The sequence below is a fragment of the Enterobacter sp. 22499 genome (assembly GCF_052044815.1).
Classification (GTDB): Bacteria; Pseudomonadota; Gammaproteobacteria; order Enterobacterales; family Enterobacteriaceae; genus Enterobacter; species Enterobacter bugandensis.
In genome coordinates this window covers 459,045-574,387 of record NZ_JBQENR010000002.1, presented here as the reverse complement: position 1 = coordinate 574,387, position 115,343 = coordinate 459,045, and the positions used below count along the sequence as shown (strand labels likewise).

The following is a 115,343-nucleotide window of genomic DNA, read 5'->3' as shown; positions in this document are numbered from 1 at the left end:
GCGCATCCGGCAGCAGGGTGATGCGCGCAAAGGGCGCGCAGCCAAAGCGGGTGTCCGCGATGCCGTCAGAGTCACGCATTTCCGCAACAAGCGCGGTTTGCGGCAACTGCGCACAGGAGACGCGGGCGATTAAATGGCTTCGCGGCTTTGCGTCAGAAAGTGCGGTGATAAACTGATACGCAATCATCATGACTCCTCAATCGGTGCGCGGATCCGCGCGGCGTAGGCCTGCATCCACTCTTCGTCCACGGCGTGATAGTGCGTTTTCTCCCGCAGGCGCTCGGTACGAAAAACGGTGAGGGGCTGACGGGCCGTCGCCACCACAAACGAGAAGGTTTTGATGTTAGTGGCGGCGCCAAATTCGCCCCTGTTGTTCATGCACACCACGGAGAGATCGCCCACGCGACCGAAGCGCGACATCAGCTTGTCTTCCAGCTCGAACACCACGGAGTCTGCCGCCTGCTGCGGCGTCATACCCTGCGCCATGCGACGAACGATTTCGTAGCTCGTGCAGCCTTTCATCAGATCTTCACCGACGCCCGTAGCGGTGGCCGCGCCGGTTTCGCTGTCGCAGTAAAAGCCGGAGCCGATAATCGGCGAATCCCCAATGCGGCCGCGTTTTTTCATAAACAGGCCGCTGGTGGAGGTGGCAACGCTCATCGACCCCTGCTTATCGAGGCCGATAATGCCGACGGTGTCGTGTCCGTCGTACGGGCTTAAGCCCTTATCCAGCGTCTCGCGGCAGCGTTTGCGGTAGTGCTGCATAGCCCGTTCGGTGAGCATGCTTTTGTCGGCAAAGCCCTGACTTAGCGCCCATTCACGCGCGCCCTGGCCGACCAGCAGGCTGTTGTAGCGCTGGCGGCTGAGCGCGTGCGCCACGCGCACCGGGTTGGCGATATCCACCAGGTTCCCCACGGCACCGAACGCCAGCGTGTCGCCGTCCATGAATGCCGCGTCCAACTCGACTTCGCCGTTTTCGGTCGGCAGCCCGCCGTAGCCGACGGATTTATAAAACGGAAAGTCTTCGACGGCGGCGACGGCATCAACCACCGCCGTAGCGACCGGTTTTCCCGCCGCCAGGGCAGACGCAGATTCCGTTACCCCTTCAAGCGCCATTCGCCAGGTTGCGATAATTCCCCACATGCTTTACTCCTGTTTTGCAAGGGTGGTGTCGGTTTGCGTAACGGTGGCAATTTCCGCCGCGCGGTACTGTTTGTCCACGATACGCATGAAAGGCAGGTACAGCATGGCGCCAATCAGCAGGTTGATTAGCTGCATCACGCTGCCGCTCAGGTGTCCGGTGACGATAAAACCGCTGATCACCGGCGGCAGCGTCCAGGGGATAAACACCCCGGTGGTGACGGCGACCGCGCCAATCTTCATCGCCGCATACTGCACGGTGACCAGCACCAGCGGCACCAGGTTGAACGGAATAAGCATGATCGGGTTCATGATCACCGGCAGGCCAAACAGAATCGGCTCGTTGATGTTAAACACTGACGCCCCGGCGCCGAGGCGCGCCACTTCGCGCATGTTTTTACTGCGGGCGAAAATCAGCATCGCAATCACCAGCGACAGCGTAGCACCCGCGCCGCCCATCCAGATCATGTCAAAAAACTGTTCCGTGATAATGTGCGGCGGCGTCGTCCCCGCCTGGATCGCGGCGATGTTGTCGGTCTGGTTTTCCATCCACAGCGGACGAATGATGCCGTTAATCATCGAGCCGGAGTTAATGCCCACTGACCAGAGAATGGTGATGCTGAAGACGGTCATCAGCGCACCGAAATAGGAGGTGCCGTAGTGGCGCACCGGGGTAGCAACCACTTCATAAATAAACTGGTGGATGGTGTTGTAGTGAGTGTTCTCGAAGACGATGCGGATACCCAGTACCAGAATCATCACCAGCAGGGCGGGGATCAGCGCCGCGAACGACTCCTGCACCGCAGGAGGCACGCCGTCCGGCATTTTAATGACCAGATTTTTGCGCTTCAGCCAGCAGAACAGCTCCGTCCAGAGCAGCGAGCCGATCATCGCCACGAACAATCCTTTGCTGCCAATCCACTCCACCGGCATCACGGTAATACCGCCGTTTTCCGCCACCTTAATAAACGGCGTCAGGATCAGAAACGCGACCAGCGCCAGAATGCCGCAGGAGATGCGGTCCTCGCCGTAGTGTTCCGCCAGGCGGAAGGCGACCAGGAAGCTGATGAACAGCGACATGGTGGAGAACACCGCGTTGAATGGAATTTCAATAATCGCGCTCCAGCTCTCACCAAAGGCTCGAGACATAAACTGCTGATAGGCCTGGTTAGGGAAGGAGGAGATAACCAGCAGAATGGAGCCGACGATAATAAACGGCATGAATGACACGTAGGCACCGCGAATGGCCCCGAGATGACGCTGCTGGGCCGTTTTCGCCGCCAGGGGCATCAGTTTTGCTTCAAGAAATCCCAGAACATTGTTCATTGTGAACTCCGTACAAGATTGAGGGGTGTTGTTTATGTTATGTCTGTGGATTATCAGTGAAGCGCGGCGAGCGAAAGGTGAAATCGGTCACAAAGCAATCGCCTGTGTTATATAAATCTCATATGATTAGTTAACGGAATTGTTGCGATGGAAATTAAACTTCACGCCAATGCGACCACCACGCCGCGTATCCGCCGCTATCTGCAACAGTCAGATAAAAGCGACAGAGAGCTTGCTCTTGAGCTGGGGATCTCGGTCACCACCGTCAGGCGCTGGCGCAACCGCGACCAGGTTTCGGATAACCACACCACGCCAAAAGTGATACACAAAGCGTTGAGACAGGAGCAGGTGGCGCTGGTGAATGCGCTGCGCGACATCTCAGGGGCGCCGTTAGATGAACTGCTGCAGATGGTTAACGACGTGCTGGGGATCCGCGTTTCAAGGGCAACCCTGAATCGCTATCTCAAACCGGCCTCCGCGAAGCTAAAAGGGGGGCCGTTGCAGGGAATAAAAGCGCTGAAGGCTGGCATGCGGCCGCATACGCTGATGCTCCATCATCTGCCTTTATCCCTGCACATGGACGATGGGGGCGAACAACATCTGCTCTGGGCGCGCGAACCGGTGAGCGGCTGGTGTTATGCCCGGCTCTATGCGGGACTGTCGCCCCAGTTGCTCAATACCTGGACGCGGGCGCTGCTTGATGATTGTCCGGCTGATATACAATCTATTGAGACTTTTGGTTTTGAGCTGACGGAGGCTGCAAAAGATGTGGCTGTAAAAACGCATCCCCAAAAACACAACGCGCTTCAGGTGGCGGTGCCATTAGGCGATGTTATTCCTCGCGTAAATGATGAACCGGCGGGAGAGGTGTTGATCGCCCTGTGCGAGTTTTATAACCGGGGCAAAACGCAGAAAAAGCTGGGAGAGAGTACGCCGCAGGCGTTTCTGGAAGCGCTGCGGCGTAAGGACTAGAGGATGTCGAGCACTTCTTCCGGCGGACGGCCAATGCGCGCCTTGCCGTTCGCCACCACAATCGGGCGCTCAATCAGCTTTGGATTGTCGACCATCGCCTGTACCAGTTCAGCCTCGGTGAGGCGGCTGTCATCCAGATTAAGCGATTTATACAGATCCTCTTTCTGACGCATCAGTTCGCGCGCGCTGCCCATCCCCAGCATGTGCAGCAGCTCGCGGATCGTCTGAGCGTCCGGCGGCGTCTCCAGATACAGCACCACTTCCGGGTCGATGCCGTTAGATTTCAGCAGGCTGAGGGTGTCGCGGCTCTTGGAGCAGCGAGGGTTATGGTAAATTTTTACCGCGTCTGTCATGACTTCTCCTTTATTACATCTTCTCGTACGGCTTAAAGCGTTGTTGCAGGCCGCGCAGCTGGTCGATGCGCGCGTCGTAGCGGGCCTGCTGCAGGCTGCCGAGCTTCACCTGCGAGCTGGCGCTGCTGAGCAGGGAAATAGCCTGATCGAGACGGCCCGCCAGCGCCAGCCCTTCAGCACGCGCCGCCAGTTCCTGATCGCGGTTACCCAGTTGCCCCTGCGCCTGAGCGAGCAGCTCCCAGCCGTTCTGGTCGTCTTTATTGTTAAACGTGTAGCGGTTCAGAATGGTCACGGCCTGCGCAGGCTGACCGCCCTGCAAATAAGCGTTCGCCAGGTTAAGCTGCAGCACCGGGTTGGTCCGTATGTCTTTCGCCCCTTTCAGGCGGTTAATCGCATCAGTGGCTTTCTTCTGCCCCAGATCGATATCCGTCGAGAGATCGAGATACCACGGATTGTTCGGGTCGGCTGCCAGCAGCGGCTGCAGCGCTTTACGCGCCTCGTCGTATTTACTGGCTTCCATCGCCTGTAGCGCCTGACCATACTGCGCGGCATTTTTTTCCCGCACGTTGCCTTTCGCCAGGGTATCCAGCAGATCGCTGGTGAGCTGGTTACGTCCGGAGTTGTACATGCCGAGCGTTCTTACTTTCGCCATGTAGAAGTCCTGCGAAGACTGCACGACCACCGGGCGCATCTGGTTGGCACGGTTGCGTGCGTCCGAGAGACGGCTTTCCGGCAGCGGGTGGGTGAGCAAAATTTCCGGCGGACGGGAAGAATACCGTGCCTGGTCGAGCAGTTTTTCCAGGAAGCTCGGCATGGCCTGCGGGTCAAAGCCGGAGCGCTGTAAAACCTGAATGCCGATGCGGTCAGCTTCCTGCTCGTTTTGCTGGGTGAAGCTGATCATCCCCTGACGCGTTCCCGCAAGCGTACCGGTCAGGGCCGCCATCCCGGCTTGCGGGCTGGCCATCGCCAGCAGAATAGAGCCTAGTGCGCCCACCCAGGTGAGCGGGGCGTTACGCTTCTGGTCTTCCATTGCACGCGCGAGGTGGCGCTGGGTAACGTGCGAAATTTCGTGCGCCATTACCGAAGCCAGCTGGCTTTCGTTATCTGAGTAACGGAATAACGCCGAATGCAGCACCACGTTTCCGCCGAAGAAGGCGAAGGCGTTGATTTCGTCGTTATTAATCAAATAGAAGTGGAAGGGCGTTTTTACCGAATCGGCGTGCGCCACCAGGCGCATCCCCAGCCCGTTAATGTACTGCACCAGCAAAGGGTCGTTGATCAGCGGGGCGCTGCCGCGCAGCTGGCGCACATAGTAATCACCCATCTGCATCTCTTGCCCGATAGAGAGCGTGCTTCCTGCCGTGGTGCCCATGTCCGGCAATGAATCGGACGAGTCAGCGAAAGCGGGCAACACCTGACCGACCGTCACTGCGGCAATCAGTGTTGCAACCAGTGTTTTTCTCAACTGCCTGAACATAACCACTGTCCTGTATGTTGGAGGTGCTAATTTGACCGATGAACCGGCATATCGTTCATCTCTACTGCCCTGCGAGTGTAGCCGTGTTACCGCATGAAGAAAATCCCATTCATCAGGCTTTTGCGGATTGTGACAGGGATACAAAAAGCGAAAGTCTTTTTTGTGACAGTTAGATACAATTCACCGTCTCACTCCCGCCAATCGATTCAGGGAAGGGTTGTATGCTCGAAATGTTAATGCAGTGGTATCGGCGTCGGTTCAGTGACCCGGAAGCCATTGCTTTGCTGGTTATTCTGGTTGCCGGGTTCGGTATTCTGTTCTTCTTCAGCGGCCTTCTCGCCCCTCTGCTGGTGGCGATTGTGCTCGCATACCTGCTGGAGTGGCCAACGGCGCGCCTGGAACATATCGGCTGTTCGCGCCGCTGGGCAACGAGTATCGTTCTGGTGCTGTTTGTCGGCATTCTGCTGCTGATGGCATTTGTGGTGATGCCGGTTGCCTGGCAGCAGGGGATCTACCTGATCCGCGATATGCCCGGCATGTTGAACAAGCTGTCTGATTTCGCCGCCACGCTGCCGCGTCGTTACCCCGCGCTGATGGATGCGGGGATCATAGATGCGATGGCCGAAAACATGCGCGCCCGCATCATGACGATGGGCGATTCGGTGGTGAAATACTCTCTGGCCTCGCTGGTGGGTCTGCTGACGCTGGCCGTCTATCTTGTGCTCGTGCCGCTAATGGTGTTCTTCCTGGTCAAGGACAAAGAGCAGATGCTGAACGCGGTACGCCGCGTGCTGCCGCGCAATCGCGGGCTGGCCGGGCAGGTCTGGCAGGAGATGAACCAGCAGATCACCAACTACATTCGCGGCAAGGTGCTGGAGATGATCGTGGTGGGCGTGGCGACCTGGATTGGCTTCCTGATCTTCGGCCTGAACTACTCGCTGTTGCTCGCGGTGCTGGTCGGATTTTCGGTTCTGATCCCGTATATCGGCGCGTTTGTGGTGACCATTCCGGTGGTGGGCGTTGCGCTGTTCCAGTTTGGGCTGGGTACCGAGTTCTGGAGCTGCTTTGCGGTATACCTGATTATTCAGGGATTGGACGGTAACCTGCTGGTGCCGGTGTTGTTCTCCGAGGCCGTGAACCTGCATCCGCTGGTGATTATCCTGTCGGTGGTGATTTTCGGCGGGCTGTGGGGGTTCTGGGGCGTGTTCTTTGCCATTCCGCTGGCGACGCTGATTAAAGCGGTGGTGCACGCGTGGCCCGATGTGCCTGCGGTGGAGGAGAAGTAGTTTTTGTGCGGCCTGATGCCCTCACCCCGAGCCTCTTCCACAGGGAGAGGGGGAAAACACTAAAAACGGCAACCTGGGTTGCCGTTTTGCTGTTTATCAGGCGCTTTGTTTCAGCCAGTTCAACACCACGTCGTGGTGGTTGCTGGTTTTGAAGTCGTCAAACACATGTTCAACTTTACCGTCAGCGTCAATCAGGAAGCTGATGCGGTGAATGCCGTCGTAGGTTTTACCCATAAAGGTCTTTTCACCCCAGACGCCGAACTGCTCGCAGACCTGGTGGTCTTCGTCGGAAAGCAGCGTGAAGTTCAGCAGCTCTTTTTCCGCAAATCGTGACAGCTTTTCTGGTTTATCCGTGCTGATTCCCAGCACTTCCACGCCGACTTTCTTCAACTCGTCCATGTTGTCGCGTAAGCCGCAGGCCTGTACGGTGCAGCCGGGGGTCATGGCTTTCGGGTAGAAATAGACCAGAACACGCTGTCCCTGGAAGTCGGTCAAATTTACTTGCTCACCGTCTTGATCCGGTAAGCTAAATTTCGGTGCGATGTCACCGGCTTTCAGTGGATTCATTACTCAACTCCATCCTGTTCGTGCTGCGAATAATTGACGACGCTTATACTGCCCTGCGCGTTTAATTCTGTACAGAGGGCTTTGAACGCTTGCTCGATATTTGACGCATCCTGCGAGGCAGGGCTGTGTGCGGTAATTTGAATAAAGAGCGTGGGAACGGTGCTTTCGTCGCCCGGCTGCGTGCGGGAGACGAGTTCCGCAATGTTCATCTGATGGCTGTCGAACAGCGCGGTAAAGCGCTCAATCAGATGCGGAGAATCAGGGACTTCAACCTGCACCCAGACGGTCGCGGGCATGGCCGGACGCGGGCGTGCGGTGGTGCGCTTCATGACGATCAGCAAATCCAGCTCCGCGCCTTTCAGCGGCAGGGTGGATTCAATAAGGGTAATGGCATTCCATGTTCCGGACAGCAGCATGATAAACGTGAACTCTTCGCCGAGCATCGCCAGGCGGCTGTCTTCGATGTTACAGCCGCAGCTGCTCACGTGACGGGTGATGGTGTTCACGATACCCGGCCTGTCGGCACCCAGCGCGGTGATAACCAGGTAATGTTGTGATGAGGTTGTCAAACCTGTTCTTCCTTTGCATGGTTAAGTCTTCCTAAGGAAAGCATAAAAAAAACGTGCATACAACCGCCAGAGGGCCTCAGGTCGCTTGCTTTTATTACAGTTCCAAACGTACCATTGAGGCTCTTGTTCGCACAGAGGATGGCTCATGTTCACGGGAAGTATTGTCGCGCTTGTTACACCGATGGATGAAAAAGGTAATGTCTGCCGGTCCAGCATGAAAAAGCTGATTGATTACCATGTCGCCAATGGAACCTCGGCGATCGTTTCGGTAGGGACTACCGGTGAATCTGCAACGCTGAGCCACGAAGAGCACGGCGATGTGGTTATGCTGACCCTGGAACTGGCTGACGGACGTATTCCGGTCATTGCGGGGACAGGTGCTAATGCGACCGCAGAAGCGATCAGCCTGACCAAACGTTTTAACGACAGCGGCATCGTGGGCTGTCTGACGGTAACCCCTTACTACAACCGTCCTACTCAGGAAGGTTTGTTCCAGCACTTCAAAGCCATCGCTGAACATACTGACTTGCCACAAATTCTGTATAATGTGCCGTCCCGTACCGGCTGCGATATGCTGCCGGAAACCGTTGGTCGTCTCTCGGAAGTAAAAAATATTATCGGTATTAAAGAGGCGACAGGGAACTTAAGCCGCGTTCATCAGATCAAAGAGCTGGTTTCAGACGACTTTATCCTGTTGAGTGGTGATGATGCGACCTCGCTGGACTTTATGCAGCTTGGTGGTCATGGCGTGATCTCCGTAACGGCGAACGTTGCGGCGCGCGATATGGCTGAAATGTGCAAACTGGCCGCAGCCGGTCACTATAATGAAGCGCGTGTCATTAATCAGCGTCTGATGCCGTTGCACAATAAATTATTTGTCGAACCCAATCCGATCCCAGTGAAATGGGCGTGTAAGGAGTTGGGGCTTGTAGCATCCGATACGCTGCGTTTGCCAATGACACCGATTACCGACCACGGTCGCGACATCGTCAGGGCAGCGCTGAAGCATGCCGGTTTGCTGTAAAGTTTAGGGAGATTTGATGGCTTATTCAGTACAGAAGTCGCGCCTGGCGAAGGTTGCGAGTGTTTCGCTTGTTATGCTGCTCGCTGCCTGTAGTTCAGACTCGCGCTACAAGCGCCAGGTGAGCGGTGATGAATCCTATCTGGATGCGACCCCGCTTGCTGAACTTCATGCACCGGCTGGTATGATCCTGCCGATTCAAAACGGCGATTATAATATTCCCGTGACCAACGGCAGCGGCCTGGTTGGTAAAGCGCTTGATATTCGTCCGCCAGCACAGCCTCTGGCGCTGGTAAGCGGGGCGCGTACCCAGTTCACCGGTGATACGGCGTCTCTGCTGGTTGAAAGCGCGCGCGGAAGCAATCTGTGGCCACAGGTCGTCAGCGTTATTCAGGCGAAGAATTACACCATTGATAAGCGCGATGACGCCAGCCAGACGTTAACCACCGACTGGATCGAGTGGAACCGTCTTGATGAAGATCAGCAGTACCGTGGACGCTATCAGGTCTCCGTGAAACCACAGGGTTACCAGCAGGCAGTTAACGTTAAGCTGTTGAACCTGGAGCAGGCGGGTAAACCGGTTGCGGATGCCGCCTCTATGCAGCGTTACAGCACTGAAATGCTGAACGTGATCGCCGCAGGTCTGGATAAGACCGCTACCGATGCCGCGAACGCCGCGCAGAACCGTAACGGCGTCACGTACGACGTTCAGAGCGGCGCGGATGACACCGGCCTGCCAATGCTGGTGGTGCGTGCACCGTTTAACCAGACCTGGCAGCGCCTGCCAGCGACGCTGGAAAAAGTGGGCATGAAAGTGACCGACAGCACCCGTTCAACCGGCAGCATGACGGCGACCTATAAGCCGCTGTCCGACAGCGCGTGGCAGGAACTGGGCGCCAAAGATCCTCAGCTTGCCTCCGGTGATTACAAGATTCAGGTAGGTGACCTCGATAACCGCAGCAGCCTGCAGTTTATCGATCCAAAAGGTCACACGCTGACCCAAGCGCAGAACGATGCGCTGGTCGCTGTCTTCCAGGCAGCATTCAGCAAATAAATACGAGGGCGGGTTAATCCCGCCCTTTTTATTTTCGTGCTACGCAAACGTGTGCGTGGCATAATATACCCCGTTTTGAACGCAAATTATCACACCAGGAGTAATGAAGATGCAGAAGCAAGCTGAGTTGTATCGTGGCAAAGCGAAGACCGTATACAGCACGGAGAACCCGGATCTGTTGGTGCTCGAGTTCCGCAATGATACGTCAGCAGGGGATGGCGCACGCATTGAGCAGTTCGATCGTAAAGGCATGGTGAACAACAAGTTCAACCACTTCATTATGACCAAACTGGCCGAAGCGGGTATCCCGACCCAGATGGAAGCGTTGCTGTCCGATACGGAATGTCTGGTGAAAAAACTGGATATGGTTCCGGTTGAGTGCGTGATTCGTAACCGTGCGGCAGGCTCCCTGGTGAAGCGTCTGGGCATTGAAGAAGGTATTGAGCTGAATCCACCGCTGTTCGACCTGTTCCTGAAAAACGATGCCATGCACGACCCAATGGTCAACGAATCCTACTGCGAAACCTTCGGCTGGGTGAGCAAAGAGAACCTGGCGCGCATGCAGGAACTGACCTACAAAGCCAACGACGTGCTGAAAAAGCTGTTTGATGACGCGGGCCTGATCCTCGTCGACTTCAAGCTGGAGTTTGGTCTGTTCAAAGGTGAAGTGGTGCTGGGCGACGAGTTCTCCCCGGACGGCAGCCGCCTGTGGGATAAAGAAACCCTGGATAAAATGGACAAAGACCGTTTCCGTCAGAGCCTGGGTGGCCTGATTGAAGCGTACGAGGCGGTAGCTCACCGTTTAGGCGTTAAGCTCGACTAAGTTCCTCAGTTGCCAAAGGATGTTCGCATCCTTTGGCGTCTTACCTTTGTTTCCTATGGTAATCTTGCCGTTAACCGCCTACGATCATAGCTATTATTAATGGAATAGTTCGAGGTGGTTATGCGCTGGCAAGGGCGTCGTGAAAGTGACAATGTAGAAGACAGACGCAGTGATGGTGGCGGCGGTCCTTCAATGGGCGGGCCCGGCTTCCGCTTACCCAGCGGCAAGGGCGGTATCATCCTGCTGATTGTGGTGCTGGTCGCAGGTTACTACGGGGTCGACCTCACCGGTCTGATGACCGGTCAACCGCTGCAGCAGCAACAGCATTCTCAGCGCTCCATCAGCCCGAATGAAGATGAAGCGGCCAAATTTACCTCCGTTATTCTCGCCACAACTGAAGACACCTGGAGTCAGCAGTTCGAGAAGATGGGGCGCACCTACCAGCAGCCTAAGCTGGTGATGTACCGGGGCGCAACCCGCACCGGATGCGGTACCGGGCAATCTGTGATGGGGCCGTTCTACTGCCCGGCAGACGGCACCGTCTATATCGATCTCTCTTTTTACGATGACATGAAACGCAAGCTTGGCGCTGACGGTGATTTTGCTCAGGGCTACGTTATCGCGCATGAAGTCGGCCATCACGTGCAAAAGCTGCTGGGGATTGAGCCCAAAGTGCGCCAGCTTCAGCAGAACGCGTCTCAGGCCGAAGTGAACCGCCTTTCCGTCAAAATGGAACTGCAGGCGGACTGCTTCGCGGGCGTCTGGGGCCACAGCATGCAGCAGCAGGGCGTGCTGGAATCCGGGGATCTTGAAGAGGCATTAAACGCGGCTGAGGCCATCGGCGATGACCGTTTGCAGCAGCAGAGCCAGGGCCATGTCGTGCCGGACAGTTTCACTCACGGTACGTCACAGCAGCGCTACAGCTGGTTCAAGCGCGGCTTTGACAGCGGCGATCCGGCCCAGTGTAATACCTTCGGCAAAGCCATGTGATGGTGTCGTTTGAACATCTGACGCGCGAGCTTGAGCGTACCGGGCACCGCCGTCTGGTGGTGCTCACTGGCGATGAACAATGGACGTTGAGCCAGGCGGCTGGCCTGCGTGATGCCTTTCCGGGAGACTGGCTGTGGCTGGAGGAGAATCCCTCAAAAGCCGTTAGCGGGCTGCTGGGACGCGAATATCTGCACGCCGTTTTTGACGCGCGTGCCGGGTTTGATGTTTCAGCCTTTGCCGCACTCAGCGGGACGCTGCGCGCCGGAAGCCTGCTGGTGCTGCTGGTGCCGCCTCTCGCTGACTGGGCCGACAGGCCCGACGGCGATTCCGTGCGCTGGAGCGACAGCGCGGAACCCATCGCCACCCCGCGCTTCGTTCACCATTTTTGCCGGACCCTTGCCGCCGATGCGGATGCGATCGTCTGGCAACAGCATCGTCCTCTCTCTCTTCCCGCTGCGCCGGATTCGCCCGCCTGGCAGCCAGCCAGCGGCGAGCCGCAGCGCGAGCAGGCGGAGATCCTCGACGCGCTTCTGACCATGCCTGCGGGCGTCGCTGCCGTGACGGCGCCGCGGGGGCGCGGAAAGTCAGCCCTGGCGGGGATGCTGCTCAACAGCATTCAGGGGAGTGCGGTGGTCACTGCACCGGCCAAAGGGGCAACGGATGTCATTGCGCGCTTCGCTGGCGAGCGTTTTCACTTTATGGCCCCGGATGTGCTGCTGGCCTCCACCACAGAAGCCGACTGGCTGATTGTTGATGAAGCCGCAGCCATCCCCGGCCCGCTGCTGGACAAGCTGGTGTCGCGCTTTCCCCGCGTGTTGCTGACCACCACTGTCCAGGGTTATGAAGGCACGGGCAGGGGGTTTCTGCTTAAGTTCTGCGCCCGGTTCAGCGGGCTGCGGCGTTATACCTTATCCACCCCCATTCGCTGGGCGGCCGGGTGTCCGCTTGAGCGGATAGTGGCGAATACGCTGCTGTTTGACGACGCGCTTATTGACCGCAAACCGGAAGGTGACGTGCGTATACGGTTGCTGGAGCCGCGGATGTGGGAGAGCGACCCGGCGCGCGTGGCAAGCGTGTATGAACTGCTGTGTGCCGCGCACTACCGGACGTCCCCGCTCGATTTACGCCGGATGATGGATGCCCCCGGCCAGCACTTTGCGGTTGCACACGCGGGGGCGGATATGGCGGGCGCGCTCTGGCTGGTGGAAGAGGGGGGATTGCCCCCCGATCTGAGCCGCGCGGTGTGGGCGGGCTTTCGTCGTCCTCGCGGGAACCTTGTGGCGCAGTCACTGGCGGCGCACGGCGGGTCGCCTCTCGCGGCGACGCTGAAGGGGCGGCGGATTAGCCGCATTGCGGTGCATCCCCACCGTCAACGGGAAGGCATCGGCCAGCGGCTTATTCGCAGCGTCAGCGGTGAAGATTATCTCTCGGTAAGCTTTGGCTATACCGACGAGCTGTGGCGTTTCTGGCGGCAGTGCGGCTTTGTGCTGGTGCGAATGGGCAGCCATCGGGAAGCCAGCAGCGGGTGCTACACGGCGATGGCCTTATTGCCGCATAGCGAGGCCGGGCACCGCCTGTGCGCGCAGGAGCACCAGCGCCTGTGTCGTGATATGCGCGTTCTTTCAGCCTGGAACGGTGAAAAGATCCCGGTGACCGATGCCTGGGAAGCTACCCTTAATAGTGACGACTGGCTGGAGCTGGCGGGGTTTGCCTTTGCGCACCGGGCGTTTTCAACCTCGGTTGCTGCCCTGACGCGGCTGGTGTTAGCTACAGACATGCCGCTTCCGGCGCTGCGCGGGAAAATAGAGGGTAAGACGGAGGAGATGGGGCGAAAAGCGCTGCTGGCTAAACTGCGGAGTGAAACCGCGCAAGCGCTTGAGAGCCTTGATTATTCCCGCTGCCAACAGCTGAAAGCCGACATTTTGCAATGGCAATTTTTTCAATGACTTCTTCAGTAAAGTGGCATGGTCATTACCCCGCAGAGGCGTAAAATCCTGCTCATCAATTAAGGAGACCGCCATGAAACACGACCATTTTGTTGTTCAAAGCCCTGACAAACCGGCTAAACAGTTACTGCTCCTGTTTCATGGCGTGGGCGATAATGCCGTCAATATGGGACAGATTGGCCGCTGGTTTGCGCCCGTTTTTCCGGAAGCACTGATCGTCAGCATCGGCGGCGTGGAGCCGTGCGGTCCAGACGGACGGCAGTGGTTCCCGGTTCAGGGCGTGACGGAGGAGAACCGTCAGGCGCGCATTGATGCGATCATGCCCACGTTTATCGACATCGTGCGCTACTGGCAGCAGCAGAGCGGCGTAGGCGCTGACGCAACGGCGCTGATTGGCTTCTCGCAGGGGTCAATCATGTCGCTGGAAAGCGTAAAAGCGCAGCCCGGTCTGGCTTCACGCGTCATCGCTTTTAACGGGCGTTATGCAACGTTACCGACAAGCGCGACCACGCAGACCACCATCCATCTCATTCACGGTGGTGAAGATCGGGTGATTGAGCTTTCGCATGCGGTAGCTGCCCAGGAAGCGCTGGTGCGTGAGGGCGGGGATGTGACGCTGGATATTGTTGACGATCTGGGCCACGCGATCGACGACCGCAGCATGCAGTTTGCGCTCGACCATCTGCGCTATACCGTGCCGAAGCACTACTTTGATGAAGCGCTCAGCGGCGGTAAGCCGAATGATGATGATATTGTTGAATTTATGTGAGGTTATCCCCTCTCCACAGGAGAGGGGATACAGACCGATTACTTCTTCTGGTCTTTCTTCGGCCAGTCGTCGTCATCGTCCCACTTGTCGTTAAAATCACGGTGCGGCGGGAGATCCGGCTTATTCGCGAGAAACTTTTTGTGGTCAACGCGCTTAAGGTCTTTAATCACGTTCAGCAGTACGCCGACCAGAAACACCAGCACCAGAATCCACCAGTACTTTGCAAGCCAATCCATTCGCTATTCCTCTCTGAGCGCTCGTCAGGCGACGAGTTGCTCCATAATACGTTGATACATGCGGGCCAGCAGTTGTAAATCGGCTGCGTTCACACACTCGTTGATTTTGTGAATCGTCGCGTTAACCGGACCCAGTTCGACAACCTGTGCACCCATGCGGGCGATAAAGCGTCCGTCTGAGGTGCCGCCCGTTGTCAGCAGCTGCGGCTTAATTTCATTATAGTGCTCAATGGCGTTCACCACCGCATCCACCAGCTTGCCGCGCTGCGTCAGGAACGGCTGGCCGGAAAGCCACCAGTCAACGGTGTAGCGCAGGTTGTATTTTTCCAGCAGAGCGACAACGCGCGCTTTGATCGTCTCGTCGGTCAGTTCGGTACTGAAGCGGAAGTTGAACTGGACGAAGAAATCTCCCGGGATGACGTTGTTACTGCCGGTTCCGGCCTTGACGTTGGCGATCTGCATGCTGGTCGGCGGGAAGAACTCGTTGCCTTTATCCCACTCGATGCCTACCAGTTCGTTCAGCATTGGCGCGGCGCGGTGGACCGGGTTATCGGCCAGATGCGGGTAGGCCACATGCCCCTGAACCCCATGTATGGTCAGGTTACAGGTCAGCGAGCCGCGGCGACCATTTTTGACGACATCACCCACCACTTCGGTACTGGACGGCTCGCCGACCAGACAGTAGTCAAGACGTTCATTGCGCGCCATCAGCGCCTCAACGACCTTCACGGTACCGTTATGGGCGCTGGCTTCTTCATCGGAGGTGATCAAGAACGCGAGACGGTTTTTGTGGTTCGGATGCTGAGCCACAAAGCGCTCTGCCGCCACAACCATCGCCGCCAGCGAGCCTTTCATGTCAGCCGCGCCGCGGCCGAAGAGCATGCCATCGCGGATGGTCGGCTCAAACGGCGGATTAATCCAGCGATCAGCGTCACCCGCGGGAACGACGTCAGTGTGCCCGGCAAAGGCCAGCGTTTCGCCCTGGCCACGCCACGCCCAGAAGTTCTGGGTGTCGCCAAAATCCATGCGCTCAACGGTAAAACCGATGGCGCGCAGGCGCTCAATCATTAATGCCTGACAACCTGCGTCGTCCGGGCTAAGGGAGGGACGGCGAATAAGCTGTTGAGTCAGCTCAATGACCGGGCATGACATACACTACACCTCTACGAAAAAGTCAGAATAAAGGGTTTCACTGAAACCCAGCAGCATAGGCTGACCTGGCTTGCAGAGCAATGGGCGTTTGATAATTGCCGGCATGTCGAGCATCAACTTTGCCGCGCTGTCGGCGTCAACGATGCTGGCGCGCACGGATTCGTCCAGCTTACGCCAGGTGGTGCCGCGGGTGTTCAGCAGCGCTTCCCATCCCAGTTCGTTAATGGCGGTATGCAGAAATTCTTCATCAAGCCCGTCGGCACGATAATCGTGGAAGCGGTACTCGACGTTATTAGTTTCCAGCCAGCGGCGTGCTTTTTTGATGGTGTCGCAATTTTTAATGCCGTACATCACAACCATGTTGAATCCTTTTGCTCTTATGGCGATTAAACGTTCAGTAAATTCGAAGATATATCTTTAGGTGGAATATAACACACTCAGGAATGCTCTGGATTTATACTTCTTCTTAATTCAACTCACACTTGTACGCTGAATATACTTTCACCATTTAAGCATAGATGTCCACCGTGTTTAAATTCTGAATAAACTCAGCGCGTAAAATAAAACTCACCCGTTCGTAGGGTTATTTCAAAATGTTGCTGGCCGTCACACAAAATTTAAACTCCTCCGTTCATATTTATCATAAATCCCCAACGGTGGCGGGGTACAATCACAGCGATTGGTTAAACAGTCTTCACAATGATGATACGTTTTCGTAGAATGCGCATAATAATAAGAGAGGTTGTTATGATTGAACGTGAACTGGGGAACTGGAAAGATTTTATCGAAGGCATGCTTCGTAAATGACATTCAGTAAGAATTGCAAGAGCACTAAAATAAGTAAAATAACCATAGTGTGAATTAATCACACAATAAAAAGGCGGCCGATTAAGCCGCCTTTTTTATGACTGCGGGTTATTCCTGTCGCTCCCGGAGCGGGAAGCGACGACGCACCAGCACAAAGAACAGCGGCACAAAATAAATCGCCAGGATGGTGGCCGAAATCATCCCCCCCATGACGCCGGTACCCACCGCATGCTGGCTGCTTGAGCCTGCACCCGTGCTGGTTGCCATCGGCAGTACGCCAAAAATAAACGCCAGTGAGGTCATCAGGATCGGACGTAGGCGCTGGCGGCAGGCGTGCAGCGTGGCGGCCATCAGCTCGTGGCCTTTGGCATTCATCTCGTTGGCAAACTCAACGATCAGAATGGCGTTTTTCGCCGACAAGCCGATCACCGTAAGTAGCCCCACCTGGAAGTAAACGTCGTTCTCCAGACCGCGCATCCAGGTCGCCAGCAGCGCACCGATAACCCCAAGCGGCACCACCAGCATGACCGAGAACGGAACCGACCAGCTCTCATACAGCGCGGCAAGGCAGAGGAAGACCACCAGCAAAGAAAGCGCATAGAGGGCAGGAGCCTGCGCCCCGGAGAGGCGTTCCTGGTAAGACATGGCCGTCCATTCCAGACCAAAACCGGCAGGTAACTGCTGCACCAGTTTTTCCATGGTGTCCATGGCGGTACCGGTGCTGACGCCCGGCGCGGCTTCCCCGACGATTTCAACTGCCGAATAGCCGTTATAGCGCTCCAGGCGCGGCGAACCGCTCTCCCAGCGCGAGGTGGCAAAGGCGGAGAAGGGGACCATCCCGCCAGAATTATTGCGTACAAACCAGCGATTAATATCATCCGGCAACATGCGGAACGGCGCGGCTGCCTGGACATACACTTTTTTCACGCGGCCGCGATCCATAAAGTCATTTACGTAGCTTGAGCCCCATGCGGTTTGCAGGGTGTCGTTGATATCCTCGATCGACACGCCCAGCGCCTGCGCCTTACGCTGGTCGATATCCACCTGAAGCTGCGGGCTGTCGTCAAGACCGTTGTGACGAACGCGGGTCAGGCCGGGATCTTTCCCTGCTAGTTCTAGCAGCTTATCGCGCGCGGCCATCAGGGCCGAGTGGCCCGCGCCGGCGTGATCCTGCAGCTCCATATCAAACCCGGCGGAACTGCCCAGGCCGCTGATCGCGGGCGGGCTGCTGGCAAAGACGCGCGCCTCTTTAATGCGGGCAAACGCTTTGGTCGCGCGTTCGATGATGGCGAACGAGGTTCCCGTTCTGGCATCGCGTTCGTCCCAGTCTTTCAGGCGGACAAACATGCGGGCGACGTTCTGCCCGTTCCCGCCCGGGCCGGAGCCGACGGTAGAGAAGACCGAAACAACGTTATTTTTCTCTTTGGTGAAGAAGTACTGCTCAACGTTCTGAACCACCTTTAGCGTCTGCTGCTGGGTGGATCCGCTCGGGAGCTGCACCGAGGTGATGAACATCCCCCGGTCTTCCTGCGGCAGGAACGAGGTGGGAAGATGCAGGAACAGCCACACCATGCCGCCCAGCAGCACAACGTAAATCATCATCCAGCGCAGGCTGCGGTGTAGCACTTTACCGACGGCAGATTCATACCGCTCGGCGTTGCGGTTGAACATGCGGTTAAACCAGCCGAAGAACCCTTTCTGGCCGTGATGTTCCCCTTTGTGCAGCGGCTTAAGGAGGGTGGCGCAGAGCGCGGGAGTGAGGATCAGCGCCACCAGCACGGAGAGCACCATCGCCGAGACGATGGTGATTGAGAACTGACGGTAAATCGCCCCGGTTGTACCGCCAAAGAAGGCCATCGGGATAAAGACCGCCGACAGCACCATCGCGATACCGACCAACGCCCCCTGAATTTGTCCCATCGATTTACGCGTCGCCTGACGCGGGGAAAGCCCCTCTTCGCTCATGATGCGCTCGACGTTTTCGACCACCACGATAGCATCGTCCACCAGCAGGCCAATCGCCAGCACCATGGCAAACATCGTCAGGGTGTTGATGCTGTAGCCGAACGCGTAAAGCACCGCAAAGGTGCCCAGCAGCACCACCGGGACGGCAATGGTGGGGATCAGCGTTGCGCGGAAGTTTTGCAGGAACAGGTACATGACCAGGAACACCAGGGCGATCGCTTCCAGCAGGGTTTTGACTACGTCCTCAATCGAGGCTTTAACGAAGGAGGTGGTTTCATAGGCGACTTTGTACTCCAGCCCGTGCGGGAAATACTGCGACAGCTCATCCAGACGGTCCAATACCAGCTTCGCCGTCGCCATTTCGTTTGCGCCGGAGGCCAGCTTAATTCCCAGTCCAGAGGCCGGGTTGCCGTTAAAGCGGCTCAGGTAATCGTATTTCTCCGCACCCATTTCCACCTTAGCAACGTCGCCCAGACGCACTTCTGAGCCATCCTGATTCACGCGCAAGGTGATGTTGCGGAACTGGTCCGGGGTCTGAAGCAGAGATTGCGAATTAATGGTGGCGTTCAGGGCCTGTTTATCGACGGAAGGCGTGCCTCCCAGTTGCCCCACGGCAATTTGGGCGTTCTGGGCTTTGATGGCGTCCGTCACGTCGGTCGCCGTCATCTGATAGCTGTTCAGCTTGTTGGGATCGAGCCAGATACGCATCGAGTACTGTGAGCCGTAGGCGTCGATATCCCCCACGCCGTTAATACGGCTGAGCGGGTCCTGAATATTACTGGCGACGTAGTCCGCAATGTCCTGTTTATCCATTGAGCCATCGGTGGAGACAAACGCGATGGTCAGAATGTTGGTATCACCGGTTTTACGCACGGTGACGCCCTGGTTCTGCACGGCCTGGGGCAATTTACGCATGGCCGACTGCAGCTGGTTTTGTACCTGCTGTACCGCTTCGTCCGGGTCGGTGCCCGCCTCAAAGCTCAGGGTAACCGTGGCCTGTCCCGTGGCGCTGCTTTGGGAGGACATGTACATCAGATTATCCAGACCCGTCATGTTCTGCTCGATAACCTGCGTCACGGTATTTTCCAGCGTTTGTGCGGACGCGCCGGGGTAGTTTGCTGTGACACGCACGTTAGGCGGTGCCAGATCGGGATATTGCTCAACGGGAAGAGAAGTAATCGCCAGGACACCTGTCAGACACAACAGGATGGCAAGCACCCAGGCAAAAATGGGGCGATCGATGAAAAAATTCGCCATGAAAGTGTGACCTCGTTTTGCTGCACGTCATTATTGTTTATTGCCCGCATCACTTTAGCGGTAAGGCCCAGGCCAAACGTGGAGAAATAAAGGAGATAATGTAAATTATCATGCGCTTTTCCCGGCGCTTCCCCCTTTACCGTTATTTACCTGTTAACGGCGTGGGTGCGGGGAACGTCACGCTGACCTGCGTGCCGCCGTTTTGCGGCTGCGAGAAGTGCAGCATTCCGCCGAGCCGTTGCGCGCGTTCTCGCATAATGTTCAACCCGTAGTGTCCCGGCGGCTCGCTGGCCTCGCCAATCCCGATGCCGTTGTCGCGAATGCTGACGCTGTGCGTGCCGTCCACGGCGGTCACGCAGCTGACGGTGATCTCGCTGGCCTGCGCGTGCTTAATCGCATTCAGGACGGCCTCCCGCACGATCTGTAGCAAATGCACTTGCTTCTGCGCGTCAAGCGCCAGGGTGGAGAGGCGGCAGTCGAGGTGCAGCTTCGCCTGCGTCTGGCTCTGCAGGGCATCGAGGGACTCCTGCAGCGCCGCGGGTAAATTCGCATGGTTTAGCGTCAGGCGGAAGGTTGTCAGCAGCTCGCGCAGCTGCTGCCAGGCGTTGTTCAGCTCGCGGGAGAAGTCGGTGATGATCGTCTGCGCGGAGGCATTTTCCGCCGGCACGGCGTGTTTAAGCAGCGTGAGCTGGATCCGCAGATAGGAGAGTACCTGCGCCAGCGAATCATGCAGCTCGCGGGCGATGGTGGCGCGCTCCTCCATCAGCAGCAGCTGCTGGTAATGCTTCTGCGCCTGGTTAAAGTACAGCCCACGTCCGAGCATGGTCGCCACGCTTCTCATCAGCGGAAGAGGAACGCTGCCCGTCTCGCTTTGCCAGCGCAGCTCGCCGTAGAGGGTATCCTGCATCAGCACCGGCAGGGTTTGCAGAGAAATGCCGCTCACCTCTGTTCCTTCACACAGCCGCCAGTCGTCGCTGGTGCGTAGCTCCAGGTAATTCATCTGCGTGTATTCATGCACAATCTGCAAAATATGCCGGAAGCACAGGCTGTCTATCTGCCCGGTATTCAGCGCCTGGGAGCATTTGAACAGCATGTCGAGCTGCTGGTGGGCTTCATGCAAATGCCGCGTCTTTTCCGCGACGGAGGCTTCGAGCGACCGATAGAGAGTATGTAGCTCGCCCGACATATGGTTGAAGGCGCGGGAGAGCTGGCCCAGCTCGTTGGGGAGCGCGGTGTCCGGCGCCGGGGTGGTAAATTCCCCTCGCTCAATGCGTTCGCTGGCGGCCACCAGGTTGTTCAGCGGCAACACCACCTGGCGACGGATGCGCCGCAGGGTAAACAGCGTCAGCAGCAGGATCCCGAGCGCGCCAGCCAGAGAGAGGAGGGTCACCGTCTGGATTTTATTTTCGGTGTAGTGCTGGAGGGCGAGCACAAAGGCATCAATGCGGCCGACAAAATCCTCAATGTGAGCGTCATACCATGCGCTGTCGCCGCGGGCGATGTGCTTGTCCATGTCCAGCCAGGCCACATGCAGCTGCTGATAGCGCGCCTTGACGTTGTCCGGGACGTACCAGCGGTTCAGCTTCTCCAGGGAAGGCGCGCTTAACGTTCGCTGCCAGTTCTCACGATGCGCCATAAGGGAGGGGCTGTTGCGCTGCATCTCGTAGCCGAGGCGGTAGCTCTGCATGCGCAGCGAGCCCGCAATGTTGATAGCTTCGGCGTCACGCTGGCTGCTGGCAAGCGTCAGCAGCGCGACGGTGCTGGTCAGCACGGACAGGGCAATGATCGAAAAGAAAGCCCAGGCAAGGCTTCCGGAAACGGGGCGTTTAACGGTCACGGAACGGATCTCTGCATAAAATGGCTCAGCCACAGGTCATGGGCAGTTGTACATTGCCTGATAACGCAGTAGCGAGCAAATAGCTTATTCATACTAAAGATAAGGTTATTGATCCAAAAGCCGCTTTGGGCATTAACCTGAAATCTGGCGAGAAGTAACGCGCCGTTTGAGCCGACGGACGACAAAGCGGGCTTCACGGGGTAGTATAAACAGACTCATTTAGCCGTGGAGCCCGTATGTCCCTGAACATTACCGTTATCAAAGACAAAATCCTTTCTGAAAATTACTTTGTCCTGCGTAACATCACTTACGATTTAACCCGTAAGAACGGTGACGTGATTCGCCACAAACGCGAAGTCTACGACCGGGGCAATGGCGCAACCATTCTGCTGTATAACCGTGAAAAGCAAAGCGTGGTGCTGATTCGCCAGTTTCGGGTCGCGACCTGGGTCAACGGCAATGAGGACGGGCGCCTGATTGAAACCTGCGCCGGCCTGCTTGATGACGATGAGCCGGAAGTCTGCATCCGCAAGGAGGCCGTTGAGGAGACCGGTTTTGAAGTGGGGGAGGTGCAAAAAGTCTTTGAGCTTTTCATGTCCCCTGGCGGGGTGACCGAGCTGGTCCATTTCTTCATTGCGGAATACACCGATGCCCAGCGCACGCATCGCGGCGGCGGCGTGGAGGATGAAGACATTGAAGTGCTGGAAATGCCTTTCACTCAGGCCGTTGAGATGGTGAAAAGCGGCGAGATCCGCGACGGTAAAGCGGTGATCCTGTTACAGTATCTGCAAACCAGCGGCTTAATGAACCCTAAACCGATGTCGTGATAACGTGTATTTCAGATAAATCTATCCGATAAATCCGATTGAGCCCGCCCGCCCTGGGCACGAAGATACGCCCCAGATTGACCTTTTCGTTTCCGGGGCTGTGCCATTCATGCGCTACTGCGTTTTGCTTCTCTTCTTTTTCTGCGTGCTACCCGCGCCTCTGGTGTGGGCTGCGCCCGCGCAGCAGTCTTTTTCAGACTGGCAGGTTACCTGCAATAACCAGAATTTTTGTGTTGCCCGGAATACCGGCGAGCATCGCGGTCTGGTCATGACGCTGAGCCGTAGCGCAGGCGCGAAAACGGACGCCAGCCTGCGCATCGATCTCGGCGGGCTTTCGGCCCCGCCGGTTAAAGAGCCTGACATTGCCCCGCGCCTGCTGCTCGACAACGTTCCGTTAAAGCTCAATTCGCAGCACTGGCAGTTAACCCCCTGGCATCTCAAAACTGACGATGCGGGTACCATCACCACGTTTCTGAAAACCATTCAGGAAGGGCAGGCGCTGACCCTGCGCGGGGGGAAGCAGACGATCTCGCTGGTCGGTCTGAAGGCGGCTCTGCTGTTTATCGACGCCCAGCAGAAGCGCGTTGGCAGCGAAACGGCATGGATTAAAAAAGGGGATAGCCCGCCGCTGAGCGTGCCTCCTGCACCGGCATTAAAAAAGGTGGCCGTGGTGAACCCGACGCCGACGCCGCTGACGCATAGCGAGCTGAACGATCTGCTGGATTATGGGACGTGGCGGATGAACAACAGTCAGTGCTCGCTGGATCCTAACCGTCGTGAAGTACGCGTCACTGCATTAACGGATGACAAAGCGCTGTTGATCGTCAGCTGTGAAGCGGGGGCCTATAACACGGTCGATCTGGCGTGGCAGGTCTCGCGTAAAAAACCGTTCGCCGCCCGTAGCGTCAGGTTACGTCTGCCGTTCACCCCCTCCAGCCAGAGCAGCGACATGGAGCTGATGAACGCCCGCTTCGATGAGAAAACGCGCGAGTTGACGACGCTGGCGCTGGGACGCGGTATTGGAGACTGCGGGATCCAGACGCGCTGGCGTTTTGATGGCCAGCGCTTCCGCCTGGTGCGCTACGCGGAAGAGCCAAGCTGTGATAGCTGGAATGGGCCAGACGCCTGGCCCACGCTGTGGATCACTCGCTAGTTTTGCCGGATGGCGCTGTCGCACTACAACACGCTCAGCGCTTTCTCCACCACGTTCTCAACGGTAAAGCCGAAATACGGGAACAGCTTGTCGGCAGGAGCGGATTCACCGTAACCCCGCATGCCCACAATTGCCCCTTTCAGCCCCACGTACTTATACCAGTAGTCGGCAATACCCGCTTCCACCGCCACGCGCGCCGCAACGCTGGAAGGCAGCACCGATTCCCGATACGCCTCGTCCTGCGCATCAAAAATATCCGTAGAAGGCAGGGATACCACGCGCACCGCGTGACCTTCGGCGGTCAGCTTCTCCGCCGCTTTCACCGTGATTTCCACCTCGGAACCGGTGGCAATCAGGATCACGTCCGGCTTGCCGCCGCTGTCTTTCAGGATGTACCCGCCGCGGGCGATGTTTTTTACCTGCTCCGGCGTGCGCTCGATCTGCGCCAGGTTCTGGCGCGACAGGATCAGCGCCGTGGGCCCGTTATGACGCTCAACGGCCAGCTTCCAGCCCACCGCCGCTTCCACCTGATCGCACGGACGCCAGGTGCTGAAGTTTGGCGTCAGGCGCAGGCTTGCCAGCTGCTCTACCGCCTGGTGCGTTGGGCCATCCTCACCCAGCCCGATGGAGTCGTGGGTGTAGACCATGATCTGCCGGGCCTTCATCAGCGCCGCCATACGCGCTGCGTTTCGGGCGTACTCGACGAACATCAGGAAGGTGGCGGTGTAAGGCACGAAGCCGCCGTGATGGGCGATGCCGTTAGCAATCGCGGTCATCCCGAACTCGCGCACGCCGTAGTGGATGTAGTTCCCGGCAATGTCTTCCTTCAGGGATTTAGAGCCTGACCAGATGGTCAGGTTGCTTGGTGCCAGATCCGCTGAGCCGCCGAGCAGCTCAGGCAGGAGAGGGCCAATCGCGTTCAGGGTATTTTGCGACGCCTTACGGGTAGCGATTTTCGCCGGGTTGGACTGCAGATTTTCAATCAGCGCCTGGGTTTTATCGTCCCAGTCTTCCGGCAGGCCACCGCTCATGCGGCGGGAAAACTCGGCGGCCAGCTCCGGGTGCGCTTTTTTGTAGGCGGCAAATTTTTCGTTCCAGGCCTGCTGCGCTTTTTCACCCGCTTCGCGCGCGTCCCATGCTCTGTAGATCTCTTTCGGGATCTCAAACGGCGGATATTTCCAGCCCAGTTTCTGGCGGGTTAACGCCACTTCCTCTTCGCCCAGCGCCGCGCCGTGCGCCTCTTCTTTGCCCGCTTTGTTCGGCGAGCCGAAGCCAATGGTGGTACGGCAGATAATCAGGGACGGTTTGTCCTTCACGCTCTGCGCTTCCTGAATCGCTTTTTTTACCGCTTCCGGATCGTGGCCGTCAATCTCGTGCACCACATGCCAGTGATAGGCCTCAAAGCGTTTTGCCGTGTCGTCGGTAAACCAGCCCTCGGTTTCACCGTCGATGGAGATGCCGTTGTGGTCATAGAAGCCAATCAGCTTGCCGAGCCCCAGCGTGCCCGCCAGCGAGCAGACCTCGTGGGAGATCCCCTCCATCAGGCAGCCGTCACCCATAAAGACGTAGGTGTAGTGATCGACAATCTCGTGGTCGGGCTGGTTGAACTGCGCGGCCAGCGTACGCTCGGCAATTGCCAGGCCGACGGCATTCGCCAGCCCCTGGCCCAGCGGGCCGGTGGTCGTTTCCACGCCCGGCGTATAGCCGATCTCCGGGTGGCCCGGCGTTTTGGAGTGCAGCTGGCGGAAGTTTTTTAACTCCTCAAGCGGCAGGTCATAGCCGGAAAGGTGCAGCAGGCTGTAGAGCAGCATCGAGGCGTGACCGTTGGAGAGAATAAAACGGTCGCGGTCGTACCAGGTCGGGTCAGTGGGGTTGTGCTTCAGGAAGTCGTTCCACAGCACTTCGGCAATATCGGCCATCCCCATCGGGGCGCCAGGGTGGCCGGAATTGGCTTTTTGTACGGCATCCATGCTGAGGGCGCGAATGGCGTTGGCGAGCTCTTTACGGGACATAGTTCACTCCGTGGCAAGGTTAAAGTTTGGCGGCGAGAAGATCTTCGAGTTTTCGCTGGTCGACGGCGAACTGGCGGATGCCGTCCGCCAGTTTTTCCACGGCCATAGGGTCCTGATTATGCTCCCAGCGGAACTCCGCTTCGGTCATGGCTTTCGGTTTTGGCAGGACGGTAGAGGTCGGCACCAGCTTGCGGATCACCGTTTCGTCGCTCTCCTGCAGCTTTTTCAGCAGGTCAGGGGAGATGGTCAGACGGTCACACCCTGCGAGCGCCAGGATCTGCTCGGTGCGGCGGAAGCTGGCCCCCATCACAATGGTCTCGTAGCGGTGTTGCTTGTAATAATCGTAGATATTACGCACCGACTTCACGCCCGGATCCTCTTCCACCACGTACGGGTCCATCGGCTGTTTCGCCTGATACCAGTCGTAGATGCGCCCGACAAACGGCGAGATCAGGAATACGCCCGCTTCGGCACAGGCGCGCGCCTGGGCAAAGGAGAACAGCAGCGTCAGGTTGCAGTGGATCCCCTCTTTTTCCAGAACCTCTGCCGCGCGGATGCCTTCCCATGTGGACGCGAGCTTGATCAGAATGCGTGACTTATCGATCCCCTGTTCCTGGTAGAGCTCCACCAGGCGGCGCGCTTTGTTAATACTCTTTTCCTGATCGAATGAGAGGCGGGCATCCACTTCGGTCGACACGCGCCCCGGAATGCTTTTCAGAATTTCCGCACCAAAATTAACCGCCAGCTTGTCGCTGGCTTCAGCAACCTGCTGCTCCTGCGTTTTCCCGCGCTGTTTACCGTAGGCAATCGCGTCGTCAATCAGATGGCTAAAATGGGCAAGCCCCGCCGCTTTCAGAAGCAGCGAAGGGTTGGTGGTCGCGTCCTCTGGCTGATAGTGGCGAATCGACTCGATGTCGCCGCTGTCTGCAACCACGGTGGTGAATTGTTTGATGCCGTCTAGCTGGTTCATAAATAATTACTCCTTGGAAATAAAAGAGTTAGATGAGTGCGTTAGTTCACACTTCTGAGAAAATCATGATGGACTTAACAAAAAAGCATAGCAGACGGGGCAGGCATTGCTTTTGAGACGGGTAACATGGCTGTTATAAATTGATAACAATTTTTAATGTGTGATGGTGAGAGTTTGGCAGCCTTCAAAGTTTATGCTCTGCTCAGCGGCGATACTATCTGACCGATACGTAAAAGGAATAACAAGATGGACGATCAGTTAAAACAGAGTGCCCTCGATTTTCACGAGTTCCCTGTCCCCGGTAAAATTCAGGTCTCCCCAACCAAGCCGCTGGCGACCCAGCGCGATCTGGCGCTGGCCTACTCGCCGGGCGTGGCTGCGCCGTGTCTGGAGATCGAAAAAGATCCGCTGGCGGCCTACAAATACACCGCGCGCGGCAACCTTGTCGCCGTTATCTCTAACGGTACGGCGGTGCTGGGCCTGGGCAACATTGGTGCCCTGGCCGGTAAACCGGTGATGGAAGGGAAGGGCGTCCTGTTCAAGAAATTCGCCGGTATCGACGTGTTCGATATCGAAGTGGACGAACTCGATCCCGATAAGTTCATTAACGTGGTGGCCGCGCTGGAGCCGACCTTCGGCGGGATCAACCTGGAAGACATCAAAGCGCCGGAATGTTTCTATATCGAGCAGAAGTTGCGCGAGCGTATGAACATTCCCGTGTTCCATGACGACCAGCACGGCACGGCGATTATCAGTACCGCTGCCATTCTCAACGGCCTGCGCGTGGTGGAGAAAAATCTCTCCGACGTGCGCATGGTGGTCTCCGGTGCGGGCGCGGCGGCCATCGCCTGTATGAACCTGCTGGTGGCGCTGGGCATGCAGAAACACAATATCGTGGTCTGCGACTCTAAGGGCGTGATCTACAAAGACCGCGAGCCGAACATGGCGGAAACCAAAGCGGCGTATGCCGTGGAAGATGACGGCAAGCGCACGCTTGAGGACGTGATTGACGGCGCGGATATCTTCCTCGGCTGTTCAGGCCCGAAAGTACTGACCCAGGAAATGGTGCAGAAAATGGCGCGCGCACCGATGATCCTGGCGCTGGCGAACCCGGAACCGGAAATCCTGCCGCCGCTGGCGAAAGCGGTGCGCGAAGACGCCATTATCTGTACCGGCCGTTCGGACTACCCGAACCAGGTGAACAACGTGCTCTGCTTCCCGTTCATCTTCCGCGGGGCGCTGGACGTTGGCGCAACGGCGATCAACGAAGAGATGAAGCTTGCCGCCGTTCACGCCATCGCCGAGCTGGCGCACGCTGAGCAGAGCGAAGTGGTCGCCTCCGCGTATGGGGATCAGGATCTGAGCTTTGGCCCGGACTACATCATTCCAAAACCGTTCGATCCGCGCCTGATTGTCAAAATTGCGCCAGCCGTTGCCAAAGCGGCGATGGACTCCGGCGTGGCGACGCGTCCGATTCAGGATTTCGACGCGTACGTCGATAAGCTCACCGAGTTCGTCTACAAAACTAACCTGTTTATGAAGCCGATCTTCTCTCAGGCTCGCGCAGACGCGAAGCGCGTGGTGCTGGCGGAAGGGGAAGAGGCGCGCGTGCTGCACGCCACGCAGGAGCTTATCACCTTAGGGCTGGCGAAGCCGATCCTGATTGGTCGTCCGAGCGTGATCGAGATGCGAATTCAGAAGCTGGGCCTGCAGATTAAACCGGGCGTCGACTTCGAGATCGTTAACAACGAATCCGATCCGCGCTTCAAGGAGTACTGGAACGAATATTACGCGATCATGAAGCGTCGCGGGATCACCCAGGAACAGGCGCAGCGGGCGGTGATCAGCAATACTACGGTCATCGGCGCGATCATGGTCCATCGCGGCGAGGCAGATGCGCTGATCTGCGGCACCATCGGCGATTACCACGAGCATTTCAGCGTGGTGCAGGAGATCTTCGGCTATCGCGACGGCGTGCACACCGCCGGGGCGATGAACGCGCTGCTGCTGCCGAGCGGCAACACCTTTATTGCCGATACCTACGTGAACGACGATCCAACCCCGGACGAGCTGGCGGAGATCACCGTGATGGCCGCCGAGACCGTGCGTCGCTTTGGTATCGAGCCTAAGGTGGCGCTGCTGTCGCACTCAAACTTTGGTTCGTCCAAATCCGCGGCGGCGTGCAAAATGCGCCAGACTCTGGAACTGGTGCGCGAGCGTGCGCCGGAGCTGATGATTGACGGGGAAATGCATGGTGATGCCGCGCTGGTGGAGAGCATCCGCAACGAACGTATGCCGGACAGCCCGCTGAAGGGATCGGCGAACATCCTGATTATGCCGAACGTGGAAGCGGCGCGTATCAGCTACAACCTGCTGCGCGTCTCCAGCTCTGAAGGGGTGACCGTAGGACCGGTGCTGATGGGCGTGGCAAAACCGGTGCACGTGTTAACGCCGATTGCCTCCGTGCGCCGTATCGTGAATATGGTGGCGCTGGCGGTGGTTGAGGCGCAGACGCAGCCGCTGTAAGGGCGCGTGTGCTTACCCGACCTGGGGATTGAGTAGGCCGGATAAGCGCAGCGCCATCCGGCAGTTAAATCCAGTCGCGTACTTTAAGGAACTCACTCAAGGCAGCCTCCGGGCTGCCTTCTTTTGGCTCGTAGCTGTACTCCCAGCGCACCAGCGGCGGCATCGACATCAGAATCGACTCCGTGCGTCCGCCAGTCTGCAGGCCGAACAGCGTCCCGCGATCCCACACCAGGTTGAACTCCACGTACCGCCCGCGACGATAAAGCTGGAACTCACGCTCGCGCACGCCGTAGTCGGTGTTTTTACGGCGTTCGACAATCGGCAGGTACGCGTCGGTGAACCCTTCGCCCACCGCGCGCATAAAGCTAAATGCCGTATCAAAATCCGGCGTGTTGAGATCGTCAAAGAACAGCCCGCCGATGCCGCGCTGCTCGTCGCGGTGCTTCAGGTAAAAATAATCGTCGCACCACTTTTTAAATTTCGGGTAGACGTCCTCGCCAAACGGCAGGCAAAGGTCCCGCGCGGTGGTATGCCAGTGCACGGCATCCTCTTCGAAGCCGTAGTAGGGCGTCATGTCGAAACCGCCGCCAAACCACCAGACCGGATCGGCTCCTGGCTTCTCCGCGATGAAAAAGCGCACGTTGGCGTGGCTGGTCGGAACAAACGGGTTATGCGGGTGGATCACCAGCGAGACGCCCATCGCTTCGAAGCTGCGGCCCGCCAGCTCAGGGCGGTGCGCGGTAGCGGACGCGGGCATGGCGTCGCCGTGAACGTGGGAAAAATTCACGCCCGCCTGTTCGAAGATGCCGCCGTTACGCAGCACGCGGCTGCGCCCGCCGCCGCCCGCTTCACGCTGCCAGCTATCTTCCTGGAATTCACCGCCGTCTGCGGCGGCCAGTTTCTGGCAAATCTCATCCTGCAGCTGCAGCAGGAACGTTTTGACCAGCTGTGCATTAGGTTTCATCAGCGTTTCCTGGAGTGCGCTTTCTGGTTATCGAACCAGTTGAAGTAACTGATAATGCCGGAGGCGATGGCGTTGGCTATCTTCTGGCGAAACGCCGTGGTGCCGAGCAGGCGCTCTTCTTCCGGATTGGTAATAAAGGACGTTTCCACCAGCACGGACGGGATGGACGGTGACTTCAGCACCACAAACGCCGCCTGTTCGGTGCTTTTACTGTGCAGACGGTGCACCGGCTTAATCCGCTTGAGGATATGCGAGCCGAGCGTCAGGCTGTTTTTGATGGTGTCCGTTTGCACGAGATCGAACAGAACCTGCTGCAAGAGATGATCTTTATCCGTGGCCTTCTTCCCGGCTACTTCATCCGCCCGGTTTTCGCGATCGGAAAGGTATTTCGCCATAGCGCTACTGGCGCCGCGGTTGGAGAGGGCAAACACCGACGCGCCCGCGGCGGAAGGGTTTGTGAAGCCATCCGCATGAATGGACATAAACAGGTCGGCGCCGTGCTTGTGGGCAATTTCCACGCGGTCGTACAGTGGAATGAACGTGTCGCCCGTGCGCGTGAGGCGGGCGTCAATGCCGTTGCTGCGTAAAATCGATCGCACATTTTTTGCAATTGCCAGCACGACGTGTTTTTCTTTCGAACCGTTTCGGCCAATGGCGCCGGTATCAATACCGCCGTGGCCCGGATCGAGCATCACCAGACGCTTTGCGCCCGGCTTTTTGGTTTTCGGTTTGCTGTGTCCGTTACTGGTTTTGAGCGTGCTCTCGTCTTTTGCCTGAGCCTGCTTAGCGATGCCCGTTAACGTTAAGGCCGCCAGCCCCGCTTTGAGAACCTGACGACGCGATGTGAGTGCTTTTAATGGTTTGAATGTGCTCATGCGGCCTGAATACTGAAAAATGGGGTCCTGGTGTTATATCGTATCGTGTTTCCCGTTACGACAGTCCTTATTGAGAATTGTTTTACTTTTCATTTCAATACGTGACAAAGTGACATTATGCCAAATTTTGGCGAGATTTTCCCCGGTTATTGGCTAAACGCCCCGTTCACGCCATAATCACTGTTTTTAAACCCGAAAAGGCGGTTAATACCATGGAGATACGCGTTTTTCGCCAGGAAGATTTCGAAGAGGTGATCACCCTTTGGGAGCGCTGCGATCTGCTGCGTCCGTGGAACGATCCGGAAATGGATATCGAACGTAAGGTGAATCACGACGTTAGCCTGTTTCTGGTCGCGGAAGTGAACGGCGAGGTGGTCGGGACGGTAATGGGGGGGTATGACGGCCACCGCGGCTCGGCCTATTATCTGGGCGTCCACCCGGAATATCGGGCGCGTGGCATCGCCAACGCGCTGCTCAATCGTCTGGAAAAGAAACTCATCGCCCGCGGCTGCCCGAAAATCCAGATCATGGTGCGGGAAGATAACGACGTGGTGCTGGGCATGTATGAGCGTCTGGGCTACGAGCACGCCGACGTGCTGACGCTGGGTAAGCGCCTGATCGAAGATGAAGAGTACTGAGATCCACCCGGCTGACTATGACGCGCAGGGCCGCGTCAGGCTGCCGTTTTTGTTCTGGTGCGTTTTGCTCCTCCAGGCCCGTACCTGGGTACTGTTTGTAATGGCCGGTGCGTCGCGCGGGCAGGGCGATACGCTGCTGAATCTCTTTTATCCCGACCACGATGCCTTCTGGCTTGGCTTACTGCCGGGCGTACCGGCGGTGGTGGCTTTTTTGTGCAGCGGTCGACGGCATGTAATCCCGCGTCTGTGGCGTGCGCTTCGCTGGCTGCTGATCCTCGCCCAGATCGCGCTGCTGTTCTGGCAACCCGTGCTCTGGTGGCTGGGTGAACCGCTTTCCGGTATTGGCATCGCGCTGGTGGTGGCGGATATTGTGGCGCTGATGTGGCTGCTGACGAATCCCCGCTTACGCGCCTGTTTTACGCAAGAGTCAGATTAGCGCGGCACTTTTTGCCGATGCCGCACTCCAACAAGCGTTGATTTAATTAGAAAGGACGTTTCAATGAAATCGCTGCGTTTACTTTTATGCGCTCTCCCGCTGGCGTTAACCGGCTGTTCGACGCTCTCCTCCATTAACTGGTCCGCCGCGTATCCGTGGAACTGGTTTGGCTCTTCCACTGAAGTGACCGAGCAGGGCGTGGGAAAAATTACCGCGTCAACGGCGCTCGATCAGGACGCTATTCAGGATGCCCTGAGCAGTGACTATCGCCTGCGTAGCGGGATGAAAACCGAGAATGGCAACATTGTACGTTACTTTGAAGCGCTAAAGGGCGACAAGCTGGCGCTGGTGATTAACGGTGATAAAGGGACGGTGAACCGCATTGCCGTGCTGGACGAAGATATTCCGACCGCAAGCGGCGTAAAGGTGGGCACCCCGTTTAGCGATCTTTATAAACAGGCCTTTGGCAACTGCAGCAGCGCCCCTTCAGACGATGGCGTGGCGGTGGAATGTAAGGCGGAAGGCAGCCAGCACATCAGCTATGTCTTCACCGGAACCTGGAGCGGTCCGGAAGGATTGATGCCCTCTGACGACACGCTGAAGAGCTGGAAAGTGAGCAAAATACTCTGGAAGCAGTAATTTGCGCCTGAACAAACCGCCTCGCTGAAATCCGGGTATAATAGCCGCCATCAATGCCACGCTGACGTGGCATCTTTATTTCAGGAGGAGCGATGTCTCAGGTTCAGAGTGGCATTTTGCCAGAACATTGCCGCGCGGCGATTTGGATTGAAGCCAATGTTAAAGGGGACGTGGATGCCCTGCGCGCGGCCAGCAAAGTTTTCGTTGATAAACTGGCCACCTTCCAGGCCAAATTCCCGGACGCCCATCTGGGTGCCGTTGTCGCTTTCGGCAATAACGTCTGGCGTCAGCTGAGCGGCGGCGAAGGCGCGGAAGAGCTGAAGGACTTTATCCCTTACGGCAAAGGCCTGGCGCCAGCCACCCAATACGACGTGCTGATCCACATCCTCTCTCTGCGCCACGACGTGAACTTCTCCGTTGCTCAGGCGGCGGTTGAAGCGTTTGGCGACAGCATCGACGTGCAGGAAGAGGTTCACGGCTTCCGCTGGGTGGAAGAGCGCGATCTGAGCGGCTTCGTTGACGGCACCGAAAACCCGGCGGGTGAAGAGGTTCGTCGCGATGTGGCGGTCATCAAAGACGGCGTGGACGCGGGCGGCAGCTACGTGTTCGTCCAGCGCTGGGAGCACAACCTCAAGCAGCTTAACCGCATGAGCGTGCACGACCAGGAGATGATGATTGGCCGCACCAAAGAAGCCAACGAAGAGATCGACGGCGATGCGCGCCCGGTGACCTCGCACCTGTCCCGCGTTGACCTTAAGGAAGACGGCAAGGGGCTCAAAATTGTTCGTCAGAGCCTGCCGTACGGCACGGCAAGCGGCACGCACGGCCTCTACTTCTGCGCCTACTGCGCGCGGCTGCACAATATTGAGCAACAGCTGCTGAGCATGTTCGGTGACACTGACGGCAAGCGCGACGCCATGCTGCGCTTCACCCGCCCGGTAACCGGCGGCTACTATTTTGCGCCGTCCGTTGAGCGCCTGCTGGCGCTGTAAAACGCTCCCCATACGTAGGCCGGGTAAGCGTTAGCGCCACCCGGCAATTTTCCCCGCACCCTTATTCCCTTTTCTGCTTGTAAATCACCAAACGGTATATAAAACCGTTACTCCTTTCATCCCCGTTATAAATATTATCACTATAAGATAGTCATCACATTTATAAGGGTGCGCAATGGCCGTTACTGTACTGAAAAAAGGAACTCTGGCGCTGGCAGGTTTACTGCTGGTGGCCCAGGCGCAGGCGACCGAGCTGCTGAACAGCTCGTATGATGTCTCCCGCGAGCTGTTTGCCGCCCTTAACCCACCGTTCGAGCAGCAGTGGGCGAAAGAAAACAATGGGGATAAGCTGACCATCAAGCAGTCCCACGCCGGTTCATCCAAGCAGGCGCTGGCGATTTTGCAGGGGCTGAAAGCAGATGTCGTGACCTACAACCAGGTGACTGACGTGCAGATCCTGCACGACAAGGGCAAACTGCTCCCGGCTGACTGGCAGAGCCGCTTGCCAAACAATAGCTCGCCGTTCTACTCCACTATGGGCTTCCTGGTGCGTAAGGGCAACCCGAAGAACATCCACGACTGGAGCGACCTGGTGCGTTCCGACGTGAAGCTGATTTTCCCGAACCCAAAAACTTCAGGTAACGCGCGCTACACCTATTTAGCCGCGTGGGGCGCGGCAGACAAGGCTGACGGTAAGGATAAAGCGAAGACCGAGCAGTTCATGACCCAGTTCCTGAAAAACGTCGAAGTGTTTGATACCGGCGGCCGCGGCGCGACCACGACCTTCGCCGAGCGTGGTCTGGGCGACGTGCTGATCAGCTTTGAATCCGAAGTGAACAACATTCGCAAGCAGTACGAAGCGCAGGGCTTCGAGGTGGTTATTCCGAAAACCAACATCCTGGCTGAATTCCCGGTGGCGTGGGTGGATAAAAACGTGCAGGCGAACGGCACCGAGAAAGCGGCAAAAGCCTATCTCAACTACCTGTACAGCCCGCAGGCGCAGGCCATCATCACCGATTACTACTACCGCGTGAACAACCCCGACGTAATGAACAAACTGAAGGACAAATTCCCGCAGACCGCGCTGTTCCGCGTGGAAGATCATTTCGGCTCCTGGCCTGAGGTGATGAAAACGCACTTTGCCAGCGGCGGTGAGTTAGACAAACTGCTGGCGGCGGGGCGTAAGTAATGTTTGCAGTCTCGACTAAACGCGTGCTGCCGGGCTTTACCTTAAGCCTCGGGACCAGCCTGCTGTTCGTCTGCCTGATCCTGCTGTTGCCGCTCAGCGCGCTGGTGATGCAGCTCTCTGAGATGAGCTGGGCGCAGTACTGGGACGTGGTCACCAACCCGCAGGTGGTGGCGGCCTATAAGGTGACGCTGCTGTCGGCGTTTGTTGCCTCCATTTTTAACGGCGTGTTTGGCCTGCTGATGGCGTGGATCTTAACCCGCTATCGCTTCCCGGGACGCACGCTGCTTGATGCCCTGATGGATCTGCCGTTTGCGCTGCCGACGGCGGTTGCGGGCTTAACCCTCGCGTCGCTCTTCTCCGTGAACGGGCTGTACGGCGAGTGGCTGGCGAAATTTGACATCAAGGTGACCTATACCTGGCTCGGGATCGCGGTGGCGATGGCCTTTACCAGCATCCCGTTTGTGGTGCGTACCGTGCAGCCGGTACTGGAAGAGCTGGGTCCGGAATACGAAGAAGCGGCGGAAACGCTGGGCGCCACGCGCTGGCAGAGCTTCCGCAAAGTGGTTCTGCCGGAGCTCTCTCCGGCGCTGATGGCGGGCGTCGCGCTGTCCTTTACCCGCAGTCTGGGTGAGTTCGGCGCGGTGATTTTTATCGCCGGGAACATCGCCTGGAAAACGGAAGTCACCTCGCTGATGATTTTCATCCGCCTGCAGGAGTTTGATTATCCGGCGGCGAGCGCAATTGCCTCGGTGATCCTCGCGGCCTCGCTGTTGCTGCTGTATTCGATAAACACTCTGCAAAGTCGCTTTGGTCGACGTGTGGTAGGTCACTGATGGCGGAAGTTACGCAATTGAAGCGATACGATGCGCCCCGCATCAACTGGGGTAAATGGTTTCTGATTGGCGTGGGCGTGCTGGTTTCCGCCCTCATTCTCGTCGTGCCGACGATTTATATCTTCGTCCAGGCGTTCAGCAAGGGGCTGATGCCCGCGCTGGAGAACCTGGCGAACCCGGACATGCTGCACGCCATCTGGCTGACGGTGCTGATTGCCCTGATCACCGTGCCGGTGAACCTGGTCTTCGGTACGCTGCTGGCCTGGCTGGTGACGCGCTTTAACTTCCCGGGACGTCAGCTGCTGCTGACCCTGCTGGATATTCCGTTTGCCGTGTCGCCTGTTGTTGCCGGTCTGGTTTACTTGCTCTTTTACGGCTCCAACGGCCCGCTGGGCGGCTGGCTGGATGAACATAACCTGCAGATCATGTTCGCCTGGCCGGGCATGGTGCTGGTGACGATCTTCGTGACCTGTCCGTTCGTGGTGCGTGAGCTGGTGCCGGTGATGTTAAGCCAGGGCAGCAATGAAGACGAAGCGGCCGTTCTGCTTGGCGCATCCGGCTGGCAGATGTTCCGCCGCGTGACGTTGCCGAATATCCGCTGGGCGCTGCTTTACGGCGTGGTGCTGACCAACGCCCGCGCCATCGGTGAGTTTGGTGCGGTGTCGGTGGTATCCGGCTCGATTCGCGGTGAAACGCTGTCACTGCCGCTACAGATTGAATTACTGGAACAGGACTACAACACCGTCGGTTCCTTTACTGCCGCAGCGTTGCTGACGCTGATGGCGATTTTGACCCTGTTTTTGAAGAGTGTGGTGCAGTGGCGTTTAGAGAATCAGGAAAAACGTCAGCATCAGGAGGGAAATCATGAGCATTGAGATTGCCAATATTAAGAAGTCTTTTGGTCGCACCCAGGTGCTGAATGATATCTCACTGGATATCCCTTCCGGACAAATGGTGGCGCTGCTGGGGCCGTCTGGCTCGGGCAAAACGACGCTGCTGCGGATCATCGCCGGGCTTGAGCATCAGACCAGCGGGCACATCCGCTTCCACGGCACCGACGTGAGCCGCCTGCACGCCCGCGATCGTAAAGTCGGCTTTGTCTTCCAGCATTACGCGCTGTTCCGTCACATGACCGTTTTCGACAATATCGCCTTTGGCCTGACGGTGCTGCCGCGTCGTGAACGCCCGGATGCAGCAACCATTAAGGCGAAAGTAACCAAACTGCTGGAGATGGTGCAGCTGGCGCATCTGGCGGACCGTTTCCCGGCGCAGCTTTCCGGCGGTCAGAAGCAGCGCGTGGCGCTGGCGCGCGCGCTGGCCGTTGAGCCGCAAATACTGCTGCTGGATGAACCCTTCGGCGCGCTGGATGCGCAGGTGCGCAAAGAGCTGCGTCGCTGGCTGCGCCAGCTGCATGAAGAGCTGAAATTCACCAGCGTCTTCGTGACCCACGATCAGGAAGAGGCAATGGAAGTCGCGGACCGCGTGGTGGTCATGAGCCAGGGCAACATCGAGCAGGTTGACGAGCCGGAACAGCTCTGGCGCGAGCCGGCGACCCGCTTCGTGCTGGAGTTTATGGGCGAGGTGAACCGACTGCAGGGCACCATTCGCGGCGGTCAGTTCCACGTGGGCGCGCACCGCTGGCCGCTGGGCTACACCTCCGCGCATCAGGGGCCGGTCGATCTGTTCCTGCGCCCGTGGGAAGTGGACGTCAGCCGCCGCACCAGCCTGGATTCCCCGCTGCCGGTGCAGGTGCTGGAAGCTAGCCCTAAAGGTCACTACACCCAATTGGTGGTACAGCCGCTGGGCTGGTATACCGAGCCGCTGACCGTGGTCATGCGCGACGACGTCCCGCCGCACCGGGGTGAGCGCCTGTTTGTCGGGCTGCAGCATGCGCGCATCTATCACGGTAAGGAGCGCATTGAGACGCGCGAGGATATTGCTCTGGCGGAGTCAGCCTGATAGGTTATTGAGTATGTTTTTCGCCCGGTGGCGTGATGCTTACCGGGCTTTTTATTGAGTAAAAATCGTGAATACACTCGAACACACCATCGGCAACACCCCTCTGGTCAAGCTTCAGCGCATGGGATGTGCCAACGGCAGCGAAATCTGGGTCAAACTCGAAGGCAATAACCCGGCAGGGTCGGTGAAAGACCGCGCGGCGCTGTCGATGATTGTCCAGGCCGAGAAACGCGGTGAAATTAAGCCAGGCGATGTGCTGATTGAAGCCACCAGCGGCAACACCGGTATCGCGCTGGCAATGATTGCGGCGCTGAAAGGCTACCGCATGAAGCTGCTGATGCCGGACAACATGAGCCAGGAGCGCCGCGCCGCGATGCGTGCCTACGGGGCCGAGCTGATTCTGGTAACCAAAGAGCAGGGGATGGAAGGGGCGCGAGACTTAGCGTTAGCGATGGCCGAGCGCGGCGAAGGTAAACTGCTCGATCAGTTCAATAACCCGGACAACCCGTACGCGCACTACACCACCACCGGGCCGGAAATCTGGCAGCAAACCGGCGGGCGCATCACCCATTTTGTCTCCAGCATGGGCACCACCGGCACCATTACCGGCGTGTCGCGTTTTTTGCGCGAGCAGGAGAAACCGGTCACCATCGTTGGCCTGCAGCCGGAAGAGGGGAGTAGTATTCCGGGCATTCGCCGCTGGCCTGCGGAGTATATGCCAGGCATCTTTAATGCGCAGCTGGTGGATCGGGTGCTGGATATTCATCAGCGCGAGGCGGAGAATACCATGCGTGAACTGGCCGTGCGTGAAGGCATCTTCTGCGGGGTCAGCTCGGGGGGCGCGGTAGCGGGGGCGTTGCGCGTGGCGCAGGCAAATCCCGGTGCGGTCGTGGTGGCGATAATTTGCGACCGCGGCGATCGCTATTTGTCTACCGGCGTCTTTGGTGAAGAGAGTTATTCGCAGGGGGCGGGGATTTAAGCGTCATGGAGATGATTCTATTCCGGGATAACACCCGGGCGCAGCAAACCGACATTGTCGCGGTGCAGTCGCAGGTGGTTTACGGCAGCGTGGGGAACAGCATTGCTGTGCCGAACATTCGTACCCACAGGCTAAACGTGACCGCCGTGCCGACGGTGCTGTTTAGCAACACGCCGCACTACGACACCTTCTACGGCGGGGTGATCCCCGACGAGTGGTTCAGCGGCTACCTGAAGGCGCTGGAAGAGCGCGAGATCCTGCGCGAGCTTAAAGCGGTCACTACCGGCTATATGGGCAGCGCCAGCCAGATCGCGCTGCTGGCGCAGTGGCTGAAAGCGGTCAAAGCGCAGCATCCTGACCTGCTGGTGCTGGTCGACCCGGTTATCGGCGATATCGACAGCGGAATGTACGTGAAGCCGGATATCCCGGAAGCGTACCGGGAACACCTGCTGCCGCTGGCGCAGGGGATTACGCCAAACGTCTATGAGCTGGAAGTGTTAAGCGGTAAGCCGTGCCGGACGCCGGAAAGCGCTATTGCCGCCGCGCAGGGGTTGCTTTCTGACACTCTGAAATGGGTAGCGATCACCAGCGCGCCGGTGACCGATGACCCGCAAAACATCCACGTGGTGCTGGTGACGCGTGAGGGCGTGACCGTCAGCGCGCATCCGCGCGTAGAAACCGATCTGAAAGGGACGGGGGATCTGTTCTGTTCAGAACTGGTGAGCGGAATTGTTGAGGGGAAAACCGTTGCTGATGCCATTCGCATGGCCGGCGATCGGGTGACTGATGTGATGCTTTATACCCAGTCGAAAGGCTACGACGAGCTTATCCTCCCTGTATAAACAAAAATGGCGCCGGAAGGCGCCATTTTTCTGTGCGGCAAGAATTACTTCTTGATGCGGATAACCGGGGTTTCGCCCACGGTGACGCTGCCAGACAGTTTGATCAGTTCTTTGATTTCGTCCATGTTGGAGATAACAACCGGCGTCAGGGTAGACTTGGCTTTTTCTTCCAGCAGTGGCAGATCGAATTCAATCACCGGGTCGCCAACTTTAACACGCTGGCCTTCTTCCGCGATACGCTTGAAGCCTTCGCCTTTCAGTTCAACGGTGTCGATACCGAAGTGAACGAACAGTTCGATACCGCTATCAGATTCGATAGAGAACGCATGGTTGGTTTCAAAAATTTTACCGATGGTGCCGTCAACTGGAGCAACCATTTTGTTGCCAGTTGGTTTGATAGCAATGCCATCACCAACGATTTTCTCAGCAAACACTACATCCGGCACGTCTTCGATGTTGACGATCTCGCCGGAGAGCGGAGCAACAATCTCAATAGTTCCGGAGTCTTTCTTATCATCAGAAACCAGAGATTTCAGTTTATCGAACAAACCCATGATCTTCTCCTAAGCAGTAATTTGGGCCGCATCTCGTGGATTAGCAGATTGTTTTTTCTTCAATGAACTTGTTAACCAGCGTCATTAACTCGTCCGTTGTCGGTTGAGCAAGAGCCTGCTCTGCTAACACCTTCGCATCTTCGAAGTTCGTGTTACGGATAATCTTCTTAATGCGCGGGATGGAAATGGCGCTCATAGAGAATTCGTCCAGACCCATACCCAGCAACAGAAGTGTAGCACGTTCGTCGCCTGCAAGCTCACCACACATGCCAGTCCATTTACCTTCTGCATGAGAAGCATCAATAACTTGCTTGATCAAGTTCAGTACGGACGGTGACATTGGCTGGTAGAGATGTGAAATCATATCATTACCACGGTCAACTGCCAGGGTGTACTGCGTTAAATCATTGGTGCCGATACTAAAGAAATCAACTTCTTTGGCTAAATGACGCGCAATGGTCGCCGCCGCTGGTGTTTCCACCATCACGCCGATCTCAATTGACTCGTCAAATGCTTTACCTTCGTCGCGCAGTTCCTGTTTGTAGATTTCGATCTCTTTCTTCAGTGCACGCACTTCTTCAACAGAGATGATCATCGGGAACATGATGCGCAGCTTACCGAAAGCGGAGGCACGCAGGATAGCGCGAACCTGGTCACGCAGGATCTCTTTACGATCCATCGCGATACGCACGGCACGCCAGCCCAGGAACGGGTTCTCTTCTTTCGGGAAGTTCATGTACGGCAGCTCTTTGTCGCCACCGATGTCCATGGTACGGACGATAACCGCCTGTGAGCCACACGCTTCTGCGACGGCTTTATACGCAGCAAACTGCTCTTCTTCCGTAGGCAGCGCGTCGCGGTCCATGAACAGGAATTCTGTACGATAGAGACCAACACCTTCCGCACCGTTGCGCTCAGCGCCATCAACGTCGCGTACGGTACCGATGTTTGCGCACACTTCTACCTGATGGCCGTCCAGGGTGATGGCTGGCAGGTCTTTCAGCTTAGCGAGTTCCGCTTTTTCAGTCGCAACCTGCTCCTGAACCGCGCGCAGTTTTTCGATCTCTTCGTTAGTTGGGTTGACGTAAACCAGATTGTTTACGGCATCCAGAATCAGATAGTCGCCGTTTTTCACCTGAGAGGTGACGCTACCGGTGCCCACGATGGCAGGCAGTTCCAGAGAACGCGCCATGATTGAGGTGTGGGAGGTACGGCCACCCGCGTCGGTGATGAAACCGAGAACCTTTTTCAGGTTCAGCTGTGCGGTTTCAGACGGGGTGAGGTCAGCGGCAACCAGGATCACTTCATCCTGAATCGCGCTCAGGTCGATAATGGCCAGGCCCAGGATGTTGCGCAGCAGGCGCTTACCGATGTCACGTACGTCAGCCGCACGCTCTTTCAGGTATTCATCATCCAGCTCTTCCAGGGCAGTTGCCTGACCTTCGATAACTTCATGCGCAGCCGCGTCGGCCGTCATGCCTTTATCTTTAATCAGGGCTATGATTTCCTGCTCCAGCTCCTCATCTTCGAGCAGCATGATGTGCCCTTCGAAGATGGCTTCTTTTTCTTCACCGAAAGTTTCGCCAGCTTTAGTTTTGATCGCTTCCAGTTGCGCAGATGCCTTGGCACGACCGCTCAGAAAACGTTCAACTTCCTGATCAACCTTGTCGGCAGAAATTTTTTTCCGGTCGATGACGATCTCGTCTTCTTTCAGCAGCAGTGCTTTGCCGAAAGCGATACCCGGGGATGCTAAAATGCCTGAAATCATAACCCTACCTTACTTGTGACTGATATTTAAAAGAACCCGGAAACTTACTCGAGCTCAGCCATCAGTTTAACCAGATGCTCAACTGCTTTCTGCTCGTCTTCACCTTCAGCAGAGATGGTAACAACGGTGCCCTGAGTCAGGCCCAGAGTCTGCAGTTTGAACAGGCTTTTTGCGCTAGCGCTTTTGCCGTTGGAAGTTACAGTGATTTCAGAAGTGAAGCCTTTCGCTTCTTTAACAAACTGAGCAGCAGGGCGGGTGTGCAGACCGTTCGGAGCGGTAATGGTAACTTCTTGCTGGAACATTGTATTTCCCCAACTTATAGGTTTAGTGTTGTGGAACTAAAGTCTAGCCTGGCGGCTTAACTTTAGCCTGTATTGTTAGCGCTGACGTTTCAATCGTCATTAAACATTATGCAGCGAAAGGAAGACTTGAACCAAATCATAAAATCGATTCAGCAAGGGTATTTCGTTCACTGATTAATTTCACGCTTCAAAATAATTGCTGGTTTAAATACCAGACACATCGGGGTGAAGCAATGCCAGGAGGGGCAAAAGTCTGAAGCAGGTCACAAAAAAGCACCCGAAAAGGTGCTTTTTTACGCGTTATTAACATACTGGCACTACTGTTGCAGCTCTTTTTCCGTGAACAGATCGGCAAACAGTGCGGTGCTCAGGTAACGCTCACCCGAAGAAGGAAGGATAACCACAATATTCTTATTGGTAAAGGCTTCATCTTCCTGAAGTTTGAGCGCTGCCGCAACGGCCGCACCGGAAGAGATACCCGCCAGAATGCCTTCTTCATCCATCAGACGACGCGCGGTAGAGATGGCTTCTTCGTTCGTGATGGCAACGACTTTATCGATCAGCTTCAGATCCAGGTTACCCGGAATGAAGCCCGCGCCGATGCCCTGAATTTTATGCGGGCCAGGCTTAAGCTCTTCACCCGCCAGCGCCTGAGCGATAACCGGGGAGTCGGTAGGTTCAACGGCAACGGTAATCAGCTCTTTTTTACCTTTTGTGCCTTTAATATAGCGAGACACGCCGGTCAGCGTGCCGCCGGTGCCGACGCCGGAGATAAATACGTCAACCTGGCCGTCAGTATCTTCCCAGATTTCCGGGCCGGTGGTCTTCTCGTGAATTTCAGGGTTAGCCGGGTTGCTGAACTGCTGCAGCAGAAGATATTTCGCCGGATCGCTGGCCACGATCTCTTCCGCTTTCTGAATGGCACCTTTCATGCCCTTCGCGCCTTCGGTCAGGACCAGGTTCGCCCCCAGCGCTTTGAGCAGTTTGCGACGTTCGATGCTCATCGTTTCCGGCATGGTCAGGGTCAGCTTGTAGCCGCGTGCGGCAGCAACATAGGCCAGAGCGATACCGGTGTTACCGCTGGTCGGTTCCACCAGCTCAACGCCTGGCTTCAGCACGCCGCGTTTTTCAGCATCCCAAATCATGTTTGCACCGATGCGGCATTTTACGCTGAAGCTCGGGTTGCGTGATTCGACCTTCGCCAGAATGCGTCCATTACCGATACGGTTCAGTCGAACCAGGGGCGTATGACCGATAGTCAGCGAGTTGTCTTCATAAATCTTACTCATGGCCTGTCCTTAACTGTATGAAATTGGGATACCGACCCAGCATACCTGCTAAGCAGGTAGGGGGAAGTAAGGAATTCGCATATCTATATACTGCAAGGAAATAATGGGGATCAGTATGGAATAAGGGGCGGCATAAGCCACCCCTGCTTTACACATTTTTGCATTATTTCCATAACGCGTGCTTAGCACGATAACAGTCCACCCACATCGCCGTCGCGCCGCAAACCGCAACCGGCATGATGAACAAGTTAAGGAAGGGAATCATGGTGAACAGGCTGGTCAGCGCGCCGAACTGCATATTGGCGACCTTCCGGGTGCGCAGAGCGGTGCGCATCGCTTTAAATGGCACCTTGTGGTTATCGAACGGATAGTCGCAGTACTGGATGGCCAGCATCCAGGCGCTGAACAGAAACCACAGCACCGGCGCAACCGTCTGGCCAATGCCGGGGACAAAGTAGAGGGCAAGCAGTACAACCGCGCGGGGGAGGTACCAGGCAAACTTCTGCCACTCGCGCTTCATAATGCGCGGGATATCTTTCACGATCCCCAGCACGCCCGTGTCCGGTGGCGTCGCGCCGGTAAGCCGCGCCTCCAGCTGTTCCGCCAGCAGGCCGTTAAACGGCGCGGCTATCCAGTTCGCGATCGTTGAGAATAAATAGCCGAATACCAGCAGCACGGAGATGACCGCCACCGGCCAGAGCAGGTAGTTAAGCCACTGCAGCCAGTCCGGCACGTAGCTCATCAGCGACGGGATCCAGCTTTCGAGCTTTGTGAACAGCCACCAGAACGCGCCGCCCATCAGAATAATGTTGATCAGCAGCGGCAGAATGACGAAGCGACGGATACCTGGCAGTGAAACCAGCTTCCAGCCCTGAGAAAAATACCAGACGCCGCTGCGCGGGGGAGAAGACGATGTTGAAACCATAACCAGGCTGTACTCCTTTTTTCACAACCAGTGGAATTGCCCGCCTATATTATCCACTTGCGGACCAATGACCAGTTCGGAAATGTTCGAAAAACCAGCAAAAAGCACGATTTACTTCATCTTTATGCTGCGAATGCTCTGCACACACTTGCACTTGACGTAAACGGCAAATACTCTTAGTGAGTAAATGTTTGCCGTGGTGGCAAGGTGTTAGAACAACAGAGAATATAATGATGCAGGATTTGCGTCTGATATTAATCATTGTTGGCGCGATCGCCATAATCGCTTTACTGGTACATGGTTTCTGGACCAGCCGTAAAGAGCGTTCCTCGATGTTTCGCGATCGCCCACTGAAGCGCATGAAGTCCAGTCGTGATGATGATGACACTGAAGATGACATCACCGGTAGCGACGACGACGGCGTGGGTGAAGTTCGTGTTCATCGGGTCAATACTGCGCCCGGCGCGGCTCATGGGGAGCATGAAGCCCCCCGCGCTCCGCAGCACCAGTATCAACCGCCGTATGCCTCTGCCCAGCCGCGCCAGCCAGCGCCGCAGCCAGTGGAAGAACCTGTACGTCAGCCGCCGCAACCGCCTGTACAACAGCAGCAGCCCGCTGCGCCACAGCCGGTTCAACAGCAACCTGTGCAGCAGCCCGTGCAACAGCAACCTGTGCACCAGCCGCAGCAGCCTGTTCATGTACAGTCTGCGCCGCAGCCCGCTCCGGCTCCGCACGTTGAGCCAGAGCCGGTCGTCGAGCCTGAACCGGTTGTTGAAAAGCCGCAGCGTAAAGAAGCGGTGATCATCATGAACGTGGCCGCGCATCACGGCAGCCATCTCAACGGTGACGTGTTGCTCAACAGCATTCAACAGGCAGGCTTCAAGTTTGGCGATATGAACATTTTCCATCGCCATCTGAGCCCTGACGGTAGTGGTCCGGCGCTGTTTAGCCTGGCCAATATGGTCAACCCAGGCACCTTTGACCCGGAAATGACCGGTGATTTCGTGACGCCGGGTGTCACTATCTTTATGCAGGTGCCGTCCTACGGCGACGAGCTGCAAAACTTCAAGCTGATGCTGCAGTCCGCTCAGCACATCGCTGATGAAGTGGGTGGTGTGGTGCTCGACGATCAGCGTCGAATGATGACCCCGCAGAAGCTGCGCGAGTATCAGGACCGCATCCGCGAAGTGAAGGAAGCCAACGCGTAATTGTCGCGTTTACTTCAACTCCTCCTCAACCCCCGCCTGTCGGGGGTTTTTTCTCATTGATGGTGCGATATGGACTCAATCGAACAACAACTCACTGAACTGCGAACCACGCTTCGCCATCATGAATATCTCTATCATGTTATGGACGCACCGGAAGTGCCTGATGCTGAGTATGACCGGCTGATGCGCGAGCTGCGCGAGCTGGAGGCGCAGCACCCGGAACTGATTACGCCAGATTCTCCGACCCAGCGCGTCGGCGCCGAGCCGCTGGGGGCTTTCAGCCAGGTGCGTCACGAAGTGCCGATGCTGTCGCTGGACAACGTCTTTGATGAAGAGAGCTTCCTCGCGTTTAACAAGCGCGTGCAGGACCGTCTGAAAAGCAGCGATTCCCTCACCTGGTGCTGCGAGTTGAAGCTCGACGGCCTGGCGGTCAGCCTTCTCTATGAAAACGGCGTGCTGGTGCGCGCCGCCACGCGTGGCGACGGTACGACGGGTGAAGACATCACCACCAACGTGCGAACCATCCGCGCGATCCCGCTGAAGCTGCAGGGAGACAACATTCCCGCGCGTCTGGAAGTGCGCGGCGAGGTGTTCCTGCCGCAGGCGGGATTCGAGAAAATTAACGAAGAGGCGCGTCGCACCGGCGGGAAAGTGTTTGCTAACCCGCGTAACGCGGCGGCGGGCTCTCTGCGCCAGCTTGACCCGCGCATCACCGCGAAGCGACCGCTTACTTTCTTCTGCTACGGCGTCGGTATTCTGGAAGGTGGTGAGTTACCGGATACGCACCTCGGGCGTCTGCTGCAGTTTAAAGCCTGGGGCCTGCCGGTGAGCAACCGCGTTCAGCTCTGCGACTCGCCGGAAGCGGTGCTGGCGTTCTACCACAAAGTGGAAGAGGACCGTCCGACGCTCGGCTTTGATATCGATGGCGTTGTCATCAAGGTCAATTCGCTGGCGCTGCAGGAGCAGCTGGGCTTTGTGGCGCGTGCGCCGCGCTGGGCGGTGGCGTTTAAATTCCCTGCTCAGGAGCAGATGACCTTCGTTCGCGACGTGGAGTTTCAGGTGGGACGTACGGGCGCTATTACCCCGGTCGCTCGACTGGAGCCGGTGCAGGTCGCAGGCGTGCTGGTGAGTAACGCTACGCTGCACAACGCCGATGAAATCGAACGCCTCGGCCTGCGCATCGGTGACAAAGTGGTGATTCGCCGCGCGGGCGATGTTATCCCGCAGGTGGTGAACGTTGTTGAGTCAGAACGTCCTGATGATACGCGCGAGGTCGTTTTCCCGACCCACTGCCCGGTATGCGGCTCTGACGTAGAGCGTGTGGAAGGCGAAGCGGTGGCCCGCTGTACGGGCGGCCTGATCTGCGGCGCGCAGCGTAAAGAGTCGCTTAAGCACTTTGTTTCCCGTCGCGCAATGGACGTTGACGGCATGGGCGACAAGATTATCGATCAGCTGGTTGAGAAAGAGTATGTCCATACGCCAGCGGATCTGTTCAGGCTCACGGCGGGCAAACTGACCGGTCTGGATCGCATGGGGCCGAAGTCAGCCCTGAACGTGGTTAACGCGCTGGAAGCAGCGAAAGAGACGACCTTCGCCCGCTTCCTGTACGCGCTGGGCATTCGTGAAGTCGGCGAAGCGACGGCGGCAGGTTTAGCCACGTACTTTGGTACGCTGGAGGCGCTGGAAAAGGCAAGCATCGACGAGCTGCAGAAAGTGCCGGACGTCGGCATCGTCGTCGCCACGCACGTCTTTAACTTCTTTGCCGAAGAGAGCAACCGCGAGGTCATCGGCAAGCTGCTGGAAGAGGGCATTAAATGGCCTGCGCCGGTGGTAGTCAACGCCGAAGACATTGATAGCCCATTTGCCGGTAAAACCGTGGTGCTAACCGGTAGCCTTAGCCAGCTTTCACGTGACGATGCAAAAGCGCGTCTGGTGGCGCTGGGGGCCAAAGTGGCGGGCAGCGTGTCGAAGAAAACCGACCTGGTGATTGCCGGCGAAGCTGCGGGTTCGAAGCTGGCGAAAGCCCAGGAGCTCGGCATTGAGGTTATCGACGAAGCGGAAATGATGCGCCTGTTAGGAGAGTAACGTGGAGAAAGAGCAGCTCGTTGAGATCGCCAATACGGAAATGCCGTTCGGTAAATATAAGGGCCGCAGGCTGATCGATTTGCCGGAGGAGTACCTGCTGTGGTTCGCCCGCAAGGACGAGTTCCCCGCCGGGCGCCTGGGCGAGCTGATGGCTATCACGTTACTGATCAAAACCGAGGGGCTGACCCAACTGGTGCAGCCCCTGAAGCGTCCTTAAGCCTTCGCGGCGCGGGTTTCTTCCTGCGCCAGCTTTTCCGTCTGGCGCTTGTAGCGACGCGCCAGCACCGCGCAGACCATCAGCTGGATCTGATGGAAAATCATTAGCGGCAGCACCATCATCCCGATCACCGAGGTGGGGAACAGAATGTTCGCCATCGGGATGCCGTTCGCCAGGCTCTTTTTGGAGCCGCAGAAGACGATGGTGATCTCATCGGCTTTGCTGAAGCCGCATTTGCGCGCCACAAAAACGTTCACCGCAATGACAATTGCCAGCAGAACTAGGCTGACCACCACGATAAACAGCAGCGAGCCTGCACCCACCTTATGCCAGATCCCGTTTACGACCGCTTCGCTGAAGGCGGAATAGACCACCAGCAGAATCGAAGACTGGTCGGTTTTGGAGATCCATTTCTTATGCTTCGCCACGAACGCCCCGGTCCACGGACGTGAGAGATGGCCCAGGACAAACGGCAGCAGCAGTTGCAGGCAGATTTTGCCGACTTGCTCAAGGTTACCTTCCGCGCCGTGCATGTTCATCAGCAGGCCCACCAGCAGCGGGGAGACGAAAATCCCTAACAGGCTGGATGCCGATGCGGAGCAGACCGCGGCTGCAACGTTCCCTCCGGCAAGAGAGGTAAAGGCAATGGCAGACTGCACGGTGGCCGGGAGAATACAGAGATACAGGAAACCGGTGTAGAGCGCCGGATCGACGTTAACCGGTGCCCACCAGGCAAACAGCACCCCGAGGATCGGGAACAGAATAAACGTGCTGCACATCACCCAGAGGTGCAGTCGCCAGTGGCTACCGCCAGCGATAATCGCTTCGCGGGAGAGCTTTGCGCCGTGCATAAAGAACAGCAGCGCGATGGCGGCTGTCGTCAGTCCCTCAAAAAAAGGGACGAAACCGCCGCGAGCAGGGAAGAACGAGGCCAGTAAAACGGTGGCCACCAGGGTTAGCGTAAACGGATCAAGAATACGAAATAGTTTCATAATGACTCCTGAAAACAGATGTCGCTATTGTGCTTTTTTCCATTTGAGAAATAAAATTGATTTATTGCATCCATTCATGAATTAAACAGATGAATTATTCCCTACGCCAGCTTCGCATTTTCGTCACCGTCGCCCATGCCCGCAGCTTTAGCCGGGCAGGTGAAATGATCGGCCTGAGCCAGTCGGCGGTCAGCCACAGCGTGAAAGAGCTGGAAAACCAGACCGGCGTTAGGTTGCTTGACCGCACCACGCGCGAAGTGGTCCTGACCGAAGCCGGGCAGCAGCTGGCCCTGCGTCTTGAACGGCTGCTTGATGAGCTGAACAGCACGCTCAGAGACGTGGGGAGGCTGGGGCAGCAGCTGTCGGGCACCGTGCGGGTTGCGGCCAGCCAGACGATATCCGCGCACCTTATCCCGCAATGTATTGCCGAGGGAAACCATCGCTATCCTGATATTGATTTTGTCCTGCATGACAGACCGCAGCAGTGGGTGCTGGAGAGCATCCGTCAGGGGGATGTGGATTTTGGTATTGTGATCGATCCTGGCCAGGTGAGCGATCTGGAATGCGAAAGCGTTCTTTCTGAGCCTTTTTTGCTGCTCTGCCGTGACGACGACCCGCTGGCAGCGTTGCTTGAGGTCAGCTGGCAGTCCCTGCAGGGGGCGAACCTGGTTTTACAGGATTATGCCTCAGGCAGCCGCCCGCTGATTGATTCCGCGCTGGTGAATCAGGGCGTTAAGGCAACGATCGTGCAGGAGATTGGTCATCCGGCCACGCTGTTTCCGATGGTGGAAGCCGGAATTGGCATCAGCGTGTTGCCCGCTCTGGCGCTTCCCCTGCCGCAGGGAAGCCAGCTGGCGGTGAAGCGGTTGACGCCCGTTGTCGAACGAAAGCTGATGCTGGTGCGGCGAAAAAATCGTTCGCTCTCGGGTGCGGCGCAGGCCATCTGGGAAGTGGTGCGTATCCAGGCACAACGATTAACCGAGGCCCGCATACGCGATCCACTGTTTAACGCATCAGACGATTAGATGTAGATATCAATCTGATTAGTGTCTGACGGGCTATTCACGCCTTCTACTTTGCCCAGTTTTTGATCCTGCTTCTTCTGAGCTTCTTCGGCCTGCTGGCGCTGCAGTGCGGCGAGCTGCGCCTGCAGCACTTTGATCTGGGTCTGAATCAGTTCCTGCTGCTTCTTCTTCTCATCTGCACTGCCGGGGCTGTTTGCCAGCTCTTTTAACTGCTGGGTCAGCTTTTTGATCTTGTCGAGAATGCGGGTGATTTGCGCAGAGATATCGTTACTGCTCGAAGAGCCACTCGCGCCGCTGGTTTGAATCTGTTGGGTTGAAGCCTGAATGGTCGTCATACTTTTTCCTCGCGTTATAAAACAGAGGTATCGGCACCGACGGGATTAGCTTGAGGAAAATGCGGCAGGTTCACATTTTTATATCGCAGATAGCAAAAAAGCGCCTTTAGGGCGCTTTTTTACATTGGTGGGTCGTGCAGGATGACTCGCTTCGCTCGCCCTTCGGGCCGTCGCCGTAAACGGCTCCGGTGCCTCACTGCGTTCGGCTCGAACCTGCTGCAGGTTCGAATCATCCAGATCGCAGATAGCAAAAAAGCGCCTTTAGGGCGCTTTTTTACATTGGTGGGTCGTGCAGGATTCGAACCTGCGACCAATTGATTAAAAGTCAACTGCTCTACCAACTGAGCTAACGACCCGAAATGGTGGGCGATGACGGGCTCGAACCGCCGACCCCCTCCGTGTAAAGGAGATGCTCTACCAACTGAGCTAATCGCCCATTTCGGAACTGCTTTGATAAGGTGAGAATGGTGGGCGATGACGGGCTCGAACCGCCGACCCCCTCCGTGTAAAGGAGATGCTCTACCAACTGAGCTAATCGCCCAATCTCAATTCTTATCTACACTGCGAGTCTACCGAAGTAGATGGTGGGTGATGACGGGCTCGAACCGCCGACCCCCTCCGTGTAAAGGAGATGCTCTACCAACTGAGCTAATCACCCCCGCTGTGTGGAGTCGCATTATAGGGAGAGTTGAAAATGAGTCAACGCATTTTCTAAAGTTTTTATTCGTTCGTCGTAAAATTAAACAAAACGATCGCAAAACGGGCGGTGGCGCATGATTTCTAAACAAAAACAGCAAACTCCGCCACGATAAAGGGATCGACATTGAGGAATCCCCCCACAGTGATAGAATATTGCCCATCGTTTTTTCCCCGGGATTTGCCGATTGCCGGCATCTTTATAACGTAAGGCCATTTCATGAAAATCAAAACTCGCTTCGCGCCGAGCCCGACAGGCTATCTGCACGTCGGTGGTGCTCGTACTGCTCTCTATTCCTGGCTTTTTGCACGCCACAACCAAGGTGAGTTCGTGCTGCGTATAGAAGATACCGATCTTGAGCGCTCCACGCCGGAAGCAATTGAAGCCATTATGGATGGTATGAACTGGCTGAACCTGCAGTGGGACGAAGGCCCGTATTTCCAGACCAAACGTTTTGACCGCTATAACGCTGTTATTGATGAGATGCTGGTCGCGGGCACGGCGTATAAGTGCTACTGCTCCAAAGAGCGTCTGGATGCGCTGCGTGAAGAGCAGATGGCGAACGGTGAAAAACCGCGTTATGACGGCCGTTGCCGCCACGACCACAGCGAGCATGCCGCTGATGAGCCATGCGTGGTGCGTTTTGCTAACCCGCAGGATGGCTCGGTGATTTTCGACGACCAGATCCGTGGCCCGATCGAATTCAGCAACCAGGAGCTGGACGATCTGATCATACGCCGCACCGACGGTTCCCCAACCTATAACTTCTGCGTCGTGGTTGATGACTGGGATATGGAAATTACCCACGTTATCCGTGGTGAAGACCATATCAACAACACCCCACGCCAGATCAACATCCTGAAAGCGCTGAATGCACCTGTTCCGGTCTATGCGCACGTCTCCATGATCAACGGCGACGACGGTAAAAAGCTGTCTAAACGTCACGGTGCGGTCAGCGTCATGCAGTATCGCGACGACGGCTATCTGCCGGAAGCGCTGCTGAACTATCTGGTGCGTCTGGGCTGGGCTCACGGCGACCAGGAGATCTTCAGCCGCGAAGAGATGATCGAACTGTTCTCTCTGAGCTCTGTGAGCAAATCTGCCAGCGCATTTAACACCGACAAGCTGCTGTGGCTCAACCATCACTACATCAATACCATGCCGCCGGAATATGTGGCGACTTACCTGCAGTGGCACATTGAGCAGGCAAACATTGATACCCGCACTGGCCCTGAGCTGGCGGACCTGGTAAAACTGCTCGGCGAGCGCTGCAAAACGCTGAAAGAAATTGCCGAAAGCTGCCGCTACTTCTATGAAGAGTTTGATGAGTTCGACGCTGACGCCGCGAAGAAGCACCTCCGCCCGGTTGCGCGTCAGCCGCTGGAAGTGGTGCGCGACAAGCTGGCTGCGCTCACCGAGTGGACCGCTGAAAATGTGCATCACGCCATTCAGGCGACCGCAGACGAACTGGAAGTGGGCATGGGCAAAGTCGGTATGCCACTGCGCGTTGCGGTGACCGGCGCGGGTCAGTCTCCGGCGCTGGACGTGACTGTCCATGCCATCGGCAAGTCACGCAGCGTGGCGCGCATCAACAAGGCGCTGGATTTTATTGCAGAACGTGAAAATCAGCAGTAATTAAGCCATCTATAAGAAAAACGGCAGGGTATCCTGCCGTTTTTTTTGACTTTTATTCGGCAATACCCAGACGAGCAAGAAAACCGCGTATGCCTTCGCGCTTCAGTAAGGTATCCAGACGCTGCTGTTCAAGCTCAGTCATACTCTCCAGCGTTTCGATAATGCCCGGACGCAGACGTGAAGGCTGTTCATTGTAGGATGAGGCCACCTCAGCCAGATGATAAACCGCCTGGCGGTTACGGATAGCCGGGAGGCTCATAATATGCTCCTTCACGCGTGCATCAACGTGAATGAGCCGCGCCCGACCGCCTTTTACGCCATTGAGTCCTTCGGTTTTCCACCCCTGCTGCCGTATCCAGCGATTTACCGTTTGTCTGGCAACACCCAAATTCTCCGCCAGCTCTTCCGTGGTCATTTTGCTACGTAGTCTTTTCATATTAATTCTGGTCGCGAATCCCTAAACGTTGCAACAAACCGGTAATCCCTTCCCGCAATAGCAGCGATGTCATCAGCTTCTGCTCTTCCGGCGTCATTTCATTGGCCAGCGTCAGGAGTAGGGTATGAAGTGAACCGTCAGTGCTGATGCCGTCAGGCATAGCGGATGTTTCCGTTGCCCGGCGTGCGCTGCGGATAAAGTCACGCACCTTTTCGTTCACATGCACCAGGCGCGCTTTACCCCCCTGGACACCGGGCTTGGGCGACGTTATCCAACCCTCTTTGCGTACCCATTTATTGATGGTCTGTCGGCTATAGCCAGTGAGCAGGGCTAACTCTTCCGGCGTCATTCGTTCCTTGATCATGCAATTTCCTGAACATTCGTGGGGTTAATTAACGGCTCATTTTATAGCACCGTTTTACGTGAAAACGTGACAGGCTTAACTCATGACTGCGAGCAGGCTCGCAAAGTGATTCATTTGCATGATTTTTCGGCGATTGAACCGCGGCTATTGATTTTGCCGTTGACACTCCGCGGCGGAATTCATATTATGCCGCCCGTCAACATGACAGCTTTACGATGGGGCTATAGCTCAGCTGGGAGAGCGCCTGCATGGCATGCAGGAGGTCAGCGGTTCGATCCCGCTTAGCTCCACCAAACTCTGAACCCAACAGAGTGTGGTTAGTAAAGTAACATGTGGGGCTATAGCTCAGCTGGGAGAGCGCTTGCATGGCATGCAAGAGGTCAGCGGTTCGATCCCGCTTAGCTCCACCAAAATTTTAAACCCTCGTCAAAAGACGAGGGTTTTTTTTATGTTTTTGTAACACCCCTAAACGTATTTTGTTGCCAAAATGGTTTTTTTCCATATCTCACCTCAACCGAAATCAATAAATCAGTCTATAAATAGACTTCAACTTGATTCGCGTAATTAATAAACCTATTATCCATGCGGTCAATGATATGAACGGATAATAATCTCCCCAGCTTAATGAATAGAAAATCGTATAATAATGTAAAGATATTTATAATTGCTCTGGCGATCTGTCTGATTGCGGTTCCCGTTTCCCGGTATCTCTCCCCGCGTGCAATTGTTAATGAACACGACGTTTATTTAGCGTGGCTCCCGTCAAGCGTTATGCTAGCGATTATGCTGTTATTGGGGCGCCGCGGTATTCTGCCTATTCTGATAAGTTTTATGGTTGCTAATATATTTAACGTTAATTTAGCACCGCTACAATATTCAGTATTACTGTTCTGTCAGACTTTCTCCGTATTCGCTGCCTGCGGTGTTCTGCGCCTTCTGCTGGGCCGGCGCTGGCGCTACTGTATGCCCAACAGGCACATTGGGTTACGCATATTTTGGCTCGGCTTTATGGTGCCGATAGGCATTAAAATGTCGATGTATCTCGCTGGCTATTTCTTTGATTTTCCGGTCACAATCTCAACTTTTTTCGGCGAAGGAACGGTAATTTATAACGTTGTTGATATTCAAAGCCTGATATGCGCGGCGATGATTTTTACCATGATGTTCTATTATCCGTTAAGAATGATTATTAATCCTCGTTATGCCATCAAGTTCTGGCGGCGAAGTGTGAAGCCCGTGTTTTTACACAAGAAATCATTATATATATTCGTCTGGCTGATGCTGTTAATCGCCATCATCGCAATTTTATGTGCGCCTTTTGAGTCGCCTGTTATTGCGGGCTATTTGATGCCGATTATTTTCATTCTCTTTACGTTAGCGATTAGCCGTCTGAGCTACGCGCTTATCTCTCTGCTGTGGGCCACCTCTGCGCTTCTGCTGTTGACCTACAACTACAACTTTCTAAACGGAGTGGAGTCGGGCCATTCGCTCTCCTTTATCCTGTCGGTACTGATCTCTTTTGCTATCTGCCTGCTTTATATGTCGCGTATCTATCAGCGAAGCGAATGGTTGAAGCAGGGCTGGCAGGACAGAGCGCTCACCGATCCGCTGACCGGATTACCCAACATTCGTGCGCTGGAAGATTTTCTCCTCGACCACCCGGATGCCAAAGTGTGTTGCCTGAGAATGGATAATCTGGAGTTTTTAAGTCGCCATTACGGCATTCTCATGCGGGTGCACTGCAAACGAATGATCACGTCCTCTCTCCAGCCGCTGTTGCAAAAAGATGAGACGCTTTTCCAGCTGCCGGGAAGCGAGCTGGTGCTGGTATTGCTTGGGCAGGGAACGGCCGAGCGCCTCCAGCATATGGTTGATCGGCTGAACAGCCGTAAGATTTTCTGGAACAATACCGGGCTGGATATCGAATTTGGCGCGTCCTGGGGAATGGTCGAAAACGGTGAGAAACTGCACCACACGCTGGGGCAACTGAGCTGGCTGGCCGAGCAATCCTGCGGAGCGCACAACGTTCTTGCGCTGACGAATAGCCTGGAAGCTGCATCAGGACAAACAACGGAGCGTGTCCTGATGCTGGCGCGGATTAAGCACGCCCTGGAGGCGGGGCAGTTCCATTTGTATGCGCAGCCGATCCAGAAGGCGGACGGTAGCGGGTACTACGAAATTCTGGCGCGTATGGAGAGCGAGGGCGAGATCATCACCCCTGACCGCTTTATTCCCCTGATTGCCCAGTTCAACCTCAGCCACCGGTTTGATATGTGCGTCATGGAAAAATTACTGCTGTGGCTGCGCGATCACCCAGCGACGCAGGCTGGCGCCCGTTTCTCTGTCAATCTGATGCCGCTTACGCTGATGCAAAATGAGGTGGCGACTGAGATTTGTGCGCTCTTTGAACGGTACGGCGTTGCGCCTCAGGCTGTCGTGATTGAGATCACCGAAGAGCAGGCCTTCTCCAATTCCGGCTGCAGCATCCACAATATTCAGCAACTGCGGGATTACGGTTTCAGGATTGCCATCGATGATTTTGGTACCGGCTACGCCAACTACGAGCGTCTGAGACGCCTGCAGGCAGACATCATTAAAATTGACGGCTGTTTCGTGAAAGATATTTGTACTGATGATATGGACGCAATGATCGTCCAGTCGATATGTAATCTGGCGAAGACGAAATCACTGTGCGTGGTGGCCGAATATGTTGAGACGCCAGCGCAGCGGGAGATGCTGCTACGCTTCGGCGTGGACTATCTCCAGGGCTACCTGATAGGCAAACCCAAACCGCTGGAAGAATTGCGGGCATAAAAAAACCGGGAGCAAGTCTCCCGGTTTTTTTTACGGTAAACGTTACAGAACCAGCGCAGCGATAGAAGCAGACAGGACGCTCACCAGGGTGGAGCCGTAAACCAGTTTCAGGCCAAAGCGAGAAACCACGTTACCCTGTTCTTCGTTCAGGCCTTTAATCGCACCGGCGATAATACCGATGGACGAGAAGTTCGCGAAGGAGACCAGGAATACGGACAGAATGCCTTCCGCACGTGGAGAGAGCGTGCTGGCGATTTTCTGCAGATCCATCATCGCAACGAATTCGTTAGAAACCAGCTTGGTCGCCATGATACTGCCTACCTGCAGCGCTTCATGAGCCGGAACACCCATCACCCATGCGACAGGGTAGAAGATGTAGCCCAGGATGCCCTGGAAGGAGATGCCCAGCACTGCGGCGAACAGGGCGTTCAGTGCGGAGATCAGGGCGATAAAGCCGATCAGCATCGCGGCAACGATAATCGCCACTTTGAAACCTGCCAGGATGTACTCACCCAGCATTTCGAAGAAGCTCTGACCTTCGTGCAGGTTAGACATCTGGATGTTCTCTTCGCTGGCGTCAACACGATACGGGTTGATCAGCGACAGAACGATAAAGGTGCTGAACATATTCAGAACCAGCGCTGCAACCACATATTTTGGCTCCAGCATGGTCATATATGCGCCCACGATAGACATGGAAACGGTAGACATCGCGGTTGCCGCCATGGTGTACATGCGGTTACGGGACATTTTGCCGAGGATATCTTTATACGCGATGAAGTTCTCAGACTGACCGAGGATCAGGGAACTTACGGCGTTGAAAGATTCCAGCTTGCCCATGCCGTTTACTTTGGATAACAGGAAACCAATGCCACGAATAACGAACGGCAGAACGCGGATGTGCTGCAGAATACCGATCAGCGCGGAGATGAAGACGATTGGGCACAGTACCTTCAGGAAGAAGAATGCCAGACCTTCGTCGTTCATTTTACCGAAGACAAAGTTTGTCCCTTCGTTGGCGAATCCGAGCAGTTTTTCGAACATTTCGGAGAAGCCTTTCACGAAGCCGAGGCCTACGTTGGAGTTCAGGAAGAACCACGCAAGTAAAACTTCAATGACCAGCAGCTGGACAACATAACGAATACGAATTTTTTTGCGGTCTGTGCTGACCAGCAATGCGAGTGCAGTAACGACAACAAGTGCCAGGACAAAATGAAGGACGCGGTCCATATTTGCTCCAAATATGAGGCAGGTTTAATTTTCGTGCACATTCTATGTAACAAGCGAAAAGAAAACGAGATCAGGGACACACTATAGTTACATCCTGTGACGAGTCTCAAAATTAGTGATCCACAATACATTTTTGTTATGTTAGGTAAATGAGTGAAAAGTTAAGTTTGTGTGCTACGCTTCACAAATGACCGCGCATTTTCACATTCTGTGATGTCGCACCACCTGCCCGTCTATTGTTCTTAGCTATCAGAGAAATCATTTTAAACTCTCTAAATGATCTTGATAATCATTCTCATTTTGATAGCATTAAACATAGCAAAGGCTATATTTCCAGAGGCAGATAATGACAAACAGTCGCGTAGAGGGTAGCAGTGGTAGAGCCGCGCGCAAGTTGCGGTTCGCATTAATGGGACCTGCTTTTATTGCTGCCATCGGCTATATCGATCCGGGTAATTTTGCGACCAATATTCAGGCCGGGGCCAGTTTCGGCTATAAGCTGCTGTGGGTGGTCGTCTGGGCAAACCTGATGGCGATGCTGATTCAGATGCTCTCTGCAAAACTGGGGATTGCCACGGGTAAAAACCTGGCGGAGCAAATTCGCGATCATTATCCCCGTCCGGCGGTGTGGCTCTACTGGGTTCAGGCGGAAATTATCGCCATGGCAACCGATCTCGCTGAATTTATCGGGGCAGCGATCGGCTTTAAGCTGATTCTGGGCGTGTCGCTGTTACAGGGAGCGGTGCTGACCGGGATTGCCACATTCCTGATCCTGATGTTACAGCGTCGGGGGCAAAAACCGCTGGAGAAGGTCATTGGTGGCCTGCTGCTGTTTGTTGCTGCGGCGTACATCGTCGAGCTGATTTTCTCACAGCCGAATCTGGCGCAGCTCGCAAAAGGCATGGTGATCCCAAGCCTGCCAACCTCGGAAGCGGTTTTCCTGGCCGCCGGGGTACTTGGGGCGACCATTATGCCGCATGTCATTTATTTGCACTCCTCGTTAACCCAGCATCTGCACGGCGGGACGCGTAAAGAACGCTACTCGGCAACCAAATGGGATGTGGCAATCGCCATGACCATCGCGGGTTTTGTGAATCTGGCGATGATGGCCACCGCAGCCGCCGCTTTCCACTTTAACGGTCATACTGGTGTCGCCGATCTCGACCAGGCTTACCTCACGCTGGAGCCGTTACTGAGTCATGCTGCTGCCACGATATTTGGTCTGAGCCTGGTTGCCGCCGGTCTCTCCTCCACGGTGGTGGGGACGCTGGCAGGGCAGGTGGTGATGCAGGGATTTGTTCGCTTCCATATTCCATTGTGGGTGCGTCGTTTTATCACCATGCTTCCGTCGTTTATCGTGATTCTGATGGGGCTCGATCCAACGCGAATTCTGGTGATGAGCCAGGTGCTGCTGAGCTTTGGTATTGCGCTGGCGCTGGTGCCGCTGCTGATTTTCACCAGCAATAAAACTCTGATGGGCGAACTGGTTAATACGACGCTGGTGAAACGGGCCGGGTGGGCCATCGTGGTGGTGGTCGTAGCGCTAAACCTGTGGCTGTTGATTGGCACTGCGCTGGGGCTATAAAAGAAAAAGGAGCCGGGAGGCTCCTTTTTGCATTAATGATGACCGTGACCGTGACCACCGCGTCCTTTTCCGCCGTGACCCCAGCCGCCGCGGCGGTCGTCACGATCTTTCCAGCCTTCGCGGTAGCCGCGCTCATAGGCGTTGTTTTTATACCAGCCGCGATGCAGGCCGTTATCGTGCCTGCGCCAGCGGTCACCCCGCCATTCATAATGACGGTGCCAGTAGTCACGGTCGCGCCAGTAGCCACCGTCCCAGTATCTGCCGTAGTCGTCACGATCGCCAATTTGTAATTTTACTGATGGCAACAGGGTGATTTCGCCCGCAGTGGCGACGAGCGGGGCCGAAGCCAGTAATACCGCTGCAAGAATCAGTGACCTGAACATACTCTTTCTCCTTCACGATCGGGGCCTTCGTGGGGCCTGTTAACGCAATATTACGAGTTGGTAAAGGCTCGTTTCATCGCCTCAACTCCGAATTCCAGAGGGAGAGCACTTTTTGCTAAAAGTGGTTTTATTTTGAACTGCTCAGGATCTGGTCGATTAGGGAAAGTTCTTCTGCGGTAAACTGGCGGTTTTCCAGCATACCCACGGCATCATCAATCTGAGCCGTTTTGCTGGCTCCGATCAGCACCGACGTGACCTCCTCATGGCGTAACACCCAGGCAAGCGCCATCTGCGAGAGTTTCTGGCCGCGGCTTTCTGCCAGGGCGTTTAGCTGGCGCACCTTCTCAAGCTTCCCTTCGGTGATCTGTTCCGGGTTAAGGAATTGACTGCCGCTTGCCGCACGGGAATCGGCGGGAATACCGTTAAGATACCGGTTGGTCAACTGTCCCCCTGCCAGCGGCGAGAAGGGAATACAGCCGACCCCTTTTTCCTGCAGAACATCCAGCAAACCCTCTTCCGGCGCACGTTCGAACATCGAGTATTTCGGCTGGTGGATCAGACAGGGCGTGCCCAGGTCATTCAGGATATCAATCGCTTTTCGCGCCAGCTCGGCAGGATAGTTGGATAACCCGACATACAGGGCTTTGCCCTGACGCACCACATGGTCAAGCGCTTTCATGGTTTCCTGCAGCGGCGTTTCCGGATCCGGACGGTGATGATAGAAGATATCGACATATTCCAGCCCCATGCGCTTCAGGCTTTGATCGAGGCTTGCCAGCAGATATTTGCGCGATCCCCAGTCGCCGTAAGGGCCGTCCCACATGGTATATCCCGCTTTGGTGGAGACGATCAGCTCATCGCGCCAGGGCAGGAAATCCTCCTGCAAAATACGGCCGAAATTACGCTCGGCGGACCCCGGCGGGGGACCATAGTTATTGGCAAGGTCGAAATGCGTAATACCCAGATCGAACGCGCGCTGTAAAAGTTGACGGCTATTTTCGATAAGCGTGGCGTCACCAAAGTTATGCCACAGCCCCATCGAGACCGCGGGCAACCTGAGTTCGCTTTGTCCACAGCGGCGATACTCCATTGTCTGATAACGATTTTTGTCCGGCTGATAACCCATTCGTATGACCTCTCGTGCTGAAGAGAAAAATCAGTGTATACGTTTACATTAACGTGAAAAAAAGCAGCATAACCCAGCATTTTTTGTAAAGCATTCTTTCCATATCCTTCTTATCGCCAATTCTGGACAGCCATCACGCTTATTTAATACTCAAAGTGAGGTCAACATCAGAAGGATACCTGTTTATGCGTACCCCGTACTGCGTCGCCGATTACCTGCTGGACCGCCTTACAGATTGTGGAGCCGATCATCTGTTTGGCGTGCCGGGCGACTATAACCTGCAGTTTCTCGACCACGTAATAGACAGCCCGGACATCTGCTGGGTGGGCTGTGCCAACGAGTTAAACGCCTCTTATGCCGCTGACGGATATGCCCGCTGTAAGGGCTTCGCCGCGCTGCTGACGACGTTTGGCGTCGGCGAATTAAGTGCCATGAACGGCATTGCGGGCAGCTATGCCGAGCACGTTCCGGTGCTGCATATTGTTGGCGCGCCGGGGATGGCGTCTCAGCAAAGAGGGGAACTGCTGCACCATACGCTGGGCGATGGTGAGTTCCGTCATTTTTACCATATGAGCGAGCCGATCACCGTTGCACAGGCGATCCTGACCGAACAAAACGCCTGTTATGAAATCGACCGGGTACTGACGACGATGCTCCGGGAACGTCGCCCCGGCTATTTGATGTTACCTGCCGATGTGGCAAAAAAAGCCGCTACGCCGCCTGTAAACGCTCTCACGCTTCGGCATGCGCATGCCGATAGAGCCTGCCTGAAAGCGTTCCGGGATGCTGCGGAGCGTCAACTGGCAGCGAGTAAGCGTACCGCGCTGTTAGCGGATTTTCTTGTCCTGCGCCATGGGCTGAAGCACGCGCTGCAGAAGTGGGTGAAGGATGTGCCGATGGCGCATGCCACGATGCTGATGGGCAAAGGCATATTCGACGAACGTAACGCCGGTTTTTACGGTACATACAGCGGTTCAGCCAGTGCCGGTCCGGTAAAAGAGGCGATAGAGGGGGCGGATACGGTGCTGTGCATCGGCACGCGTTTTACCGATACTCTGACGGCCGGGTTTACCCATCAGTTAACGTCTGCACAGACGATAGAAGTCCAGCCTCATGCCGCCCGCGTCGGCGATATCTGGTTTACCGGCATCCCGATGGCCCAGGCCATTGAAGCGCTGCTGGAGCTGTGCAAACAGCATATTCACGATAAGCCTGTTCCGGCATCGCACAGCGCGATGAATTTCCCTCAGCCGGACGGCTCACTTACTCAGGAGAATTTCTGGCAAACGCTGCAAACGTTTATTCGCCCGGGAGACATCATCCTGGCCGATCAGGGCACCTCGGCCTTCGGCGCGATTGACCTGCGTTTGCCTGCCGACGTGAATTTTATCGTCCAGCCGCTGTGGGGCTCGATCGGCTACACCCTGGCCGCAGCGTTCGGTGCGCAAACGGCATGCCCGAACCGGCGGGTGATTGTGCTGACGGGGGATGGCGCGGCACAGCTGACCATTCAGGAGCTCGGGTCAATGTTGCGTGATAAACAACATCCCATCATTCTGGTGCTCAACAACGAAGGATACACGGTTGAAAGGGCAATTCACGGGCCGGAACAGCGTTACAATGACATTGCGCTATGGAACTGGACGCAAATCCCGCAGGCCCTTAGCCTCGATCCTCAGGCCCAGTGCTGGCAAGTCAGTGAAGCGGAGCAGCTGGCGGACGTGCTGGAAAAAGTGGCGCACCACGAGCGGCTCTCGCTAATTGAGGTGATGCTGCCAAAAGCGGATATCCCGCCGCTGCTGGGGGCGATTACCAAAGCGCTGGAAGCGCGCAATAGCGCCTGATTATTTGTCGTTTCGCCAGGCCATCATCATCGGTTTGCCCGCCAGCAGGAGCCAGGCGGGCAACATCACGATGCAGAGCAGCGGGAACAGCGTCGAATCCGGCACCACCACCGCCGCCATAAACAGGCTCAGCCATGCATCGCGCGTCACCACCAGTACCAGCCCCAGAATAGAGCAGGATACGGTAATCGCCGCCGGAACCGCGTCGACATGCTCGTGCAGCATCAGCCCCAGCGCCACGCCGACAAACACCGCCGGGAAGATACGCCCGCCGCGGAAACCGCACGCTGCAGCAACGACAAGCGCCGCCAGCTTGATGATGGCAAACAACAGGTAATCGGACACGCTAAACACCTGGCTGAAGGCCAGCTGCTGCATTTCGTCCAGACCTTTGAACAGGGTCACCGTTCCGCCAATTGCCCCTAAAACACCGAGGATTAGCCCCCCTGTTCCCAGAATCAATACCGGATGTTTGAGTTTATGCACCAGCCGGTGCAGGCGCGGAAGACACCATACCGCCACCATGCCCAGCGCGATGGCGATCGCGACGACGATGGCGCCGCTGAATATATCTGCAATCCGCATCTCTCCGTAGTGCGGCAGAGAGAGGGAAAAATGGGGATGGAAAAACAGGCTTGTCGTCAGCGCGCCGGCAGCCGCGGCCATCAGTGGAGCGAACAGCTTATCCCAGAGTGGGACGTCGTTATCACTGGCCAACGTCTGAGAAAAGATCAGGGCAGCAGCGACAGGCGTGCCAAAAAGCGCCCCGATGGTGCCTGCGGAGGCGAGGATGGTCCAGTCCAGCGCGCCGACGCGAGGCAGAATGCGTGCGCCGAGGAACACCGCCAGGCCAATATTCACCGCCATAATCGGATGCTCGGGACCCAGGCTAACGCCGCCCGCCAGGCCCACGATCAACGCGACGATCAGCCCCGGCAGTGCAGAGGGGGGAACCGGGGCGCCAATAAGAGGTTCCAGCGCCGGGTCCGGTCCGGCGTGGCCGGGACTGAAACGGATCGCCAGACCCACCGCAATACCGGTTAACGTCAGCATCAGGATGATCCACGCCGAAGAATCCGCGGTGACCCCCAGTTTTGCCGGAAGCGCTGTCCATAAGAGAGTTTGCAGCACCGACGCGATTTTCATCACGACGATAAGGACCAGGCTTGAGGCCACGCCAATGATCAGCGCCGGAATTGCCAGCAACAGCATGGTTCTGGCTCGCGGGTGGAGCATGATGATTTCCTTGTACAAAATGCAATGACGTTACTTTGCATATTAAGCCTTATGGCAATAGTGCAAAAGGTGCTGAAACGGTAAAGTTATTCTGTGACGAAGATCGATAATCCACGGGCATTCACCTTCCGGTCGTTGTTGTTATCACGCCTTGAATTTACAGTGTCCGAAAGATTTATTCTGACTTTAGCGGAGCAGTAGAAGAATGACAAAGTATGCTTTGGTAGGCGATGTGGGCGGCACGAACGCGCGTCTCGCATTATGCGATGTAAGTAGCGGTGAAATTTCTCGGGCGAAGACCTACTCAGGGCTGGATTACCCAAGCCTTGAGGCCGTTGTTCGCGTCTATCTGGAAGAGCATCAGGTGAGCGTCGAGGACGGCTGCATCGCCATTGCCTGCCCGATAACCGGCGACTGGGTCGCAATGACCAACCATACCTGGGCATTCTCCATCGCAGAGATGAAAAAGAATCTCGGTTTTGCGCATCTGGAAATCATCAATGACTTCACCGCGGTGTCCATGGCGATCCCGATGCTGAAGCCGGAGCACCTGATTCAGTTTGGCGGCGCTGAACCGGTCGAAGGCAAGCCGATTGCGGTTTACGGCGCCGGTACCGGCCTGGGCGTGTCGCACCTGGTGCATGTTGCTCAGCGCTGGGTGAGCCTGCCGGGTGAAGGCGGCCATGTGGACTTTGCGCCAAACAGCGAAGAAGAGGGCATTATCCTCGAAGAGTTACGCGCGGAGATCGGCCACGTTTCCGCCGAGCGCGTCCTGTCAGGGCCGGGGCTGGTAAACCTGTATCGTGCGATTGTGAAATCGGACGGTCGTCTGCCGGAAAACCTGCAGCCGAAAGACGTCACTGAACGCGCGCTGGCGGACAGCTGCATCGACTGCCGTCGCGCTCTTTCGCTGTTCTGCGTCATTATGGGACGGTTCGGCGGCAACCTGGCGCTGACGCTGGGCACCTTTGGCGGGGTCTATATTGCGGGCGGGATCGTGCCGCGCTTCCTCGACTTCTTTAAAGCCTCCGGTTTCCGCGGCGGGTTTGAAGATAAAGGGCGTTTCAGAAGCTACGTACAGGACATTCCCGTTTATCTCATCGTGCATGATAACCCAGGCCTGCTGGGTTCGGGTGCCCATCTGCGTCAGGTTCTCGGTCAAATCCTCTGATGCATCATTACCCTCTCCCGCGGGAGAGGGCTCTTTCGTTACAGGTGCATCAGCTGGCGGAACTCTTTCACTTTGCTGCGGCTCACCGGCACCTGAAAATCCAAATCCTTCAGGCGCAAAATATAGGTGTTGTTAAACCACGGTTCGATCTCGCGGATCTTATTTAAATTGACGCAAAACGAACGGTGGCAGCGGAAAAAGTGGGCTGCCGGAAGTTTGCTGCAGAATTCGGTAATGTTCATCGCCATGACATACGATTCCCGCCGCGTATAGACAAACGTCATCTTTTCGTGCGCTTCGGCGTAGTAGATATCGTTGACCGGGGTCACGATGATGCGCTCATCTTTGACCAGATTAATGGTGTCGTTTTCCCGTATCGTCGGGCTGACGGTAGCCGGAGCGCTCTGTTGCTGCCATGCAGCCTCCAGCTTTTGCAGCATGCTGACAATTCGCGACTCCTGGTAAGGCTTCAGAATATAGTCAAATGCCTCCAGCTCGAAGGCTTCTACGGCATGCTCTTTCCATGCGGTAACGAACACAATAAACGGCTTATGGGCAAACTGATTGATATTTTGCGCCAGCAGCACGCCGTCCAGCGAGGGAATATTGATATCCAGAAAAATCGCGTCAACCCGGTTATGCTGCAGAAACTTCAGCACGTCCAGACCATCATCAAACGTACCCACAATCTCCATCTGGCTGTGGGTTTTGATAAGCCAGGTTAGTTCCTGTTGAGCCAGGAATTCATCTTCAACGATGATGACTTTCATATTACTCACCCTGAGGTAATAAAGATGTCGCCGCATGAACAGGGGAGCGCTCATTCGGGACGTAAAAAGCGATTTCAGTGCCTGGTTCAAGACGATGAATATGCAGCCCGTCGCCGTAGAGAAGCTTGACTCTGTGGTGCACGTTCAGCAGCCCGATTTTATTCCCGGGCATCTCGTTAGACTCCACGCGCTCAATGACTTTTGGGTCAATCCCGTGGCCGGTATCGCGTACCGCAATTCGCACCCGGTTGCCACTTTCGGTGATGCTGATGGTGACCACCCCTTTGCCTTTACAGGGCTGAATACCGTGAACAATCGCGTTTTCAACCAGCGGCTGGATCAGCAGGCTCGGGATCACGCAGTTGACCTCTTCATCAATATCGTAAATCACCGTGAGCTTGTCGCCAAAGCGCGCCTGCTCAATCGCGATATAGTCTTTGATCTGATAAAGCTCTTTTTTAATATCGATCTGCTCGTCATCTTTCAGTTCGATGTTGTAGCGCAGATAGCGCGACAGGTTAAAAATCAGCTGGCGCGCGGTGTCCGGATTCAAACGAATGGAAGAGGAGATAGCGTTCAGCGCGTTAAACAGGAAATGGGGATTAATTTTGCTCTGCAGCGCGCGCAGCTCTGCCTTATTTGCCATCTCACGCAGCTGTTCTGCCCGGGAGACCTCAAGCTGAGTAGAGATAATCTGCGACAGGCCAATGGCCATCTCCTGCAGCGTGGAGGTGATCTGATGCGCGTGGCAGTAATAAATTTTCAGCGTGCCCGTCACAACGCCTTTTTCCCATAGCGGGATCACCAGCATTGAGTGAATTTCCGGCGTTCGGTGAGCTTCATCATTGTTTTTAATAATGATTTTGCCGTAGTTAATCGCCTGTCTGGTGGTCGGACTAATGGTGTCATCACTGTCGCGATAGTTGTGCTCCCCGACGCCTACGTAGGCCAGCACGTGGTCGATATTGGTGATGGCGACGGCGTCAGCGTGAATGTCGTGGCGGATGATCTCGCAGACCTGGCGCAGCGACTCCGCGTTAACGTGGCGAAAGAGCGGCAGCGTTTTGTTGGCAATATCCAGCGCCAGCTTGGCCTGACGGGCGGCGCTGGCCTCTTTTTCCCCTTCAACGCTCTGCACCAGCAGCACGATAAAACCGATGCAGACGCTGCCCAGGATCATGGGAATACCGATTTTCGAGACGATATCCAGCCCCAGCGCGGTGGTGGGGGCCCAGACGACGACCAGGATCATGGTCAGCGTTTCGCACACCATGCCCGCAGCAATCCCGGCGCGCCAGCGCTGTTTTTTGGGGATCTTGCGGCCGATCCAGCCGGAAAGCACCCCGGCGATAATGCTGGTGATAAAGCATGGCACTGCCGTTACGCCACCGATATCAATCAGATAGCGATGGGTCCCGGCAATCACGCCGGTGATAACACCCACCCACGGGCCAAACAAAATTCCGCCGGACATGACGGCGATAATGCGCACGTTAACCAGCGAACCTTCTACCGGCACCCCGGACCAGGTGCTAAACAGTGCGAACAGAGAAAAGATGGCGGTAACGGCCAGCAGCTCTTTCGGCGAGTGTGCGGATTTATGCAAAAGCTCGCGAAACAAGCGAATGCGAATCAGGAAGAACAGGCAAATCAGCATTAATGCCGCACGGTCAAAAACCGCCAGCAGCATAGTGAATATCTCGTGCACGGAGCAGACCTGGGCAAACGGGAAAGAACCATGATAAAAAACCTGGGGCGTATTGACCAGCTATCCGTCGGGTTTATCAAATGAGGAAAAACCATATTTTACAAAGGGGATTGTCAGGTGAGGATTGATGCTACCCGATTTTTTCTCAGCGCCAAATCACCAGGTAACTGTTTTGATATCATTGTGTTAAATAACGGCTAACGGAAAGCCAATATCAGAACCCTGTTTCCATTTTCAGACATTGCAGTGTTCCGGTTTTCACGCGGGCGCTTTTTTTTCATTTCCCTCTCGACAGGGTGTTTTTTTTCAGGTTATTTTCTAAGCACGCCACATCGGTGGCAGCGTCGCTCGGACGGTCCGGGCGCTAACGTTAATCTGAGGAATCTATGGCTGAATTCAGTCCTGAACGCCGTTTTACGCGTATCGATCGTCTCCCCCCTTATGTTTTCAATATCACTGCTGAACTGAAGATGGCTGCGCGTCGGCGCGGCGAAGATATTATCGATTTCAGCATGGGTAACCCTGACGGCCCAACGCCACCGCATATCGTTGAAAAGCTCTGCACGGTTGCCCAGCGCCCGGATACGCACGGCTACTCAACCTCGCGCGGTATTCCCAGGTTACGTCGCGCGATCTCGCGCTGGTATCAGGATCGTTATCAGGTTGATATCGATCCTGAAAGTGAGGCGATTGTCACCATCGGCTCGAAAGAAGGGCTGGCACATCTGATGCTGGCTACGCTGGATCACGGTGATACGGTGCTGGTACCCAATCCAAGTTACCCAATCCATATCTACGGCGCGGTGATTGCCGGGGCGCAGGTGCGCTCTGTTCCGCTGGTGGAAGGTGTCGATTTCTTTAACGAACTGGAACGTGCCATTCGCGAAAGCTACCCGAAACCCAAGATGATGATCCTCGGTTTCCCGTCGAACCCAACGGCCCAGTGCGTGGAGCTTGACTTCTTCGAGAAAGTTGTCGCTCTGGCCAAGCGTTATGACGTGCTGGTGGTTCATGATTTAGCCTACGCCGATATCGTCTATGACGGCTGGAAAGCCCCGTCGATAATGCAGGTTCCGGGCGCGCGTGACGTGGCGGTGGAGTTCTTTACCCTGTCGAAAAGCTACAACATGGCGGGCTGGCGTATTGGCTTTATGGTGGGTAACAAAACGCTGGTAAGTGCACTGGCGCGCATCAAGAGTTACCACGATTACGGTACCTTCACGCCGCTGCAGGTTGCCGCTATTGCCGCTCTGGAGGGCGATCAGCAGTGCGTTCACGACATTGCTGCTCAATATAAACGTCGCCGCGACGTACTCGTAAAAGGGTTACATGAGGCTGGCTGGATGGTGGAGATGCCGAAAGCGTCCATGTACGTCTGGGCGAAAATTCCGGAACCGTACGCAGCGATGGGTTCGCTGGAGTTCGCTAAAAAGCTGCTGCAGGACGCGAAGGTGTGTGTGTCCCCGGGCATCGGCTTTGGTGATTATGGCGACACCCACGTGCGCTTTGCTTTAATCGAAAACAGCGACCGTATTCGTCAGGCGGTGAGGGGCATCAAGAGTATGTTCCGTGCCGATGGCCTGCTCTCAGCAAAGAGCGTTGCTGAAAACCCCGTGTCCTCATGACAAAAAAACAGGAGCCAAATGGCTCCTGTTTTTTTGACTGCATGTTCTCACTAGATCATCAGGGCAAAGGTTCCGGCCCAGACTAAAACGATCACCGAAATGCCCATAAAGAAATATTTCACGTTTCATCGCTCCGCGTATCTTGTGGTACGCATTTAAAAACAGAGTCCAACTGATTATAGAGAACTGAAATCCCGGCTAAACAGAAATGAGAATTTTCCCGTTACGCCGATGACTCCCGCTCAGAATTCTGTGCTTTCCTGGTGCCAGACGGCGCTAATGTACGCTTAAAAATGAGGGGTGACAAGAGGGATTTTTTTAAATAATTTCCGCCACTTACGAGTGTCGTGGAACGGCGACAGTTTGATTTCACAGCGCAATAAATTCACTTTGGGCGACGCCATCAAAGACGGTTTTGCAGTGAGATGACAGGTGATTGAAAAGGCTAGTTTCTTAGCGAAACTAACCTTCACGCAGGGCTTAAATATAGAGGGAGGCTTCGCCAAGAGGACGCGTTTTGAAACGGCGATGCATCCAGAGATATTGCTCCGGTGCGCGCATGATTTCAGTTTCGATGACCTTATTGATAAACGCTGCCGCTTCGCACTCGTTTTCCGGATAGTTAGCCATTTCCGGAGAGATGTGCAGACGGTAGCCTGACTTATCCGCTTTTCTCACCATCGTCACGGTCAGCATAGAGGCACCTGACAAACGCGAAATGACGAAAGTCCCGTTGGTCGTCGCTACATCCTTCACGGCAAAGAAGGGGGCAAAGCTGCTGCCTTTGCGTCCGTAATCCTGGTCAGGAGCGAACCAGACGGCCTCACCTTTCTTCAGGGCGCCAACCATACCGCGCAGGTTGTTACGGTTGATCATCGCTTTATTGGAGCGCATGCGGCCTCGCGTCTGAACCCACTCCATCAGTGCACTGTTGTGCGGTCTGTAGGTTGCCATCATTGGCTGACAAAGGCCCATCACGCGCCCGCCAAGCTCCAGGGACATAAAGTGCACGCCAACAACCATCACGCCGCGTTTTTGCAGCTGAGCGCGTTTAAGGTTGTCCAGTCCTTCTACATCAAACCATTTGCGGACGCGTTCATCCGGCCAGAACCAGGCCATGCCGGTTTCAAGCAGCGCCATGCCGATGGATTTAAAGTTTTCAGAGATCAGTTTTTCGCGCTCTTCAGCATTGTACTGAGGAAAGCAAAGCTCGATGTTTTTACGCGCGATAGATTCGCGACGCTTCAGGAAATAGCGGGATGCGCTGCCCAGTTTCGACCCCAGCATACGCAGCACAGGGTAGGGGAGCTGTACCAGCAGCCAGAGAACGCCAAGACCAAACCATGTAAACCAGTAACGCGGGTGTAAAAACGCGCGTTGAAATTTGGATTGAGACAAAATAGAGAAACCTATGTAGAGCCGGTGAAAGTAACGCTTAGTGCGATACCACGTGCCTATTAGACCGTAGTACAAGGTCATGGTTGCAGGCTTTACCGATCTTTACGGCGTTACCTGGCCATAGCTGACGTTGGGTGGGCGGTATAATGTAACACCGTTATACGATATGTGCTATTACTCGTTTTTGATTAAAAAAGCGACGATCCAGGAGGTGTTTGATTTTACAGGTTTTATAAACAGCCGCATTGAGAGCATCCCTCCTTCTTGCGCGGCGAGCAGAAGCCTCTGCGCAAGGAGAAGGTCAATTCACGAGCAAGCACGGTATTAATGATTGACGACTCGTTAAGTATCCGGAAATGAATTTTTTACTACATATAATAAATAAGAATTTTCATAAGGAAAAATCTTATTTATTATTCATGCCATCAATAAAATATTCACTTTTCATACTTCTTTCGTATCTTCTTTTTTGCGTCCCTCAATAGCTTCTTTCAGTTAATTCATGCTTTTTTGACAAAGCGTCGTGATGCAAATCAAAATAAGTTGTTTTTATTAGTATCTCACTGGTTGGGATCCTTTTAACGATATAAATATTTGGTTTGCGCGAAAAGAGTAGTTCCTTTTTCTGCCTTGGCAGGGCATTACACAATAATAGTTTAGCAGAAAATTCTTAAGCAATTTCTTATTGTGGGTTAATGATCTGCGTATTTGATTTTGTGTCGATCATTATTCTATGATTGCGCATCAACGCGATACCGTGAAGTTGGCATAGCAAAACCAAAGAGGGATGATGAGATGGCTGACAGTTTTCAGAATGAAGTGCCTAAGGCACGTATTAACCTAAAGCTTGACCTGCATACTGGCGGAGCAAGCAAGAAAATGGAATTACCATTGAAATTGCTCGTTGCGGGTGATTTTAGTAATGGGCAGGACACAGCGCCAATATTTGAGCGCGAAAAGGTTAATATCACGAAGAACAATTTTGATAGCGTTCTTTCCGAATATTCCCCAAAAGTTAATCTGACCGTTAAAAATACGCTGGCTGATGATGGCGGTGAGGACAACATTCAGCTGACTTTCCAGAGCATGAAAGATTTCACGCCAGAGCAGGTGGCTGCTCAGATACCGCAACTGAAGGCGATGCTGGCGATGCGCAACTTGCTCCGTGATTTGAAAGCCAACCTTTTGGACAACCAGACTTTCCGAAAGGAGCTTGAAAAAATCGTTCTTGACCAGTCGCTTAGCGCTGAGTTGCGAAATGAATTATCCGCACTGGCGTCAAAAAAATCGTAACCATCAGGCTGTTTTAACGGATTAATCAAGGAATGCTCATGTCTGTACAAAATAATATTACTGGCGGTGAAAGCGTGGTGCTGGAGCGCCCAGCAGCGGGTGGGGTTTACGCTTCCCTGTTTGAGAAAATCAATCTGAGCCCGGTCACTGAGCTGAGCGCGCTGGATATCTGGCAAGATGCACAGGCGATGTCGGATGCCACCGCCGATGAACGTCTGACTGCAGGTATGCAGGTCTTTCTGGAGTGTCTGACCAAAGCAGGCTCGAAAGTCGAAAAACTGGATAAAAGCCTGATTGATCACCATATCGCTGAGCTTGATTTTCAGATCAGCCGCCAGCTGGACGCTGTAATGCACCATGATGAATTTCAGGCGGTTGAGAGCCTGTGGCGCGGTGTGAAGTCGCTGGTGGATAAAACCGATTTTCGCCAGAACGTGAAAATTGAGCTTCTGAGTATGTCTAAAGAAGACCTGCGCCAGGACTTTGAAGACTGTCCGGAGGTGATCCAGAGTGGTCTGTATAAACACACCTACATCGACGAATATGATACCCCGGGCGGCGAGCCGATTGCGGCGCTGATTTCCGCTTACGAGTTCGACGCTTCAGCGCAGGATGTCGCTCTGCTGCGCAATATCTCTAAAGTCTCTGCTGCGGCACATATGCCGTTTATTGGCTCGGCAGGCCCGAAATTCTTCCTCAAGGAGTCAATGGAAGACGTTGCGGCGATTAAAGATATTGGTAACTATTTTGACCGCGCCGAGTACATCAAGTGGAAATCGTTCCGCGATACGGACGACGCGCGCTACATCGGTCTGGTGATGCCCCGCGTACTGGGTCGTTTGCCGTATGGTCCGGATACCGTTCCGGTTCGCAGCTTCAATTATGTCGAAGAAGTCAAAGGTCCGGATCACGACAAATACCTGTGGACCAACGCATCGTTTGCTTTTGCGTCCAACATGGTGCGCAGCTTCATCAATAATGGCTGGTGTGTACAGATCCGTGGGCCACAGGCTGGTGGTGCGGTTCAGGACCTGCCTATCCATCTGTACGATCTCGGTACTGGCAATCAGGTAAAAATCCCGAGCGAAGTGATGATTCCTGAAACCCGTGAATTCGAATTCGCGAATCTGGGCTTCATTCCTTTGTCCTACTACAAAAACCGCGACTACGCCTGCTTCTTCTCGGCTAACTCCACGCAGAAACCGGTGCTGTATGACACCGCAGATGCAACGGCGAACAGCCGCATCAATGCGCGTCTTCCGTACATCTTCCTGCTGTCGCGTATCGCCCACTACCTGAAGCTGATTCAGCGCGAAAACATTGGCACCACTAAGGATCGCCGACTTCTGGAGCTGGAGCTGAACACCTGGGTCCGCAGTCTGGTGACCGAAATGACCGATCCGGGCGATGAACTTCAGGCGTCACATCCGCTGCGCGATGCGAAAGTGGTGGTGGAAGATATTGAGGATAACCCGGGCTTCTTCCGCGTGAAATTGTACGCTATCCCGCACTTCCAGGTGGAAGGAATGGACGTCAATTTGTCGCTGGTTTCCCAGATGCCGAAAGCGAAATCGTAAAAACAGGCAGGAAGCCGATGAAAACGGAACAACCGTTATGGGGCAGGGGCATAATGGTCTCTCCCCAGCATTTTCAGCAACAGGTCGCGTATGCGGCCTGGTCTGCCGAATGTATTGCCCGGCTGGGACTCACCTCACCCTGGGGGGTCATTGATGCCACTTTCGAACCGGAATCTCTCAAGCTTGGACGTCTCCAGGCCCGTCATCTGCATGTCCGTTTTCAGGACGGAACGCTGATTGATACAGACAATGCAGATTCTCTGCCGCCTGTGTTGTCGCTTGAAAGTGAATCGCAGGAGGTGACGGTGATGCTGGCGCTTCCGCTACTGCGGGCGAATGGCGGTAACTGCCTTAAACCCGATGAAGTGGCCGAGCGCCCGGTGCGTTATCGCCAGCGCTGGCGGGATGTGCGCAATGCATTTGGGGAAGACACCCGTCAGATTGCGGTGATGCAACCGGAACTGACGCTGCGTTTTGACCATCAGAACAACAGTGATTATCTGACTTGTCCAGTCGCCCGGCTGGAGCAAGATTCGCAGGGTGCATGGCAATTAGATGAGACTTTTCTTCCTCCGCTGTTGACCATTCAAGGCAGCCGCTGGCTGGTGACGCAACTGGAACAGTTGATGACCCAGTTGCGGGCTCGTCTCTGTCGTTTGATGGCAATGCGGCGCGAAAGCAATGAGCGTATGGCTGACTTTGCCGTGGCTGATGTCTCTCTGTTCTGGCTGCTCAACGCGCTGAATAGCGCTGAGCCCGTACTGGGTCAGTTCCAGCGTAATCTGCAAAGCCCGCCGGAACGTCTGTATCCGGAGCTTTCTCGCCTGGCGGGGAGCTTGCTGACATTTTCTCTGGAGCACCAGGTGAACGCTATTCCGGTCTGGCATCATGAGCAACTCAACGCGGTATTTCCGCCGTTGTTTGATTTACTTAGCGATCTGCTTGAAGCCAGTCTGCCGTCCCGCGTGGTGGCTCTGACGCTCGACTATGACCCACGACTGCACTTCTGGCAGGCTCGCCTGCATGACCCGCGTCTGCGCGAAGGAGCGGATTACTATCTTTCTGTACGGTCGCCGATACCGGTGGCGCAGTTGCAGGAACAGTTCCCGCGCCAGTGTAAGGTGGGCAGTCCTGACCATGTGCGTGGGATCGTCAACTCATCCCGCGTGGGTGTACCGCTGATGCCGCTGCGTCATGTGCCAGCCGCCATTCCGCTACGCCTGGAAAATCAGTATTTCAGTCTCGACCTCTCGCATCCTTTGGCAGCCGAAATGCTCCAGAGCGGGACATGCATGTTTTACGTCCCGGGCATGCTTGGTGAGCCTGAACTTGAACTCTTTGCGGTACTGAGAACATGAGTGAGCGTAAACGCGGCATTGCCGTGCCTGTTGATATTGACGCACTGCTGCAGGATACCTGGCTTCAGGTCATCAGCCTTCGCCATGGCCCGCTGTTTCAGGAAGGTGAAGGTCGGGTCTTATGGGAACGCTGTATCGCTGATGTAGAGCGCGTTCAGCGTGAACTAAAAGCGAGTGAACTCGATGAAGCCAGCTGTAGGCATATCCTCACTGCACAATGTGCATTGCTTGATGAAGCGGTAAAAGGCCGCGGTGTAGAGGATGATGCCTGTGTGCAGTGGTATGACATTCCTTTGCAGGGACACTTCCTCGGCACGATGGACGCCGGTGACACCTTGTGTGACAGGATGCGCGATGTGCTGCGTGAACCTGCACCAGACAATGCCGTACTGACCTGCTTTCAGCGGGTAATGATGCTCGGTTTTCTGGGTAGTTACCGCTCGCTAAGCGATCCTGAGCGTCAGAAGCTGGTCAGCGCCCTCAATGAACGTGTTACGCCGTTCAGCTATCCGCAGACTCACCCTGTTCTGGCAGAGAGTCGCACCGGACGGGGGACGGGAGGCTGGCTGGCGTCATGGCCCGCTCGTATCGGCCTGAGCGTGATTGTTCTTGCCGCGCTCTGGTGGGGACTGGATCAATGGCTCGATCAGATGCTGCTGACCCTGTTGCCGGGAGTCATAAAATGAGTCCTGTACAACAGCGCGGGCTTGCGCTGTGGGCCGCCCTGCTGAGTGCTGTGGTATGCCTGGCTTTTTTGCCGTTATCCCGGCTGGCTTCAGTGCTCGTTCTGCTGGCGATGATCGGGGTTATCGTCGCGTTCTGGTATATCGCCAGACCTCGTGCGGAGCATGACGCCAGCCTGCGTCTGGATGACCTTCCTGAAACCACTTACCGTCAACCTGTGGTGCTGGTTTGTGGTGATATGCCTCTGACCTGGCCGCAACAGTCACCGGTACTGACCGTCACGCAGGGATGCTGGATCCGCGTTGAGGATCATCAGGATCTGGAGCAGGTTGCCCGTCAGGTACTGTTGCAGCGCCCGGACTGGGGGCGTCAGCTGTCGGTGATGGTCAGTGTCTGTCCGCAGAAACACGTCGACAGCGAAGCCCTGACAAGTCGTCTGTTGGCTTTGCGCTGGCAAATTAGTCAGTTGCGTAAAGAAACGGGACATTCTGTGCCATTGATTCTGAATGGTCAGATAGGCAGTGCGATGACGGATGACATGCTCTGGCAGGCCGCTATTCCGGGTGAAGGGTGGACTGTCTGGCGTGAGTCAAATGCGCCTTGTTCAATTGCCGCATGGGTCACCACCGGCGGTGCGCCTGTGATGCAGCAGCAGGTGCTGATGAATAGCCTGATGAGTTGGTTCCATCAGCATCTCCAGGCGGTATTCATCGATGATAATCCTGATGTTCCGGCCATTGCACCTGCAGCAATGCTGTGGGGAATGGGGCCGATTCTTGCCGGAAGCCTTGCGTCATCGGCCTGGACGGCGTGGTTGTCGCGTCATACCGCCATGCAGCAGGTGTCTGGCTGGCACCCGGTGGGAACGGACAGTACGGTGATCTCCCCACTTCCGGATTTCATCCTGCCACAGCTACCGGAAGGGGGAGGACTCACTCCCCGTGCCCGGACCTGGCGCTGCGTCCTTGGCATTTTCACCCTGGCTGCTATTACCGCGCTGCTTTGTAGTGGCTGGAATAATCGCCAGCTATTGCATCGCGTGAGCTTCGATATTGTCCGTTACGATCGCATTTCTATGGATGACTACGGTCCGAAAGCCGACGCCGTTGCCGTCCTGCACAAGGATGCGGCATTGCTGGATGACCAGGCGCGTAACGGCGTACCGGCCCGATTAGGCCTGGGGCTTTATCAGGGGGAGCGACTCCGGATGCCGGTGCTGGAGGCCATCCGTTCGTATGTTCCTCCGCCCCCCAAACCTCAGCCGCAGCCCAAACCAGTACCGAAAATTGTGCGCCTCGACAGCATGTCGCTGTTCGATACCGGCAGATACGACCTTAAACCCGGTTCGACGAAGCTGCTGGTCAATTCTCTGGTCGGTATCAAAGCAAAACCGGGCTGGCTGATTGTTGTGTCAGGGCATACCGATAACACCGGCAATCCACAACTGAACCAGACGCTGTCCCTGAAACGTGCCGAAGCGGTACGCAACTGGATGCGTGACACCGGCGACGTGCCGGAAAGCTGTTTTGCGGTACAGGGCTATGGCGAAAGCCGTCCTGCCGCAACCAACGACACTCCGGAAGGGCGGGCGCTCAACCGTCGTGTCGAAATCAGTCTGGTACCGCAGGCCAATGCCTGTCAGATACCCGGCAAACACCCGGCGTCATCGCAGGATGATGGCGTCTCAGAAAATAAAACGGAGTAATTAACATGGCAATTCCTGTTTATCTTTGGCTGAAGGACGACGGCGGCGCGGACATTAAAGGGTCTGTGGACGTTCAGGATCGTGAAGGCAGCATCGAAGTGGTGGCACAGCAGCACAACCTGTACATCCCGACCGATAACAACACCGGCAAGCTGACCGGGACCCGTATCCACACCCCGTTCCTGTTCACTAAGGAAATCGACTCCTCCAGCCCGTACCTGTACAAGGCGGTGACCACGGGTCAGACCCTGAAATCCGCTGAGTTCAAGTGGTACAAAATCAACGATGCGGGCCAGGAAGTGGAGTACTTCAACACCAAACTTGAGAACGTCAAAGTGGTGAAAGTGAACCCGGTGATGCACGACATCAAGGATCCTTCTTTCGAGAAGCATAACCACCTTGAGCAGATCGAGCTGCGCTACGAAAAAATCACCTGGACCTACAAAGACGGCAACATCATTCATTCCGATTCCTGGAACGAACGCGCCACCGCGTAATCCTGATGCGGGCAGGTTTTTCCTGCCCGCAGTTTTTTGCTGAGCGCCTGAGACGCGGGCGCTCAGCAAAGAAAACACAACCTGCCTGCCTGACCTTATGCGCTTTGGTGAACAGCGAGGGGCGGTAGCGTGTCCAGGAACCGACAAAGAGAGAATCTCATGGAAAATCCAGCCATCCTGTTACGTCGTCTGAACCCTTACTGCGCCCGCGCGATGGAAGGGGCGGCATCGCTCTGCCAGACCCGTGCCCATGCCGAAATTCTGCCGGAGCACTGGCTGCTGAAGCTGCTGGAGCAAGGCGAGGGGGATCTCACTGTGCTGGCACGCCGCTACGAGTGGGATATGGATGGCATCTGGCAGGATCTGCTCGGCTGGCTGGATAAACAACCTCGCTCCGTGCGCCATCGGCCCCAGCTCTCAGAAGACATCCAGACTCTGATGCAGCAAGCCTGGCTACTGGCCTCACTCAATGGTGAAGAGCACATTCGCAGCGTCCATCTGCTGATGGCGCTGGTGGAAAAACCAAAACTGGCTCGTTGTGACGGCCTCTGGCCGTTGTTAACGCTTGGCCAGAGCCAGCTGGAGCGCCTGAGACCGTTGCTGGATGCGCAATCGGATGAGCGTCCGGAAATGCAGCGCGAAGCTGAGCTGGCACAGAACCACGGCGGTGAAGTGGAGTTTGTCGGGCGTCCGGCTGGTGAGGAAATGGAAGAGGGGGAACTGAGTCCTGCACTGCAGAACGCGCTGGACAAATTCACCCTCGATGTCACCGCCAAAGCGAAGGAAGGGAAGATCGATCCTGTGTTTGGCCGTGACACAGAAATCCGCCAGATGGTGGACATCCTTTCTCGTCGCCGCAAAAACAACCCGATTCTGGTCGGCGAGCCGGGCGTGGGGAAAACCGCACTGGTTGAAGGTCTGGCGCTGCGTATTGCCGAGGGTAATGTGCCTGAATCCCTGAAAACGGTCACTCTGCGTACCCTCGACCTGGGCCTGCTACAGGCCGGCGCGGGCGTGAAAGGCGAGTTCGAACAGCGGCTAAAAAACGTCATCGATGCGGTGCAGCAATCACCGTCCCCGGTCCTGCTGTTTATTGATGAAGCGCATACCATCATCGGCGCGGGCAATCAGGCGGGCGGCGCCGATGCAGCGAACCTGCTAAAACCGGCGCTAGCGCGTGGCGAACTGCGTACCATTGCGGCCACCACCTGGTCTGAATACAAACAATATTTCGAGCGCGACGCGGCCCTGGAGCGTCGTTTCCAGATGGTAAAAGTAGATGAGCCTGATGACGACACCGCCTGTCTGATGCTCCGTGGTCTGAAGTCCCGCTACGCCGAGCACCATAACGTGCACATTACCGACGATGCGGTACGCGCGGCAGTTACGCTTTCTCGCCGCTATCTGACGGGCCGCCAGCTGCCGGACAAGGCGGTTGACCTGCTCGACACCGCCGCAGCACGCGTCCGCATGAGCCTCGACACCGTGCCGGAGCAGCTGACCTGCATTCGCTCGCAGATCACCTCTCTTGAAATGGAGAAGCAGGCATTGCTGGAAGATATTGCTGTCGGCAATCAGAGCCATGGTGAACGCCTGACCGTCATTGAGCAGGAAGAGAACGATCTTATCGTTGCTCTCGACGAGCTTGAAACTCAATACGGGCAGGAACTGAAACTCACCGAACAACTGCTGGAAAGCCGCCAGGACATCTCCCGTCAGAGCGAGACGCACGCGCTGCAGCAGGAACTGCACGGCATGCAGCACAGCAACCCGCTGCTCTCGCTAGATGTGGATGTGCGCACCGTTGCCAATGTGATTGCTGACTGGACAGGCGTTCCGCTGTCATCGCTGATGAAAGATGAGCAGACCGAACTGCTTACCCTGGAAGATGAAATTGGCAAACGTGTGGTCGGGCAGGATGTGGCGCTCGCGGCCATCGCGCAGCGCCTGCGTGCGGCAAAAACGGGTCTTACATCTGAGAATGGCCCTCAGGGCGTATTTCTGCTGGTGGGCCCGAGTGGGGTGGGGAAAACCGAAACCGCCCTGGCTCTGGCGGACGTGATGTACGGCGGTGAAAAATCACTGATTACCATCAACTTGTCCGAGTACCAGGAGCCTCATACTGTTTCCCAGCTGAAGGGCTCCCCTCCGGGCTACGTTGGCTACGGTCAGGGCGGTATTCTCACCGAAGCCGTGCGTAAGCGACCGTACAGCGTGGTGCTGCTCGATGAAGTCGAAAAAGCGCACCGCGACGTGATGAACCTGTTCTACCAGGTGTTCGACCGTGGCTTTATGCGCGACGGTGAAGGTCGTGAAATCGACTTCCGCAACACCGTTATTCTGATGACCTCCAACCTCGGCAGCGACCATCTGATGCAGCTGCTGGACGAACAACCTGAATCCACCGAAGGCGATCTGCACGAACTACTGCGTCCGATCCTGCGTGACCACTTCCAGCCCGCGTTGCTGGCCCGCTTCCAGACCGTGATTTACCGTCCGCTGGCGGAAGCGGCCATGCGTACCATCGTGGAAATGAAGCTGTTACAGGTTAGCAAGCGCTTGCATCGCCACTACGGCCTGACCACGCAGATTAATGAGAGCCTGTATGACGCCCTGACCGCCGCCTGCCTGCTGCCGGATACCGGGGCGCGCAATATCGACAGCCTGCTGAATCAACAAATTCTGCCGGTGCTGAGCCAGCAGTTGCTGACCCGTATGGCCGACAGACAAAAACCACGGTCGTTACACCTGAGCTGGAGCGAAGAAGAGGGCATTGGCCTGGAATTTGACGTTCAGGAGGGAGTGGACGCATGAGTAATAATCCTCCGTTAAGGTTCAGCCATAACCACCACCTGCTGGCGGTGAAAGGCTGTGAGTCCGCGCTCGACGTGCTGGCGTTTGAAGGCGATGAAGCCCTGAGCACACCGTTCCGCTACCGTATTGAATTCACCAGCGGTAACCACGCCATCAGCAAAGAGATGATGCTGATGAAAGGGGCTTCCCTGACGCTGCAGGCCCCGGTAGACCAGGGTTACGGCATCAGAGTGCAGCAGGCCGTGCGCACCCTTCAGGGGGTGGTGACCGGCTTTGAACGCCTCAGCACATCAAAAGACGAAACCCGTTATGCCCTGACGCTCCGGCCACGCCTGGCGCTGCTCGACCGCTCGCACCAGAACGCCATTTACCAGGACATGTCGGTCCCGCAAATCGTGGAAAAAATCCTGCGCGAACGTCATGGTATGCGCGGCCAGGATTTTCTGTTCTCGCTGTCAAAAGAATACCCGCGCCGTGAACAGGTGATGCAGTACGGCGAGAATGACCTGCACTTTATCACCCGCCTGCTGGGTGAGGTCGGTATCTGGTTCCGCTTCACCACCGACACGCGCCTGAACATCGACGTGGTGGAGTTTTACGACAGCCAGCAGGGGTACGAGAAAGGCCTGACCCTGCCGTCGGTGCCGCCGTCAGGCCAGCACTCGCATGGCGTGGATTCGGTGTGGGGGATGGAGAGCCATCACAACGTGGTGCAGAAGCAGGTCAGCACCCGGGACTACAACTACCGTCAGGCCACAGAGGATATGAATACGCTGGTTGACGTCACCCGGGGGGACGCGACCACGTACGGAGAAGCGTATCACTATGCCGACAATTATCTGACGCCGGGTAGCGCGTATGAGCGTAATCCGGCACCCGAGTCCGGGGCGTTTTATGCCCGCATCCGGCACGAGCGCTACCTGAACGGCCAGACGCGGACCCGGGCCATCACCAGCAGTCCGGCGCTCTCTCCGGGGATGCTGCTCAAAGTCACCGGCGGGTATGAAGTGGCGGAGGTGTTTGCGCAGGGCGTGGTCATCACGGCGATGCAGACCCACGCGCGGCGGGATGAAGACTTCAGCCTTCGCTTTGACGGTATTCCGGACAGCCCGGATTTCAGCTTCCGCCCCGAGCCGGGAGAACGTCCGGTGATGGCCGGTACGCTGCCGGCCCGCGTCACCAGTACCACCGAAAATGACACCTACGGGCATATTGATAAAGACGGCCGTTACCGCGTCAACATGCTGTTTGACCGCGAAAGCTGGGAAACCGGGTTCGAAAGCCTGTGGGTGCGCCAGTCCCGCCCTTATGCAGGGGACACCTACGGTCTGCACCTGCCGCTGCTGGCGGGCACCGAAGTGGCGATTGGCTTTGAGGACGGTAACCCGGACCGGCCGTACATTGCCGGCGTGCTGCACGACTCGGCGCACGGCGACCACGTCACCATCCGGAACTACAAACGCAACGTCCTGCGTACCCCGGCGAACAACAAAATCCGCCTTGATGATGAGCGCGGGAAAGAGCATATCAAGGTCAGCACGGAATACGGCGGCAAGAGCCAGCTGAATCTGGGTCACCTGGTCGACAGCGAAAAACAGCAGCGCGGTGAGGGGTTTGAGCTCAGGACGGACAGCTGGGGTGCCATTCGTGCACAGAAAGGGATATTTATCAGCGCGGACGCGCAGGCCAGGGCGCAGGGCCAGGTGCTGGAGATGAAGCCGGCGGTGAGCCACCTGGGTGATGCCCGGGCGCAGATGCAGGCGATATCAGATGATGCACAGACGGCGACGGCGAACCCGGCAGACCTTCAGGCGCAAATCACCCTGCTGGAACAGCAACTGACGGACCTGAAAAAATCGGTGCTGCTGATGAGCGCCCCGGACGGTGTGGCGCTGACCAGCGGAGAGCACCTGCAGGTATCGGCCGGGCAGAACCTGATAGCCACGGCCGGTAAAAATGCGGACGTCAGCGTGGTGAAAAATCTGTTTATCGGGGTGGGCAGTGCCCTGAGCGTGTTTGTCCGCAAGCTGGGCATCAGGCTTATTGCGAACCAGGGGCCGGTGCAGGTACAGGCGCAGAACGATCTGATGGCACTGCTGGCACGCAAGGAAATCAGCATCGTCAGCACAGAAGATGACATCAAAATCATCGCGAAGAAGAAGCTGACGGTAAATGGTGGAGGGAGTTATATCACTCTGGATGTCAATGCTATTGAATCAGCGACTCTGGGAGATTTCAGAACAAGAGCAGGGCATTATGCCAGACAAACGCGAGCGCAGCATAAGCCTGATATTTCGCCTTTAGCCACTGCTATAGATGATGGCAGCCATAATATTCGCTACCTGTGTACAGATGATAATGGGACACCGATGCTGAATACTCCTTATAAGGCATTTCTGGCAGATGGTTCAGTAATAGAGGGTGTTAGTGATGGTGAGGGCTATACGAAGTTGTTTACGTCTGCACAGACACAGGATGTTCTGCTACATATGATGCCGGAGGCTATTAATGCCTAAGTATAATATTTATACAAAAATTGAATCGAATGTATCAGCAGTCGACCTTTTTTATGATCTCAATGTGTATAGAACTGATGCTAATAATAAAAAACATATGTTACTGTCAGTGGCGCTACAACCAGTAACCCCAAATTATCAAACTCAGTCCCATGAAACGAATGAAACTGAGGATGATCTGTCTGTAATCTACATTATGGAAATGAACTTGTATCGCAAGCACGGCGGTAAGTTGGTTTCTGTGCTTACATCACCTGCGAAAAAAATGTACACACTTGGTGAAATGGCATCAGGGCAAGCCTACTCTAAAAATAAACGCGAAAACGTCTGCTATTTTGAGACTAAAGCGCAGACAAAACCGGTTAATGATAAGAGTAAGGATAACATACATAATGTGCAAATCACTTGTATGCCAAGGTTTTTTGTCGCTCTGGAGCATCCCATAGGGGATCCATTAGACCCTTTTACGAAAAATAGTATAAAAAGTGAACTTGATGCGAGAAAAGCTGCATCGCTGTTAGGCCCAGAAGGGGAGTATTATCCAAACCAATATTATTCGATGCTATGTGGCCCTGCAGCATTTTATTATTGTTTAATGATGGATCGATATGATGTTTATGAGCAACTGGTCTGGGATCTATGGAATCATGGCAAAGCAACGCTGGGATCTTTTTTACTTCAGCCAAGCACTAGCACGATGAAAGTAAATGATTTATTTTCAGGGGCGAGTCATCCTCGAGTTTCTGCAATTGATTGGATTACTATGGCCAGCTTGCGTGATTCAACTAATAATTTGTTAAAATATGAATCAGTTGGAGATAAGGTATCTGCAATTACCTTGTGGGGAGATATTGACAAATGGATGCTGAATGCAGGTGCGCAGAAGATATTTAGTAATATAAGTTTGTACCATAGCAGCTTAGGCGATATTTGTAAATTAAACTCATTAATGTGTAATGATGTCCATATCTTTAGTTTGATATCTGCTGGCATGCTCCAACAAGGAGCAGATGTTCCATTCAAAGATCACTGGATTGTTTGGGATGGAAAGTTAAAACTAGTGAGCGGGGGTAATATCACTAACGAAACGAGTTTAAAAGAGCTTGTCTCGCTGAGACTTTTTTCATGGGGTGAAGTTAAAGACAACTCGCTTCGACTATCATTAACATTAGGTGAATTTCTAAGCCATACTTTTGGGGGGATGGTATTCACAAAAATACCATGATTAAAAATGAATCACTATCTAACAGCTTTTGTAATTTCTTTTTTTCTTACTGGATGTGGCAATCCCCTTGTATTTGAGCCCAATAAGTTACCAGATGGATATATAGATCAGGAATATTATGTTCCAATCACCATATCTGGAGGTACAGGACCAGTTGTTGATCTGAGTTATGAAATCCATCCATCTAATTCTGGTCTGAAACTCATGTTCGCTGAAAAAAAATATCACACACAATATATATATAATAATTTTACTCTAGAAGGTAAGCCTCAATTAAAAGGGATTGTAACAATTAATATTAGGGGCGGGATTGTTGCCAGTGCGGGGCGATATTTTGAAAAACAATATAAGGTTAATGTTCAGAAATAAAGGGATAATTAGATCTTTATTTATGATCTAAACAATTTTAATGAGTCATGTATTTTATCTTTATGAGCGTTAAAAGATCATTGAGAACAAAGATGATTCGTTGCTAAAGAATCACTGGGAAGTATAAAATAAAACTTTATGAGTAATGCAGGAGTATCGATAGTGATGCTCTAACTGAGTTGAAGCTTTCTTCTTGGGAAATAGTTGATTGACAAATAAAAATAATAGCAGTCACAACCACTTTGAGAGGCATTTTTTTGAGGCGAGGTATTAATAACAGAAAGTACTTATAATTGCATTGATACTGGCGGTTTCTTCATCGTTGGATTTAAAGGTAAAACTGTGAAAATAATGGATGGGGATAAAAATGGCAAAGGAGATGATGATCAGGTTATTGAAAATTTTACCTCTGCAATAAATGGTGCTGACAAAGGTCTTGCAGAGAGAAAACTCTTTACGAAAAGAGCTAAGGAGGTGATTGGTGATGACGTTTAATAAAGCATTTTTAACTTCAATGATGTACTTTATGGCTACGTTTAGCTCTTGGGGTGCATATTACAATACTATTAAAGTTGATGGTTATATGATTGGTCTCAATAAAAATAATCAAGGGGTGGTTGATGTACATAGTGACACCTCGAACGTTTCCGCTTCATGTAAAATTAAAAATTGGAATGGCAAGTACCATTTAGGAGCTGGAATAATCTCTTTGACAAGTGATAAAGTTGGTGTGATTGTTGCTGGAAGTAATATGTTTTTAAAAACAAAGGAGCTGGAGGCTTGTAATAACAAATTCGTAAATTTATATAGCGTAGATTATCTAGAACAAAAATTATCTACTATTGTCGATGTTAATTTCGATAAAAAACTGATTCTCGCTTTAGTTCCCATTGATGCCCAATCAGGGGCGCATCAAGCGATAATATCAAGTTTTGATGGGAAAAAGAATGTTATCTCTGGGAAAGGTTTTTGGAATCCACGCGTTAAGGATGTAAATATTTCGGATGATACATTTTCTGTAACTGATGACTTTTACATCGGGAAAATATCAACTAATGGAATGTACGTTGCTCCTAATGATCTTGATTGTTCTGTAAATTCTTTTCCTGGTGTTTGGGATGTAGCAAAAAAAATGAAGGTTGTATTTCCATCAGATAAAGATAATTCAGTTGTTGAAAGTAAATGCCAAGAGCTATTTTCAGGAAGTAAAACACTGAATGAGTTAGGGGGAATGCTCCTCCCCAACAAAAGTTGACATGGGACTAAGTGAATAAACTCTCTATCAGGGGACTCAGTGACACGACGAATAAGTCCACATAGTGATGATTTTTGGCTGGGCATGGATATTTTAAATACAAGCCTCCATACGATACTTATTCTACTATTTAAATTATGCTGTAATAATGGATACCAAATAAACAGTTGAAGAGCAAAAAGGTCGTAGTACTGTAAAAATCACTATTGATTACACCAGACAGTGAAGGTGAAATAGCGGTTAATTATGAATAATAAAACTTTACTGTTAGGTTTTGTTAGTGTCCTTAATTTTTTTTCATTGGGTGCGTATGCGAACGATTTAAATGTATCTTCGGCAGTTAAAAGCTATACCTACAAGGATGGAGAACCTTACGGTCTATCAAAAGTATATCAAATTGATGCACCAGATACCGGTTTTCCTCCTTATTATATTTTCCAGAAGCTAGGCAAATGGAACGCATATCCATTTGTTTTTAATCGCGAAGGACTACCAGGTAAAGACGAGCCATACAGTCGATGTAACGTAGTGCTCAAAGTTAATGATCACTATCTTATACCTAACAGGAATTATAAAACTGGATATGCCGAAGATTCTGAATCATGCCTTGGCGTCGATAGAATGCAAATCATTAAAGGTAGCAAAGAGATTAAATGGTATGTAACCGAGGTTTTATATCAATCGGAGAGTGATACACCAAATAAAACTGAAGAAGTATATTTTTATTCTGGCGGTTTTTTTTGCTTCTCAAAAAAACTAAGCTCAAAACTAGCTGCGAGTAAAGTTAATATAATAGATCTCGGAAATTTATCTGTGGATGAGAAATACTTCGAGGAATGTGACAAATAAAATCTAGTGAGGACTTCTAATAACTTCAGCTTTTCCTGACAAGGAGTCATAACATGATTATCAGTCCTCCTTTTCTGAGAAACAGAACTGCATCCCAGACTGATGCCGACTGGACTGGCGCAATGATGCCGGTAAATACAGACCAGGGATTCCCGTTGAACGGAGCACAATCCTGGCATGGTGGTGTTCACATTACACATACAGATAGTGGAACGCCGCCTGAAAAAAATACGGGCAATTGCTGATGGCGTGGTGGTTTCGTTCCGCGAGCCATCGTCGTCTAAAGATGCAGAACCACTCAATTATCTCGGACCGACAGATGACGGCTTTGTGTTGCTGAAGCATGAAACGGAGACAGGAAGCGGAGATAACGGGAAGGTCGTATTTTATTCACTGTGCATGCATATGAAATTTCTGAAGGCAGAAATAAAACAGGATGAAAAAATATACCGTAAAGCCCCCCTGGGCTTTTCAGGCTCGTGCAGTGGAAGGAATGAATTCCATTTCCAGATTTTCTGTGATGACAACAATATCAGCAAGCTGACGGGCAGAACGACCCGTGAACTGGACGTGTCGAAAGATGGCCGAACCGATGCAGTTTACGGCGATATTTACTTTTATCTTCCGGCCGGAACGAAGTTTTATGATAAGGCACCCGCAAATAACAGTACTTCGATCACCGGGCTTTCTGAGCTGTATACCAGCAGTGCGCCTCTGTATGTCAGCATGACACAGGGCAGCTGCACGATGGTAACGCGGCAGAAAAATACGCAGACTGACGGGAAGTATGACCTGCTGGGCGACCCCCTGGTTGACGCTGACGGGGAAGACTACGAATATAATCTCTATCAAACCGCAATGCGGAATTATAAGGAGAGCCCAAGTGCCGGATTTGAATTGCTCCGTTTTGGCCGGGTGATCAATACGGAGCATAAAACGCTGGTACCGGCAGAGGCGCCATTATGGATGACGGTCAGTTATCCGGGGGGGAAGGGGGTAGTCAATCTCGCTGACCCTGGTATTAAAAAGTTCAGTGACGCTGATTTCCCGCACTGGACGGGCTGGCAATTGGTCGATGACGATAGTGACAGCGACAGCCAGTGTAATTCAGCCGCTATCAAGAAACTTCAGGAAGATGGTGAGTTTGATAACCAGTGCGGGAAGCTAATTTGTCATTTCCCGTTTGAATGGGAAAAAAGTACGATCGACACCCGTTTTTCGTGGCTGAAAACGGGTAGTGAAGAGCATGATCCGATGACAGAAGCTGATTATGCAAAATTTAAAGCTCATGCAGAAGCGTTGTGCTTCGATTCCGGAGCATTCAGTAGTGGAAGACTGTGGCATTTTGAGCCAAAAGCATTCACTGAACATTTTAGAAACTGTGGATGGTTAAGTTTCTGTCAAATGAAACAAATAGTACCTAGCCATGCACTGCGGCAATCTGGCAGAGATCGGTTTGCTTGGGGGGCAATTAATACGAATTTAGGAACGTCTGGCTCAATTTTAAGTAGCCAGATTTCAAATTTAAATCCCTCGATGAGAAAGTACTGTATTAATACTCCCTTTAGGATTTCTTGCTTTTTAGATAATGCAATACAAGAAACAGGCTGGTTAAGTACCCTTCATGAAGGAAATGGCAGTAACCTCTGGTACGCTCTATGGTACGAACACGGTTTTGTGCAATTAACTAATCCAGAAAACTATCCAAATTATTTTAAATATATTGGCAAGGTGGTTCAAGATCCATTAAAACAAAATTTGGTTGACGCATATACATTAATTGCAGCACAACCACCTGCGAATAGATCTAATGCGACATTGCAAGATCGGCACTTCCCTATGCTTCCAACAGAGTTTATAGAACTAAGGAACGAGGTTAGTGATTCACAAGGTACATTAGCTGCAGATAGCGCTGGGTTTTATTGGGGAAAAATAAGGTGGCTAAATATGCTGATGAGGAGCATGTTTTAGAGAGGATTTCTGTTAATTCAAATCTAGAAACTAAGTATTACTACCGAAGTCCTGGCTTTTGGAATACAAGTGCTGCAGTTAATTTACCAAGCAGGATAGGTTCGCTTTAGCTTCGCTCATTAAATGAATTCGATTCAAGTTGCTGTGTCTATGGAGTTGCCATTGCTATATTAACTGAAAATAAACTTCCGAACGCTTCTGGGCGTTTTGTTTTGGAATTTCCAGAAGGATATAAGCATAGGGCGTAAATCATATGAAATTGTTATATATATCAGTTTTTCTCAATATTAGTTTCTTCGCTATGGCCTCTACTCCTGAAGCTAAAGTTGAAAATGTTTCAGTAACCAGAGCATTGACTTCAGATTCTAACGCTGATATCTCTTCATCATCCAGTTTTGATGCATGCAATGTGCATTTCAGTGATTACAAATTCCCAGCATTGTCAGAGGATAAGTACTTTGAAAAAAATCGCCAATATCAGAGAGGAATTGTTTATATTCTGGTGAGGCATTTGAAGGGGGATATGATACTCAGCAAGTTAGCACTAAAGGAGTTAATGTTAGTAGCGCTAATAATAAAATTGTTTATGATTATAAAAATAAGGCATGGAAATTAACACCAGAAACAGTTTATGTAAAAAAATGGAAAGATCAATCATCTATCCCTTGTGCAGGTAAAAAGTAAAAATGCATCTGGTTTTATGGCTGTTAACAGTATGGCGAAACTCAGAGATGGAACTTTAGGTGAGAGTATTTATTTCTGCTTGATACATAAAAATAATGCTCTATGTGGTTCAGGCATTAATTCCCCTAATAATAAAAATGAAGAACTCTCTAAAGATGCGTTGAAACTTCTTGAGAGTATTTCATTCGATGATAACTAACCTTAGTTAATATTTATAAATTATGAAGTATGAGAGTGTGAATGTCGTACTCACTGAAAAATCTTCCTCAATGTTATCCACGATCAGTTCCACCAAAAACATCCCGCTGGTTTGTAGTTCTGGTGGGAATGTTGGTTATTAGCGTGATCCTTATGCGTATATTCGGAGGCTACATCGATACCAGACACTTCTGGTTGCTTGCTATCGGCACACCTGTTGTTGTGTGGATTGTAAGTTTCGGTTTTCGTATGTGGGCCTGGTCATTACAGGACAGTAAAGCGAATAGTTTTGACCGGCGTCGTGAACACTGGATCTTAAGTGAGACCCGTAAAGCACGTCGTGCGCTTCAGATACTGAATATGACATTTATAACTGCCCACCAGGAAGATAAACAAGGTTCTGTCGCTGTTGAAATGCTCAATAATCACAGCATCCTCATTTCTCAGTCGGACTGGAAAGGTGAAAAAGGCAAGAGGATGAGCCGTATTACGACAGAGCCGGGAGTGACTCTTGAGCTGGTTGTCTCACGTCTGCTTTCCGGACTCATTACTGATCTGCCAGTTGGTCAGTTCCCGAAAAATGCCTCACTGGCAGTCATTCTTGATATCTCGTCATCTTTGTCATTCCCTGCGGTTCGGGAGATTTGGCAGCAAGCTTGGCAGGAAAGTGAAATAACCTGCGCTGTTGAGTATGTGGACAGCAATGGGCCGGGTGTAGTCAGCCACTGGCTGGATCACCGCATTAAAGATGAGGTGATGTTATTGATAGTCGGTCTCCAGATTGATCCGGTTGACTCAAACAATACTGCAGAAGCCGCTGTTGCACTGCTTCTGGGCAACCGCCTTACACAGGATGCGCTTGAACCTCTCGCGTTACTGCACCGGCCAGATGCATCTCCTCCAGGTGAACTGTGCGAGGGGATGAACATGGCCGCCTATAACGTCCCGCTCAAAGGACATATGGTTAAAAATTTATGGCTTGCCGGGCTGACGGGTGCGCAGCACGCAGAAGTGATCACGTGTCAGAATGCACATCCTGCGCAGTCTGTAGCGGACGACTCCGTCATTTCACTCGACAGGTCTATGGGACATGCCGGAGCCGCAGCCCCCTGGCTGGCAATTGCTGCCGCCACTGAAATCACCCAACAAACACAGTCACCACAGATGATTATCTGTGGCGATACCACAAAGAATGTGCTGTGGAGCACGCTCATTACCCCGATTGCTTCCCGACAGGAGATGGATCCGTGAAGCTACCTTTTGCTTTTGCACCGAAAACTACGGAAGGCCGCTATCTTTCTGTCACATTCATTCTCTTTTTACTCTTTGTAGCCATGACGTTTATGGTCTGGAAGTATCCGGACATGGCCGGGTTGGTAGACGGTAATCAGCAGCAAATTTACTGGCTGATTGGCGGAGGCTGTATTTCTGGATGCACATTTATCATGCTGGTTGTGCACCTGTGGGCTGCTCTCAATGCCGGTAAAAAGGAGTTTAATGCGCTTGTCGACGATACCCGTGGTGATGATGAGAAAAAGAAGCGGGAAAATGATAACGCCCCTGTTCACCCTGCGGTGGCTATGTGTGACAGGATTCGGGCGCATCTCCGCTCCCGTATTAGTCTTTACTGGCGTGGTAAAACCCGTCTGCTGTTAATCACTGGCGATGAGGCTGCAATCGAACAACTGGTACCCGGCCTGCAACAGCAGCAGTGGCTTGAAGGCAACCGCACCGTACTGATTTACGGCGGCAGCCTGGCATCGGAGCCTGACCGCGAAAAATACACCGCGCTGCGTAAACTACGTCGCGGACGTCCTCTGGACGGGATTATCCGTGTACTGCCGGAATCGCTTAAGCTGACCGCACAAATCAGCGACAGCGATTTACGCGGGCTGGAAAAAATCAGCGAACTGCTGCGTTATTCCGCTCCGGTCTGGCTGTGGCAACTGTGCAGTAGTCACTGGTCGCAGGGTATGCGTCCTGAGCAGGCGGTAGGCGCAAGCTTTCCACCACGCGCAAAAGAAGACGATGTTATCCGCCAACTGGAGCGGATGCTGCCGGCCCTGCGGGCGCAGGGGATGAGTCAGGTCGCGGAAAACAACCGCCACGACTTCCTGCTGCGCCTGGGCCAGCACCTGAAAGACGGCGCTGTCACCCGGTGGGCTCAGCAACTGGTGCCATGGCTCTCTGTCTCTCAGCAACGCGTTCCGCTGAGGGGGCTGATGTTCAGCCTGCCGGATAATAGACCTGCCGGTACGTCAGCGGGAACAGCCGACCCTGAGAAATATATCCCCGAATCACAACGCCATGCCCTGACCCTGCCGGCAACCTGGCAGGGGATCGTTGACGACTGCACTCACGTACGTGGCCGTAGTGTCGGTATGGCGTGGGAGCAGACGCTTGCCTGGATACTGATGGCCATCATCGGTGTCTGGGGCGCAGGAGTACTTCTGTCGTTCGCGGTCAACCGCATGCAGATAGTTTCTGTTGCCGAGCAGGCTCATGCCCTGGTGGAGCATCCTTCCGTATCGGATTACCAGCTCACGGCTCTACATGCCCTGCGTAATGACGCCGGCCGTGTGCAGCACCGTATTCAGGAAGGTGCGCCCTGGTATCAGCGCTTCGGTCTGGACCATAACCAACAACTTCTTGATGCGTTGTTGCCCTGGTATGGCGTAGCGAACAATCGCCTCATACGTGACCCGGCAAATGAGGCGCTTAAGCAGAAGCTCAGCGCGCTGGCAAACTCTGCCCCCAACAGCGACCAGCGTGCACAGCTGGCGAAAAACGGTTATGACCAGTTGAAAGCCTGGCTGATGATGGCCCGCCCGGACAAAGTGGATGGCGCCTTCTACGCACAAACCATGAAGATTGTGCAGCCGACACGACTAGGTATTTCCACCGGTCTGTGGCAAAGTCTGTCGCCGGACTTGTGGGATTTCTACATCACCGAACTGCCTCAACAGCCACAGTGGAAAATCACACCTGATGCGCAGTTGGTCAGCCAGAGCCGCCAGGTCTTGTTGCAGCAAATTGGGCGGCGTAACGCTGAAAGCACGCTTTATGAGAACATGCTCAAATCCGTGCGTCGTAACTTTGCTGACGTGTCCCTGGAAGACATGACAAGTGGGACAGATGCTCGTCGTCTGTTCACTACCGATGACGTGGTGCCTGGGATGTTCACTCGTCAGGCCTGGGAAGGCGGTATTCAGCACGCTATTGAAAAGGCAGCAACGTCGCGCCGCGATGAAATTGACTGGGTGCTGAGTGACAGCCGAAAAGCCATTTCCTCAGACCTGTCGCCGGAAGCCCTGAAAGCACGTTTGACGCAACGTTACTTCACCGATTTTGCGGGGAGTTGGCTGAGCTTCCTCAACAGCCTGCGTTGGAACCCGGCAAACAATATTGCGGAAGTTACCGACCAGCTGACGCTAATGAGCGATGTCCGCCAGTCACCACTGATTGCCCTGATGAATACCCTCGCCTGGCAGGGACAGACAGGCCAGCAAAGCGAGGGTCTTTCGGACTCCATCATCAAATCAGCTAAAGATTTCGTAGGTGGGAAAGATAAACCTGCCATTGACCAGTCTGCGTCAGGGACGCAGGGTCCGCTGGACGAAACCTTTGGCCCGTTGCTGCAGCTTCTGGGTAAAAACAAAGGCAGTAACGTCATGTCGGCGGACAACTCCCTGAGTCTGCAGACGTATCTGACCCGTATCACCCGCGTGCGTCTGCGACTGCAGCAGGTGGCCAGCGCTTCTGATCCGCAGGCAATGATGCAGACTCTGGCGCAGACCGTTTTCCAGGGAAAAAGCGTGGACCTCACTGACACCCAGCAATATGGCAGTCTGATCTCGGCAAGTCTTGGCGAGGAGTGGAGCGGATTTGGCAGCACAATGTTTGTGCAGCCGCTGACCCAGGCCTGGGAGACCGTGCTTCAGCCGTCGGCAGCCAGTCTGAATGACAAATGGAGCCGCTCGGTTGTCGCTAACTGGCAAACTGCGTTTGACGGTCGTTTCCCGTTTGCCGCCAGCAAAAGTGATGCCTCTTTACCGATGCTGGCTGAATTTATGCGTAAGGACAGCGGACGTATAGAGCGCTTCTTGTCGACAGAGCTCAACGGTGTACTGCACAAAGAGGGTAGCCAGTGGGTACCGGATAAAGTTAACAGCCAGGGACTGAACTTTAACCCGGCCTTCCTGCGGGCCATTAACCAACTGAGCCAGCTGTCAGACATTCTGTTCACCGATGGCAGCCAGAGCATCAGCTTTGAGCTGCAGGCGCGTCCTGTGCCACAGGTGGTGGAGACGCAGCTAACCATTGATGGACAAACGCTGCACTACTTCAACCAGATGGCCGACTGGCAAAGCTTCCGCTGGCCGGGAGAGACTTACAAGCCAGGGACGATGTTGACATGGACCACGGTCAACACCGGTGCACGTTTGTTCGGGGATTACAGCGGAACCTGGGGCTTTATTCGCTGGCTGGACTTGAGCAAGCGTCAGCAGCTTGACCGCAGCCAGTGGATGATGAGCTTTACCACACCGGATGGTCGAACGCTGCAGTGGGTGCTGCGCTCACAACTCGGAAAAGGTCCGCTGGCGCTGTTGGATCTGCGTGGTTTCACGCTGCCGGATCAAATATTCAGTATCGACAGCGCGGCCACTGCTCAGGCGCTGATGACCAGTGATGAAAACAGTGACATGGACGGGAGTGAAGAATGAGCACGCTACAGGATCTGGTTGTCGCCTGTCAGGCTGACGAAACTCAGCTGCGGCAACAGGCGCAGGTATGGACGGAAAACTGGCTGCCCTGGCTTGCTCCGGTAAATGACACCTGTCCGGTCGGAGAAGATCCGGGATATGACGATGATTTCCAGCGTATCCGGGAGGAGGTCAATAAACTCTCCGGCATCGATACCGGGCTGATTTGTACGCTTGCCGAAAAATTGTTGACCACCACCGCCAAAGATATCCGGATTGCCACCTATTACTGCTGGGCGCGTCTGCACCAGGACGGGGAAATCGGCTTTGCCGAAGGGCTTGAACTGCTGGCAGGATTGCTGCAGCGCTACGGAGTGCAGCTTCATCCGCAGCGGGAGCGAAGCCGTAAACCGGCGCTGGAGTGGCTCGCAGGCTCTCGTCTGCTCGACAGCCTCTCCCTCTGGCCGGAAGTAGTGCGCAGCGATGCTCAGCGCACTGCCGGTGCGCTGTTGCTCATCCGCGACAGTCTGGAGACAGAGCCGGAAACGTCACGGCCAGAACTGAATGCGCTGTTCAGCGCGCTGGAATCCCGCCTGATGAAGGCTGGTGGCGTAGATGCTTTGGTTCCTCAGAACGCCAGTGACTCGTCTCAGCCACAGATCTTATCGCACGTGACAGAACCTGATGCGCCCGTCCTGAGCCGCATTACGTCCGGTCAGGATTTACTGGCCCAGGCCCGGACCCTGACGGGTTATCTGCGTGAGCAGCCCGATGGATGGCTTGCCGCACACCGGCTGATGAAAAGCCTGCGTCATGACACGCTGAGCGCTATCCCGGCTCCTGATGCAGAAGGGAAAACGCGCATCGAACCACCGCGGGCTGACCAGCGGACCATGCTCAAACGTCTGTACCTGCAGCAGAGCTGGCTGGAGATACTGGAGCACGCGGACAGCACTTTCTCCCGTGGCGCCAACCACCTCTGGCTGGATTTGCAGTGGTATATCCACCAGGCCCTGATGAAATTGGGGCAGGATGTACTGGCTGATATCATCGCCGCTGACCTGAAAGGATTGCTACGCCGCCTCACCGGGCTTGAAACGTTGGCCTTTAATGACGGTACGCCGTTTGCTGATGAGGTCACGCTGAACTGGATAAATCAGAGCGTGCTGGACGATATGTCCGGCTGGCGTGATGAGCGAGTCAGTACTGCCAGTGAGACGGACAACGATATTCTGACCCTCGAGCAGGAAGCGCTTGAGAAGGCGGACACGGATGGCCTGGATGCCACACTTCACTGGCTGCAGACTCTCCCGGGCAACGACTCCACGAAAGACAAATGGCTGCTGCGCTTGCTAATGGCCCGCGTGGCGGAGCAGAAGGGCAAAAATGAACTGGCCCTGCATCTGCTGGGGGAACTCGATGGCGCTGCACAGTCCATCACCCTCACGCAGTGGACCCCAGCGCTGCTATTTGAAGTCAAATCGCGCCGTCTCAGACTGCTGCGCATGAAAGCCACCCGCAGCGAAACCGATAAATCTCGGCTTCAGCCCGAGATGGATCAGCTTCTGGCCGGTCTGATTGCGCTTGACCCGGCAGGCAGTGCGGTGCTTTGCGGGTAACCAGGACTGAATTCAGCGAAAAGGAAAACATATGCCAGTAAAAGGCTTTTATCTGGTGCAGGGTGACAAAACAACCTGCGGCGGGAGAATTATCACGGGCGCAGAAGATCACACTCTGTTTGGTAAACCTGTTGCCCGGGAACAGGACGGCGTGACCTGCGGTAAATTTGTAGGAATTTACAAGGTAGCCGGTGGCATCGATAACGATATCATTCACGGCAGACGAATGGCCGGGACTCTCGACAGCTACAGTTCATGCCCCTGTAAGGCAAAGTTTATTCCGTCGATGATGGATGATACGTACGAGAAGAGTTCGGCTGGTGCAATTTCAACTGCAGGAGGCGCTGGAAAGACATCGTTTCTGGCTGGCTCACGGGCTGATACGATGTTTGCTCCTGGCAATGATAGTAGCCAGTCTGGTCAAAATGACCTTGCGGGAGTGTGTATTGCAGAACCGAATGAACTAAGTGATGGCGTTTTCCTCTGGACAGAAACCCAAGGTGCAGGACATGTTTTCGTTTCAATACACATTAATAATATGATCCATGTGTTCACCTATGGAAGATATGATCAGGAAGGATTTAGTCCTGTAGGTGAAGGCGTGTTGATTAAATATTCCGGCGAAAGAGCGGTAGGGTTTTACATAAAAGAACTTTATCGGATGAGGGCGTCAGTTTTTAAAATACTGGACGTCGATGAATCCAACACGCTATCAATATTTAATGCTTTATGGGCATCCAGCAGCGTTCACCCTGATGGAAAAAATACTAGTGCGGAAATAAAAGAAGATGGACGCGTTATTGATAGATATAACCTGGCAGTGAACAACTGTACTACAACGTCAGTAACGGGACTTAAAAAAGCAGGTACAGGAATATTTGACGTGAGACTGCTATACTCTTTGGGTTACAGTGAAGACTTTGCGATTCCATCGTCTTTGAATGCTTATCAGCTGGATTTAGCTGTAAATCCAGCTGATATGCGAATAATTAGAATGACTGACGAATTTAAGGGCAACTATCATAACGCTTCAGATTATAAGGAAATTGAAGGTGCAGGCAGCGGTAATGAAACTGCCGGGGCAATAGGCAAAGGAAGTGGGCTCACAGGAAAAGGCTCGAGCGGTTATGCCCCAACAACATTCAGCCAATCCCAGGGAATTGAGAATGATTAAGCGTCTACTGCTAGCTTTTGTGCCTGTAGTTTTGTTTTTACTGGTCAGTACAACAATTCTTTCCCTTTCACTCATGGATATCAAATACACTTTTGAAACCGTGTTAATTGGAACAAGTTTGGATTATTTGGTTGACGAAACCTACTCCATGGTTTGGCTGTTTTATGGTTCTTCGAATATTGCTTTTGTTGTTATTTATATTATCTCTCTTATGGTGTTTAAGCGAGTAAGCAAGAAATATTAGTCGATATTATATCAATAAGTTGCAGGCTGTCATGGCTTCCCTTTATTCCTAACACTGTTAAACATTCAATCATATTGGTTATCTATGGACGACTTAACCCTGCGTTACTACGACGCTGAAATGCGCTACTTGCTGGAAGCCGGCGAAGAATTTGCCCGCGCTCACCCCGAGCAGGCAGCAATGCTCAACCTCGATAAAGCTGGCGCGCGCGACCCGTACGTGGAACGCCTTTTTGAGGGCTTTGCCTTCCTGATGGGGCGATTGCGTGAAAAGCTTGATGACGACCTGCCTGAACTGACAGAAGGGCTGGTCAGCCTGCTCTGGCCGCATTACCTGCGCACCATACCGTCGATGTCGGTGGTGGAGTTCACCCCTTAGTGGCGTGAGATGAAAGAGCAGATGCGCATCGTCAAAGGTTTTGAGGTGAACTCAAGGCCGATCGGTGAGAAGGGCACGCGCTGTCGGTATACCACAACCAAAGAGATTACTCTCCAGCCGTTGTCGCTTGAGCACGTCCGCCTGTCGACTGACCCTGACGGGCGTTCGGTTATTAGCCTGCGGTTTAACTGCAGCCATCTCGCCGACTGGAGCCGTATCGATCTCAGCCAGCTCCCGTTCTACTTCAACGCAGACGCACCACTAGCCTGCGCCATGCATGAAGCCTTTACCATGAACACGGCGCGCCTGTGGTTGCGGATGCCGGGTGATATAGACAGAAGACCGCTTGACGGCTATTTCGCCGTGCTGGGATTTGACGATGATGACGACCTTTGGCCGAAGGGGAGCAGTAGTTTTAGCGGCTATCAGCTGCTGCTGGAGTACTTCACCTTCCGTGAGAAATTCATGTTTACCGGCCTGCGTGGGCTGGAGACCGTAGTCTTTCCGGCTGAACTCCCCTGGTTTGAAATCGACGTGGTGCTGGCAGAACGCTGGGAACATGATTTCAGCTTTACCGAAAAGCATCTGCGCCTGAACTGTGTGCCGGTGATCAACCTGTTCCCGCTGGAATCTGACCCGCTGACGCTCAACTCCCTGCAGACTGAATACATGCTGCGACCGATGCGGGTGCAGGACGGCCATACTGAGATTTACTCTGTGGACTCGGTGATGTCATCCAGCCAGCATACCTACGTGCCATTCTCGAGCTTCCGTCACAAAGGCGGCATGATGCGTCATGAAGCCCCGGAATATTATTATCACACTCGTGTGCGGCGCGGCCCGTCAGGCCTGTACAACACCTGGCTTATTCTGGGCGGCGAAGCGTTTGATAACCACACGGTACCAGAAGATGAAAGCCTGTCCCTGACGCTCACGGGCACAAACGGCCAGCTCCCGCGGCGAGCGCTGCAGAGCACCGTGCTCGATACAGTGATGAAAACGACTTCAGCCAGTATTGCCGTGCGTAACCTGTGTGCGCCGACGCTGCCCTGTTATCCCCCGGCGCAGGATCGCTTTCACTGGCGTGTGCTGAGTCATCTTGGCAGCGGCTTCCTGTCGATGATGGACAATGCCGACGTGCTGCGCGGCACGCTGGCGCTGTACGAGTGGACTGACAGCGAGATGAACCGCCGTCGTCTGGAGGCGATTATCGACGTGAAGCACAGTGAAACGGAACGCTTTGAGCAGGGGTACCTGGTGCGCGGGGTGCAGATTGAGGTGACGCTGGACAGCTACGGCTTTGCCGGGCGTGGCGACATCTGTCTCTTCGGTGAGATGCTAAGCCGCTTCTTCGCGCTCTACACCGATATCTATCTGTTTAACCGCCTGATTATCATTCTGCAACCGACTGGAGAACGTCTGGAATGGCAAGAGAAGCACAACCGCCGTATTCCCGGCTGAGCCCACTGCTGGAGGCGGATCTTCACCGCATTAACTTTTACCGTTTCTGTCAACTGCTGGAGAAGCGCAATCCAGGTAAGCCGTTGATGGGCTCGACCAGCCATCCCGCAGATGACCCGGTACGTTTTGCACCGCACTCGGGGATGGGATTCCCATCCAGTGAGCTAAAGGCTGTCGAGTATGCCGAGGATGATGACAGCAGACCACCGCTCATTCGCACGACCTTTATGGGGATGTACGGTGTCGACTCACCTCTGCCGACGGCCTATCTCGATGATATCACTCAGCGTCGTGAAGGGTATGAAGCGCTGCAGGGTTTTCTGGATATCTTCAGCCATCGCATCCTGACGCAGTTTTACCGCATCTGGCGCAAATACTCCTATCCCGCAACGTTTGAGCCGGGAGGAACAGACAGCATTTCGCAGTCGCTGCTGGGGCTGGTAGGGCTGGGCATACCGGGAACCGCAAACCACATTGCCACCCCGGTGTCCCGCTTTCTGGCGCTACTCGGGGTTCTGCAGCAGCCGGGCAAAACCCAGGAGGGGATGCAGGCCCTGGTGACAATGCTGGCCCCGGATACTCTCGTGAAGGTCAGTCCATACTGCCTTCGACCGGTGGAGGTCAGTCAGCCACTGGGTTTTTACGGTGATGACGATTTTCTTCTGGATGGCAACACCCCACTTGGCGATGAAGCGATGGATGCCAGCAGCCAGCTGCTGGTTGCGCTCGCGACGGAAAACGAACAGGAGGCGCAGGGCTGGAAGCCGGACGGCCAGCTGTATCAGGATTTCCTGGTCATGCTCCGGGTGTACCTGGGCTGGCGGTTCAAGGCCAGAATTACATTGACCACTTCAGTCCGGCTGCTGGCCGTTCCACCGCTGGGCGAAAGCCCTTTCTGGCTGGGAATGAACGGTGTGCTGGGAGTAGAGGGTGATACTCTTTCGGATGAAATACCCGATACCTTTACGACAGAACTGGGTGATTACCGCGGGCTGGAGCCTGCGAAACCGCAACAAGGAAATCGACGTGTTACCTACAAGTTTAATTAAGACCATGCGCTGGCTTATACCTTTTATGGCGATTAGCCTGACAGGCTGCGGCGTGGCGCAGAGCGTCACCGACGGCACCAAATCGGCGTTTAATTCTGTGTTCTATAAAAAGATTAAAATACTGCATCTGGATTTCACTGCACGTGAGGCGCTGAACATTGATGCCCGAGAAAGTAATCCGCTTTCTGAACCAGTCGTGGTGCGGGTTTACCAGCTTAAAGATCGAAAAATCTTTGATAAGACGGTTTATATGCAACTGCTTCAGGATGATAGCAGCATTCTGAAAGACGATATGCTAGCGAGCCGTGATGTCGTGGTAAAACCAGGCGGTGATGCAAGCCTTGATATGCCGATGGAAGAAGCTGCGCAGTTTGTGGCTGTGGTGGGGCTGTTCCGCCATCCGGATGAGGTCAACAGCACCTGGAAGCAGGTTATTAAACGCAGCGACCTGGATCCGGATAAACCGCGTACTCTGGAAGCTGGCGAGAATCATCTGACGCTGCAACCGCTTAAGGACAACTGATGCCCCACGGACATAACACGCCTTCACTGTATGAAATGCTAACCGGAAATTTTTCCGGTGGCCTCAACCTCAACCAGGTGAGTGAAGAAAATCAGGTCATCCTCTCAGTGTTGGATAATATGCAGCGCGTTCTCAACTGTCGCGCCGGCACGCTCGCGCATCTCCCTGACTTCGGCTTGCCCGATATGACGAAAATCCTTCAGGGTATGCCAGGGACGGCCCATGAACTTATGAGCACGCTGTCGACTGTCTTGCTCAAATATGAACCTCGACTGAAGAAGATAGATGTTGTTCTGCTGGACCAAAAAGTTCCATGCGAACTGCGCTATGCCATTGACGCTGAACTCAAGGGGATTGGCCTGGTGCGCTATGGCACTGAGTTTATGCCCGAAGGACGGGTTCTGTTGAGGCACCTCAGGCAACAGCAGTACCTCGATACCACAGCCCGTATTTAAGGCCAGGAAACACTATGTCAGTAAAATCACAATTCATAAAAAAACTGCAGGCCAGTCAACCTTCACCCGTTCCTCCAGTCAGTAAAACTCAGGCAGATATTGCAGCGTTTCGCCTGCGAATGGAGCAACTTCAGCAGCAGATGGATGAGTGGCTCACAGGTACCGGACTGAATGTGAGCACTGTCTCTGCTTCCGTTTCGGACCTGCTGGTGGAGGGAGGGGCTTTTGAGATTTCCGGTATTGTTCTTCGTTATGACAGTCGGGCGGTAAAGTTTATGCCGATCTTTCTGTATGGACAGGGCGTCGCCGGTTGTGTCGAGGTGACTTTCTGTGCCGGGGAAAATGTTATTTCTCAAGGGCGGCTCTTTATGCGGGTAGGGGGGGGAAGTGACTGGATCTTCACTCCCCCAGATACACCATCCCGGTCAGGACAATTATTTGATGAAGGTATTTTTTTCGGTCTGATTTTAGCGCTGTTGCCATAGCGATAACATTATTTCATCAACTGACGAAATCAACTGACACGAATATGCAGGCCCTCCAGAATGACTATAGATATAACGTTAAAAACCGGCGGCGACCCGCGCACGCTTCCGGATTATGCCGCCCTTCGCGATGAACTGAGTAAATTAAGCCATCCCGCTCGACCGGACGTGAACTGGGTATACGTTGAAAAACGCTGCCTTTCATTATTCGAGCAAAACGGTGTTGAGTTGCAGACTGCAGCCTGGTACACCCTCGCCCGTACGCAGCAGTCTGGAGTCGCTGGCCTGAATGAGGGGCTGGCGATCCTGGAGGCTCTGATTAGCCACCAGTGGGAGGTTTTCTGGCCGCATTCGCAACACGTGCGAATGGAAATCCTTAGCAGCCTGAGCCAGCGCCTGCAGCAACTCATGCGTATGCTCACTTTGGATGACAGCAATCTGAGTGAACTATATAACGCTGAAGCGTTGCTTGCCAGGCTGGGGGCGGTGCTCCAGACCCTTGAGCTTAAACACCTCAGCCAGTTCGAGACATTACGAACGGTGATACATTCTAATGCGGCAAGACTGGAAAAAAATCATGGAATGACAGATTCGCATGAGATGAAGCCCGACAGGGAAGCGCCTTTGGAAAAGGATGAACCGATCCAGGCGGTGAAAAGGGTATATGTTGTCCAGCAGAAAAATGAGCCGAACGGTGAGGAACCTGTGATGCCCTCCCGGATTGCCGGGCAGTGGAAGCCCTTTGTCGCCGGGATGTGTTCTGCGCTGGTGGTCTGCGTCGCCGTAGCGTGGGGAGGGGGCTTTCTGTCCAGACCCGATCCCTTAACGACTCAGGCCATTGCCTCGCTGGCGCCGTTACCTGAAGTGCTTACACCTGTTCAGCAAGACGCGTTAACGCAGCGAGGAACGTTACCGTCTACGTTTATCTCAGATACGCAGCAGCAGCTTACACGGCTGGATAAACTGTCTCCTGACTGGAATATTTCCTACAGCCTACAGCTGTTAAAGCAGCTCCAGACATTACGGCCCGAAGAGGCTAACGCGCTGATAATACAGTGGCAAAAAAAGTTTAACGCGACGGCGTTGCCTGTAGACGCAATGAACAGCTGGTATCAGGGGATGATGACGCTTCAGCAACTGAGTGATCGGCTGAGTAGTCTTGATGAGCAAAAAGGAAAATATATAACCGTGAGTGAGCTTAAATCCGTGGTTTTTTCGACTATACAGTCATTTAACCATGCGATACCCGCTGAAGAGCAGCTCAGGCGCCTGTCGCAGTATCCTGCAGGAAGTGCGCTCCCTGAAGCAGAAAAGACCCAACTTGAGCTTCACCTAAAGCAACTGGCAACGCGTTATGCTCAAATAAAGCAGGATGCTTCTGCTCAATGAGTTTTTGCAGCGAACAGACTAATTTGGGTTAAAAACAGAGGAAGATAAAAGTGTCCCCTGCAGGAATCGAACCTGCAACTAGCCCTTAGGAGGGGCTCGTTATATCCATTTAACTAAGGGGACGAGGCGGCACGAGTATAGCGTTATTTACACTTTGCGTTAAGCGCGTTGCCGCCTGACTGCTCAAAGAGTCACCATTCAGGTTGATTTTTTTGCTGCGTTATCCTTTTCTGCCTGCGCCTTAAGCTCGGCTTTGCGTTTATTCGACATGTCGTTACGGATTTGGGCATGGCTTAACAGCGCGAAGATAAACGTTCCGCCGCAGATATTCCCCGCCAGCGTCGGAATGGCGAACGGCCAGAAAAAATCGCTCCAGTGAAGCGTGCCATTAAAGACCAGGTAAAGTATCTCAACGGTACCGACCACGATATGCGTGGTATCCGCCAGCGCAATTAGCCAGGTCATCAGTATGATCACCACGATTTTAGCGCTACCGGCAGAAGGGAACATCCACACCATTGTGGCGATAATCCACCCAGAGATGATGGCATTTGAAAACATTTCGACCGGCGTGTTTTTCATCACATCCATACCGATCTTCACAAATGCGTCCCGGGTGGGTTCATCAAATATCGGCATATATTCAAATGCCCAGGCCGCGATGCCCGTGCCGATGATATTTCCCAGCAGAACCACGCTCCAGAGCCTCATCAATAAACCAAAATTGCCGAGGGTAGGGTTTTGCATCACCGGCAGTACGGCGGTCACCGTGTTCTCAGTAAATAGCTGCTGGCGGGCCATGATGACGATAATAAAGCCGAAGGTGTAGCCGAGGTTCTCCAGTAAAAATCCGCCGGGCACGCCCTCCAGCTGCACATGAAATATCCCTTTAGCAAGCAGCGAGGCGCCCATTGACAGTCCAGCCGCGATAGCTGACCAGAAGAGGGCCATAGCATCGCGCTCCATCTCCTTTTCCCCGTCCTGGCGTATATGTTCGTGAATTGCCATCGCGCGGGAGGGGAGGCGATCCTCATCAATCTCTATCTCCTCCCCGCGCGCTTTCTCCTCGCTTTCAATTTCATGTTCCTCATTACTTTCGCCAATTTTGTCTTCACCCACTTCTTTCATATCTGCTCCCGGAGGTTGATCTTTCTTTTAAGCGTAGCGGCTTTTATCGGGATGCCTGTGGGGATGCTCTTAAATTGGCGGGAATGACAACAAAGGTGATACATCTTGTTCAAAGACATTATAAAATTGCCAGCGAAACGAATTCCAAAAGTCAGGCTATGCTGAGATCAGAGTCACGGTGATTACTGCCCGTAACTGTACTCATAGACATCGGTAAACGTGCTGTTACAATCACTTGCACGTTTTCAGACGGAGCGCCAGATGCTCCGTTACGGATGGCAATCAACGATAGCCATACTGAACAGGGAGATATTTATGAAACTTCGGCTGTCGGCGCTTGCGCTGGGCGCGACGATGCTTGTGGGCTGCGCCAGCTCCGGGGAGCAAACGGGACGCTCCGATCCTCTCGAAGGATTTAACCGCTCTATGTATAGCTTCAACTACAACGTGCTGGACCCGTATGTGGTTCGCCCGGTGGCAGTAGCATGGCGCGATTACGTTCCACAGCCCGCGCGTAACGGGTTAAGCAATTTTACCAGCAACCTCGAAGAGCCTGCGGTGATGGTCAACTATTTCCTGCAGGGCGATCCGTATCAGGGGATGGTGCACTTTACGCGCTTCTTCCTGAACTCCCTGCTGGGTATGGGTGGTTTTATCGATGTTGCAGGTATGGCAAACCCGAAACTGCAGCGTGAACAGCCGCACCGTTTCGGCAGTACGCTGGGGCATTATGGTGTCGGTTACGGTCCTTACGTCCATCTGCCGTTCTATGGCAGCTTCACCGTGCGTGATGATGGCGGCGATATGGTCGATACGCTGTATCCGGTTCTGTCGTGGCTGACCTGGCCGCTGTCGGTGGGTAAATGGACGGTGGAAGGGATTGAAACCCGTGCGCAACTGCTTGATTCAGACGGTTTGCTGCGCCAGTCGTCCGATCCGTACATTATGGTGCGTGAAGCGTACTTCCAGAATCATGACTTTATCGCCAACGGCGGCAAGCTGAAGCCGGAAGATAATCCAAACGCGAAGGCTATTGAAAACGAACTCAAAGATATTGATTCGGAATAAATAAAAAAGGTGAGCAACGCTCACCTTTTTTGATCCCTGCGCGATTAGAACGCGTAGTTGAAGTTAGTACCGAACAGCCAGGCTTTACCTTCAGAGGTAAATTCGTACGGGCCTTCCTTGAAGGTCACTTTCTGGCCATGCATATAAGATACGCCCGCATCGACAGAAGCATTCTCGTTGAACGCGTAGGTTGCACCAGCACTCACCCAGAAGCGGTCCTGATCCGGAATGGAAATGGAGCGCTTATCAGCCGGTACCGGGCTGTCATCGAATGCGATACCGGTACGGAATGTCCAGTTATCATCCATATAATAGGTGGTACCCAACGCAATGCGATAGGCGTCGTGGAAGCTCTCGTCCTTATAGAACAGCGTTTGACCGTTGGTGCCGGTCGCTTTCAGCTCCTGGAACTGGCTCCAGCTGGTATAGGCCAGGCTATAGTGAATAGCCCACTGTGGCGCTACGCGGTTGTAACCGGAGACTTCCCACATTTCTGGCAGATGCAGTGACAGTGAGCCAGGGACAGTTTGACCGGAAGTCCCCCACGGGATAGTGGTACCCGCACCAGGGACCAGGCTATTGACCGGCGTCAGGATGCCGCTCTTGTAATCACCGTCGAAGTCAATTTTTACTTCGGAACGATAGGTCAGGCCCCAGCGGTTGTTTTTGTCCAGCTCGTACAGAATACCGGCGTTCCAGCCATAGCCCCACTCATCGCCCTTCAGGCTGGCAATTTTGTTGCTGTTTTTCGGCAGGCGAGCCGTTTGTTCACCGGCGTAACGCTCAATTTTTGCATCGGCGTAGACGGCATCAAAGCCCAGACCGAAGCTCCAGCTGTCGTTCAGACGATAAGCACCGCTCAGGTTCAGGTTTAGCGTTGTCAGGTCTGTTTTACCGCCGTATTCGCCTGCCGGGTAGTTGTTATTGAACTCGGTAGCAAGGCCATAGTTAGACGTGACGGATGCGCCCCAGCCAAATTGTTCATTGATTGGTGCAACGAAGTGCAGGTTAGGTACCCACGCCGTTGGCGCAATGTTATCTGCTTTCAGGCTCGCACCAGAAGGTGACGTGCCGGAAATGTTGACATCAGGATCGATATACACCGCACCAGCAGAGAAGGTCGGGCGATCGAACATCATGATTAATGCAGGGTTACGGCTTGCGTTACCAGCATCATCAGCGATTGCACCTTCCCCTGAATACGCGCGGCCAAGGCCAGAGGAAGAAAATTCGTTTAGCTGAAAGCCCGCTGACCAGGCGGAAGTAGAGACGATTGCCACTGCGACTGCCAGCGCAGTCTTGTTGAACAGGGTTTTCTGGCTCATGACCATAACCTCATTGAGTTATTTTTATTCAATAATTGTTACATACCGTAACAGGAGCGCGAAGTGTAGGGTCTGAGGTATGACAGACAAATCAGACCAGTGGCCAGAGTATAGGTCCGACCAGCCTGAATGTTGCAAGTTTGTTTATTAATATTTTCAAACATGTTTCTTGAAACGAGATCTGGTTGGCAAAATTGTGACCATCGCGGCTCACCCAAAAGTGTGGTTTTTGTTTTAGATCATTTTTTAGTGTGATATCGGTCACTTATCCGATTTTGCGCCATTAACGGCTGGAGAGAGCCAGCGCTGGGGCGTAAAATATCAGCATCGTGTTTATCTCGCGCGCTGCGCGAATACAGAGGAAATTGAGCTATGAGTAAATGCAGTGCTGATGAAACCCCGGTTTGCTGCTGTATGGATGTTGGCACCATCATGGACAACACCGATTGCACCGCGTCTTACAGCCGTGTGTTCACCAACCGCGCCGAAGCCGAAGAAACGCTGGCCGCGCTGAGCAAGCGCGCGCGTGATGTGGAGTCCGATCCGTGTGAAATCAAATCTACCTTCACAGAAGTGGACGGCGGCGTGAAGCTGGATATCGATTTTGTGTTTGCCTGCGAAGCTGAAACGCTGATTTTCCAGCTCGGTCTGCGTTAATCCTTTTTGCCCGGTGGCGCTTCGCTTGCACGGGCCTACGATCGTGTAGGCCGGGTAAGGCACCGTCGCTACCCGGCAACAAACCGCACAATTGCCTCTGCCATGCAGGGGCATTTTCTTTTTTTTCTCTGTGTTTTACCTCGCATTTTTAAGCTTCCCCGATTGGCTGAATGTAAAAAAATGGTTAAGACTGTTATCAGGTCAGACCACTTTATAGTCATGTAAAATTTTTCACAGGGGAAGGTTATGAGTCAGGCATTACCGTTAATCACCCGACAAGGTGACCGCATTGCCATTGTCAGCGGTCTGCGTACGCCGTTTGCACGTCAGGCGACGGCGTTTCACGGTATACCGGCTGTCGATCTGGGGAAAATGGTAGTGGGGGAGATGCTGGCTCGCAGCGAAATTCCGCCTGAGGTAATCGAACAGCTGGTCTTCGGCCAGGTGGTGCAGATGCCTGAAGCCCCTAACATTGCGCGGGAGATTGTTCTCGGTACAGGCATGAACGTTCATACCGATGCCTACAGCGTCAGCCGCGCGTGCGCGACCAGCTTCCAGGCGGTAGCAAACGTGGCGGAAAGTCTGATGGCGGGCACCATTCGCGCCGGGATCGCAGGTGGCGCCGATTCTTCCTCCGTACTGCCGATTGGAGTCAGTAAAAAGCTGGCCCGCATTCTGGTGGATGCTAATAAAGCCCGCACCACCGGTGCGAAGCTCAAACTCTTCTCGCGTTTACGCCTGCGCGATCTCTTGCCCGTGCCACCTGCCGTCGCGGAATATTCGACTGGCCTGCGAATGGGCGATACCGCCGAGCAGATGGCAAAAACCTACGGCATCACCCGCGAGCAGCAGGATGCGCTGGCGCATCGCTCGCATCAGCTGGCAGCGAAAGCCTGGTCGGAGGGCAAACTCACCGACGAGGTCATGACCGCCTACACGCCTCCTTATCGAGAGCCTCTTACTGAAGACAACAATATTCGTGGCACCTCGACGCTGGCGGATTACGCCAAACTGCGCCCGGCGTTTGACCGCAAGCACGGCACCGTGACGGCGGCCAACAGTACGCCGCTGACCGATGGTGCTGCTGCGGTGATCCTGATGACGGAGTCGCGTGCAAAAGAGCTGGGCATCACGCCGCTGGGCTATTTGCGCAGCTATGCCTTTACCGCCATTGATGTCTGGCAGGACATGCTGTTAGGTCCGGCGTGGTCCACGCCGCTGGCGCTGGATCGTGCGGGGCTAACGCTGGCGGATTTAACCCTGATTGATATGCACGAAGCCTTTGCCGCGCAAACCCTGGCAAACGTGCAGCTGCTGGCAAGCGAGCGTTTTGCACGCGACGTGCTGGGCCGCGCCCATGCCACCGGCGAAGTGGATCAGAGCAAATTCAACGTGCTGGGTGGGTCGATCGCCTACGGCCATCCGTTTGCGGCCACGGGCGCGCGAATGATCACCCAGACACTACACGAACTCCGTCGCCGCGGCGGTGGATTTGGTCTCGTCACCGCCTGCGCGGCGGGCGGCCTTGGCGCAGCAATGGTTCTGGAGGCTGAATAATGGATATGCCATCTGCATTTAATCTGACGGTTCGCCTCGATAACGTCGCGGTTATCACTATTGATGTGCCTGATGAAAAGATGAATACCCTGAAGGCTGAATTCGGCACTCAGGTTCACGCCATGCTTAAGCAGATCCGCGAAAATAAAGCGATTCGTGGTCTGGTCTTTATCTCGGCTAAGCCGGATAACTTTATTGCCGGGGCCGATATCAACATGATCGCCCGAGCGAAAAGCGCGCAGGAAGCTGAAGATCTGGCGCGTCAGGGACAGCAGGTGATGGCTGAAATCAATGCTCTGCCGATTCCGGTTATTGCCGCGATCCACGGTGCCTGCCTGGGCGGCGGGCTGGAGCTGGCGCTGGCCTGTCACAGCCGTATCTGCACTGACGATCCGAAAACCGTTTTAGGGTTGCCAGAAGTGCAGTTAGGCCTGCTGCCGGGATCGGGTGGAACACAGCGTTTGCCGCGTCTGGTTGGGGTTAGCACCGCCCTGGAGATGATCTTAACCGGCAAGCAGCTACGCCCCCGTCAGGCACTGAAAGTGGGGTTGGTTGACGACGTCGTTCCGCACACCATTTTACTGGACGCTGCCGTTGAGCTGGCGCTGAAGGGACGTCAGACAAAACGTCCTCTCCCCGTACGCGAGCGCGTGCTGGCAGGGCCACTGGGGCGCGCGCTCCTGTTCAACATGGTAGGCAAAAAAACCGAGCAAAAAACCAAAGGCAACTACCCGGCGGCAAAGCGCATTCTGGAAGTGATGGAAACCGGGTTGTCGCAGGGCAGCAGCAGCGGCTATGCCGCTGAAGCCAAAGCCTTTGGCGAACTGGCGATGACGCCGCAGTCGCAGGCGCTGCGCAGCATCTTCTTCGCCAGTACTGAGGTGAAAAAAGATCCGGGCAGCGAGGCAGAGCCTGCTCCGCTGCGCGCCGTTGGCGTGCTGGGCGGTGGGCTCATGGGCGGCGGAATCGCGTTTGTTACCGCCAGCAAAGGCAAATTGCCCGTGCGTATCAAAGACATCAGCGCAAAGGGCATCAACCACGCGCTGCAGTACAGCTGGCAGAACCTTGATCGGAAGGTCAAACGCCGCCATATCAAGGCAAGCGAACGTGATAAAACCCTGGCGACGATCTCCGGCACGACGGATTACAGCGGTTTTGCGCACCGGGACCTGGTGATTGAAGCCGTATTTGAAGACCTGGCGCTTAAGCAGCAGATGGTGGCTGACGTGGAGCAGCACTGCGCGCCGCACACTATTTTTGCCTCAAACACCTCGTCTTTACCGATTGGCGATATCGCGGCGAAAGCTGCTCGTCCGGAGCAGGTCATTGGTCTGCACTTTTTCAGTCCGGTCGAAAAAATGCCGCTGGTGGAGGTGATCCCGCACGCCACGACCAGCCCGCAGACCATCGCCACCGTGGTGAAGCTGGCGAAAAAACAGGGTAAAACCCCTATTGTGGTCGCGGACAAGGCTGGCTTCTACGTCAACCGTATTCTGGCACCCTATATCAACGAAGCGATGCGGCTGCTGACGGAAGGGGAGAAAATCGAGCACGTCGACGAGGCGCTCGTAAAGTTTGGCTTCCCCGTCGGTCCAATCCAACTTTTGGATGAGGTGGGAATAGACACCGGCACTAAAATTATACCTGTGCTGGAAGCGGCTTATGGCGATCGTTTTACCCCGCCTGCAAACATTGTTTCTGCAATTTTGAAGGACGATCGCAAAGGCAGAAAAAATGAACGCGGTTTCTATCTTTACGGCGCGAAAGGGCGTAAAAGCAAGAAACAGGTCGACCCTTCGGTTTATGGGCTTATTTCGGCCACCGGTCAGGGAAGACTGTCTGCCGTTCAGTGCGCAGAACGTTGCGTCATGATGATGCTCAATGAAGCGGCGCGCTGCTTTGGTGAACAGGTGATCAAGAGCGCACGCGATGGCGACATCGGCGCGGTATTTGGTATTGGTTTCCCGCCGTTCCTTGGCGGCCCGTTCCGTTACATGGATACGCTCGGTGCGGGTGAAGTGGTTGTCATTTTGCAACGTCTGGCCTCGCAATACGGTCCGCGGTTTACACCGTGTGACGAATTATTGCAGATGGCGGAGCGGGGCCAGACATTCTGGCCTGCAAGGGAAACTGATTTCGTAAACTGAAGTCAAAGAAGGGTAAATCCTGAGGTGAATGAACCTGTTCTGGCGATTTTGTAAACAGAGATTGACTATACTTACGCCATTGAGGTAAAAAACAGCGTTTCATTCACCGAATGGATCAGGCACAATGCCCGGCCATCGGGTTTTCTACCTCAGAGCATTAATCGCGGGTAGTTAACGCCGGTGATTCTGGTTAACAAAAGCGGTGCAATATGCAAGTTTTTATCATGCGTCACGGCGACGCGGCACTCGATGCCGCCAGTGACTCAGTACGTCCTTTAACCGTCTGTGGCTGTGACGAATCCCGTCAAATGGCGACGTGGCTTAAAGGTCAAAAAGTGGACATTGAACGTGTTCTGGTGAGTCCGTTCCTGCGTGCAGAACAGACGCTGGACGTGGTAGGGGAGTGTATGAACCTGCCATCCAGCGTGGACGTTCTCCCTGAGCTGACGCCATGCGGCGATGTCGGTCTTGTCAGCGCTTACCTTCAGGCGCTGTGCAATGAAGGTGTCGCTTCCGCACTGGTCATTTCCCACCTGCCGCTGGTCGGCTATCTGGTATCTGAGCTGTGCCCGGGCGAAACGCCGCCAATGTTCACCACTTCCGCCATTGCCAACGTCACTCTCGACGAAACCGGCAAAGGGGTCTTCAACTGGCAAATGAGCCCGTGCAACCTGAAGATGGCAAAAGCCATCTGACGTGACGTGTGACAGGGCGGGGTACTACGTGTTTCCCGCCCTTCTGTCATGGCAACTCTGGCGGCTGCCACTCCTCAACTTCAATCAACACCAGCAATGCGGCATCGCCGCCGTACTCTTTCGGTGCCTGATGAAACGCCATTACGTGCGGGTGCTGAGCCAGCCACAGCGGCGTCTGTTGCTTCAGAATGTGTTTACCGTGGCCGTGCATCACGCAGGCGCAAAAAACATGTTCGCGGCGACAGGCGGCAATCAACGCCCCCAGCTCCTGTTTCGCCTGCATCTGGGTTAAGCCGTGCAGATCGAGAAACAGCTCCGGCGAATAATCTCCGCGTCGTAACTTTTTCAGCTCAAAATGGCTGACGTCTTCGCGCACGTACTTCACAGCCCCTTGCGTATTGAGCAGCGGCTGAAATTCATCTGAAAAATAGTGGCTGTTATCCGCCTGCTCCTGGAGCAGCCGTTTGACCGGAACTTCGCTGATTTTTTTACGCTGCGGACGGTGGACAATCGTGTCCTGCGCGATTTTACGCGTCCCGGTCATCAGCTGGCGGAAGAGAGCCTGATCCTCCTCGCTGAGCGATGTTTTCTTTTTCATTCGTCATTCTCATCTCGTATTTCCGATAGTGTACCCGACTAAACGCATTTTTTAACCTCAAGCGGTACGCGTCATTGCTGATTTATCGCCGTCTTCATGGCAAACTAGCCGCCGAAAATTATGCGAGCATGCCCTGGAGGAAAGAGTGGATAAAATATTTGTCGATGAAGCAGTAAACGAGCTGCATACCATACAGGACATGTTGCGCTGGTCGGTTAGCCGCTTCAGCGCCGCTAATATCTGGTACGGTCACGGTACCGATAACCCGTGGGACGAGGCCGTTCAGCTGGTGCTGCCGTCTCTTTACCTGCCGCTGGACATTCCGGAAGACATGCGCACCGCGCGCCTGACCTCCAGCGAAAAACATCGCATCGTTGAGCGCGTGATCCGTCGCGTAAACGAGCGCATTCCGGTGGCTTACCTGACCAACAAAGCCTGGTTCTGCGGCCACGAGTTTTACGTCGATGAACGCGTGCTGGTACCGCGCTCGCCGATTGGTGAGCTGATCAACAACCACTTTGAAGGCCTGATTAACCATCAGCCGCAGCACATTCTCGATATGTGCACCGGCAGCGGCTGCATCGCCATTGCCTGCGCCTACGCTTTCCCTGAAGCGGAAGTGGACGCCGTCGATATCTCCACCGACGCGCTGGCCGTGACCGAACACAACATCGAAGAGCACGGCCTGATCCATCACGTCACGCCAATCCGCTCTGACCTGTTCCGCGACCTGCCGACGCTGCAGTACGATCTGATCGTCACTAACCCGCCGTACGTCGATGCAGAAGACATGTCCGATCTGCCGAACGAATATCGTCACGAGCCGGAGCTGGGCCTGGCGTCAGGCTCGGACGGCCTGAAGCTGACCCGCCGCATTCTGGCCTGCGCGCCGGATTACCTGACCGATGACGGCGTTCTGATTTGTGAAGTGGGCAACAGCATGGTACATCTGATAGAGCAGTACCCGGATGTGCCTTTCACCTGGCTTGAGTTCGACAACGGCGGTGACGGCGTCTTTATGCTGACCAAAGCGCAGCTGCTCGACGCGCGCGAACACTTCAGCATCTATAAAGATTAATCCAGCGGGCTTCGGCCCGTTTCACAACGCTCAAACACAAACAACAACATCGGAGCCGTGATGGCAGGAAACAGTATTGGACAGTTATTCCGCGTGACCACCTTTGGCGAGTCGCACGGGCTGGCGTTGGGCTGTATCGTTGATGGCGTACCGCCAGGCATCGAACTGACCGAAGCAGATTTACAGCACGACCTTGACCGCCGTCGTCCGGGCACCTCTCGCTACACCACGCAGCGTCGCGAGCCGGACCAGGTCAAAATTCTCTCCGGCGTTTTTGAAGGCCGCACCACCGGCACCAGCATTGGTCTGCTGATTGAAAACACCGATCAGCGCTCTCAGGACTACGGTGCTATCAAGGACGTGTTCCGCCCGGGCCATGCCGACTACACCTACGAGCAAAAGTACGGCTTTCGCGACTATCGCGGCGGCGGACGCTCTTCCGCGCGTGAAACCGCGATGCGCGTGGCCGCTGGCGCGATTGCTAAAAAGTATTTGCAGCAGAAATTTGGCATCGTCATTCGCGGCTGTCTGACCCAGATGGGCGACATTCCGCTGGCGATCAAGGACTGGGATCAGGTCGAGCAAAACCCGTTCTTCTGCGCCGATGCGGATAAGCTTGACGCGCTGGACGAACTGATGCGCGGCCTGAAAAAAGAGGGCGACTCCATTGGCGCGAAAGTCACCGTGGTGGCAGATGGCGTCCCGGCTGGCTGGGGCGAGCCGGTATTTGACCGTCTCGACGCCGATATCGCCCACGCGCTGATGAGCATCAACGCGGTGAAGGGCGTCGAGATTGGCGACGGCTTCGACGTGGTGGCGCTTCGCGGCAGCCAGAACCGCGACGAAATCACGAAAGCGGGCTTCCAGAGCAACCATGCGGGCGGCATTCTCGGCGGTATCAGCAGTGGACAGCAGATTATTGCCAACATCGCGCTGAAGCCGACCTCAAGCATCACCGTGCCGGGCCACACGATTAACCGCTCAGGCGAAGAAGTTGAGATGATCACCAAAGGTCGTCACGATCCGTGCGTGGGGATCCGCGCGGTGCCGATCGCGGAAGCGATGCTGGCGATCGTGCTGATGGATCACTTCCTGCGCCAGCGCGCGCAGAACGCGGACGTGACGACCACCATTCCACGCTGGTAAACATGAAAAAAACCGCAATTGCTCTGCTGGCGCTGCTGGCCAGTGGAGCCAGTCTGGCCGCCACGCCGTGGCAAAAAATCACCCATCCGGTGGCGGGAAGCGCGCAGTCCATCGGCGCCTTCTCTAACGGCTGTATCGTGGGCGCGCAGGAGCTGCCGCTGCAATCAGATACCTATCAGGTGATGCGTACCGACCAGCGTCGTTACTTCGGTCACCCTGATCTGGTGCTGTTCATTCAGCGACTGGGGAACCAGGTGCATAACCTGGGGCTGGGGACGATGCTGATTGGCGATATGGGGATGCCTGCCGGTGGCCGCTTTAACGGCGGGCACGCCAGCCACCAGACCGGACTGGATGTCGACATCTTCCTGCAGCTGCCGAAAACGCGCTGGACGTCTGCGCAGCTGCTGAAGCCGCAGGCGCTGGATCTGGTGTCGCGCGACGGCAAAAGCGTGGTGCCCTCGCTGTGGACGCGGGAGGTTTCCAGTATGATCAAGCTGGCGGCGGAAGATAACGACGTCACGCGGATTTTCGTCAACCCGGCGATCAAGCAGCAGCTTTGCCTGGATGCGGGGACGGATCGCGACTGGCTGCGCAAAGTGCGCCCGTGGTTCCAGCACCGGGCGCATATGCACGTGCGTCTGCGTTGCCCGGCGAACAGCCTGGAATGTGAAGATCAGCCGCTACCGCCGCCAGGCGATGGCTGTGGTTACGAACTGCAAAGCTGGTTTGAGCCGGCAAAACCTGGAACCTCTAAGCCTGAGAAGAAGACACCGCCTCCGTTGCCGCCTTCCTGCCAGGCGCTACTGGATGAGCATGTACTTTAATGGATAATTTCGTCGATCTGTTTATGGTGTCACCGCTGCTGCTGGTGGTGCTGTTCTTTGTGGCCATGCTGGCCGGTTTTATCGATGCGCTCGCGGGCGGCGGCGGGCTGTTAACCGTGCCCGCGCTGCTGGCGGCGGGCATGAGCCCGGCGCAGGCGCTTGCCACCAATAAGCTGCAGGCCTGCGGCGGCTCGCTTTCGGCGTCGCTCTATTTTATCCGCCGCAAGGTGGTGAATCTCGCCGACCAGAAGCTCAATATCCTGATGACCTTTATCGGCTCAACGTCGGGCGCGCTGCTGGTGCAGCACGTGCAGTCGGATATTTTGCGCCAGATCCTGCCGATTCTGGTTATCTGCATCGGTCTCTATTTCCTGCTGATGCCTAAGCTCGGTGAGGAAGACCGGGCGCGGCGGCTGCACGGCCTGCCGTTTGCGCTGATTGCCGGTGGCTGCGTCGGCTTTTACGACGGCTTCTTTGGCCCGGGGGCAGGCTCGTTTTACGCGCTGGCGTTCGTGACGTTGGCCGGCTTTAACCTCGCC

At 54.7% G+C, this 115,343-nt stretch carries 102 protein-coding genes, 7 tRNA genes, 1 other RNA gene and 1 pseudogene (2 of these 111 cut by a window edge); 69 read left to right on the top strand and 42 right to left on the bottom strand.

Annotated features, from left to right (window positions below):
• The 3 genes in view from ACTJI7_RS10570 to celB are tightly spaced (at most 3 nt apart) and all read right to left on the bottom strand, a layout consistent with a single transcriptional unit that may run on beyond the window.
• Positions 1 to 187 carry the 5' portion of a leucyl aminopeptidase family protein gene (locus tag ACTJI7_RS10570; protein WP_440670275.1) on the bottom strand. Its footprint begins 1,232 nt before the window's first position, so the window shows 187 of its 1,419 coding nt (coding positions 1–187); it begins with the start codon at positions 185 to 187; the stop codon falls past the left edge of the window.
• The gene (locus ACTJI7_RS10565) at positions 187 to 1,143 is read right to left on the bottom strand and encodes a N(4)-(beta-N-acetylglucosaminyl)-L-asparaginase (protein ID WP_028014028.1); all 957 of its coding nucleotides are present in this window, start codon (positions 1,141 to 1,143) and stop codon (positions 187 to 189) included. The genes ACTJI7_RS10570 and ACTJI7_RS10565 overlap by 1 nt, the downstream gene beginning before the upstream one ends.
• A 3-nt stretch (positions 1,144 to 1,146) precedes the next feature.
• The gene (gene celB / locus ACTJI7_RS10560; RefSeq protein ID WP_248071877.1) at positions 1,147 to 2,466 is read right to left on the bottom strand and encodes a PTS cellobiose transporter subunit IIC; all 1,320 of its coding nucleotides are present in this window, start codon (positions 2,464 to 2,466) and stop codon (positions 1,147 to 1,149) included.
• A 147-nt stretch (positions 2,467 to 2,613) separates the two neighbouring features.
• Between celB and ACTJI7_RS10555 the strand changes: the two genes are divergently transcribed.
• Positions 2,614 to 3,438 (top strand): XRE family transcriptional regulator, encoded by an 825-nt coding sequence (locus ACTJI7_RS10555; protein WP_126327184.1) that lies wholly within the window; start codon positions 2,614 to 2,616, stop codon positions 3,436 to 3,438.
• Here ACTJI7_RS10555 and arsC read toward each other — a convergent pair.
• A complete protein-coding gene (arsC, locus tag ACTJI7_RS10550) occupies positions 3,435 to 3,791 on the bottom strand; it encodes an arsenate reductase (glutaredoxin) (RefSeq protein WP_193052376.1) in 357 nt (118 codons plus the stop codon). The genes ACTJI7_RS10555 and arsC overlap by 4 nt on opposite strands.
• A 13-nt stretch (positions 3,792 to 3,804) precedes the next feature.
• Positions 3,805 to 5,268 carry a beta-barrel assembly-enhancing protease gene (gene bepA / locus ACTJI7_RS10545; protein ID WP_041908772.1) on the bottom strand — a complete coding sequence of 488 codons (1,464 nt, stop codon included), beginning with the start codon at positions 5,266 to 5,268 and terminating at the stop codon, positions 3,805 to 3,807.
• Between the two features lie 221 nt (positions 5,269 to 5,489).
• Between bepA and ACTJI7_RS10540 the strand changes: the two genes are divergently transcribed.
• Entirely contained in the window at positions 5,490 to 6,554 is a 1,065-nt protein-coding gene (locus ACTJI7_RS10540) for an AI-2E family transporter (protein WP_028014023.1), read from the top strand.
• 96 nt (positions 6,555 to 6,650) lie between these two features.
• Here the strand turns inward: ACTJI7_RS10540 and bcp are convergent, their stop codons facing one another.
• Together bcp and ACTJI7_RS10530 are read right to left on the bottom strand one after the other, a co-directional pair.
• Positions 6,651 to 7,121, bottom strand: coding sequence for a thioredoxin-dependent thiol peroxidase (gene bcp / locus ACTJI7_RS10535; RefSeq protein WP_014171119.1), 471 nt, complete (start codon positions 7,119 to 7,121; stop codon positions 6,651 to 6,653).
• Positions 7,121 to 7,690, bottom strand: coding sequence for a glycine cleavage system transcriptional repressor (locus tag ACTJI7_RS10530; protein WP_028014022.1), 570 nt, complete (start codon positions 7,688 to 7,690; stop codon positions 7,121 to 7,123). The genes bcp and ACTJI7_RS10530 overlap by 1 nt, the downstream gene beginning before the upstream one ends.
• Before the next feature lie 145 nt (positions 7,691 to 7,835).
• Here ACTJI7_RS10530 and dapA point away from each other — a divergent pair, with 145 nt between their 5' ends.
• From dapA to ypfH, 6 genes are all read left to right on the top strand, one after another.
• Positions 7,836 to 8,714 carry a 4-hydroxy-tetrahydrodipicolinate synthase gene (dapA, locus tag ACTJI7_RS10525; protein ID WP_028014021.1) on the top strand — a complete coding sequence of 293 codons (879 nt, stop codon included), beginning with the start codon at positions 7,836 to 7,838 and terminating at the stop codon, positions 8,712 to 8,714.
• A gap of 16 nt (positions 8,715 to 8,730) precedes the next feature.
• Positions 8,731 to 9,765 carry an outer membrane protein assembly factor BamC gene (bamC, locus tag ACTJI7_RS10520; RefSeq protein WP_028014020.1) on the top strand — a complete coding sequence of 345 codons (1,035 nt, stop codon included), beginning with the start codon at positions 8,731 to 8,733 and terminating at the stop codon, positions 9,763 to 9,765.
• Between the two features lie 109 nt (positions 9,766 to 9,874).
• Positions 9,875 to 10,588, top strand: a complete 714-nt coding sequence (gene purC, locus ACTJI7_RS10515; protein ID WP_023332985.1) for a phosphoribosylaminoimidazolesuccinocarboxamide synthase — start codon at positions 9,875 to 9,877, stop codon at positions 10,586 to 10,588.
• A 120-nt stretch (positions 10,589 to 10,708) separates the two neighbouring features.
• Positions 10,709 to 11,578, top strand: coding sequence for a KPN_02809 family neutral zinc metallopeptidase (gene ypfJ, locus ACTJI7_RS10510; RefSeq protein WP_041908778.1), 870 nt, complete (start codon positions 10,709 to 10,711; stop codon positions 11,576 to 11,578).
• A complete protein-coding gene (locus ACTJI7_RS10505; RefSeq protein ID WP_440670277.1) occupies positions 11,578 to 13,524 on the top strand; it encodes a tRNA(Met) cytidine acetyltransferase TmcA in 1,947 nt (648 codons plus the stop codon). Before ypfJ ends, ACTJI7_RS10505 begins: the two co-directional genes overlap by 1 nt.
• A gap of 73 nt (positions 13,525 to 13,597) precedes the next feature.
• Positions 13,598 to 14,293 (top strand): esterase, encoded by a 696-nt coding sequence (ypfH, locus tag ACTJI7_RS10500; protein WP_028014017.1) that lies wholly within the window; start codon positions 13,598 to 13,600, stop codon positions 14,291 to 14,293.
• Positions 14,294 to 14,331: 38 nt separating this feature from the next.
• On the opposite strand, the gene ACTJI7_RS10495 is transcribed toward ypfH, so the two are convergent.
• Genes ACTJI7_RS10495 through ACTJI7_RS10485 form a run of 3 tightly spaced genes read right to left on the bottom strand, consistent with a single transcriptional unit; the run spans position 14,332 to position 16,041 of the window.
• The gene (locus ACTJI7_RS10495) at positions 14,332 to 14,529 is read right to left on the bottom strand and encodes a YpfN family protein (protein ID WP_013098222.1); all 198 of its coding nucleotides are present in this window, start codon (positions 14,527 to 14,529) and stop codon (positions 14,332 to 14,334) included.
• 24 nt (positions 14,530 to 14,553) lie between these two features.
• Positions 14,554 to 15,681 carry a succinyl-diaminopimelate desuccinylase gene (gene dapE / locus ACTJI7_RS10490; RefSeq protein WP_028014016.1) on the bottom strand — a complete coding sequence of 376 codons (1,128 nt, stop codon included), beginning with the start codon at positions 15,679 to 15,681 and terminating at the stop codon, positions 14,554 to 14,556.
• A 3-nt stretch (positions 15,682 to 15,684) separates the two neighbouring features.
• Positions 15,685 to 16,041, bottom strand: a complete 357-nt coding sequence (locus tag ACTJI7_RS10485) for an ArsC family reductase (protein WP_193030364.1) — start codon at positions 16,039 to 16,041, stop codon at positions 15,685 to 15,687.
• A 387-nt stretch (positions 16,042 to 16,428) separates the two neighbouring features.
• On the opposite strand from ACTJI7_RS10485, the gene ypfM reads away from it, so the two are divergent.
• The gene (gene ypfM / locus ACTJI7_RS10480) at positions 16,429 to 16,488 is read left to right on the top strand and encodes a protein YpfM (RefSeq protein WP_015572204.1); all 60 of its coding nucleotides are present in this window, start codon (positions 16,429 to 16,431) and stop codon (positions 16,486 to 16,488) included.
• A gap of 108 nt (positions 16,489 to 16,596) precedes the next feature.
• Here the strand turns inward: ypfM and acrD are convergent, their stop codons facing one another.
• A complete protein-coding gene (acrD, locus tag ACTJI7_RS10475) occupies positions 16,597 to 19,710 on the bottom strand; it encodes a multidrug efflux RND transporter permease AcrD (RefSeq protein WP_048999955.1) in 3,114 nt (1,037 codons plus the stop codon).
• A 142-nt stretch (positions 19,711 to 19,852) separates the two neighbouring features.
• Positions 19,853 to 21,547: a nitrate/nitrite two-component system sensor histidine kinase NarQ gene (gene narQ / locus ACTJI7_RS10470; RefSeq protein ID WP_126327182.1), complete on the bottom strand. Its 1,695-nt coding sequence runs from the start codon at positions 21,545 to 21,547 to the stop codon at positions 19,853 to 19,855.
• A 236-nt stretch (positions 21,548 to 21,783) separates the two neighbouring features.
• Between narQ and nudK the strand changes: the two genes are divergently transcribed.
• Entirely contained in the window at positions 21,784 to 22,374 is a 591-nt protein-coding gene (nudK, locus tag ACTJI7_RS10465) for a GDP-mannose pyrophosphatase NudK (RefSeq protein WP_126327181.1), read from the top strand.
• A gap of 109 nt (positions 22,375 to 22,483) precedes the next feature.
• Entirely contained in the window at positions 22,484 to 23,527 is a 1,044-nt protein-coding gene (locus tag ACTJI7_RS10460) for a DUF1176 domain-containing protein (protein WP_041908786.1), read from the top strand.
• 23 nt (positions 23,528 to 23,550) lie between these two features.
• On the opposite strand, the gene tkt is transcribed toward ACTJI7_RS10460, so the two are convergent.
• Both tkt and tal read right to left on the bottom strand, forming a co-directional pair.
• Positions 23,551 to 25,539, bottom strand: coding sequence for a transketolase (gene tkt, locus ACTJI7_RS10455; RefSeq protein WP_028014010.1), 1,989 nt, complete (start codon positions 25,537 to 25,539; stop codon positions 23,551 to 23,553).
• Between the two features lie 19 nt (positions 25,540 to 25,558).
• Positions 25,559 to 26,509: a transaldolase gene (tal, locus tag ACTJI7_RS10450; RefSeq protein WP_028014009.1), complete on the bottom strand. Its 951-nt coding sequence runs from the start codon at positions 26,507 to 26,509 to the stop codon at positions 25,559 to 25,561.
• Positions 26,510 to 26,755: 246 nt separating this feature from the next.
• Between tal and maeB the strand changes: the two genes are divergently transcribed.
• On the top strand, positions 26,756 to 29,035 hold the full coding sequence (gene maeB / locus ACTJI7_RS10445; protein ID WP_028014008.1) for an NADP-dependent oxaloacetate-decarboxylating malate dehydrogenase: 2,280 nt from the start codon (positions 26,756 to 26,758) through the stop codon (positions 29,033 to 29,035).
• 64 nt (positions 29,036 to 29,099) lie between these two features.
• Here maeB and hemF read toward each other — a convergent pair whose 3' ends face one another.
• Positions 29,100 to 29,999, bottom strand: coding sequence for an oxygen-dependent coproporphyrinogen oxidase (gene hemF, locus ACTJI7_RS10440; protein ID WP_045261157.1), 900 nt, complete (start codon positions 29,997 to 29,999; stop codon positions 29,100 to 29,102).
• Positions 29,999 to 30,874 carry an N-acetylmuramoyl-L-alanine amidase AmiA gene (gene amiA, locus ACTJI7_RS10435; protein WP_028014006.1) on the bottom strand — a complete coding sequence of 292 codons (876 nt, stop codon included), beginning with the start codon at positions 30,872 to 30,874 and terminating at the stop codon, positions 29,999 to 30,001. The genes hemF and amiA overlap by 1 nt, the downstream gene beginning before the upstream one ends.
• Positions 30,875 to 31,086: 212 nt before the next feature.
• Here amiA and ACTJI7_RS10430 point away from each other — a divergent pair, with 212 nt between their 5' ends.
• The 10 genes from ACTJI7_RS10430 to pdxK all read left to right on the top strand — a co-directional run bounded on the left by ACTJI7_RS10430 (position 31,087) and on the right by pdxK (position 39,381).
• Positions 31,087 to 31,512 (top strand): GNAT family acetyltransferase, encoded by a 426-nt coding sequence (locus ACTJI7_RS10430; protein ID WP_003861292.1) that lies wholly within the window; start codon positions 31,087 to 31,089, stop codon positions 31,510 to 31,512.
• Entirely contained in the window at positions 31,499 to 31,948 is a 450-nt protein-coding gene (locus ACTJI7_RS10425; RefSeq protein ID WP_041908792.1) for a DUF2919 domain-containing protein, read from the top strand. Before ACTJI7_RS10430 ends, ACTJI7_RS10425 begins: the two co-directional genes overlap by 14 nt.
• A gap of 63 nt (positions 31,949 to 32,011) precedes the next feature.
• A complete protein-coding gene (locus ACTJI7_RS10420; protein WP_048957147.1) occupies positions 32,012 to 32,587 on the top strand; it encodes an RpoE-regulated lipoprotein in 576 nt (191 codons plus the stop codon).
• Between the two features lie 92 nt (positions 32,588 to 32,679).
• On the top strand, positions 32,680 to 33,579 hold the full coding sequence (locus ACTJI7_RS10415; protein ID WP_047368060.1) for a Dyp-type peroxidase: 900 nt from the start codon (positions 32,680 to 32,682) through the stop codon (positions 33,577 to 33,579).
• A 175-nt stretch (positions 33,580 to 33,754) separates the two neighbouring features.
• Positions 33,755 to 34,768 (top strand): sulfate ABC transporter substrate-binding protein, encoded by a 1,014-nt coding sequence (locus tag ACTJI7_RS10410; RefSeq protein ID WP_047368059.1) that lies wholly within the window; start codon positions 33,755 to 33,757, stop codon positions 34,766 to 34,768.
• Entirely contained in the window at positions 34,768 to 35,601 is an 834-nt protein-coding gene (gene cysT, locus ACTJI7_RS10405; RefSeq protein WP_028014001.1) for a sulfate/thiosulfate ABC transporter permease CysT, read from the top strand. Before ACTJI7_RS10410 ends, cysT begins: the two co-directional genes overlap by 1 nt.
• Positions 35,601 to 36,476, top strand: a complete 876-nt coding sequence (gene cysW / locus ACTJI7_RS10400; RefSeq protein ID WP_028014000.1) for a sulfate/thiosulfate ABC transporter permease CysW — start codon at positions 35,601 to 35,603, stop codon at positions 36,474 to 36,476. Before cysT ends, cysW begins: the two co-directional genes overlap by 1 nt.
• The gene (cysA, locus tag ACTJI7_RS10395) at positions 36,466 to 37,560 is read left to right on the top strand and encodes a sulfate/thiosulfate ABC transporter ATP-binding protein CysA (protein ID WP_008501607.1); all 1,095 of its coding nucleotides are present in this window, start codon (positions 36,466 to 36,468) and stop codon (positions 37,558 to 37,560) included. Before cysW ends, cysA begins: the two co-directional genes overlap by 11 nt.
• A 67-nt stretch (positions 37,561 to 37,627) precedes the next feature.
• Positions 37,628 to 38,539 (top strand): cysteine synthase CysM, encoded by a 912-nt coding sequence (cysM, locus tag ACTJI7_RS10390; protein WP_028013998.1) that lies wholly within the window; start codon positions 37,628 to 37,630, stop codon positions 38,537 to 38,539.
• 5 nt (positions 38,540 to 38,544) lie between these two features.
• Positions 38,545 to 39,381, top strand: a complete 837-nt coding sequence (gene pdxK, locus ACTJI7_RS10385; protein ID WP_440670114.1) for a pyridoxine/pyridoxal/pyridoxamine kinase — start codon at positions 38,545 to 38,547, stop codon at positions 39,379 to 39,381.
• A 44-nt stretch (positions 39,382 to 39,425) separates the two neighbouring features.
• Here the strand turns inward: pdxK and crr are convergent, their stop codons facing one another.
• From crr to cysZ, 5 genes are all read right to left on the bottom strand, one after another.
• Positions 39,426 to 39,935: a PTS glucose transporter subunit IIA gene (crr, locus tag ACTJI7_RS10380; protein WP_003861316.1), complete on the bottom strand. Its 510-nt coding sequence runs from the start codon at positions 39,933 to 39,935 to the stop codon at positions 39,426 to 39,428.
• Between the two features lie 40 nt (positions 39,936 to 39,975).
• Positions 39,976 to 41,703, bottom strand: a complete 1,728-nt coding sequence (ptsI, locus tag ACTJI7_RS10375) for a phosphoenolpyruvate-protein phosphotransferase PtsI (protein WP_008501604.1) — start codon at positions 41,701 to 41,703, stop codon at positions 39,976 to 39,978.
• Positions 41,704 to 41,747: 44 nt separating this feature from the next.
• Entirely contained in the window at positions 41,748 to 42,005 is a 258-nt protein-coding gene (ptsH, locus tag ACTJI7_RS10370; protein ID WP_000487600.1) for a phosphocarrier protein Hpr, read from the bottom strand.
• 317 nt (positions 42,006 to 42,322) lie between these two features.
• The gene (gene cysK / locus ACTJI7_RS10365; RefSeq protein WP_028013996.1) at positions 42,323 to 43,294 is read right to left on the bottom strand and encodes a cysteine synthase A; all 972 of its coding nucleotides are present in this window, start codon (positions 43,292 to 43,294) and stop codon (positions 42,323 to 42,325) included.
• 163 nt (positions 43,295 to 43,457) lie between these two features.
• Positions 43,458 to 44,219, bottom strand: a complete 762-nt coding sequence (gene cysZ, locus ACTJI7_RS10360; RefSeq protein ID WP_028013995.1) for a sulfate transporter CysZ — start codon at positions 44,217 to 44,219, stop codon at positions 43,458 to 43,460.
• Between the two features lie 230 nt (positions 44,220 to 44,449).
• On the opposite strand from cysZ, the gene zipA reads away from it, so the two are divergent.
• The 3 genes from zipA (at position 44,450) to ACTJI7_RS10345 (ending at position 47,729) form a co-directional block, all read left to right on the top strand.
• On the top strand, positions 44,450 to 45,427 hold the full coding sequence (gene zipA / locus ACTJI7_RS10355) for a cell division protein ZipA (RefSeq protein WP_063155458.1): 978 nt from the start codon (positions 44,450 to 44,452) through the stop codon (positions 45,425 to 45,427).
• Between the two features lie 69 nt (positions 45,428 to 45,496).
• Positions 45,497 to 47,512, top strand: a complete 2,016-nt coding sequence (ligA, locus tag ACTJI7_RS10350; RefSeq protein WP_063155459.1) for an NAD-dependent DNA ligase LigA — start codon at positions 45,497 to 45,499, stop codon at positions 47,510 to 47,512.
• Position 47,513: 1 nt separating this feature from the next.
• Positions 47,514 to 47,729: a DUF3820 family protein gene (locus ACTJI7_RS10345; RefSeq protein WP_003861328.1), complete on the top strand. Its 216-nt coding sequence runs from the start codon at positions 47,514 to 47,516 to the stop codon at positions 47,727 to 47,729.
• Here ACTJI7_RS10345 and ACTJI7_RS10340 read toward each other — a convergent pair.
• Positions 47,726 to 48,721 carry a bile acid:sodium symporter family protein gene (locus ACTJI7_RS10340; protein ID WP_041908807.1) on the bottom strand — a complete coding sequence of 332 codons (996 nt, stop codon included), beginning with the start codon at positions 48,719 to 48,721 and terminating at the stop codon, positions 47,726 to 47,728. The genes ACTJI7_RS10345 and ACTJI7_RS10340 overlap by 4 nt on opposite strands.
• An 89-nt stretch (positions 48,722 to 48,810) precedes the next feature.
• Here ACTJI7_RS10340 and ACTJI7_RS10335 point away from each other — a divergent pair, with 89 nt between their 5' ends.
• Positions 48,811 to 49,746 carry a LysR family transcriptional regulator gene (locus tag ACTJI7_RS10335; RefSeq protein ID WP_041908810.1) on the top strand — a complete coding sequence of 312 codons (936 nt, stop codon included), beginning with the start codon at positions 48,811 to 48,813 and terminating at the stop codon, positions 49,744 to 49,746.
• Here the strand turns inward: ACTJI7_RS10335 and ACTJI7_RS10330 are convergent.
• From ACTJI7_RS10330 to ACTJI7_RS10305, 6 genes are all read right to left on the bottom strand, one after another.
• Positions 49,743 to 50,081 carry a FlxA-like family protein gene (locus ACTJI7_RS10330; protein WP_045631028.1) on the bottom strand — a complete coding sequence of 113 codons (339 nt, stop codon included), beginning with the start codon at positions 50,079 to 50,081 and terminating at the stop codon, positions 49,743 to 49,745. The two genes, ACTJI7_RS10335 and ACTJI7_RS10330, sit on opposite strands and share 4 nt — an antisense overlap.
• 125 nt (positions 50,082 to 50,206) lie before the next feature.
• Positions 50,207 to 50,335: non-coding RNA, RtT sRNA (locus ACTJI7_RS10325), on the bottom strand.
• A gap of 26 nt (positions 50,336 to 50,361) precedes the next feature.
• Positions 50,362 to 50,437: transfer RNA gene (locus ACTJI7_RS10320), tRNA-Lys, on the bottom strand.
• 4 nt (positions 50,438 to 50,441) lie between these two features.
• Positions 50,442 to 50,517 (bottom strand) — tRNA-Val (locus ACTJI7_RS10315).
• 29 nt (positions 50,518 to 50,546) lie between these two features.
• Positions 50,547 to 50,622: transfer RNA gene (locus tag ACTJI7_RS10310), tRNA-Val, on the bottom strand.
• A gap of 41 nt (positions 50,623 to 50,663) precedes the next feature.
• Positions 50,664 to 50,739, bottom strand: a tRNA-Val gene (locus ACTJI7_RS10305).
• 258 nt (positions 50,740 to 50,997) lie between these two features.
• Here ACTJI7_RS10305 and gltX point away from each other — a divergent pair.
• The gene (gltX, locus tag ACTJI7_RS10300) at positions 50,998 to 52,413 is read left to right on the top strand and encodes a glutamate--tRNA ligase (protein WP_045631029.1); all 1,416 of its coding nucleotides are present in this window, start codon (positions 50,998 to 51,000) and stop codon (positions 52,411 to 52,413) included.
• A gap of 52 nt (positions 52,414 to 52,465) precedes the next feature.
• On the opposite strand, the gene ACTJI7_RS10295 is transcribed toward gltX, so the two are convergent.
• Entirely contained in the window at positions 52,466 to 52,849 is a 384-nt protein-coding gene (locus ACTJI7_RS10295; protein WP_032644902.1) for a YfeC-like transcriptional regulator, read from the bottom strand.
• 1 nt (position 52,850) lies between these two features.
• Positions 52,851 to 53,213 (bottom strand): YfeC-like transcriptional regulator, encoded by a 363-nt coding sequence (locus ACTJI7_RS10290; protein WP_045259649.1) that lies wholly within the window; start codon positions 53,211 to 53,213, stop codon positions 52,851 to 52,853.
• A gap of 217 nt (positions 53,214 to 53,430) precedes the next feature.
• Between ACTJI7_RS10290 and ACTJI7_RS10285 the strand changes: the two genes are divergently transcribed.
• The 3 genes from ACTJI7_RS10285 (at position 53,431) to ACTJI7_RS10275 (ending at position 56,027) form a co-directional block, all read left to right on the top strand.
• Positions 53,431 to 53,506: transfer RNA gene (locus tag ACTJI7_RS10285), tRNA-Ala, on the top strand.
• Positions 53,507 to 53,547: 41 nt separating this feature from the next.
• Positions 53,548 to 53,623 (top strand) — tRNA-Ala (locus ACTJI7_RS10280).
• Positions 53,624 to 53,837: 214 nt separating this feature from the next.
• Complete coding sequence (locus tag ACTJI7_RS10275) at positions 53,838 to 56,027, top strand: EAL domain-containing protein (RefSeq protein WP_440670117.1); 2,190 nt, start codon at positions 53,838 to 53,840, stop codon at positions 56,025 to 56,027.
• Positions 56,028 to 56,069: 42 nt separating this feature from the next.
• Here ACTJI7_RS10275 and ACTJI7_RS10270 read toward each other — a convergent pair whose 3' ends face one another.
• On the bottom strand, positions 56,070 to 57,257 hold the full coding sequence (locus ACTJI7_RS10270) for a NupC/NupG family nucleoside CNT transporter (RefSeq protein ID WP_008501591.1): 1,188 nt from the start codon (positions 57,255 to 57,257) through the stop codon (positions 56,070 to 56,072).
• Between the two features lie 346 nt (positions 57,258 to 57,603).
• Here ACTJI7_RS10270 and ACTJI7_RS10265 point away from each other — a divergent pair, with 346 nt between their 5' ends.
• The gene (locus ACTJI7_RS10265) at positions 57,604 to 58,842 is read left to right on the top strand and encodes an Nramp family divalent metal transporter (protein ID WP_028013986.1); all 1,239 of its coding nucleotides are present in this window, start codon (positions 57,604 to 57,606) and stop codon (positions 58,840 to 58,842) included.
• Between the two features lie 32 nt (positions 58,843 to 58,874).
• On the opposite strand, the gene ACTJI7_RS10260 is transcribed toward ACTJI7_RS10265, so the two are convergent.
• Both ACTJI7_RS10260 and mgrA read right to left on the bottom strand, forming a co-directional pair.
• Complete coding sequence (locus ACTJI7_RS10260) at positions 58,875 to 59,225, bottom strand: DUF2502 domain-containing protein (protein ID WP_028013985.1); 351 nt, start codon at positions 59,223 to 59,225, stop codon at positions 58,875 to 58,877.
• A 127-nt stretch (positions 59,226 to 59,352) separates the two neighbouring features.
• Positions 59,353 to 60,351, bottom strand: coding sequence for an L-glyceraldehyde 3-phosphate reductase (gene mgrA / locus ACTJI7_RS10255; protein WP_063155460.1), 999 nt, complete (start codon positions 60,349 to 60,351; stop codon positions 59,353 to 59,355).
• 185 nt (positions 60,352 to 60,536) lie between these two features.
• Here mgrA and ipdC point away from each other — a divergent pair, with 185 nt between their 5' ends.
• Positions 60,537 to 62,195: an indolepyruvate decarboxylase gene (gene ipdC / locus ACTJI7_RS10250; RefSeq protein WP_440670120.1), complete on the top strand. Its 1,659-nt coding sequence runs from the start codon at positions 60,537 to 60,539 to the stop codon at positions 62,193 to 62,195.
• On the opposite strand, the gene ACTJI7_RS10245 is transcribed toward ipdC, so the two are convergent.
• Positions 62,196 to 63,431 (bottom strand): ion channel protein, encoded by a 1,236-nt coding sequence (locus ACTJI7_RS10245; protein ID WP_063155462.1) that lies wholly within the window; start codon positions 63,429 to 63,431, stop codon positions 62,196 to 62,198. It lies immediately after the preceding gene.
• 205 nt (positions 63,432 to 63,636) lie between these two features.
• On the opposite strand from ACTJI7_RS10245, the gene glk reads away from it, so the two are divergent.
• Complete coding sequence (gene glk, locus ACTJI7_RS10240; protein WP_028013981.1) at positions 63,637 to 64,602, top strand: glucokinase; 966 nt, start codon at positions 63,637 to 63,639, stop codon at positions 64,600 to 64,602.
• Positions 64,603 to 64,640: 38 nt separating this feature from the next.
• Here the strand turns inward: glk and ACTJI7_RS10235 are convergent, their stop codons facing one another.
• Both ACTJI7_RS10235 and ACTJI7_RS10230 read right to left on the bottom strand, forming a co-directional pair.
• The gene (locus ACTJI7_RS10235; RefSeq protein WP_192979182.1) at positions 64,641 to 65,372 is read right to left on the bottom strand and encodes a LytR/AlgR family response regulator transcription factor; all 732 of its coding nucleotides are present in this window, start codon (positions 65,370 to 65,372) and stop codon (positions 64,641 to 64,643) included.
• A gap of 1 nt (position 65,373) precedes the next feature.
• A complete protein-coding gene (locus tag ACTJI7_RS10230) occupies positions 65,374 to 67,080 on the bottom strand; it encodes a sensor histidine kinase (protein ID WP_041908832.1) in 1,707 nt (568 codons plus the stop codon).
• Between the two features lie 386 nt (positions 67,081 to 67,466).
• On the opposite strand from ACTJI7_RS10230, the gene alaC reads away from it, so the two are divergent.
• Positions 67,467 to 68,705, top strand: a complete 1,239-nt coding sequence (alaC, locus tag ACTJI7_RS10225) for an alanine transaminase (protein WP_028013978.1) — start codon at positions 67,467 to 67,469, stop codon at positions 68,703 to 68,705.
• Positions 68,706 to 68,755: 50 nt separating this feature from the next.
• On the opposite strand, the gene ypdK is transcribed toward alaC, so the two are convergent.
• The gene (ypdK, locus tag ACTJI7_RS10220) at positions 68,756 to 68,827 is read right to left on the bottom strand and encodes a membrane protein YpdK (RefSeq protein ID WP_099458937.1); all 72 of its coding nucleotides are present in this window, start codon (positions 68,825 to 68,827) and stop codon (positions 68,756 to 68,758) included.
• 358 nt (positions 68,828 to 69,185) lie between these two features.
• Positions 69,186 to 70,106, bottom strand: a complete 921-nt coding sequence (gene lpxP, locus ACTJI7_RS10215) for a kdo(2)-lipid IV(A) palmitoleoyltransferase (protein WP_100169914.1) — start codon at positions 70,104 to 70,106, stop codon at positions 69,186 to 69,188.
• Positions 70,107 to 70,898: 792 nt separating this feature from the next.
• On the opposite strand from lpxP, the gene tssB reads away from it, so the two are divergent.
• The 26 genes and pseudogenes from tssB to ACTJI7_RS10085 all read left to right on the top strand — a co-directional run bounded on the left by tssB (position 70,899) and on the right by ACTJI7_RS10085 (position 102,578).
• Positions 70,899 to 71,396 carry a type VI secretion system contractile sheath small subunit gene (gene tssB / locus ACTJI7_RS10210; protein ID WP_041908834.1) on the top strand — a complete coding sequence of 166 codons (498 nt, stop codon included), beginning with the start codon at positions 70,899 to 70,901 and terminating at the stop codon, positions 71,394 to 71,396.
• Positions 71,397 to 71,428: 32 nt separating this feature from the next.
• Positions 71,429 to 72,973 carry a type VI secretion system contractile sheath large subunit gene (gene tssC / locus ACTJI7_RS10205; RefSeq protein ID WP_063155465.1) on the top strand — a complete coding sequence of 515 codons (1,545 nt, stop codon included), beginning with the start codon at positions 71,429 to 71,431 and terminating at the stop codon, positions 72,971 to 72,973.
• Between the two features lie 17 nt (positions 72,974 to 72,990).
• Positions 72,991 to 74,331 carry a type VI secretion system baseplate subunit TssK gene (gene tssK / locus ACTJI7_RS10200; protein ID WP_063155466.1) on the top strand — a complete coding sequence of 447 codons (1,341 nt, stop codon included), beginning with the start codon at positions 72,991 to 72,993 and terminating at the stop codon, positions 74,329 to 74,331.
• The gene (gene tssL, locus ACTJI7_RS10195; RefSeq protein WP_041908837.1) at positions 74,328 to 75,017 is read left to right on the top strand and encodes a type VI secretion system protein TssL, short form; all 690 of its coding nucleotides are present in this window, start codon (positions 74,328 to 74,330) and stop codon (positions 75,015 to 75,017) included. Before tssK ends, tssL begins: the two co-directional genes overlap by 4 nt.
• Entirely contained in the window at positions 75,014 to 76,720 is a 1,707-nt protein-coding gene (locus tag ACTJI7_RS10190) for an OmpA family protein (RefSeq protein WP_063155467.1), read from the top strand. The genes tssL and ACTJI7_RS10190 overlap by 4 nt, the downstream gene beginning before the upstream one ends.
• A gap of 5 nt (positions 76,721 to 76,725) precedes the next feature.
• Complete coding sequence (gene hcp, locus ACTJI7_RS10185) at positions 76,726 to 77,217, top strand: type VI secretion system effector Hcp (RefSeq protein WP_028019678.1); 492 nt, start codon at positions 76,726 to 76,728, stop codon at positions 77,215 to 77,217.
• 159 nt (positions 77,218 to 77,376) lie between these two features.
• Positions 77,377 to 80,031 carry a type VI secretion system ATPase TssH gene (gene tssH / locus ACTJI7_RS10180; protein WP_063155468.1) on the top strand — a complete coding sequence of 885 codons (2,655 nt, stop codon included), beginning with the start codon at positions 77,377 to 77,379 and terminating at the stop codon, positions 80,029 to 80,031.
• Positions 80,028 to 82,547 (top strand): type VI secretion system Vgr family protein, encoded by a 2,520-nt coding sequence (locus ACTJI7_RS10175; protein ID WP_440670125.1) that lies wholly within the window; start codon positions 80,028 to 80,030, stop codon positions 82,545 to 82,547. Before tssH ends, ACTJI7_RS10175 begins: the two co-directional genes overlap by 4 nt.
• Positions 82,540 to 83,772, top strand: a complete 1,233-nt coding sequence (locus tag ACTJI7_RS10170; RefSeq protein ID WP_136431167.1) for a hypothetical protein — start codon at positions 82,540 to 82,542, stop codon at positions 83,770 to 83,772. Before ACTJI7_RS10175 ends, ACTJI7_RS10170 begins: the two co-directional genes overlap by 8 nt.
• A gap of 6 nt (positions 83,773 to 83,778) precedes the next feature.
• Positions 83,779 to 84,141 carry a hypothetical protein gene (locus ACTJI7_RS10165; RefSeq protein WP_074148025.1) on the top strand — a complete coding sequence of 121 codons (363 nt, stop codon included), beginning with the start codon at positions 83,779 to 83,781 and terminating at the stop codon, positions 84,139 to 84,141.
• A gap of 342 nt (positions 84,142 to 84,483) precedes the next feature.
• Entirely contained in the window at positions 84,484 to 84,636 is a 153-nt protein-coding gene (locus ACTJI7_RS10160) for a hypothetical protein (protein WP_237764644.1), read from the top strand.
• A complete protein-coding gene (locus tag ACTJI7_RS10155) occupies positions 84,626 to 85,396 on the top strand; it encodes a hypothetical protein (RefSeq protein ID WP_063155667.1) in 771 nt (256 codons plus the stop codon). Before ACTJI7_RS10160 ends, ACTJI7_RS10155 begins: the two co-directional genes overlap by 11 nt.
• 246 nt (positions 85,397 to 85,642) lie before the next feature.
• The gene (locus ACTJI7_RS10150; protein ID WP_136431169.1) at positions 85,643 to 86,245 is read left to right on the top strand and encodes a hypothetical protein; all 603 of its coding nucleotides are present in this window, start codon (positions 85,643 to 85,645) and stop codon (positions 86,243 to 86,245) included.
• A 177-nt stretch (positions 86,246 to 86,422) separates the two neighbouring features.
• Entirely contained in the window at positions 86,423 to 88,216 is a 1,794-nt protein-coding gene (locus ACTJI7_RS10145) for a M23 family peptidase (protein WP_440670128.1), read from the top strand.
• 253 nt (positions 88,217 to 88,469) lie between these two features.
• Positions 88,470 to 88,832, top strand: coding sequence for a hypothetical protein (locus ACTJI7_RS10140; RefSeq protein WP_237764645.1), 363 nt, complete (start codon positions 88,470 to 88,472; stop codon positions 88,830 to 88,832).
• 308 nt (positions 88,833 to 89,140) lie between these two features.
• Positions 89,141 to 90,349 carry a hypothetical protein gene (locus ACTJI7_RS10135; protein WP_063155670.1) on the top strand — a complete coding sequence of 403 codons (1,209 nt, stop codon included), beginning with the start codon at positions 89,141 to 89,143 and terminating at the stop codon, positions 90,347 to 90,349.
• Positions 90,346 to 93,822, top strand: a complete 3,477-nt coding sequence (locus tag ACTJI7_RS10130; RefSeq protein WP_063155672.1) for an ImcF-related family protein — start codon at positions 90,346 to 90,348, stop codon at positions 93,820 to 93,822. The genes ACTJI7_RS10135 and ACTJI7_RS10130 overlap by 4 nt, the downstream gene beginning before the upstream one ends.
• Positions 93,819 to 95,420 carry a type VI secretion system protein TssA gene (tssA, locus tag ACTJI7_RS10125; RefSeq protein WP_248222313.1) on the top strand — a complete coding sequence of 534 codons (1,602 nt, stop codon included), beginning with the start codon at positions 93,819 to 93,821 and terminating at the stop codon, positions 95,418 to 95,420. The genes ACTJI7_RS10130 and tssA overlap by 4 nt, the downstream gene beginning before the upstream one ends.
• 31 nt (positions 95,421 to 95,451) lie before the next feature.
• On the top strand, positions 95,452 to 96,594 hold the full coding sequence (locus ACTJI7_RS10120) for a PAAR domain-containing protein (protein WP_440670132.1): 1,143 nt from the start codon (positions 95,452 to 95,454) through the stop codon (positions 96,592 to 96,594).
• A complete protein-coding gene (locus tag ACTJI7_RS10115) occupies positions 96,587 to 96,838 on the top strand; it encodes a hypothetical protein (RefSeq protein WP_100169918.1) in 252 nt (83 codons plus the stop codon). Before ACTJI7_RS10120 ends, ACTJI7_RS10115 begins: the two co-directional genes overlap by 8 nt.
• Positions 96,839 to 96,922: 84 nt before the next feature.
• Positions 96,923 to 98,677, top strand: a pseudogene (gene tssF, locus ACTJI7_RS10110) (type VI secretion system baseplate subunit TssF).
• Entirely contained in the window at positions 98,641 to 99,726 is a 1,086-nt protein-coding gene (gene tssG / locus ACTJI7_RS10105; RefSeq protein ID WP_234105932.1) for a type VI secretion system baseplate subunit TssG, read from the top strand. Before tssF ends, tssG begins: the two are co-directional and overlap by 37 nt.
• Entirely contained in the window at positions 99,704 to 100,249 is a 546-nt protein-coding gene (gene tssJ / locus ACTJI7_RS10100; protein WP_049137243.1) for a type VI secretion system lipoprotein TssJ, read from the top strand. The genes tssG and tssJ overlap by 23 nt, the downstream gene beginning before the upstream one ends.
• Positions 100,249 to 100,704 (top strand): type VI secretion system baseplate subunit TssE, encoded by a 456-nt coding sequence (gene tssE / locus ACTJI7_RS10095; protein ID WP_234105933.1) that lies wholly within the window; start codon positions 100,249 to 100,251, stop codon positions 100,702 to 100,704. Before tssJ ends, tssE begins: the two co-directional genes overlap by 1 nt.
• Positions 100,705 to 100,718: 14 nt before the next feature.
• Positions 100,719 to 101,189: a hypothetical protein gene (locus ACTJI7_RS10090; RefSeq protein ID WP_069733467.1), complete on the top strand. Its 471-nt coding sequence runs from the start codon at positions 100,719 to 100,721 to the stop codon at positions 101,187 to 101,189.
• 60 nt (positions 101,190 to 101,249) lie between these two features.
• Positions 101,250 to 102,578 carry a VasL domain-containing protein gene (locus tag ACTJI7_RS10085; protein WP_234105934.1) on the top strand — a complete coding sequence of 443 codons (1,329 nt, stop codon included), beginning with the start codon at positions 101,250 to 101,252 and terminating at the stop codon, positions 102,576 to 102,578.
• 51 nt (positions 102,579 to 102,629) lie between these two features.
• Here the strand turns inward: ACTJI7_RS10085 and ACTJI7_RS10080 are convergent.
• A tRNA-Arg gene (locus ACTJI7_RS10080) sits at positions 102,630 to 102,701 on the bottom strand.
• A gap of 75 nt (positions 102,702 to 102,776) precedes the next feature.
• The gene (locus ACTJI7_RS10075) at positions 102,777 to 103,706 is read right to left on the bottom strand and encodes a formate/nitrite transporter family protein (RefSeq protein WP_440670136.1); all 930 of its coding nucleotides are present in this window, start codon (positions 103,704 to 103,706) and stop codon (positions 102,777 to 102,779) included.
• Between the two features lie 315 nt (positions 103,707 to 104,021).
• Between ACTJI7_RS10075 and mlaA the strand changes: the two genes are divergently transcribed.
• Positions 104,022 to 104,774: a phospholipid-binding lipoprotein MlaA gene (mlaA, locus tag ACTJI7_RS10070; protein ID WP_041908870.1), complete on the top strand. Its 753-nt coding sequence runs from the start codon at positions 104,022 to 104,024 to the stop codon at positions 104,772 to 104,774.
• Between the two features lie 44 nt (positions 104,775 to 104,818).
• On the opposite strand, the gene fadL is transcribed toward mlaA, so the two are convergent.
• A complete protein-coding gene (gene fadL, locus ACTJI7_RS10065; RefSeq protein ID WP_041908871.1) occupies positions 104,819 to 106,099 on the bottom strand; it encodes a long-chain fatty acid transporter FadL in 1,281 nt (426 codons plus the stop codon).
• Between the two features lie 372 nt (positions 106,100 to 106,471).
• Here fadL and ACTJI7_RS10060 point away from each other — a divergent pair, with 372 nt between their 5' ends.
• The 4 genes from ACTJI7_RS10060 (at position 106,472) to sixA (ending at position 111,155) form a co-directional block, all read left to right on the top strand.
• Positions 106,472 to 106,756, top strand: a complete 285-nt coding sequence (locus ACTJI7_RS10060; protein ID WP_028013973.1) for a YfcZ/YiiS family protein — start codon at positions 106,472 to 106,474, stop codon at positions 106,754 to 106,756.
• Between the two features lie 246 nt (positions 106,757 to 107,002).
• Positions 107,003 to 108,313 (top strand): acetyl-CoA C-acyltransferase FadI, encoded by a 1,311-nt coding sequence (gene fadI / locus ACTJI7_RS10055; RefSeq protein ID WP_126345370.1) that lies wholly within the window; start codon positions 107,003 to 107,005, stop codon positions 108,311 to 108,313.
• Entirely contained in the window at positions 108,313 to 110,460 is a 2,148-nt protein-coding gene (gene fadJ / locus ACTJI7_RS10050) for a fatty acid oxidation complex subunit alpha FadJ (protein WP_063155682.1), read from the top strand. Before fadI ends, fadJ begins: the two co-directional genes overlap by 1 nt.
• Positions 110,461 to 110,669: 209 nt before the next feature.
• A complete protein-coding gene (gene sixA, locus ACTJI7_RS10045) occupies positions 110,670 to 111,155 on the top strand; it encodes a phosphohistidine phosphatase SixA (RefSeq protein WP_003861375.1) in 486 nt (161 codons plus the stop codon).
• Between the two features lie 46 nt (positions 111,156 to 111,201).
• On the opposite strand, the gene smrB is transcribed toward sixA, so the two are convergent.
• Positions 111,202 to 111,753, bottom strand: a complete 552-nt coding sequence (gene smrB, locus ACTJI7_RS10040; protein ID WP_008502613.1) for an endonuclease SmrB — start codon at positions 111,751 to 111,753, stop codon at positions 111,202 to 111,204.
• Positions 111,754 to 111,898: 145 nt separating this feature from the next.
• Between smrB and prmB the strand changes: the two genes are divergently transcribed.
• The 4 genes in view from prmB to ACTJI7_RS10020 are tightly spaced (at most 60 nt apart) and all read left to right on the top strand, a layout consistent with a single transcriptional unit that may run on beyond the window.
• Positions 111,899 to 112,831 (top strand): 50S ribosomal protein L3 N(5)-glutamine methyltransferase, encoded by a 933-nt coding sequence (gene prmB / locus ACTJI7_RS10035; protein WP_023312578.1) that lies wholly within the window; start codon positions 111,899 to 111,901, stop codon positions 112,829 to 112,831.
• A gap of 60 nt (positions 112,832 to 112,891) precedes the next feature.
• Positions 112,892 to 113,977, top strand: a complete 1,086-nt coding sequence (gene aroC / locus ACTJI7_RS10030; RefSeq protein ID WP_028013970.1) for a chorismate synthase — start codon at positions 112,892 to 112,894, stop codon at positions 113,975 to 113,977.
• 2 nt (positions 113,978 to 113,979) lie between these two features.
• Complete coding sequence (mepA, locus tag ACTJI7_RS10025; RefSeq protein ID WP_060571938.1) at positions 113,980 to 114,804, top strand: penicillin-insensitive murein endopeptidase; 825 nt, start codon at positions 113,980 to 113,982, stop codon at positions 114,802 to 114,804.
• On the top strand, positions 114,804 to 115,343 hold the 5' portion of the coding sequence (locus ACTJI7_RS10020) for a sulfite exporter TauE/SafE family protein (RefSeq protein WP_041908882.1). It continues 270 nt past the right edge of the window; only the first 540 of its 810 coding nucleotides appear in the window; it begins with the start codon at positions 114,804 to 114,806; its stop codon lies beyond the right edge, outside the window. Before mepA ends, ACTJI7_RS10020 begins: the two co-directional genes overlap by 1 nt.

Bases quoted from the DNA above. Each gene is read 5' to 3' on its own strand.
- ACTJI7_RS10420 (WP_048957147.1), top strand. From the start codon at position 32,012: ATGAAATCGCTGCGTTTACTTTTATGCGCTCTCCCGCTGGCGTTAACC.
- ACTJI7_RS10565 (WP_028014028.1), bottom strand. From the start codon at position 1,143: ATGTGGGGAATTATCGCAACCTGGCGAATGGCGCTTGAAGGGGTAACG.
- tssC (WP_063155465.1), top strand. From the start codon at position 71,429: ATGCTCATGTCTGTACAAAATAATATTACTGGCGGTGAAAGCGTGGTG.
- alaC (WP_028013978.1), top strand. From the start codon at position 67,467: ATGGCTGAATTCAGTCCTGAACGCCGTTTTACGCGTATCGATCGTCTC.
- ACTJI7_RS10155 (WP_063155667.1), top strand. From the start codon at position 84,626: ATGACGTTTAATAAAGCATTTTTAACTTCAATGATGTACTTTATGGCT.
- ACTJI7_RS10540 (WP_028014023.1), top strand. From the start codon at position 5,490: ATGCTCGAAATGTTAATGCAGTGGTATCGGCGTCGGTTCAGTGACCCG.
- ACTJI7_RS10165 (WP_074148025.1), top strand. From the start codon at position 83,779: ATGAATCACTATCTAACAGCTTTTGTAATTTCTTTTTTTCTTACTGGA.
- hcp (WP_028019678.1), top strand. From the start codon at position 76,726: ATGGCAATTCCTGTTTATCTTTGGCTGAAGGACGACGGCGGCGCGGAC.
- ACTJI7_RS10060 (WP_028013973.1), top strand. From the start codon at position 106,472: ATGAGTAAATGCAGTGCTGATGAAACCCCGGTTTGCTGCTGTATGGAT.
- hemF (WP_045261157.1), bottom strand. From the start codon at position 29,999: ATGAAACCTAATGCACAGCTGGTCAAAACGTTCCTGCTGCAGCTGCAG.
- ACTJI7_RS10075 (WP_440670136.1), bottom strand. From the start codon at position 103,706: ATGAAAGAAGTGGGTGAAGACAAAATTGGCGAAAGTAATGAGGAACAT.
- ipdC (WP_440670120.1), top strand. From the start codon at position 60,537: ATGCGTACCCCGTACTGCGTCGCCGATTACCTGCTGGACCGCCTTACA.
- dapA (WP_028014021.1), top strand. From the start codon at position 7,836: ATGTTCACGGGAAGTATTGTCGCGCTTGTTACACCGATGGATGAAAAA.
- nudK (WP_126327181.1), top strand. From the start codon at position 21,784: ATGTCCCTGAACATTACCGTTATCAAAGACAAAATCCTTTCTGAAAAT.
- ACTJI7_RS10120 (WP_440670132.1), top strand. From the start codon at position 95,452: ATGCCAGTAAAAGGCTTTTATCTGGTGCAGGGTGACAAAACAACCTGC.
- ptsH (WP_000487600.1), bottom strand. From the start codon at position 42,005: ATGTTCCAGCAAGAAGTTACCATTACCGCTCCGAACGGTCTGCACACC.
- ACTJI7_RS10555 (WP_126327184.1), top strand. From the start codon at position 2,614: ATGGAAATTAAACTTCACGCCAATGCGACCACCACGCCGCGTATCCGC.
- ACTJI7_RS10410 (WP_047368059.1), top strand. From the start codon at position 33,755: ATGGCCGTTACTGTACTGAAAAAAGGAACTCTGGCGCTGGCAGGTTTA.
- tal (WP_028014009.1), bottom strand. From the start codon at position 26,509: ATGAACCAGCTAGACGGCATCAAACAATTCACCACCGTGGTTGCAGAC.
- fadJ (WP_063155682.1), top strand. From the start codon at position 108,313: ATGGATATGCCATCTGCATTTAATCTGACGGTTCGCCTCGATAACGTC.
- arsC (WP_193052376.1), bottom strand. From the start codon at position 3,791: ATGACAGACGCGGTAAAAATTTACCATAACCCTCGCTGCTCCAAGAGC.
- fadL (WP_041908871.1), bottom strand. From the start codon at position 106,099: ATGAGCCAGAAAACCCTGTTCAACAAGACTGCGCTGGCAGTCGCAGTG.
- ACTJI7_RS10415 (WP_047368060.1), top strand. From the start codon at position 32,680: ATGTCTCAGGTTCAGAGTGGCATTTTGCCAGAACATTGCCGCGCGGCG.
- zipA (WP_063155458.1), top strand. From the start codon at position 44,450: ATGATGCAGGATTTGCGTCTGATATTAATCATTGTTGGCGCGATCGCC.
- glk (WP_028013981.1), top strand. From the start codon at position 63,637: ATGACAAAGTATGCTTTGGTAGGCGATGTGGGCGGCACGAACGCGCGT.
- ACTJI7_RS10190 (WP_063155467.1), top strand. From the start codon at position 75,014: ATGAGTCCTGTACAACAGCGCGGGCTTGCGCTGTGGGCCGCCCTGCTG.
- amiA (WP_028014006.1), bottom strand. From the start codon at position 30,874: ATGAGCACATTCAAACCATTAAAAGCACTCACATCGCGTCGTCAGGTT.
- tssG (WP_234105932.1), top strand. From the start codon at position 98,641: ATGGCAAGAGAAGCACAACCGCCGTATTCCCGGCTGAGCCCACTGCTG.
- ACTJI7_RS10290 (WP_045259649.1), bottom strand. From the start codon at position 53,213: ATGATCAAGGAACGAATGACGCCGGAAGAGTTAGCCCTGCTCACTGGC.
- dapE (WP_028014016.1), bottom strand. From the start codon at position 15,681: ATGTCATGCCCGGTCATTGAGCTGACTCAACAGCTTATTCGCCGTCCC.
- tssK (WP_063155466.1), top strand. From the start codon at position 72,991: ATGAAAACGGAACAACCGTTATGGGGCAGGGGCATAATGGTCTCTCCC.
- ligA (WP_063155459.1), top strand. From the start codon at position 45,497: ATGGACTCAATCGAACAACAACTCACTGAACTGCGAACCACGCTTCGC.
- acrD (WP_048999955.1), bottom strand. From the start codon at position 19,710: ATGGCGAATTTTTTCATCGATCGCCCCATTTTTGCCTGGGTGCTTGCC.
- fadI (WP_126345370.1), top strand. From the start codon at position 107,003: ATGAGTCAGGCATTACCGTTAATCACCCGACAAGGTGACCGCATTGCC.
- ACTJI7_RS10430 (WP_003861292.1), top strand. From the start codon at position 31,087: ATGGAGATACGCGTTTTTCGCCAGGAAGATTTCGAAGAGGTGATCACC.
- ACTJI7_RS10270 (WP_008501591.1), bottom strand. From the start codon at position 57,257: ATGGACCGCGTCCTTCATTTTGTCCTGGCACTTGTTGTCGTTACTGCA.
- mlaA (WP_041908870.1), top strand. From the start codon at position 104,022: ATGAAACTTCGGCTGTCGGCGCTTGCGCTGGGCGCGACGATGCTTGTG.
- tssB (WP_041908834.1), top strand. From the start codon at position 70,899: ATGGCTGACAGTTTTCAGAATGAAGTGCCTAAGGCACGTATTAACCTA.
- ACTJI7_RS10330 (WP_045631028.1), bottom strand. From the start codon at position 50,081: ATGACGACCATTCAGGCTTCAACCCAACAGATTCAAACCAGCGGCGCG.
- ACTJI7_RS10175 (WP_440670125.1), top strand. From the start codon at position 80,028: ATGAGTAATAATCCTCCGTTAAGGTTCAGCCATAACCACCACCTGCTG.
- tssA (WP_248222313.1), top strand. From the start codon at position 93,819: ATGAGCACGCTACAGGATCTGGTTGTCGCCTGTCAGGCTGACGAAACT.
- tkt (WP_028014010.1), bottom strand. From the start codon at position 25,539: ATGTCCCGTAAAGAGCTCGCCAACGCCATTCGCGCCCTCAGCATGGAT.
- ACTJI7_RS10140 (WP_237764645.1), top strand. From the start codon at position 88,470: ATGAAATTGTTATATATATCAGTTTTTCTCAATATTAGTTTCTTCGCT.
- ACTJI7_RS10090 (WP_069733467.1), top strand. From the start codon at position 100,719: ATGTCAGTAAAATCACAATTCATAAAAAAACTGCAGGCCAGTCAACCT.
- ypfH (WP_028014017.1), top strand. From the start codon at position 13,598: ATGAAACACGACCATTTTGTTGTTCAAAGCCCTGACAAACCGGCTAAA.
- ACTJI7_RS10115 (WP_100169918.1), top strand. From the start codon at position 96,587: ATGATTAAGCGTCTACTGCTAGCTTTTGTGCCTGTAGTTTTGTTTTTA.
- mgrA (WP_063155460.1), bottom strand. From the start codon at position 60,351: ATGGGTTATCAGCCGGACAAAAATCGTTATCAGACAATGGAGTATCGC.
- cysW (WP_028014000.1), top strand. From the start codon at position 35,601: ATGGCGGAAGTTACGCAATTGAAGCGATACGATGCGCCCCGCATCAAC.
- ACTJI7_RS10170 (WP_136431167.1), top strand. From the start codon at position 82,540: ATGCCTAAGTATAATATTTATACAAAAATTGAATCGAATGTATCAGCA.
- ACTJI7_RS10505 (WP_440670277.1), top strand. From the start codon at position 11,578: ATGGTGTCGTTTGAACATCTGACGCGCGAGCTTGAGCGTACCGGGCAC.
- ACTJI7_RS10150 (WP_136431169.1), top strand. From the start codon at position 85,643: ATGAATAATAAAACTTTACTGTTAGGTTTTGTTAGTGTCCTTAATTTT.
- purC (WP_023332985.1), top strand. From the start codon at position 9,875: ATGCAGAAGCAAGCTGAGTTGTATCGTGGCAAAGCGAAGACCGTATAC.
- ACTJI7_RS10425 (WP_041908792.1), top strand. From the start codon at position 31,499: ATGAAGAGTACTGAGATCCACCCGGCTGACTATGACGCGCAGGGCCGC.
- ACTJI7_RS10235 (WP_192979182.1), bottom strand. From the start codon at position 65,372: ATGAAAGTCATCATCGTTGAAGATGAATTCCTGGCTCAACAGGAACTA.
- ACTJI7_RS10260 (WP_028013985.1), bottom strand. From the start codon at position 59,225: ATGTTCAGGTCACTGATTCTTGCAGCGGTATTACTGGCTTCGGCCCCG.
- sixA (WP_003861375.1), top strand. From the start codon at position 110,670: ATGCAAGTTTTTATCATGCGTCACGGCGACGCGGCACTCGATGCCGCC.
- cysA (WP_008501607.1), top strand. From the start codon at position 36,466: ATGAGCATTGAGATTGCCAATATTAAGAAGTCTTTTGGTCGCACCCAG.
- ACTJI7_RS10085 (WP_234105934.1), top strand. From the start codon at position 101,250: ATGACTATAGATATAACGTTAAAAACCGGCGGCGACCCGCGCACGCTT.
- ACTJI7_RS10245 (WP_063155462.1), bottom strand. From the start codon at position 63,431: ATGCTCCACCCGCGAGCCAGAACCATGCTGTTGCTGGCAATTCCGGCG.
- ACTJI7_RS10335 (WP_041908810.1), top strand. From the start codon at position 48,811: ATGAATTATTCCCTACGCCAGCTTCGCATTTTCGTCACCGTCGCCCAT.
- ACTJI7_RS10340 (WP_041908807.1), bottom strand. From the start codon at position 48,721: ATGAAACTATTTCGTATTCTTGATCCGTTTACGCTAACCCTGGTGGCC.
- tssL (WP_041908837.1), top strand. From the start codon at position 74,328: ATGAGTGAGCGTAAACGCGGCATTGCCGTGCCTGTTGATATTGACGCA.
- smrB (WP_008502613.1), bottom strand. From the start codon at position 111,753: ATGAAAAAGAAAACATCGCTCAGCGAGGAGGATCAGGCTCTCTTCCGC.
- ACTJI7_RS10495 (WP_013098222.1), bottom strand. From the start codon at position 14,529: ATGGATTGGCTTGCAAAGTACTGGTGGATTCTGGTGCTGGTGTTTCTG.
- cysZ (WP_028013995.1), bottom strand. From the start codon at position 44,219: ATGGTTTCAACATCGTCTTCTCCCCCGCGCAGCGGCGTCTGGTATTTT.
- ACTJI7_RS10135 (WP_063155670.1), top strand. From the start codon at position 89,141: ATGTCGTACTCACTGAAAAATCTTCCTCAATGTTATCCACGATCAGTT.
- ACTJI7_RS10145 (WP_440670128.1), top strand. From the start codon at position 86,423: ATGGTGGTGTTCACATTACACATACAGATAGTGGAACGCCGCCTGAAA.
- ACTJI7_RS10460 (WP_041908786.1), top strand. From the start codon at position 22,484: ATGCGCTACTGCGTTTTGCTTCTCTTCTTTTTCTGCGTGCTACCCGCG.
- ptsI (WP_008501604.1), bottom strand. From the start codon at position 41,703: ATGATTTCAGGCATTTTAGCATCCCCGGGTATCGCTTTCGGCAAAGCA.
- crr (WP_003861316.1), bottom strand. From the start codon at position 39,935: ATGGGTTTGTTCGATAAACTGAAATCTCTGGTTTCTGATGATAAGAAA.
- ypfJ (WP_041908778.1), top strand. From the start codon at position 10,709: ATGCGCTGGCAAGGGCGTCGTGAAAGTGACAATGTAGAAGACAGACGC.
- aroC (WP_028013970.1), top strand. From the start codon at position 112,892: ATGGCAGGAAACAGTATTGGACAGTTATTCCGCGTGACCACCTTTGGC.
- gltX (WP_045631029.1), top strand. From the start codon at position 50,998: ATGAAAATCAAAACTCGCTTCGCGCCGAGCCCGACAGGCTATCTGCAC.
- mepA (WP_060571938.1), top strand. From the start codon at position 113,980: ATGAAAAAAACCGCAATTGCTCTGCTGGCGCTGCTGGCCAGTGGAGCC.
- cysK (WP_028013996.1), bottom strand. From the start codon at position 43,294: ATGAGTAAGATTTATGAAGACAACTCGCTGACTATCGGTCATACGCCC.
- maeB (WP_028014008.1), top strand. From the start codon at position 26,756: ATGGACGATCAGTTAAAACAGAGTGCCCTCGATTTTCACGAGTTCCCT.
- bepA (WP_041908772.1), bottom strand. From the start codon at position 5,268: ATGTTCAGGCAGTTGAGAAAAACACTGGTTGCAACACTGATTGCCGCA.
- bamC (WP_028014020.1), top strand. From the start codon at position 8,731: ATGGCTTATTCAGTACAGAAGTCGCGCCTGGCGAAGGTTGCGAGTGTT.
- ACTJI7_RS10275 (WP_440670117.1), top strand. From the start codon at position 53,838: ATGAATAGAAAATCGTATAATAATGTAAAGATATTTATAATTGCTCTG.
- ACTJI7_RS10485 (WP_193030364.1), bottom strand. From the start codon at position 16,041: ATGGTTGTGATGTACGGCATTAAAAATTGCGACACCATCAAAAAAGCA.
- ACTJI7_RS10295 (WP_032644902.1), bottom strand. From the start codon at position 52,849: ATGAAAAGACTACGTAGCAAAATGACCACGGAAGAGCTGGCGGAGAAT.
- celB (WP_248071877.1), bottom strand. From the start codon at position 2,466: ATGAACAATGTTCTGGGATTTCTTGAAGCAAAACTGATGCCCCTGGCG.
- bcp (WP_014171119.1), bottom strand. From the start codon at position 7,121: ATGAATCCACTGAAAGCCGGTGACATCGCACCGAAATTTAGCTTACCG.
- pdxK (WP_440670114.1), top strand. From the start codon at position 38,545: ATGGAGATGATTCTATTCCGGGATAACACCCGGGCGCAGCAAACCGAC.
- tssE (WP_234105933.1), top strand. From the start codon at position 100,249: ATGCCCCACGGACATAACACGCCTTCACTGTATGAAATGCTAACCGGA.
- tssH (WP_063155468.1), top strand. From the start codon at position 77,377: ATGGAAAATCCAGCCATCCTGTTACGTCGTCTGAACCCTTACTGCGCC.
- ACTJI7_RS10265 (WP_028013986.1), top strand. From the start codon at position 57,604: ATGACAAACAGTCGCGTAGAGGGTAGCAGTGGTAGAGCCGCGCGCAAG.
- cysT (WP_028014001.1), top strand. From the start codon at position 34,768: ATGTTTGCAGTCTCGACTAAACGCGTGCTGCCGGGCTTTACCTTAAGC.